Annotated in this window: 125 protein-coding genes and 5 pseudogenes (2 of these 130 cut by a window edge); 79 read left to right on the top strand and 51 right to left on the bottom strand. The window is 35.1% G+C overall.

Going from position 1 to position 115,343, the window contains the following annotated elements:
• The 4 genes from hblC to ACIQLB_RS02090 all read left to right on the top strand — a co-directional run.
• Positions 1-1,233 carry the 3' portion of a hemolysin BL lytic component L2 gene (gene hblC / locus ACIQLB_RS02105; RefSeq protein WP_400720275.1) on the top strand. 81 nt of this gene lie to the left of the window's left edge, so the window shows 1,233 of its 1,314 coding nt (coding positions 82-1,314); the start codon falls outside the window, past its left edge; the stop codon is at positions 1,231-1,233.
• Between the two features lie 61 nt (positions 1,234-1,294).
• Complete coding sequence (gene hblD, locus ACIQLB_RS02100; RefSeq protein WP_400720273.1) at positions 1,295-2,527, top strand: hemolysin BL lytic component L1; 1,233 nt, start codon at positions 1,295-1,297, stop codon at positions 2,525-2,527.
• Positions 2,528-2,550: 23 nt separating this feature from the next.
• Positions 2,551-3,663 (top strand): hemolysin BL binding component B, encoded by a 1,113-nt coding sequence (gene hblA, locus ACIQLB_RS02095; RefSeq protein WP_400720271.1) that lies wholly within the window; start codon positions 2,551-2,553, stop codon positions 3,661-3,663.
• A 770-nt stretch (positions 3,664-4,433) separates the two neighbouring features.
• Positions 4,434-4,829: a VOC family protein gene (locus tag ACIQLB_RS02090; RefSeq protein ID WP_400720269.1), complete on the top strand. Its 396-nt coding sequence runs from the start codon at positions 4,434-4,436 to the stop codon at positions 4,827-4,829.
• 175 nt (positions 4,830-5,004) lie between these two features.
• On the opposite strand, the pseudogene ACIQLB_RS02085 reads toward ACIQLB_RS02090, so the two are convergent.
• Positions 5,005-5,861 (bottom strand): annotated as a pseudogene (locus tag ACIQLB_RS02085) (LysR family transcriptional regulator).
• 243 nt (positions 5,862-6,104) lie between these two features.
• Here ACIQLB_RS02085 and ACIQLB_RS02080 point away from each other — a divergent pair.
• The 6 genes from ACIQLB_RS02080 (at position 6,105) to ACIQLB_RS02055 (ending at position 13,849) form a co-directional block, all read left to right on the top strand.
• Entirely contained in the window at positions 6,105-7,076 is a 972-nt protein-coding gene (locus ACIQLB_RS02080; protein ID WP_400720267.1) for a DMT family transporter, read from the top strand.
• An 836-nt stretch (positions 7,077-7,912) separates the two neighbouring features.
• Positions 7,913-9,622 (top strand): methyl-accepting chemotaxis protein, encoded by a 1,710-nt coding sequence (locus ACIQLB_RS02075; RefSeq protein WP_400720264.1) that lies wholly within the window; start codon positions 7,913-7,915, stop codon positions 9,620-9,622.
• 192 nt (positions 9,623-9,814) lie between these two features.
• Positions 9,815-10,786: a sensor histidine kinase gene (locus ACIQLB_RS02070; protein ID WP_400720262.1), complete on the top strand. Its 972-nt coding sequence runs from the start codon at positions 9,815-9,817 to the stop codon at positions 10,784-10,786.
• A 331-nt stretch (positions 10,787-11,117) separates the two neighbouring features.
• Positions 11,118-12,479 (top strand): ethanolamine ammonia-lyase subunit EutB, encoded by a 1,362-nt coding sequence (locus ACIQLB_RS02065; RefSeq protein ID WP_400721654.1) that lies wholly within the window; start codon positions 11,118-11,120, stop codon positions 12,477-12,479.
• A gap of 15 nt (positions 12,480-12,494) precedes the next feature.
• Positions 12,495-13,352, top strand: coding sequence for an ethanolamine ammonia-lyase subunit EutC (gene eutC / locus ACIQLB_RS02060; RefSeq protein ID WP_400720261.1), 858 nt, complete (start codon positions 12,495-12,497; stop codon positions 13,350-13,352).
• A 32-nt stretch (positions 13,353-13,384) separates the two neighbouring features.
• Positions 13,385-13,849: an ANTAR domain-containing response regulator gene (locus tag ACIQLB_RS02055; protein WP_400720259.1), complete on the top strand. Its 465-nt coding sequence runs from the start codon at positions 13,385-13,387 to the stop codon at positions 13,847-13,849.
• Between the two features lie 180 nt (positions 13,850-14,029).
• Here the strand turns inward: ACIQLB_RS02055 and ACIQLB_RS02050 are convergent, their stop codons facing one another.
• Both ACIQLB_RS02050 and ACIQLB_RS02045 read right to left on the bottom strand, forming a co-directional pair.
• Complete coding sequence (locus tag ACIQLB_RS02050; RefSeq protein WP_400720257.1) at positions 14,030-14,956, bottom strand: TIGR03943 family putative permease subunit; 927 nt, start codon at positions 14,954-14,956, stop codon at positions 14,030-14,032.
• Between the two features lie 10 nt (positions 14,957-14,966).
• The gene (locus tag ACIQLB_RS02045; RefSeq protein WP_400720255.1) at positions 14,967-15,965 is read right to left on the bottom strand and encodes a permease; all 999 of its coding nucleotides are present in this window, start codon (positions 15,963-15,965) and stop codon (positions 14,967-14,969) included.
• 544 nt (positions 15,966-16,509) lie between these two features.
• Here ACIQLB_RS02045 and ACIQLB_RS02040 point away from each other — a divergent pair.
• From ACIQLB_RS02040 to ACIQLB_RS02030, 3 genes are read left to right on the top strand one after another with little or no spacing between them, the layout of a single operon-like run.
• A complete protein-coding gene (locus ACIQLB_RS02040; protein ID WP_400720253.1) occupies positions 16,510-16,782 on the top strand; it encodes a sigma factor regulator N-terminal domain-containing protein in 273 nt (90 codons plus the stop codon).
• Positions 16,779-17,369 (top strand): anti-sigma factor C-terminal domain-containing protein, encoded by a 591-nt coding sequence (locus ACIQLB_RS02035; RefSeq protein ID WP_400720251.1) that lies wholly within the window; start codon positions 16,779-16,781, stop codon positions 17,367-17,369. The genes ACIQLB_RS02040 and ACIQLB_RS02035 overlap by 4 nt, the downstream gene beginning before the upstream one ends.
• Positions 17,351-17,647, top strand: a complete 297-nt coding sequence (locus ACIQLB_RS02030; RefSeq protein ID WP_400720249.1) for a hypothetical protein — start codon at positions 17,351-17,353, stop codon at positions 17,645-17,647. Before ACIQLB_RS02035 ends, ACIQLB_RS02030 begins: the two co-directional genes overlap by 19 nt.
• Before the next feature lie 311 nt (positions 17,648-17,958).
• Here the strand turns inward: ACIQLB_RS02030 and ACIQLB_RS02025 are convergent, their stop codons facing one another.
• Complete coding sequence (locus ACIQLB_RS02025; protein WP_400720247.1) at positions 17,959-18,924, bottom strand: DMT family transporter; 966 nt, start codon at positions 18,922-18,924, stop codon at positions 17,959-17,961.
• Positions 18,925-19,008: 84 nt separating this feature from the next.
• Between ACIQLB_RS02025 and ACIQLB_RS02020 the strand changes: the two genes are divergently transcribed.
• Complete coding sequence (locus tag ACIQLB_RS02020) at positions 19,009-19,581, top strand: helix-turn-helix domain-containing protein (RefSeq protein WP_400720245.1); 573 nt, start codon at positions 19,009-19,011, stop codon at positions 19,579-19,581.
• A gap of 232 nt (positions 19,582-19,813) precedes the next feature.
• Here ACIQLB_RS02020 and ACIQLB_RS02015 read toward each other — a convergent pair whose 3' ends face one another.
• The 6 genes from ACIQLB_RS02015 to ACIQLB_RS01990 form a co-directional block, all read right to left on the bottom strand.
• Entirely contained in the window at positions 19,814-21,475 is a 1,662-nt protein-coding gene (locus tag ACIQLB_RS02015; RefSeq protein WP_400720243.1) for a methyl-accepting chemotaxis protein, read from the bottom strand.
• A complete protein-coding gene (locus ACIQLB_RS02010) occupies positions 21,472-22,446 on the bottom strand; it encodes a BMP family lipoprotein (protein WP_400721651.1) in 975 nt (324 codons plus the stop codon). The genes ACIQLB_RS02015 and ACIQLB_RS02010 overlap by 4 nt, the downstream gene beginning before the upstream one ends.
• Positions 22,447-22,758: 312 nt before the next feature.
• The gene (locus ACIQLB_RS02005; RefSeq protein ID WP_400720241.1) at positions 22,759-24,027 is read right to left on the bottom strand and encodes a PTS ascorbate transporter subunit IIC; all 1,269 of its coding nucleotides are present in this window, start codon (positions 24,025-24,027) and stop codon (positions 22,759-22,761) included.
• A gap of 167 nt (positions 24,028-24,194) precedes the next feature.
• Positions 24,195-24,458: a PTS sugar transporter subunit IIB gene (locus ACIQLB_RS02000; RefSeq protein ID WP_400720239.1), complete on the bottom strand. Its 264-nt coding sequence runs from the start codon at positions 24,456-24,458 to the stop codon at positions 24,195-24,197.
• A gap of 5 nt (positions 24,459-24,463) precedes the next feature.
• On the bottom strand, positions 24,464-24,913 hold the full coding sequence (locus ACIQLB_RS01995) for a PTS sugar transporter subunit IIA (RefSeq protein ID WP_400720237.1): 450 nt from the start codon (positions 24,911-24,913) through the stop codon (positions 24,464-24,466).
• A 64-nt stretch (positions 24,914-24,977) separates the two neighbouring features.
• Complete coding sequence (locus ACIQLB_RS01990; RefSeq protein ID WP_400720235.1) at positions 24,978-25,889, bottom strand: LysR family transcriptional regulator; 912 nt, start codon at positions 25,887-25,889, stop codon at positions 24,978-24,980.
• Between the two features lie 137 nt (positions 25,890-26,026).
• Here ACIQLB_RS01990 and ACIQLB_RS01985 point away from each other — a divergent pair, with 137 nt between their 5' ends.
• From ACIQLB_RS01985 to ACIQLB_RS01950, 8 genes are all read left to right on the top strand, one after another.
• A complete protein-coding gene (locus ACIQLB_RS01985; protein WP_400720233.1) occupies positions 26,027-26,992 on the top strand; it encodes an ABC transporter ATP-binding protein in 966 nt (321 codons plus the stop codon).
• A complete protein-coding gene (locus ACIQLB_RS01980) occupies positions 26,989-28,014 on the top strand; it encodes an ABC transporter substrate-binding protein (RefSeq protein WP_400720231.1) in 1,026 nt (341 codons plus the stop codon). Before ACIQLB_RS01985 ends, ACIQLB_RS01980 begins: the two co-directional genes overlap by 4 nt.
• A 59-nt stretch (positions 28,015-28,073) precedes the next feature.
• Complete coding sequence (locus tag ACIQLB_RS01975; protein WP_400720229.1) at positions 28,074-29,735, top strand: ABC transporter permease; 1,662 nt, start codon at positions 28,074-28,076, stop codon at positions 29,733-29,735.
• On the top strand, positions 29,728-30,822 hold the full coding sequence (locus ACIQLB_RS01970) for an MBL fold metallo-hydrolase (RefSeq protein WP_400720227.1): 1,095 nt from the start codon (positions 29,728-29,730) through the stop codon (positions 30,820-30,822). The genes ACIQLB_RS01975 and ACIQLB_RS01970 overlap by 8 nt, the downstream gene beginning before the upstream one ends.
• Positions 30,819-31,616 (top strand): hypothetical protein, encoded by a 798-nt coding sequence (locus ACIQLB_RS01965; protein ID WP_400720225.1) that lies wholly within the window; start codon positions 30,819-30,821, stop codon positions 31,614-31,616. The genes ACIQLB_RS01970 and ACIQLB_RS01965 overlap by 4 nt, the downstream gene beginning before the upstream one ends.
• A 229-nt stretch (positions 31,617-31,845) precedes the next feature.
• Positions 31,846-33,171 (top strand): M48 family metallopeptidase, encoded by a 1,326-nt coding sequence (locus ACIQLB_RS01960; RefSeq protein WP_400721648.1) that lies wholly within the window; start codon positions 31,846-31,848, stop codon positions 33,169-33,171.
• A 108-nt stretch (positions 33,172-33,279) separates the two neighbouring features.
• A complete protein-coding gene (locus ACIQLB_RS01955) occupies positions 33,280-34,089 on the top strand; it encodes a YitT family protein (protein WP_400720223.1) in 810 nt (269 codons plus the stop codon).
• A 190-nt stretch (positions 34,090-34,279) separates the two neighbouring features.
• Complete coding sequence (locus ACIQLB_RS01950; RefSeq protein ID WP_400720221.1) at positions 34,280-34,645, top strand: MmcQ/YjbR family DNA-binding protein; 366 nt, start codon at positions 34,280-34,282, stop codon at positions 34,643-34,645.
• Between the two features lie 253 nt (positions 34,646-34,898).
• Here ACIQLB_RS01950 and ACIQLB_RS01945 read toward each other — a convergent pair whose 3' ends face one another.
• The 6 genes from ACIQLB_RS01945 to ACIQLB_RS01920 form a co-directional block, all read right to left on the bottom strand.
• Positions 34,899-35,240: a GIY-YIG nuclease family protein gene (locus ACIQLB_RS01945; protein WP_400720219.1), complete on the bottom strand. Its 342-nt coding sequence runs from the start codon at positions 35,238-35,240 to the stop codon at positions 34,899-34,901.
• Positions 35,241-35,256: 16 nt separating this feature from the next.
• On the bottom strand, positions 35,257-36,012 hold the full coding sequence (locus ACIQLB_RS01940; protein ID WP_400720217.1) for a DUF2087 domain-containing protein: 756 nt from the start codon (positions 36,010-36,012) through the stop codon (positions 35,257-35,259).
• 123 nt (positions 36,013-36,135) lie between these two features.
• Positions 36,136-37,011: an ABC transporter permease gene (locus ACIQLB_RS01935; protein WP_400720215.1), complete on the bottom strand. Its 876-nt coding sequence runs from the start codon at positions 37,009-37,011 to the stop codon at positions 36,136-36,138.
• Positions 37,011-37,931 (bottom strand): ABC transporter ATP-binding protein, encoded by a 921-nt coding sequence (locus tag ACIQLB_RS01930; RefSeq protein ID WP_400720213.1) that lies wholly within the window; start codon positions 37,929-37,931, stop codon positions 37,011-37,013. The genes ACIQLB_RS01935 and ACIQLB_RS01930 overlap by 1 nt, the downstream gene beginning before the upstream one ends.
• Positions 37,932-37,936: 5 nt before the next feature.
• Positions 37,937-38,341, bottom strand: coding sequence for a DUF3021 domain-containing protein (locus ACIQLB_RS01925; protein WP_400720211.1), 405 nt, complete (start codon positions 38,339-38,341; stop codon positions 37,937-37,939).
• Between the two features lies 1 nt (position 38,342).
• Positions 38,343-38,792, bottom strand: a complete 450-nt coding sequence (locus ACIQLB_RS01920) for a LytTR family DNA-binding domain-containing protein (protein WP_400720209.1) — start codon at positions 38,790-38,792, stop codon at positions 38,343-38,345.
• A gap of 229 nt (positions 38,793-39,021) precedes the next feature.
• Here ACIQLB_RS01920 and ACIQLB_RS01915 point away from each other — a divergent pair, with 229 nt between their 5' ends.
• From ACIQLB_RS01915 to ACIQLB_RS01875, 9 genes are all read left to right on the top strand, one after another.
• The gene (locus tag ACIQLB_RS01915; protein WP_400720207.1) at positions 39,022-40,050 is read left to right on the top strand and encodes an AbrB family transcriptional regulator; all 1,029 of its coding nucleotides are present in this window, start codon (positions 39,022-39,024) and stop codon (positions 40,048-40,050) included.
• 396 nt (positions 40,051-40,446) lie between these two features.
• Positions 40,447-46,263, top strand: coding sequence for a DNRLRE domain-containing protein (locus ACIQLB_RS01910; RefSeq protein ID WP_400720205.1), 5,817 nt, complete (start codon positions 40,447-40,449; stop codon positions 46,261-46,263).
• 25 nt (positions 46,264-46,288) lie between these two features.
• Complete coding sequence (locus ACIQLB_RS01905) at positions 46,289-46,867, top strand: SMI1/KNR4 family protein (RefSeq protein ID WP_400720203.1); 579 nt, start codon at positions 46,289-46,291, stop codon at positions 46,865-46,867.
• Between the two features lie 260 nt (positions 46,868-47,127).
• Positions 47,128-47,319 carry a ribonuclease domain-containing protein gene (locus ACIQLB_RS01900; protein ID WP_400720201.1) on the top strand — a complete coding sequence of 64 codons (192 nt, stop codon included), beginning with the start codon at positions 47,128-47,130 and terminating at the stop codon, positions 47,317-47,319.
• A gap of 366 nt (positions 47,320-47,685) precedes the next feature.
• Entirely contained in the window at positions 47,686-48,066 is a 381-nt protein-coding gene (locus ACIQLB_RS01895) for a hypothetical protein (RefSeq protein ID WP_400720199.1), read from the top strand.
• Positions 48,067-48,085: 19 nt separating this feature from the next.
• Complete coding sequence (locus ACIQLB_RS01890) at positions 48,086-48,727, top strand: leucine-rich repeat domain-containing protein (RefSeq protein ID WP_400720197.1); 642 nt, start codon at positions 48,086-48,088, stop codon at positions 48,725-48,727.
• Positions 48,714-49,031 carry a ribonuclease E inhibitor RraB gene (locus tag ACIQLB_RS01885; protein WP_400720195.1) on the top strand — a complete coding sequence of 106 codons (318 nt, stop codon included), beginning with the start codon at positions 48,714-48,716 and terminating at the stop codon, positions 49,029-49,031. Before ACIQLB_RS01890 ends, ACIQLB_RS01885 begins: the two co-directional genes overlap by 14 nt.
• A gap of 72 nt (positions 49,032-49,103) precedes the next feature.
• A complete protein-coding gene (locus ACIQLB_RS01880) occupies positions 49,104-50,231 on the top strand; it encodes a polymorphic toxin-type HINT domain-containing protein (protein ID WP_400720193.1) in 1,128 nt (375 codons plus the stop codon).
• A gap of 13 nt (positions 50,232-50,244) precedes the next feature.
• A complete protein-coding gene (locus tag ACIQLB_RS01875) occupies positions 50,245-50,748 on the top strand; it encodes a hypothetical protein (RefSeq protein ID WP_400720191.1) in 504 nt (167 codons plus the stop codon).
• Positions 50,749-50,967: 219 nt separating this feature from the next.
• Here the strand turns inward: ACIQLB_RS01875 and ACIQLB_RS24610 are convergent.
• Positions 50,968-51,161 (bottom strand): annotated as a pseudogene (locus ACIQLB_RS24610) (transposase domain-containing protein); the annotation flags it as partial.
• Between the two features lie 470 nt (positions 51,162-51,631).
• On the opposite strand from ACIQLB_RS24610, the pseudogene ACIQLB_RS01865 reads away from it, so the two are divergent.
• The 17 genes and pseudogenes from ACIQLB_RS01865 to ACIQLB_RS01785 all read left to right on the top strand — a co-directional run.
• Positions 51,632-51,926: pseudogene (locus tag ACIQLB_RS01865) on the top strand (DUF418 domain-containing protein); the annotation flags it as partial.
• Between the two features lie 188 nt (positions 51,927-52,114).
• Positions 52,115-52,678 (top strand): RHS repeat domain-containing protein, encoded by a 564-nt coding sequence (locus ACIQLB_RS01860; protein WP_483869700.1) that lies wholly within the window; start codon positions 52,115-52,117, stop codon positions 52,676-52,678.
• A complete protein-coding gene (locus ACIQLB_RS01855; protein WP_400720185.1) occupies positions 52,675-52,941 on the top strand; it encodes a hypothetical protein in 267 nt (88 codons plus the stop codon). The genes ACIQLB_RS01860 and ACIQLB_RS01855 overlap by 4 nt, the downstream gene beginning before the upstream one ends.
• Before the next feature lie 64 nt (positions 52,942-53,005).
• On the top strand, positions 53,006-53,494 hold the full coding sequence (locus ACIQLB_RS01850; protein ID WP_400720183.1) for a HEAT repeat domain-containing protein: 489 nt from the start codon (positions 53,006-53,008) through the stop codon (positions 53,492-53,494).
• A gap of 202 nt (positions 53,495-53,696) precedes the next feature.
• Positions 53,697-54,071, top strand: a complete 375-nt coding sequence (locus tag ACIQLB_RS01845) for a polymorphic toxin-type HINT domain-containing protein (RefSeq protein ID WP_400721645.1) — start codon at positions 53,697-53,699, stop codon at positions 54,069-54,071.
• Between the two features lie 196 nt (positions 54,072-54,267).
• Positions 54,268-54,744, top strand: coding sequence for a WapI family immunity protein (locus tag ACIQLB_RS01840; protein ID WP_400720181.1), 477 nt, complete (start codon positions 54,268-54,270; stop codon positions 54,742-54,744).
• A gap of 301 nt (positions 54,745-55,045) precedes the next feature.
• Positions 55,046-56,614 (top strand): polymorphic toxin-type HINT domain-containing protein, encoded by a 1,569-nt coding sequence (locus tag ACIQLB_RS01835; RefSeq protein WP_400720179.1) that lies wholly within the window; start codon positions 55,046-55,048, stop codon positions 56,612-56,614.
• 123 nt (positions 56,615-56,737) lie between these two features.
• The gene (locus tag ACIQLB_RS01830; protein WP_400720177.1) at positions 56,738-57,118 is read left to right on the top strand and encodes an Imm8 family immunity protein; all 381 of its coding nucleotides are present in this window, start codon (positions 56,738-56,740) and stop codon (positions 57,116-57,118) included.
• A 29-nt stretch (positions 57,119-57,147) separates the two neighbouring features.
• Positions 57,148-57,804: pseudogene (locus ACIQLB_RS01825) on the top strand (polymorphic toxin-type HINT domain-containing protein); the annotation flags it as partial.
• Complete coding sequence (locus tag ACIQLB_RS24605) at positions 57,796-58,098, top strand: EndoU domain-containing protein (protein WP_483869699.1); 303 nt, start codon at positions 57,796-57,798, stop codon at positions 58,096-58,098. The pseudogene ACIQLB_RS01825 and the gene ACIQLB_RS24605, both read left to right, overlap by 9 nt.
• A gap of 22 nt (positions 58,099-58,120) precedes the next feature.
• Complete coding sequence (locus tag ACIQLB_RS01820) at positions 58,121-58,369, top strand: MafI family immunity protein (RefSeq protein WP_400720173.1); 249 nt, start codon at positions 58,121-58,123, stop codon at positions 58,367-58,369.
• Positions 58,370-59,009: 640 nt separating this feature from the next.
• Positions 59,010-59,489, top strand: a complete 480-nt coding sequence (locus ACIQLB_RS01810; protein ID WP_400720171.1) for a YjdJ family protein — start codon at positions 59,010-59,012, stop codon at positions 59,487-59,489.
• Between the two features lie 257 nt (positions 59,490-59,746).
• A complete protein-coding gene (locus ACIQLB_RS01805; RefSeq protein ID WP_400720169.1) occupies positions 59,747-60,007 on the top strand; it encodes a hypothetical protein in 261 nt (86 codons plus the stop codon).
• Positions 60,008-60,105: 98 nt separating this feature from the next.
• Positions 60,106-60,594, top strand: a complete 489-nt coding sequence (locus ACIQLB_RS01800; RefSeq protein ID WP_400720167.1) for a HEAT repeat domain-containing protein — start codon at positions 60,106-60,108, stop codon at positions 60,592-60,594.
• Between the two features lie 259 nt (positions 60,595-60,853).
• Positions 60,854-60,994 carry an RAxF-45 family protein gene (locus ACIQLB_RS01795; protein ID WP_004232534.1) on the top strand — a complete coding sequence of 47 codons (141 nt, stop codon included), beginning with the start codon at positions 60,854-60,856 and terminating at the stop codon, positions 60,992-60,994.
• Between the two features lie 103 nt (positions 60,995-61,097).
• Positions 61,098-62,897, top strand: coding sequence for a ribosomal protection-like ABC-F family protein (gene abc-f / locus ACIQLB_RS01790; protein WP_400720164.1), 1,800 nt, complete (start codon positions 61,098-61,100; stop codon positions 62,895-62,897).
• Positions 62,890-63,681, top strand: a complete 792-nt coding sequence (locus ACIQLB_RS01785; protein WP_400720162.1) for a GNAT family N-acetyltransferase — start codon at positions 62,890-62,892, stop codon at positions 63,679-63,681. The genes abc-f and ACIQLB_RS01785 overlap by 8 nt, the downstream gene beginning before the upstream one ends.
• Positions 63,682-63,772: 91 nt before the next feature.
• Here ACIQLB_RS01785 and ACIQLB_RS01780 read toward each other — a convergent pair whose 3' ends face one another.
• The gene (locus ACIQLB_RS01780) at positions 63,773-65,335 is read right to left on the bottom strand and encodes a bifunctional metallophosphatase/5'-nucleotidase (RefSeq protein ID WP_400720160.1); all 1,563 of its coding nucleotides are present in this window, start codon (positions 65,333-65,335) and stop codon (positions 63,773-63,775) included.
• Between the two features lie 182 nt (positions 65,336-65,517).
• Between ACIQLB_RS01780 and ACIQLB_RS01775 the strand changes: the two genes are divergently transcribed.
• The 5 genes from ACIQLB_RS01775 (at position 65,518) to ACIQLB_RS01755 (ending at position 70,028) form a co-directional block, all read left to right on the top strand.
• Positions 65,518-66,585: a phosphate/phosphite/phosphonate ABC transporter substrate-binding protein gene (locus ACIQLB_RS01775; RefSeq protein ID WP_400720158.1), complete on the top strand. Its 1,068-nt coding sequence runs from the start codon at positions 65,518-65,520 to the stop codon at positions 66,583-66,585.
• Positions 66,586-66,720: 135 nt separating this feature from the next.
• Entirely contained in the window at positions 66,721-67,521 is an 801-nt protein-coding gene (gene phnC, locus ACIQLB_RS01770; protein ID WP_400720156.1) for a phosphonate ABC transporter ATP-binding protein, read from the top strand.
• Complete coding sequence (gene phnE / locus ACIQLB_RS01765) at positions 67,478-68,293, top strand: phosphonate ABC transporter, permease protein PhnE (RefSeq protein WP_400720154.1); 816 nt, start codon at positions 67,478-67,480, stop codon at positions 68,291-68,293. The genes phnC and phnE (ACIQLB_RS01765) overlap by 44 nt, the downstream gene beginning before the upstream one ends.
• 10 nt (positions 68,294-68,303) lie before the next feature.
• Complete coding sequence (gene phnE, locus ACIQLB_RS01760) at positions 68,304-69,110, top strand: phosphonate ABC transporter, permease protein PhnE (RefSeq protein WP_400720152.1); 807 nt, start codon at positions 68,304-68,306, stop codon at positions 69,108-69,110.
• A 183-nt stretch (positions 69,111-69,293) separates the two neighbouring features.
• Complete coding sequence (locus tag ACIQLB_RS01755; protein WP_400720150.1) at positions 69,294-70,028, top strand: hypothetical protein; 735 nt, start codon at positions 69,294-69,296, stop codon at positions 70,026-70,028.
• 44 nt (positions 70,029-70,072) lie between these two features.
• Here the strand turns inward: ACIQLB_RS01755 and ACIQLB_RS01750 are convergent, their stop codons facing one another.
• Positions 70,073-71,266 (bottom strand): tyrosine-type recombinase/integrase, encoded by a 1,194-nt coding sequence (locus ACIQLB_RS01750; RefSeq protein WP_483869696.1) that lies wholly within the window; start codon positions 71,264-71,266, stop codon positions 70,073-70,075.
• A 57-nt stretch (positions 71,267-71,323) separates the two neighbouring features.
• Complete coding sequence (locus tag ACIQLB_RS01745) at positions 71,324-72,661, bottom strand: helix-turn-helix domain-containing protein (protein ID WP_400720146.1); 1,338 nt, start codon at positions 72,659-72,661, stop codon at positions 71,324-71,326.
• Positions 72,662-72,833: 172 nt separating this feature from the next.
• Between ACIQLB_RS01745 and ACIQLB_RS01740 the strand changes: the two genes are divergently transcribed.
• From ACIQLB_RS01740 to ACIQLB_RS01710, 7 genes are all read left to right on the top strand, one after another.
• Positions 72,834-73,046 carry a helix-turn-helix domain-containing protein gene (locus ACIQLB_RS01740; RefSeq protein ID WP_400720144.1) on the top strand — a complete coding sequence of 71 codons (213 nt, stop codon included), beginning with the start codon at positions 72,834-72,836 and terminating at the stop codon, positions 73,044-73,046.
• A gap of 34 nt (positions 73,047-73,080) precedes the next feature.
• Positions 73,081-73,350: a hypothetical protein gene (locus ACIQLB_RS01735; RefSeq protein WP_400720142.1), complete on the top strand. Its 270-nt coding sequence runs from the start codon at positions 73,081-73,083 to the stop codon at positions 73,348-73,350.
• 60 nt (positions 73,351-73,410) lie between these two features.
• The gene (locus ACIQLB_RS01730) at positions 73,411-73,728 is read left to right on the top strand and encodes a hypothetical protein (RefSeq protein ID WP_400720140.1); all 318 of its coding nucleotides are present in this window, start codon (positions 73,411-73,413) and stop codon (positions 73,726-73,728) included.
• A gap of 38 nt (positions 73,729-73,766) precedes the next feature.
• Complete coding sequence (locus ACIQLB_RS01725; RefSeq protein WP_400720138.1) at positions 73,767-74,072, top strand: hypothetical protein; 306 nt, start codon at positions 73,767-73,769, stop codon at positions 74,070-74,072.
• On the top strand, positions 74,057-74,659 hold the full coding sequence (locus tag ACIQLB_RS01720; protein WP_400720136.1) for a hypothetical protein: 603 nt from the start codon (positions 74,057-74,059) through the stop codon (positions 74,657-74,659). The genes ACIQLB_RS01725 and ACIQLB_RS01720 overlap by 16 nt, the downstream gene beginning before the upstream one ends.
• Positions 74,660-74,762: 103 nt before the next feature.
• Positions 74,763-75,014 carry a hypothetical protein gene (locus ACIQLB_RS01715; RefSeq protein WP_400720134.1) on the top strand — a complete coding sequence of 84 codons (252 nt, stop codon included), beginning with the start codon at positions 74,763-74,765 and terminating at the stop codon, positions 75,012-75,014.
• Positions 75,015-75,536, top strand: a complete 522-nt coding sequence (locus ACIQLB_RS01710; RefSeq protein WP_400720132.1) for an ERCC4 domain-containing protein — start codon at positions 75,015-75,017, stop codon at positions 75,534-75,536.
• Between the two features lie 123 nt (positions 75,537-75,659).
• Here the strand turns inward: ACIQLB_RS01710 and ACIQLB_RS01705 are convergent, their stop codons facing one another.
• On the bottom strand, positions 75,660-75,938 hold the full coding sequence (locus ACIQLB_RS01705) for a group-specific protein (RefSeq protein ID WP_400720130.1): 279 nt from the start codon (positions 75,936-75,938) through the stop codon (positions 75,660-75,662).
• A gap of 178 nt (positions 75,939-76,116) precedes the next feature.
• On the opposite strand from ACIQLB_RS01705, the gene ACIQLB_RS01700 reads away from it, so the two are divergent.
• The 13 genes from ACIQLB_RS01700 to ACIQLB_RS01640 all read left to right on the top strand — a co-directional run bounded on the left by ACIQLB_RS01700 (position 76,117) and on the right by ACIQLB_RS01640 (position 83,644).
• Entirely contained in the window at positions 76,117-76,410 is a 294-nt protein-coding gene (locus tag ACIQLB_RS01700; protein ID WP_400720128.1) for a hypothetical protein, read from the top strand.
• A 334-nt stretch (positions 76,411-76,744) separates the two neighbouring features.
• Positions 76,745-77,365 (top strand): BRO-N domain-containing protein, encoded by a 621-nt coding sequence (locus tag ACIQLB_RS01695; protein ID WP_400720126.1) that lies wholly within the window; start codon positions 76,745-76,747, stop codon positions 77,363-77,365.
• A gap of 253 nt (positions 77,366-77,618) precedes the next feature.
• Entirely contained in the window at positions 77,619-78,050 is a 432-nt protein-coding gene (locus ACIQLB_RS01690; protein WP_400720124.1) for a hypothetical protein, read from the top strand.
• Positions 78,051-78,054: 4 nt separating this feature from the next.
• A complete protein-coding gene (locus tag ACIQLB_RS01685) occupies positions 78,055-78,684 on the top strand; it encodes a hypothetical protein (RefSeq protein WP_400720122.1) in 630 nt (209 codons plus the stop codon).
• Positions 78,685-78,738: 54 nt separating this feature from the next.
• Entirely contained in the window at positions 78,739-79,554 is an 816-nt protein-coding gene (locus ACIQLB_RS01680) for a hypothetical protein (RefSeq protein WP_400720120.1), read from the top strand.
• Positions 79,555-79,588: 34 nt separating this feature from the next.
• Positions 79,589-79,780 (top strand): hypothetical protein, encoded by a 192-nt coding sequence (locus ACIQLB_RS01675; RefSeq protein ID WP_400720118.1) that lies wholly within the window; start codon positions 79,589-79,591, stop codon positions 79,778-79,780.
• Between the two features lie 135 nt (positions 79,781-79,915).
• Positions 79,916-80,164 (top strand): hypothetical protein, encoded by a 249-nt coding sequence (locus ACIQLB_RS01670; RefSeq protein WP_400720116.1) that lies wholly within the window; start codon positions 79,916-79,918, stop codon positions 80,162-80,164.
• A gap of 4 nt (positions 80,165-80,168) precedes the next feature.
• The gene (locus tag ACIQLB_RS01665; RefSeq protein WP_400720114.1) at positions 80,169-81,155 is read left to right on the top strand and encodes a tape measure protein; all 987 of its coding nucleotides are present in this window, start codon (positions 80,169-80,171) and stop codon (positions 81,153-81,155) included.
• Positions 81,091-82,257 (top strand): phage tail tape measure protein, encoded by a 1,167-nt coding sequence (locus tag ACIQLB_RS01660; RefSeq protein WP_400720113.1) that lies wholly within the window; start codon positions 81,091-81,093, stop codon positions 82,255-82,257. The genes ACIQLB_RS01665 and ACIQLB_RS01660 overlap by 65 nt, the downstream gene beginning before the upstream one ends.
• A 91-nt stretch (positions 82,258-82,348) precedes the next feature.
• Entirely contained in the window at positions 82,349-82,630 is a 282-nt protein-coding gene (locus ACIQLB_RS01655; protein WP_400720111.1) for a hypothetical protein, read from the top strand.
• A 58-nt stretch (positions 82,631-82,688) separates the two neighbouring features.
• Positions 82,689-82,934 carry a terminase small subunit gene (locus tag ACIQLB_RS01650; protein ID WP_400721639.1) on the top strand — a complete coding sequence of 82 codons (246 nt, stop codon included), beginning with the start codon at positions 82,689-82,691 and terminating at the stop codon, positions 82,932-82,934.
• Entirely contained in the window at positions 82,879-83,295 is a 417-nt protein-coding gene (locus ACIQLB_RS01645) for a hypothetical protein (protein ID WP_400720109.1), read from the top strand. The genes ACIQLB_RS01650 and ACIQLB_RS01645 overlap by 56 nt, the downstream gene beginning before the upstream one ends.
• A 55-nt stretch (positions 83,296-83,350) precedes the next feature.
• Complete coding sequence (locus ACIQLB_RS01640) at positions 83,351-83,644, top strand: hypothetical protein (protein WP_400720107.1); 294 nt, start codon at positions 83,351-83,353, stop codon at positions 83,642-83,644.
• A 381-nt stretch (positions 83,645-84,025) separates the two neighbouring features.
• Here ACIQLB_RS01640 and ACIQLB_RS01635 read toward each other — a convergent pair whose 3' ends face one another.
• Entirely contained in the window at positions 84,026-84,241 is a 216-nt protein-coding gene (locus ACIQLB_RS01635) for a helix-turn-helix transcriptional regulator (RefSeq protein ID WP_258859113.1), read from the bottom strand.
• 327 nt (positions 84,242-84,568) lie between these two features.
• On the opposite strand from ACIQLB_RS01635, the gene ACIQLB_RS01630 reads away from it, so the two are divergent.
• The 6 genes from ACIQLB_RS01630 to ACIQLB_RS01605 all read left to right on the top strand — a co-directional run bounded on the left by ACIQLB_RS01630 (position 84,569) and on the right by ACIQLB_RS01605 (position 87,066).
• Entirely contained in the window at positions 84,569-84,748 is a 180-nt protein-coding gene (locus ACIQLB_RS01630; RefSeq protein WP_400720105.1) for a hypothetical protein, read from the top strand.
• A 129-nt stretch (positions 84,749-84,877) separates the two neighbouring features.
• Positions 84,878-85,195, top strand: a complete 318-nt coding sequence (locus ACIQLB_RS01625) for a hypothetical protein (RefSeq protein ID WP_400720103.1) — start codon at positions 84,878-84,880, stop codon at positions 85,193-85,195.
• A gap of 4 nt (positions 85,196-85,199) precedes the next feature.
• Positions 85,200-85,523 (top strand): hypothetical protein, encoded by a 324-nt coding sequence (locus ACIQLB_RS01620; protein ID WP_400720101.1) that lies wholly within the window; start codon positions 85,200-85,202, stop codon positions 85,521-85,523.
• Positions 85,516-85,836 (top strand): S24/S26 family peptidase, encoded by a 321-nt coding sequence (locus ACIQLB_RS01615; protein WP_400720099.1) that lies wholly within the window; start codon positions 85,516-85,518, stop codon positions 85,834-85,836. The genes ACIQLB_RS01620 and ACIQLB_RS01615 overlap by 8 nt, the downstream gene beginning before the upstream one ends.
• Positions 85,837-86,047: 211 nt before the next feature.
• Entirely contained in the window at positions 86,048-86,290 is a 243-nt protein-coding gene (locus ACIQLB_RS01610) for a hypothetical protein (protein WP_400720097.1), read from the top strand.
• Positions 86,291-86,469: 179 nt separating this feature from the next.
• Positions 86,470-87,066: a hypothetical protein gene (locus ACIQLB_RS01605; protein WP_400720095.1), complete on the top strand. Its 597-nt coding sequence runs from the start codon at positions 86,470-86,472 to the stop codon at positions 87,064-87,066.
• 351 nt (positions 87,067-87,417) lie between these two features.
• Here the strand turns inward: ACIQLB_RS01605 and ACIQLB_RS01600 are convergent, their stop codons facing one another.
• The 29 genes and pseudogenes from ACIQLB_RS01600 to ACIQLB_RS01460 all read right to left on the bottom strand — a co-directional run.
• Positions 87,418-87,630 (bottom strand): hypothetical protein, encoded by a 213-nt coding sequence (locus tag ACIQLB_RS01600; protein WP_400720093.1) that lies wholly within the window; start codon positions 87,628-87,630, stop codon positions 87,418-87,420.
• A gap of 74 nt (positions 87,631-87,704) precedes the next feature.
• Positions 87,705-88,493, bottom strand: coding sequence for a hypothetical protein (locus tag ACIQLB_RS01595; protein ID WP_400720091.1), 789 nt, complete (start codon positions 88,491-88,493; stop codon positions 87,705-87,707).
• A 528-nt stretch (positions 88,494-89,021) separates the two neighbouring features.
• Positions 89,022-89,399, bottom strand: coding sequence for a hypothetical protein (locus ACIQLB_RS01590; protein ID WP_400720089.1), 378 nt, complete (start codon positions 89,397-89,399; stop codon positions 89,022-89,024).
• A gap of 114 nt (positions 89,400-89,513) precedes the next feature.
• The gene (locus ACIQLB_RS01585; protein WP_400720087.1) at positions 89,514-90,185 is read right to left on the bottom strand and encodes a M23 family metallopeptidase; all 672 of its coding nucleotides are present in this window, start codon (positions 90,183-90,185) and stop codon (positions 89,514-89,516) included.
• Entirely contained in the window at positions 90,185-90,466 is a 282-nt protein-coding gene (locus ACIQLB_RS01580; RefSeq protein WP_400720085.1) for a phage holin, read from the bottom strand. The genes ACIQLB_RS01585 and ACIQLB_RS01580 overlap by 1 nt, the downstream gene beginning before the upstream one ends.
• 17 nt (positions 90,467-90,483) lie before the next feature.
• Entirely contained in the window at positions 90,484-90,897 is a 414-nt protein-coding gene (locus tag ACIQLB_RS01575; protein WP_400720083.1) for a hypothetical protein, read from the bottom strand.
• 67 nt (positions 90,898-90,964) lie between these two features.
• Complete coding sequence (locus tag ACIQLB_RS01570; RefSeq protein ID WP_400720081.1) at positions 90,965-91,417, bottom strand: hypothetical protein; 453 nt, start codon at positions 91,415-91,417, stop codon at positions 90,965-90,967.
• A 22-nt stretch (positions 91,418-91,439) separates the two neighbouring features.
• Positions 91,440-93,341, bottom strand: coding sequence for a DNRLRE domain-containing protein (locus ACIQLB_RS01565; protein ID WP_400720080.1), 1,902 nt, complete (start codon positions 93,339-93,341; stop codon positions 91,440-91,442).
• A gap of 33 nt (positions 93,342-93,374) precedes the next feature.
• On the bottom strand, positions 93,375-95,684 hold the full coding sequence (locus ACIQLB_RS01560) for a hypothetical protein (protein ID WP_400720078.1): 2,310 nt from the start codon (positions 95,682-95,684) through the stop codon (positions 93,375-93,377).
• Between the two features lie 44 nt (positions 95,685-95,728).
• Positions 95,729-96,649: a LamG-like jellyroll fold domain-containing protein gene (locus tag ACIQLB_RS01555; RefSeq protein ID WP_400720076.1), complete on the bottom strand. Its 921-nt coding sequence runs from the start codon at positions 96,647-96,649 to the stop codon at positions 95,729-95,731.
• Positions 96,650-97,855, bottom strand: coding sequence for a discoidin domain-containing protein (locus ACIQLB_RS01550; RefSeq protein ID WP_400720074.1), 1,206 nt, complete (start codon positions 97,853-97,855; stop codon positions 96,650-96,652).
• A gap of 47 nt (positions 97,856-97,902) precedes the next feature.
• Positions 97,903-98,583 carry a discoidin domain-containing protein gene (locus ACIQLB_RS01545; protein ID WP_400720072.1) on the bottom strand — a complete coding sequence of 227 codons (681 nt, stop codon included), beginning with the start codon at positions 98,581-98,583 and terminating at the stop codon, positions 97,903-97,905.
• 161 nt (positions 98,584-98,744) lie between these two features.
• Positions 98,745-99,017: a hypothetical protein gene (locus tag ACIQLB_RS01540; protein WP_400720070.1), complete on the bottom strand. Its 273-nt coding sequence runs from the start codon at positions 99,015-99,017 to the stop codon at positions 98,745-98,747.
• A gap of 18 nt (positions 99,018-99,035) precedes the next feature.
• Positions 99,036-99,758, bottom strand: coding sequence for a discoidin domain-containing protein (locus tag ACIQLB_RS01535; RefSeq protein WP_400720068.1), 723 nt, complete (start codon positions 99,756-99,758; stop codon positions 99,036-99,038).
• Positions 99,758-100,024 (bottom strand): hypothetical protein, encoded by a 267-nt coding sequence (locus ACIQLB_RS01530; RefSeq protein WP_400720066.1) that lies wholly within the window; start codon positions 100,022-100,024, stop codon positions 99,758-99,760. The genes ACIQLB_RS01535 and ACIQLB_RS01530 overlap by 1 nt, the downstream gene beginning before the upstream one ends.
• A 66-nt stretch (positions 100,025-100,090) precedes the next feature.
• A pseudogene (locus ACIQLB_RS01525) lies at positions 100,091-100,312 on the bottom strand (galactose-binding domain-containing protein); the annotation flags it as partial.
• Between the two features lie 72 nt (positions 100,313-100,384).
• Positions 100,385-100,981, bottom strand: coding sequence for a hypothetical protein (locus ACIQLB_RS01520; RefSeq protein WP_400720064.1), 597 nt, complete (start codon positions 100,979-100,981; stop codon positions 100,385-100,387).
• Positions 100,981-102,237: a discoidin domain-containing protein gene (locus tag ACIQLB_RS01515; RefSeq protein WP_400720062.1), complete on the bottom strand. Its 1,257-nt coding sequence runs from the start codon at positions 102,235-102,237 to the stop codon at positions 100,981-100,983. The genes ACIQLB_RS01520 and ACIQLB_RS01515 overlap by 1 nt, the downstream gene beginning before the upstream one ends.
• 5 nt (positions 102,238-102,242) lie before the next feature.
• Positions 102,243-103,328, bottom strand: coding sequence for a hypothetical protein (locus tag ACIQLB_RS01510; protein ID WP_400720060.1), 1,086 nt, complete (start codon positions 103,326-103,328; stop codon positions 102,243-102,245).
• Positions 103,329-103,344: 16 nt separating this feature from the next.
• Entirely contained in the window at positions 103,345-103,677 is a 333-nt protein-coding gene (locus tag ACIQLB_RS01505; RefSeq protein ID WP_400720058.1) for a hypothetical protein, read from the bottom strand.
• A 21-nt stretch (positions 103,678-103,698) separates the two neighbouring features.
• A complete protein-coding gene (locus ACIQLB_RS01500; protein WP_400720056.1) occupies positions 103,699-104,316 on the bottom strand; it encodes a hypothetical protein in 618 nt (205 codons plus the stop codon).
• Between the two features lie 83 nt (positions 104,317-104,399).
• Positions 104,400-105,140 (bottom strand): hypothetical protein, encoded by a 741-nt coding sequence (locus ACIQLB_RS01495; protein WP_400720054.1) that lies wholly within the window; start codon positions 105,138-105,140, stop codon positions 104,400-104,402.
• Between the two features lie 53 nt (positions 105,141-105,193).
• Positions 105,194-106,357 (bottom strand): hypothetical protein, encoded by a 1,164-nt coding sequence (locus tag ACIQLB_RS01490; protein WP_400720052.1) that lies wholly within the window; start codon positions 106,355-106,357, stop codon positions 105,194-105,196.
• A gap of 27 nt (positions 106,358-106,384) precedes the next feature.
• Positions 106,385-106,870: a PAAR domain-containing protein gene (locus ACIQLB_RS01485; RefSeq protein ID WP_400720050.1), complete on the bottom strand. Its 486-nt coding sequence runs from the start codon at positions 106,868-106,870 to the stop codon at positions 106,385-106,387.
• A gap of 12 nt (positions 106,871-106,882) precedes the next feature.
• The gene (locus ACIQLB_RS01480; protein ID WP_400720048.1) at positions 106,883-110,641 is read right to left on the bottom strand and encodes a phage tail spike protein; all 3,759 of its coding nucleotides are present in this window, start codon (positions 110,639-110,641) and stop codon (positions 106,883-106,885) included.
• Between the two features lie 23 nt (positions 110,642-110,664).
• Positions 110,665-111,306, bottom strand: a complete 642-nt coding sequence (locus ACIQLB_RS01475; protein ID WP_400720046.1) for a hypothetical protein — start codon at positions 111,304-111,306, stop codon at positions 110,665-110,667.
• Positions 111,307-111,316: 10 nt separating this feature from the next.
• Positions 111,317-111,973 carry a hypothetical protein gene (locus ACIQLB_RS01470; RefSeq protein ID WP_400720044.1) on the bottom strand — a complete coding sequence of 219 codons (657 nt, stop codon included), beginning with the start codon at positions 111,971-111,973 and terminating at the stop codon, positions 111,317-111,319.
• A 2-nt stretch (positions 111,974-111,975) separates the two neighbouring features.
• Positions 111,976-112,572: a distal tail protein Dit gene (locus ACIQLB_RS01465; RefSeq protein ID WP_400720042.1), complete on the bottom strand. Its 597-nt coding sequence runs from the start codon at positions 112,570-112,572 to the stop codon at positions 111,976-111,978.
• A protein-coding gene (locus ACIQLB_RS01460) for a peptidoglycan DD-metalloendopeptidase family protein (protein ID WP_400720040.1) crosses the window boundary here: on the bottom strand, positions 112,572-115,343 show its 3' portion. Its footprint extends 3,780 nt past the window's final position; the window shows 2,772 of its 6,552 coding nt (coding positions 3,781-6,552); the start codon falls outside the window, past its right edge — the gene reads right to left on this strand; the stop codon is at positions 112,572-112,574. Before ACIQLB_RS01460 ends, ACIQLB_RS01465 begins: the two co-directional genes overlap by 1 nt.

Raw genomic sequence — 115,343 nt, 5'->3', positions numbered from 1 at the left:
CCTATAGTTCAAGCAGATATTCAAGAAGAGAACATGGCACTTTCCTCATCTTTAAGAAAATTAGGTGCCCAATCTAAATTGATACAAATGTATATAGACCAAACTTTAATAAATCCTAATGTACAGCTAGAGGAAGTACCAGCTTTAAATACAGAGCAATTTCTAATAAAACAGGATATGAAAGAATGGTCATCGGAACATTATCCAAAGTTAATGCTAATTAATTCAAAAAGTAAAGGATTTGCCACTAAATTTCAAAACTATTATCCAACATTAAAAGGATATGTAGATAATAAGGACGATAAAGAAGGTTTTTTAGATAGATTAGAAGTCCTTCAAGAAATGGCTATGACGAATCAAGAAAACGTGCAACTTCAGATTAATGAATTAACAGATCTTAAATTACAGCTTGATAAAAAACTGAAAGATCTCGATGCTGATGTGACAAAAGCTCAGGGAGTACTAAGTTTAGAGGGAACAGGGAAGATAGACAAGCTTAAAGATGAATTACTAGATGCTAAAAAATCAATTCAAAATGATTTACAACAAATAGCATTTCTACCAGGGGCTTTAAATGTACAAGGGCTTAAAATATTCCAAGAGATATATAGTCTTGCAAAAGATATTATTGAACCGGCTGCTCAAACAGTAGCGACAGCTTATAACAAAGGAAAAGAAATTAATAAATCTATTTTAGAAGCAGAGGAAAAAGCGGAGCAAGAAGCAAAAGAAAAGGGTAAATCTGCTTTAGAGATTGAAGCTGCCAAAAAAGAAGCTCGTGAAGCAATTGAGGAAAATAAAAAAGGTGAAATTGCTGCAGCTGCAGCTACAAAAGCGAAAGAGTATGACCTTATGAAAGCAATTGACCCAGAAAGAATCAAAAAAACATATAGTACTTTCGCTGAAGTAAATAATCTAAAGGCAGAACAACGAGTATTTTTAGATGATTTGGAGCAACAAAATCAAAAATTATATGATTTAACTACGAAACTAACGATAGCAGATTTACAAAAATCAATGCTTCTTCTTATGCAACATGATTTGCATACATTTACTAGCCAAGTGGATGTAGAACTTGACCTATTGAAACGCTATAAAGAAGATTTGAGTTTAATAAAAAATAGTATCACCAAATTAAGTGCTGATACTACTAACAATTCGTCTCAAAAAGATACATTAAGACGATTAAAAAATGTAATAGGTCAACTAGAGGAACAAGCTGATAAATTTTGATGTTCGAAAATTTATGAATTTGAAATTATAAAAATCTATCAAAGTTTGGGAGGAGAATACTATGAAGAAATCACCATTTAAAGTATTAACCGTGGCCACTTTAGCAACGGTTATAACCGCAACAAACAGTAGCACTATTCATGCACTTGCGCAAGAACAGATCACTCAGGAACAGAAAATAGGAAATTATTATGCATTAGGACCTGAAGGACTAAAAAAAGCGTTAGCTGAAACAGGATCTCATATTCTTGTAATGGATTTGTACGCAAAAACAATGATTAAGCAGCCGAATGTAAATCTATCCAATATAGATTTAGGGTCAGAAGGGGGAGAATTAATCAAAAATATTCACCTTAATCAGGAATTGTCTAGAATCCATGCGAATTATTGGTTAGATACGGCGAAGCCAAAAATTCAAAAGACAGCACGTAATATTGTAAACTATGATGAACAATTTAATAACTATTACGACACATTAATAGACACTGTACAAAAGAAAGATAAGGAAGGCTTAAAAGAAGGTATAGGTGATTTAATCAGTACAATTAATACAAATTCAAAAGAAGTTACAGAAGTAATTAAAATGTTAGAAGCCTTCAAAACAAAACTGTATACAAATACTATAGATTTTAAAAATAATATTGGTGGTCCAGATGGGAAAGGTGGATTAACGGCAATATTAGCGGGAAAACAAGCATTGATTCCACAACTTCAAGCTGAAATTGAAAATCTACGCTCCACTCAAAAGGCACATTTTGACGATGTATTAGCATGGTCAATTGGTGGTGGATTGGGAGCAGCTGTTTTAGTTATTGGAACTATTGCAGGAGGAGTAGTCATTGTTGTGACTGGCGGAACAGCGACACCGGCTGTTGTAGGCGGACTTGCGGTTCTAGGTTCAGCTGGTATTGGTTTAGGAACAGCAGCTGGTATTACGGCATCTAATCATATGAACTCCTATAACGAAATTTCTAATAAAATCGGAGAATTAACGATGAAAGCCGATTCTGCTAATCAGGCAGTTATTGCACTTACTAACGCCAAAGACACTTTGGCATATCTGTATCAAACAGTGGATCAAGCGATAATGTCTCTGACGAATATTCAGCAACAATGGAATACAATGGGGGCAAATTATAAAGATTTATACGATAATATCGATGAAATGCAAGAACATAAGCTCACTTTAATACCTGATGATTTAAAAGCTGCAAAACAAAGTTGGAATAATATTCACCAAGATGCAGAATTTATTGCAAAAGACATTGCCTTTAAACAAGAAGAAAAGAATTGAAATACAGATAGGAGGAATATAAAATGAATAAAAAATCTCTTTACAAAGTACTCGCTGTATCCACGTTTTTAACCTTGACAACAACTTCTGTCATCTCTCCAGTAGCAGCATTTGCAGAGACAAGTAAGATTGAACAAACTAACAATAGTGATATGTCTCTTTCAGCAAACGAAGTGAAGATGAAAGAAACCTTGCAAAAGGCGGGGCTTTTTGCAAAATCAATGAATGCCTATTCTTATATGTTAATTAAGAATCCAGATGTCAACTTTGAAGGAATTGATATTAAGGGCTATCCAGATTTACCCGGTAAAATTGTACAAGATCAAAAGGATGCAAGAGCACATGCCCTTACATGGGATACAAAAGTAAAAAAACAGCTGATAGATACATTGACAGGTATTATTGAATACGATACAAAATTTGAAAATTATTATGACATAATTGTAGAGGCCATTAATACAGGAGATGGAGAGACGTTAATAGAAGGAATAACAGATTTACGAGATGAAATTCAACAAAATCAAAAGTATGCACAACAATTAATAGAAGAATTAACTAAATTAAGAGACGCTATTGGACAAGATGTTAGAACATTTGGCAGTAACAAAGATCTTTTACAGTCGATTTTAAAAAACCAAGGGGTTGCAGTTGAGGATGATCAAAAGCGACTAAATGAAGTTTTAGAATCAGTAAACTACTATAAAAAATTAGAGTCTGATGGAATGATAACAGTATTTGTACCCTCTATTCCTACGTGGATTGCTGGTGGTATTATGCTGGGGATAGCAAGAGATCAATTAGGTCAATTAGAACCGTTATTAGCACAATTAAATCAGACAGTTGATTATAAAACAACATTAAATCGTGTAGTTGGAGTAGCACATAGTAATATTAGTGAGATGTACAATGCACTAGATGATGCTATTAATGCTCTTACTTTTATGTCTGCACAATGGAATGACTTAGACTCTCAATATTCGGGCGTACTGAGACATATCGAGAATGCATCTGAAAAAGCGGAACAAAATAAATTTAAATTTTTACTACCTAACTTGAAATCAGCTAAAGACAGCTGGAGAACATTAAAAGTAGATGCAGACACATTAAAAGCAGGGATAAAAGAGTTGAAAATATAACCTATTTTCAATATATATTACTTAAAAAACTATAATAGAAAAGTGATTTGGGGAAAATTCATTTTCCAAATCTGCTTTTTTATTTCATTTTTAGACTGCTTTCTTGCAATTAGAACACTTTCTTAGCAACTAGTGTAGTGCTTACATATCTAACATAGACCCGTAACGTGGTACAGAAATATTTTAATGTAAAATTCGTTTAGGCCAGACAGTTATTTTCTTTCATCATAACTAACTGCACAGTAGAAGGCTAGGCTTTTTTAGATATAGTAATAACAAAAAGTTATGACAGGCTAAATTTAGTGGATACAGAAGAACGTTAAAATCCTTATTATCAAAAACAAAAACTAAGAAGGAAGGAGAATTTTATTAATCTGTCCCTATTGCATATTAGGCTAGTAGAATAGACTGGAGGAAAGCTACAGGTTGATGATTAGAAGAAAATTGAATTTAAAAGAAAAGGGCTTATATACTGACATGTCAGTTTGTTTCTTTTTTAGTGACAACATTGAAGGTATATCTTGGTATAGAGGAGATCGATATTTCTTTTCAATAACTCTTTCATGATAATGAAATTATTATTGAATGGGATTAAAAATAGAAGACACGTCCTGTCTCGGTTAAAATATTACTTACTATATTGTGTTCTTGACTCTATTCTATATTCAGAATAATTTATTTTCCTTCCACGTGATAATACTATATATTAATTTTAGTTAGACACAGTTAATTCCAGTAAGAGTTAATGCTTTAATAACTAGGAGGATATCATGGGAAGATTAGTTCATTTTGAAATTCATGTAAGTGACATGGAACGTGCAAAGAAATTTTATGGAGAGGTATTCGGATGGTCATTTCAAGACTGGAGTGATTACGCAGGAATGCCTTACTTTGGGACAGTGACTGGCAATGAGGACGAGCTTGGAGTCAATGGTGCTTTAATGCAACGTCAAGGTGCTTCTCCGGAACCAAACCAAGCTGTAAATGGATTTGCTTGTACAATAGGTGTAGAAAATTACGATATAACGGAAGCTAAAATTATTGAGAATGGCGGCAAGGTTGCAATGCCGAAATATGCTCTTCCTGGAATGGCGTGGCAGGGATACTATATTGATACCGAAGGCAATGTATTCGGAATTCATCAGCCTGACAAAAATGCAAAATAGCACAATAGATTAGGTTGTCTGCATCTTTTCTAGCCAAATATAATTAACACAGATTAGCACAGAACGCTTGGTACTAAAAACCAAGCGTTTTTTGTCACTTCACTATTTTTTATCAATGAATGTACCCTTTAGACACTGTTAAAGATGATTGGCAGAAGAAAAGACGAGGAAATGATTATATACGCTGATGTTCAGCAATTGTTTTTAAAAAACATTTCATCGAATTTGTCATATATGCATCTTTTCGTCGTATAAAGACGGTTGAAATCGTACCGTATTTTTTAGGAATTGGATGACAATATACCTTGCCTGTTGTAGAAAGATGTTCGGCAGCCGATTGTGGTACAAGTGTAACGCCAAGACCAATTGCAACACTGTTTAAAATTGTCTCTAATATATTAAATTCCATGATTCTTTTTGGCAGTAAACCCTCATCTTTGAGCCAGAGTTCTAGCTTGGATCTATATCCGCAACCTTGATTAGAAACAAGGATTGGTGTAGACATAAATTCTTCTATACGAAAGGATTTGTTTTGTGATAGGAGAACGAGGTTTTCGGTATATACATCATATTGTTCTAAAATGGGATGTTTAATTGGTCCGGTTATAAAAGCCCCATCTAATTGGTGATCCGCTACTTCTTTGATAAGCTCCTCAGTTAAACCAGCTTGTAGTGTTAAGTCGACATTAGGATACCCTTTATAGTAAGATGCTAGAATGGTTGGTAAGATACTCACTGTTTCGACTGTACCGATTTTTAATGTACCAGTTGGTGTATCACTATCTAAAAATACTTGTTTCATTTCCTCGACATCCTGCAAAATTTTATTAACATAAGCAAGCATTTTTCGCCCTTCTGGATTTAATGTCATCCCTTTTTTATGGCGGTAAAAAAGAGGGGTATTAAGCTCCTTTTCTAATAGCTTAATACGTCAGTTACATTGGATTGTACATAATTTAATTCTTTTGCAGCATGGCTGACGCTTTGGTGATTTGCAACGCTTTTAAAAATCTGTAAATCTCTCAGTTCCATCGATCTTCCCCCTTAAAAACTATCATTATAAATGATAGTTAATATCACTTTCAATCATTTTACGTGATGTATTTTCTTTTTTATAATTCTCATTGTGACATTTAACTTCTTTCAGCGGGTGTTCCAAGTACCCGCTGAAATAGAGGAACTCAGTCTAAGAACGCCACGTCCTGTGGCAACGACTGATGACCAACATCATGCCGAGGCATAATTTATAGGGTTGTATAGAAACGAGGAAAAGCAGTGAGAAAAAGTCAAATAATAGTAGGCATGATGGCATGTTTAATAGCAAGCATGTCATGGGGAGCCATGTTTCCAGTTGCAGATCATGCACTAGAATATATAAATCCGTTCTATTTTTCAACGATTCGATATGGGGCAGTATCGATTGTATTAGTTATTTTATTATGGATGAAAGAAGGTAAAAAAGCGTTTCGTTTAGAAGGGAAAGGTAAGCTGCTCGTCTTTTTTGGCACCATGGCGTTTACAGTTTACAACGTGCTTGTTTTCTTAGGCCAAATGTTAATGGGGAAATCAGGTATTATGGTAGCGTCGATTATGGAGGCACTCATGCCGATGATTTCGATTGCTATTCTATGGGGGTATAAACATGTGAAACCGAAGAAGTATATGATTAGCAGTATGATCATTGCATTTGTTGGAGCTATTTTTGTTATTACAAAAGGCGATATGAGTTTCTTTCTTACACTGAAACATAATCTAGTCTCGCTCGCATTCATTTTAATTGGGGTTATAGGATGGGTTATTTATACAATGGGCGGTCAAACTTTTAATGATTGGTCTACTCTCCGCTATTCTACTTTAACATGTGTATTTGGCACAGCTGTAACAGGTATCATCACAATGATCATCACGATGCAAGGCTATGTATCAGTGCCAAGTGCGGAAACGATTTTTGCTATTAAATATGATTTATTGTTTATGATGACACTGCCAGGTATAGTGGCATTGCTTAGTTGGAATTATGGTGTAAAAATCTTATCATCCATTAATGGAATTTTATTTATTAATTTTGTTCCAATTACTACATTGGTCATTATGATGATACAAGGATATAACTTAAAAATCTTTGATATAGCAGGAACTCTACTTGTAATTTCAGCTCTTATTTGGAATAACATATGTCAGCGTAGGGAAGAAAACAAGAATCCGCAGGTTATACAAGAGGAAGAAGAATTACGGCAGGCTGTTTAATATTAGAAGATTTATGATTTTCTTTGCTGGCGCAATTGCCTTCTAAACATTAGATTAAGCTTTTTTAGTACAATATGTTTCATCAAACGATTAAACTTATATAAGAATAATTCAATTGGGCATGTTTTAATCAGTTTTCGATTTAAAACACGCTCTTTATTTGTTCCTTTACCAAGGTTAATTATTGTCCAAATATTTTTTAAAAGTAATATACAGTTATGTAGTTTTAGAAATAAATCCATTATAGTAGAAGACAAGGGGGAGGACATTAAAGTGCTATGACAATTGCACTGACGTCATATGGCTTGGATATCAGTCAAACAATGAGCAAGGTATTATTGTGGGTTTTGAAGAGGTTGGAATGGCTCTTTGAGAAATGTTTTTCATTAAGATTTCTAAGAGAGTAATAAATAGAAAGGGGATTTCCTAAAAGTCTGCAAATGACTTATAGGGCATCCCCTTTCTTTAGAAAAGATTAAAATCGTTTCTGAAGAGCTACTTGTAAAAAAATATAGTAATATAGACTTATTTACTCAATTGTATTTTTTGTCGAATTTTTGTCGATTTTTTTGTTCAAAAATACCGAAAAATGTCGTAATATTGTGAATAGTATGGAAAATAGTTTTTTTAATGTTATGGGGAGGGGCTATAAGCTAGGTTATCAGAAAAACGAAAAGAAAAGTAAATATAATGAAAACATAGGGTTAAACAAGACAAGCAGGTTAGCCTCCATGTTGTAAACAAACATGGAGGCTCTCTCCCTTGATAATGTACGATTCATTGTCTTTCATTAAAAAGGGCACTAAAAATTGAATTTATAAAGGGGCGTATTAACCATGCTACGTAATCTATCCATATTTAAAAAGTTAGTCCTATTAATGTTTATAGCCATTTTAACAGTTGGTATTATCCAAGTGAATGGATATATCACAATGAAATCTTTGGAGAATAATACAGAGAATATTTTTAAAAACCGCCTAGAACCAAGTATAGTTTTAACTGATTACAGGCTTAATAATCGGGCCATTGTTTCAAATATGTATCGTTCTTTCCTTTTTACAGATGAATCATCTATTAAACAAATTAATGATGAAGTAAAGAGTGCTTTTGAAGAGAATGCAAAGAACCTTCAAATACTTAAAGAAACCGATTTGAAATCTGATGAGGATAAAATAATAAATGAATTGATTCAGCAATATCCAAGCTTTAAAGAAAATATGGAGAAAGTTTTTCAACTAAGTCTTGCCAATAAGAATGAGGAAGCAATAAATCTCTTTAATACAAGTGCCAAGCCTGTATTTGACGAATTTATGTCAAAAGGTTTAAAGCTGACAGAATTGAATAAAAAATATGCAAGTACATTGAATATGGAAAGTAAAGCTGATGCAAGTGAAGGTATCACGACCTCTCTAATCATTTCAATTGTATTAGGAATTCTGTTTGTGGCAATCGGTTTTATAGGTGTACGAAAATATATAATTTCTCCAATTGAAAAATTAAAATTTGCTGTTCAACGAGCGGAAGCTGGAGAATTAAATTTTAGTGTAGACTATGATTCAAAGGATGAACTAGGCGTCTTAACATCTTCATTTAGCCATATGATTGCTCAATTACGAGATCTAATTGATCAGGTGAAACAATCATCCGAACAGATGGCAGCATTTTCGGTTGAGCTTTCGGCAAGTGCGGAACAAACGAGTGAGGCAAGTGAGCATATTGCGTCTGTTACGTTAGATGTGGCAAGCGGCTCGGACGATCAAGTTAGAACAATTATAGAAACATCAGATGTTGTTAATTCTATGGTACAAGATGTTCAAACAATAGCTAAAAATTCTACTAACGTTTCAGATGCTGCTATCCAAGCGGAACAACTTTCAGTGGATGGAAATGATGTTATTAAAACTGCTGTTCAACAAATGAGTTCTATTCAAACTTCTATTGGTAATCTAAGTAATGCAATTAGTGGTTTAGGTGAGCGTTCGGCAGAGATCGGTCAAATTGTTGAAGTTATTACAGGTATTGCAGCACAAACCAATCTACTGGCATTAAATGCAGCGATTGAAGCGGCAAGAGCAGGAGAACACGGAAAAGGCTTTGCGGTCGTTTCGGAAGAAGTGCGAAAATTGGCCGAAGAATCTTCTGTATCGGCACAGAGAATCTCTGAGTTAATTACAGGAATTCAAATGGAAACGAATAGAGCAGTAGATTCTATGCAATTCACAACGAATGAAGTGGAAACAGGTATTAACAATGTAAATATCGCAGGTGAATCCTTTAAAAAAATTCAACATGCCATCAATGAGGTATCTGTTCAAATTCAAGGAGTGTCTTCATCAGTACAACAGATGGTTACAGGAGTAGATCAAATGACCAATTCTATGGAACAAATCAATGGAATTGCCCAAAGTTCTGCAGAAGGAACACAAAATATTTCAGCGGCTACAGAAGAGCAGTTGGCCTCCATGGAAGAAATTACTGCATCTACTTCGGCACTTTCTAAAATGGCGGAAGATTTACAAGAAAAAACGAATATGTTCAAAGTATAATGATGACGAATTGTTATATTAAGTGTGAAAGTGCAGCTCAGAGGTAAAGAGGCTGTTCAAAAAAGCCTGTTATTTAAGGATAGTAGGTTTTTTTGTTTACATATTATGGAAAGAGAATTTTATATTATAATTGCAACAACGAAATGTTTTAATTGAAAATTTAATACTTTTAGAGAAAGGGAAGCGCATATCATGATGGGAATTTTAGATTTAAAACGATTTACAAGTTTATCAAATGAACAGTGTGAAATTATTTTAGGTGTGGCCCAAAACCTTCAAATAATAGCTGACCTTTCTCAGGCAGACATTTTTATTGATTGTCTTTTGGAAGAAGATAACGCATCTTTAATTGTAGCTGAAGCACAGCCTACTACCATTGCATCTTTGTATAAAAAAAGTATGTTAGGGCAGAGAGCATATGAAGAGATGGAGCCGGGTGTTTTATTTAGTTTAAAAACCGGGAAACCGATTTTTGGATCAAGAGGGATTACGGAAGAGCGCGGAATTATGCAACAGGATATTATTCCTATAAATGACCAGCATGGGGAGACTATTGCGGTATTAATTAAGGAAAGAGATATCTCACAGGTAGTGCAGAACGAAAGAAATATAGAGCAGCTTATGAAAGCGACTAATAGTGAAGACAAGCAACGTGTATTTCAAGCCATTGTCGTTCAGGAAATCCATCATCGCGTTAAAAATAATTTACAGGTTATTTCTAGTTTGCTGCGGTTACAAATGCAACGCACTCACTCGGAAGAAGTAGCTGAGGTATTTCACGATAGTATATCTCGTATATCTAGTACGGCTTTAGTACATGATTATTTGGCACAGCGTGGAATTGATGAAGCGGATATTAAACTATTAATACAGCAAATTTCTACTTTGCTAGTTTCCTCGTCCATTATTCCAGGTCAACATATTACTGTGTCTGTTGAAGGGGAATCTGTATTCTGTCCTTCAGATCAAGCAACAGCCATTGCATTGATTGTTAATGAGTTAGTTCAAAATAGCATAAAACATGCTTTTCCTTCACAAAATTACGGGAAAATTGCTATAAATTCGAGGCAACGAAAGCAAATGGTTACGATTACAGTAACGGATGATGGATGTGGAATTGGTGATCCTTTTTTTATAGGCGATCTGTCATCTTTAGGATTGTAGCTTGTAGAAATGTTAGTTGAAGAGAAGCTACAAGGAGTTTTTTCATTTCCTATTTCTGAGGAAGGAACAAAAGTTTCAATAACCTTTCCGATAGTATTTACCGAAGTTAATTAATACTAAATGACACTAGGTCTCCTAAATTAATCTTATTCATGTTGTTATTGTTTTCGAACTATTTACAAAATATTTGCTAGTAGTGTAGAATGAATTAAAATAATAACTGAGGCAAAGGCGCCTTTCACGCCCGAAGAATTTTTCTTCAGGGATAAGTGAAAGCGCTTTTTTTTTCGTTTGATTGTAATCTTTAGCATATAAAAAGGGGTGTTAAATGATGAAATTGTCTTGTGTAGTAAAAGGGACTCATTATACGTTTTCGTCGGTAAGGGAGGTACTTGCAAAAGCTAGTGAAGCGAAGTCTGGGGATGTGATGGCGCGTGTAGCAGCGGAATCATCACTTGAGCGCATGGCAGCAAAAGTAGTACTTAGCGAGATGCAGCTGAAAGAAATTTATGAGAATCCGGTTATTCCGTATGAGATCGATGAAGTTACACGCTTGATTTATGATGATATTAGCGACACGATTTACAAGGATATTCAAAGTTGGACTGTCGGTGAACTGAGAAATTATATTCTGTCATCTGATACAGGCACAGATCAATTATTGAAACTTTCAAGGGGACTAACAAGTGAAATGATTTCTGCTGTTGCTAAGATGATGTCGAGCCTTGATCTTGTTCTTGCTTCACAGAAAATGAAATATCAAGCACATTGCAATACTACAATTGGAGAGCCTGGCCGCTTAGCATTTCGTTGTCAGCCAAATCATCCGAATGATGTTCCAGAAGGCATCTTGTATTCAATAAAGGAAGGGTTGTCCTACGGAGCAGGTGATGCCGTAATCGGAATAAATCCGAATGTGGATACGGTTGAATCCGTCAAAAAACTTTTGACACTTTCACATGAATTTATTGAGAAATGGCAAATTCCAACTCAAAATTGTGTTTTGGCCCATATAACAACACAAATTGAAGCTTTAAAGCAGGGGGCACCTATCGCTCTTATGTTTCAAAGTTTAGCAGGTACACAAAAAGGGAATGAAGCATTCGGTATATCTAAAAAAATTCTTGATGAGGGTTATGAAATGATGGCCCGATACGGTACATCTGCAGGTCCAAACTTTATGTATTTTGAAACAGGACAAGGTTCGGAGGTATCTTTAAATGCTGATTCTGGGGTAGATATGCAAACCCTTGAATCAAGAAGCTACGGTTATGCACGTCACTGGAAGCCTTTCATGGTTAATACCGTTTCTGGCTTTATTGGACCGGAGACACTATATGATGGACGCCAATTAATTAGAGCGGATCTTGAAGATGGATTTATGGGGAAATTGCATGGCTTGCCAATGGGAATTGCTCCAACTTACACAAACCATATGGATGCCGATCAAAATGATCAGGAAGTTGCCGGTATCATAACAGCAGTTGCCGGAGCGAATTTTTACATGGGGGTACCAGGTGGAGATGATGTCATGCTGAATTATCAAGATACGAGTTATCACGATGATGCTAGTTTGCGTGAGATTCTGGGCTTACGACCACTTCGGGAATTTGAAAAATGGTTGGAGAATATGGGCTTAATGAAAAATGGGAAGTTGACAAAACGTGCAGGAGACTTATCAATTTTTGATTGAGGAGGGAGGAGCAAAATGGATATTCAAGAAATTGTTCAAAGAGTAGTGGAAGAAGTAAAGAAAAATATGAATTCGCCAAAAACTGAAACCAATCAAAATAAAGAAGAAATTATATATTTTCCAGAAGAACGTATAGAAGGGGTAGAGAAGCCGCATAACGCTGCATCTATTGAGCGTGCACAAAGTATTACACCTGCCCGTATCGGTATTGGTAGAACCGGAACGCGTATGTTGACGACGAGCTACTTACAATTTTTAATTGATCATGCAGCTGCGCAGGATGCTGTATTAAGAGATGTAAGTGATGATTTTCTTCAACATATGGATTTACACAAGCTGGAAACAAAAGCTAGTGATATGAAAACTTACTTAATGGATTTAGATGCTGGTCGAAAGTTAGCAGATGAATCTATTCAGTATCTTGAAAAAAACGGGGATAAAGGCAAAAATGTTCAAATTATTGTATGTGATGGATTGAGTTCCTCTGCGGTAGAAGCCAATGTAGTTGATTTATTACCTGCTTTAATACAAGGGTTAAAATTAAAAAATATAAGCGTCGCAAAGCCGTTTTTTATTAAACGAGGGCGTGTCTGGGTGCAAGACGAGGTAGCCGCTATTGTTAATTGTGACCTTGTCATTTCATTGATTGGTGAAAGGCCAGGTCTAAATACAGATGAAAGCCTGAGTGCTTACATGATTTATCGGCCAACTGAAAAAACAGTTGAAGCTGATCGGACGGTCATTTCAAATATCCATAAAGATGGACTGACTTCAGTTGAAGCTGGTGCCTATCTATCTGATTTAATCGAACAAATGCTTCATGCAAAATGTTCAGGAGTTACTTTTGCTCAACAAAGAAATTTAAATATGTAGTATTCTCCCTGTCCAGAAAGGTTGTGATGTTTATGAAAAAACGGATTCTAATTGTTGAAGACGAACCAATTATTAGACTGGACTTAAAAATGATGCTTCGGATAAATGGCTATGAGGTAGTCGGTGAAGCAGGAGATGGGGATCGAGCGATTGAACTTGCTTTTAAGTTAAAACCAGATCTTGTGTTAATGGATATTGAAATGCCAAAAATTAATGGTTTAAAAGCGAGCGAGGTTATTGGACGTCAGCTAGATATACCAGTGTTGTTGATTACTGCATACAGTCAAAAAGAATTTGTAGAAAAGTCTAAGCAAGATAATATTATGGGATATCTAGTTAAACCCGTTTCTGAAGCCAGCTTAATTCCAGCAGTGATGATTGCACTTCAACAAGCTAAGAGGACACAGACGCTAAAACATTCTTTACAACTAACACACGAAAAAATTCAAAAGCGAAAGATGATTGAACGAGCAAAAGGGCAACTTGATGGGAAATAATCATCTAAGCTGTAGGTATTTACATTAATCCAAAGTATTATTGTTAATACATCCGTTGTAAATAAACGGAAAATTCGCTTTTTTGATAGCGGATGGCAGATGATTGGTTTTAGCGAAAACAACACCAAAATAAAGAAGGCAATGAAGGTGATCCCTCGTTGCCTTCTTCTTAATAGTATGTTAAAAGCTTATGAGGATATCAATTGGATATAGATAAGGTTTTTCAGGCTCTTCTATTTTCACCCAATTATCCACTTTAATAACGGGTAAGCTTTCTCCATTGTATGTTGTAATATCGATTGTTCCAATTACTTCAATCCATGTATCATTATCTAGAGTATGGTTTTCTGGTAATTCTGCTAGAAAGCCTACTATACTTGCGTCAGCAATACAGTGAGTGATGAGAAATCTTGAAATAACCAATTGATTCTGAGGAAAGCTATCTTCATTTAAAACAAAACCTTTCAATTGTATCTTTTTTCCTAGATATTTTGATAAATCTTTATTAATATCCTCATAATAAATAGTGTAATCCTTATCTGTCATTTTAATAGTTTGATTTTGTGAGAGCTGTTGCTTTAAAAGTTCGTATTCTTTTTTAGGCATCTCCTGCCTTTCCTCCATCAACATTGGATCTTGAGCATGTTCGTCATATATATTTTCGTTAACGGTTTTATTTGAAGTGATATAGTCTTCTATTTTAGATGTTTTGGATTGTTTAGTGAGAATCAAAGAGGCTCCTTTTTTGTCAGCTATAGAAGCGTCCAGTACCTTTGCAGGCATAAAGAAACCAGTAAGTAATGGAGCAATGATAACTAGATAAGAAAATACCTTTTTTTTATTAATTGGTGAATCTCCGTGATCGTGTTGAGTACAACAAGCGTGTTCAGTACTGTGACAATGTTGTTTTTTAGTTGAAAAAGAAAAAATTCTTGTCACTTGAACAAAAAATAAAAGTAGGAATAAAATAGCAACTGTTTTACTTAAATTTTCGTATTTTGGATTAATAAATTTTGTTATTTCTCCAGTCCAATGTAGGTTGAAAATCATGGCAAAAAAAGCTAATAAAATGATAGCTCTTATTGCTTGTTGGAATTGAAATTTCATGTTTTCCCCCTTATATATAACTTGAAAGTATAAATAAACTAAAATAGACAACAGCAGCTATTAAAAGTAATAAACACATTACAAACTTAAAGCGAAATACACCTATCAACATAATTGTATTTTTCAGATCAATCATAGGTCCTAAAATTAAAAATGCTAGAATAGAAGGCGTGGAGAAAATAGCGCTAAAAGAAGCCCCTATAAATGCATCCGCTTCAGAGCAAAGTGATAAAATAAATGCTAATCCCATCATTACTACTATTGAAGAGGATACATCATTTCCTATTTCGACTAATGTTATTGTCGACACATACGTTTGTACAATTGCAGCTAAAAATGCCCCTATTATTAAATATTTTCCCATGTCAAAGAATTCATCTATAGAGTGTTTTAACATATTAAATAACTTTTTTATGAATGAAGTTTTTATTACGTCTTTACGTGACGAATCTGTTTGAATCCCTAGTTTGAATTGTGTCCCCTTAAAAAACAAGCTAATTATTAAAGATACTATAATAGCAATGAAGAAGCCTAAAATCATTCGTAGGCCTGCGATTTTTATGTCATTGCCAAATGCCATATAGGTAGAGAGAATAACAATCGGATTAATAAGAGGCCCAGTTAACATAAATCCTATTGCGGCATGGATAGGTACTCCTTTTGAAATCAGCCTTCTAACAATAGGTACTATTCCACATTCGCAAGCAGGAAATAATGCTCCAACAATGCAACTCATTAAAACTGCCATAAATTTATTTTTGGGAATCCACTTTTGAATATGATCTTCAGTTATAAAGATTTGAATAAATCCTGCAATAAGGACTCCGATTAGCACAAAGGGGAGAGCCTCTATTAAAATACTTATAAATATAGTATTAAGATTCTTAATGGAAGAAGCGATAGTCTCAAATGTCGAGTAGACTATTAAAAATGGTTGAATAAAGAATAAAAATAAAATGAAAATGAACCAAAAATTAAATAGATATTTAGGAATATGAAGACGTTCCACATGTACCTCCCTGAAGTTACTATCTTTTTAAACTGTAATGATTCCGTTTTAATATAAACTATGTAAATGGACAATTAGGTATTACACAATACATTAGTTTTTTGAAAGGTATATTAGTAAGTTAATAGTTGGTTATGATACCTAGTGAATTCAAATTGTCCTTTTTCTGTGACCGTTGGAAAAGTTTGTTGATCCTTATAAAAACAAGCGAAACGATGAATAAAGGAGGTTTAGCATTGGTTAAATACTTCTCATATTCTCGTATCACGTGTACGGCATAAACGTTTTAAAGAAACTCTTAAATACTATCCAAATGAATGAAATTGAAAAAAATCAAATTAGTGCAACTTTTTCTATTGATGAAACGAGGATAGATTGAAAGGTGGGAAGAGATGGACATTGAACAGCTTTATTTGATTATGAAAAATTAATAGCTAGCTCCAAAGCTGAAATTGCAAATGTAAAAGATCACAGTAAATTTCAAAAAGCTATTAAAAGGACAATTTTTACATCAAAATCGAAGCTGATTTTTGCAACTTTAACGATGATATTATTGATTGTGCCAATTAGTTTTATGATGACATTAATGTATTACGCCTTTGGTACAAAATCTACAACATTAATGGATGTAGCAAGTAAAACGTTGTATGTTACAGAGCCTAATACATCACTGGAAGAAATAGAGTTTGATATGTCCTTTACGCCATTTTCAATGAAGCTTGCTTTTGAGCAATATAAGCGTATAGGAGAGGAAGACTATAAACGAACACATATGATTTACGTTTTTTCCTTGGTAGCTTATCTAAAAAAGAAGTGACAACATCTTTAGAAAGAGTAGCGCCAAAACATCCAACAGAAACGAATCCTTGGTTAATACATCCTGAAAACAGGAATTTGAAGCTGGATACTGGTCGAGAATGGAGGGTGCTTAACGGTTTACCTGATGAAATTGTTGTGGAAGCTTATATTTCATTTAATGATCTTATGACAGTTAAAGAAGCTGAGGATGCAATGCCTAATGTCGATGTTGTGTGGGCTGCTGTCGATACCGGTGTAGAAAAAACAAATTTAAGCAAAGATGGCAACGTTGTTTCACCAATTGGCTATCCCGTGCAACGTAATAGTTCAACTTGGTCACCATTTCGAGATGCAGCATCAAATGAAGAAGTATTTAAAGATATTTTAAAGACGATGGAGAACCACGAGGAGCTTGCGACAGCGATATCTAGCGCGAAAAATTTAGCATTGCCGGAGCGTATTGCTTACATTAATAAACATGGTGTAAAGACTTATGGGGTTGTTGTAACAGGACCGAAAAAGGATGTTCTTGCATCATTAGAAAACAGAAATATTGTACGCTATTTAAAAGTAGGTGAGGTGAAATTATGGAACTGGTCACGTTAAAACGATTTGAAAAGGGATTCGTCACAGCTGGATGGTTTGGAGTCATTAGTGGCTTATGCCTACTTCTATTACTTAATATTACACTATTAACGAATATTGATATAACGATTAATAACCTCTATTTGTTAATTTATCTGACCGCTCCTCTTAACGTCCTTGCGTTATTTTCTAAAAAAAGTCGTTCATTAGGGCTATGGGGGTTAAGTATTGTATTATTTATTATAATCTTTACAGTAATTTTTTTCGGCTTAGGATGGATAGTAACGCCGTTTCCTTAAAAAACTATGCCTATTTCTCCCGTGTCGCAATAGGTTTGGAGAACCAATGGGGATTAAATAAAACGAGTAGTCGCCCGTAAATTCTTGGCTATCATCAAAGTTGTGATGACTTATGTTAAACATAATGGAGGCTGTTTGATTGTGGTTTAACTTTATAATAAGAAAAATCCCGAATATTGAGCGTTATTTGGGATTTTGTTTTTCTTATCTTGTGTTTTTAAACATCTTGATTTACAACTATAATTCTTTGTCAACATAAAAAAATAAGTAGCATTTTACACAATGTAAAAAGCTACTTGGAGAAAGGAAAACTAGGCTAGTTTCTTTTGTTTGGATACAGGAACAGTGCGATTTAAAATACTGTTAGCTATCATTCCAATCATGATAATAATCATACCGATTAAAGATAATCCAACAGGCCAAGAACCGTTTAAAAAAACGATTTCACCAAGAACAGTAAATACCATTGTTCCAGCTTGTGTTGCCTCCACTGCCCCTAATAAAGAAAGGTTATTTTTCGCTAAGTCAGTAGCGAAGAAAAATGTCATTGTGGCGATAACACCCGAACATAATGCTAATAAGAAACCTTGCATCATTTGCCCAGATGTTGGTATGCCAGTTGTAGTCCAACCATAGATCGCTAATATAATACTGACAGGAAGGCTGCCAATTGCCATGCCTAACACGCGTTGGAATGTATCTAAGCGACCAGCAACGACTTCCATCATTTTTCTATTACCGAAAGGATATAAGAATGCAGCGATAACTACAGGGAGGAAGCCAGATAAAAATTGAGAAACAGTAATATCTCCAGCTTCTGTTAATTGCATACAAATGACACCTGTTAAAATAAATAAGGCAACAAGTAAGCTACGCATAGGTATTTTACCGCGAACTCGTTTAACTCCGGACTTCGTCTCCAATGTAATAAAAAATAACGGAGATAATAACAAACCAGCTAAAATGGTTATTTGCCATGTACCTGCTACGAGCCATGCAGGATTAAATACAGCAGCATAGCTTAATAAGGAATAAAATCCAACCCCGGCTATTGTGCCATAACCAAGCCATGCCAAAGGATGTTTACGCATTTCTACCCATAGTGGACGAAGGTTTTTGCGAAATAGGACGATAAAGAATAAAATGGGTAAAGCGAATAAAAATCGGAAGGAAGCAGTCCAAGCCCAGCTTGTTCCTGATACGTTCATAACTCGGTTTATAATAAATGTAGCTGAAAAAAACGCTGATGATAAAATACCTAATAAGATAGCACGCATTTCGTTCGCTCCTTTCTAAATATATATTATAATATAATTATCTATATAAAAAGTAAACTATAATATACCGAAAGTAGGGTTTCTATGAAAGAACAAGAGGATATGCAAACAAAAGAAGTAATTCTGCAAGTTGGTCAACTGTTACGACAAATACGCAATGAACAGAAATTAAGTTTAGAAGAGTTAGCAAAAAAAACGGGTGTAAGTAAATTAACGTTAGGGAAAATCGAAAGAGGAGAAACGAATCCTACATTAGGCGTCATTTGGAAGATTACAAAAGGGTTATCTATTCCGTTGTCACGGCTTATGGTTATAGAAGATATAGTAAATGTTGCACGTTGCGGAGAAGGATTTATTATAGAAGAAAATCACATGTGGCGATTAGAGACTATATTTCGTTACAAAAAAGAAACAGGATTGGAAATGCATCATGCTTGTTTGCAACCGAATAGCATATATGAGGCAGAACCTCATCATGAAGGAGCTATTGAATTTGTAACAGTAATGAAAGGAAAAATTGCGATTCAAGTTGGACAAGAAATGTATGAATTAAACGAATTTGATTCTATTCAATTTGAAGCAAATCGAAAGCATAGCTATGAAAACACCGGAAATGAAGTAGCAGTTCTCCATTTAACAATGAAATATTTATCTTGAAATACGTTCATTTATATATTCGTCCCTATGATTCTATACGGGGGGCTTGTTACCACGCTTGAGCTGGAAGCGGTATTGGCAGAGCCAACAGTGGACAGGATCAATAGTTCTAATTGATGGTGGTTTACCTTTATAAATATTCCAATAAGAAAAATCCCGAATATTGAACGTTATTCGGGATTTTGTTTTTCTTACTTTTTGTTATTAATTACTCCTAAAGCTGCATTGATTATTACAATGTGAATTTTTTTAGCTCTACAGACAATGTATTTGTCATTTCTTGAAGTTCGGATACCTTTTCACTAATTTTTTGGAATGATCCTAACTGCTCTTGGGTAGAAGCGGATATTTCTTCTGTTCCTGCTGCTGTTTCTTCCGTAATAGCTGAAATGTTTTCAATGGCACTGTTCATTTGCTGGCTCATTTTGCTTGTTTGCTCCATATCCTTCTTAAGGTGCTGTAATTGATCATTAATGTCTAAAACATGCGTTGCAATCGACTCAAATGACTTTTCTGTATCGTTCATCGATTGTAATTGTTCTTTTGACAGCTGATGTCCATGCTCTGCCGTAGAAAGAATGAGCGTAATGCCATCTTGTATATGTGTCACCATCGAAGAGATTAAACTAGTCGCTTTTTCTGTTTCATGAGATAGTTTTTTGACTTCATTTGCTACAATGGCGAATCCTTTTCCGGCTTCTCCAGCACGTGCCGCTTCGATTGCAGCATTTAATGCTAAGAGATTTGTTTGATCAGCAATAGCGTGAACTGCATTAGCCGCTCCTTCAATTTCTGTTGTGAATTGAGAGAATTGAGTAACAGCCTCTTTAATGTTAATCGAAGTAGATGAAATATCCTTCGCAATAGAGGACTGCTTTTCTAGTGAACTACGACCGTTGTGAACAGCAGTTAGTGCTAGGTTACCGTTCACTGCTGATTGTTCACTTGTCTGCTGAACAGCAGTAAATTGATCTGCCATCGTATTCATAAGGATAGCAGTTGACTGGATATCTTCTGAAATAGTTAGGCTTCCTTTTGCCAATTCGTCAGTTGATGTAGCAATTTGTTTATTGCCTTCGTTAACGGTTTCAATATAGCTTGTGACATCTTTGGTAAATAGGCCAACATTTTTGCCTACATGATCAATTGATTGTACGGTGCTTTTTAAGCTAATAATCATTTTAGAAAAGTTCTCAGTCAGTTGATCAACTTCATTTCGACTACCTTTCTTATAGGGGAGGGAAGCGGTGTCAATTGTTAAATTCCCTGCAGCCACCAATTGTGCACAATCCACGATTCGGTTTATCGGATTAGTAATTCTTTTCGTTGCGACATATGAAAAAATGATAGTAGCAATAATTAGAAGGATACTGCCTATTATGGTTGTTGTGGTAATAAAAGAAATTTTTTGCGTTGCCAAATCATTCGTTTCTTTATACCATTCATTTGTTTCTTTTTTTAGTAGATACATATCGTTCAATATACCGGATATTCTGATTGCTTGTTTTTTTATCTCAGGACGGTTGTGAGCAAGAAATCCTGCTTCAGCAGCTTTTGCTAATGCGTCATATTTACCTTCGATTTTTTTGATGATTGCCTTATGCTCAGATATTTTTGCAATAGTTGAGAGCTTTTCTAAATTTACTTTCGTTTCTTTTAAAGTTGAAAGAGCTTCATTTTTATTGGCCTCACTATCTAAAAAAGTGTAATTGTTTAATGATTGGCTCGCTACAACTAAACTTTGTTCAAGTTCTTTCACTGCCAGTAACAGTTCTGTATCATCTTGAGCAGTTGTTTGTATATCGAATGTTTGAACAATAATAAAACCAATCATAGCCATTGCGAGGACAATGGGTATCAGTATGTTCATAAATAATTTTTTTCTTAGTGTCACTGGCTGTTCCCCTTTTCTGCAGTAACTTTTATTTTACCCGAAACAATATCTTCTTTTGCTTTCTCAATAGCAGACTGTTGCTCAGGTGTAAGTTTAATAACGCGTATATCCGCAAGTCCGACTCCATTATCAGCTAAACCGAATGACAACGATTTTTCGGAAATTTTCCCGTCCTCATCTAATGTTTTAGCAATTTTAAAAACAGCTTGGTCGACATTTTTTAGCATAGATGTTACGACAGTTTTTTCTGCAATGTAAAATTGATCAATATCAACTCCGGCCGCATATATGCCCATTTCTTCAGCTTTCTTAATGGCGCCAAAGCCTGTGAATCCAGCTGCATGATAAATAAAATCTACGCCGTTCTTTATGTAACGATCTGCGATTGCGCCACCTGCCTCGGTATCATCAAATGAGCCAGAATATTCACTAATAATTTCGATATTTGGATTAAAATATTTAGCTCCCTCAATAAAGCCGTTTTCAAAGTGATGGATAACCGGAATATCTACACCACCAATAAAACCTATTTTTCCTGTTTTACTCGTCATTGCTGCAACCATTCCAAGTAAAAAGCTACCTTCCTGCTCTTTAAAGGTGATGGAAGTGATATTTGCAACATCTGATTGCCCGTCAATAAGGACGAATTGTTGATCAGGATATTTCTTCGCAGTCTTTTCCAATGCCTCCTGTACAGAGAAGCCAAGACCAATAATGACGTTATACTTTTCTGCGACAAGTTCCTCTAGCTTCTGTTCGTAATTGCCATCAGGCGCCTCTTTATAATCAAATAAAATACCTAGCTCATCCCGTGCTTTCTCAAGCCCTTTAAAAGCTGAGTCATTAAACGATTCATCACCAAGCCCTGCATCTGAGAGCAAGATTCCTATTTTATAGTCATTTTTCGCTTTTTCTGTCGAAGCTGTTGAACAGCCTGCTATTAACAAAGCTATTAAACACAAGCCAATCATGAATTTTTTCAATTTATGAACCTCCTATTGTATGTATCATTTATATCGGCAAAAAGTTATTCTAAGTCAGATGTCAGACGACGATTTTTATTTTACCATTAAATATTATCAGATTATTTACAATTTACTACAGGAAAATAGGTTTAAATCATTCCCGATATTTTTTAATCATTGAGTATTTAGTTTGTTATGCAGTTGATTTTCTCTATGTATATAGTGAAAAAGGATGGGGGAGATAAAAACATAAGTACTAATGGCATATAAAAAAAGCCTCGCAAACACCTAAAGAGTTTGCGAGGCACACTGAATGAATTAAACTGCACCAAATAATTTTAATACATTTATAATAATGATCCCTACAATGCCGAAGTCTGAATCACCAAATGTAGTTCCTTCGTAGCCGATATCACCCATAAAGATAAGTAGAATCGCGGGGATAAAGCTAATAATTAATCCGTTAGCAAATGCTCCTACCATAGCACCACGTCTACCACCAGTTGCATTACCGAATACTCCTGCAGCCGCACCCGTGAAGAAATGTGGCACAAGCCCAGGTACAATCACTTTTAGCCCTATGAGGGGGAGTATAAACATGGACACTAAGCCTGCTACAAAGCTAAACAGGAAGCCGATAATAACTGCATTTGGTGCGAACGGAAAAACTGTAGGGCAGTCTAATGCAGGCTTTGTGTTTGGTACAAGTTTATCTGCAATACCTTTAAAGGCAGGAATAATCTCGGCAATTAGCATTCGCACTCCAGCCAAAATGATATAGACACCAGCGGCAAAGGTAATAGCTTGAATAATGGCAAAGACGATAAAATTCGAACCGCCAGATAGCTGTGTCTCAATATAGGATGGACCTGCGAATAGGGCAACGATAATAAAAAATAGACTCATAGTTAAGGACACAGCTACAGATGTATCTCTTAAAAAACCTAGAGATTTTGGAACTTTTATATCTTCTGTTGATTTGGCTTTGTTTCCAAAGAGCTTCCCAATTTTAGCAGATACATAATAACCAACGCTTCCAAAATGTCCAATAGCAAAATCATCACTGCCGGTTATTTGACGAACAGTTGGTTGTAAAATGGCAGGGAATACTACCATACAAAGACCAAGTATAATAGAGCCAACGATTATAAGAGGTGTGCCACTCATACCACCAACCGAAAGCGAGGCTGCGATTAAACACGCCATAAACAATGTATGATGACCAGTTAAAAATATATATTTTAAAGGCGTAAATCGCGCAAATAATATGTTCATAATCATACCGAAAACCATAATCATGGCAGTAGCTGTTCCGAAACTAGTTTGAGCGGCTGCTACAATCGCTTCATTATTTGGGATAACCCCTTGGACATTAAATGCATGATCAAACATTTTACTAAAGTGATTTAAAGAACCAATTAAAACGGTTGCACCTGCGCCAAGTATAACAAAGCCCATAACCGTTTTTAACGTACCTGAAAGAACTGTTGAAGCTGACTTTTTTTGGATTAATAAACCGACAAAAGCGAATAGGCCGACTAATATAGCTGGTGTTCCTAAAATGTCATTCATAATAACATCTAACATATTAACACCTCATCCTATCCAATTTTTAACCTAAAATCATCGCATCCTTGCGAAAACGGCTAACTGACCTGTATCACGCGGACCTAAGCACAAAGCCGATTCCGGACGCAATTATGCCGAGGCATAATTGATTTAGTAGTCATTTCAAAAAGTTCAAATTCAATCCTTTAAAACAGCGGATTAAGCTTTAATTTTATTTCTGAAATACTCATCATATTAACAATACTAACGATATGACCTCTCTCTTCGGGCAATTGATTGACAATATCTTCTGCGCCAATATAAATATCCGCTTTCTCTGCCTTGGCAGATGCTAAATCTGTATGAGTTACTTCTGCAGCTTTTCCAAGTTCAGTTAACGCTTTTTTTACATTCAATTCCATAATAAAGCTACTGCCTAAGCCATTCCCGCACACTACTAAAATTTTCATCATGATTACTCCTTTGCCACAATTTGTTGAATTTCTTTGATAATATCGTCTTTATGCTGGCAGGCGATAATGCTGTCTATTTGATTGGGTTCTTGCAAAATCTTTGTTAAGTCAACTAATGCCTGTAGATGCAACGCACTATCGGTCGCAGCCAAGACGATAATTAAGAAAACAGGCTTTTCTGGTCCAAAAAAGACAGGTTTTTGTAAGCTTAATAGGCTCATGGCTAGCTCATTGACTCCTTCTGTGGGACGTGCATGTGGAATTGCAACTTTTGGTGTAATGACTACATAAGGTCCGTGTTTTTCAATGGAATGAATCATTGACTCAATATAGCGTTCTTCGATTTTATTGTGCTTTAATAGTGGACTTGCCGCTAAATGAATAGCTTCCTGCCAAGTATTTACAAAATTTGCGAGTTGTATAGTATCTTCCGTCAGTAACTCAGTTAACAAGTACAACCCTCCCTCCATTGGGATAAACAGCTCCCATTCCATGTTATTATTGATGACTATGGAATTATGTCATAAGAGGATATATTTTTAATTGTTTAGCTAAATCATAAATTGCAGTTTTTACAAATGCATCCATCTTGCTATCTAGACGAGATTTAGGATAAATAAGTTGAATCTTTCTATTAAGTGTCATATGATCTAAGTCCTTTTTGATCAAAAGTCCTGATTTTAACTCATCTTCTATCAGGGCAACTGACAAAAATGCAATTGTTTTTCCGAAAGTAAGCATTTTCTTAATAGTGCTGACAGAATCGAGCTCGATCGTATAAATGGATGGGTGAAATGGGTCCATCCATTTTTCTATAAAATGATTCGTTGAACTTGAAGACGTATGCAATAATACTTTGTTTTTTAGGACATCTGCTTTTGTGATGTCCTTTTTTGCTGCAAGCTCATGGGTAGGGCTTAATGCTAAAACAAGGGAATCTTCGCCGATTGTATCGTATATAAGAGATGAATTTTCTTGTTTTGTTTCCATAATTAGCCCGAAATCTAATTCTTGAAGTGCTACCTTTTGTTCAATTTCGGGAGCTGTTTTCACTTCTAGCGATATTCGAATGTCTGGGTAAGCTGTAGAAACCTGATGAATAATATCTGGCATAAAAATATGTGCAGGTAGCCCACTTGCGCCAAGACGAATGGAACCGATATTACCCGCCAAAAGATTTTCGACAAAGCGATTCATGTCTTTTTGTAGCTGTACAATTTGGCGAGCGTAATGATAGAGCCCTTCTCCCGCTTCTGTTAAACGGTATCCACCTGCATTTGTCCGAAATAAACGGATGCCATATTCCTCTTCAATAGAGCGAATATGAAAGGATACTGTCGGCGTTGTAAGACCTAGCTCTTTGGCAACAGGAGCTAATTTTTTAAATTCTACGAGTAGGCAAAATGCCTGTAACTTCATGTTATTCATTTTATCCTCCTAAAGTAAATTAGAAAAAATCTAAGTTTTGCTTTAGTTTATTAGATTTTTTTTAACGAGATATTAATAGTAGATTAATATTTTCTAAATATCTGGAATTTATAGTTGTAATTAACGAGGAGGATATGATGAAAATCTCATTAACGAATATCGAAAAAAAATACGGACAGGCTCAAGCGCTTTGGCCCATCAATGTGGAGCTGAACAGCAAATTCATCACCATCTTAGGACAATCAGGTTGCGGTAAAACAACATTATTAAAAATATTAGCAGGTCTTGAACAGCCGACAAATGGAGAAATCCGTTTTGATGACACAATTATTTACTCATCCAACCTCCATAAAAATGTAAAACCAAATAAGCGAAATATGGCAATGGTTTTTCAAGATTTTGCATTGTGGCCACATATGACTGTTTTTCAAAATATTGCTTTTGGCCTAAAGGGAATTGTTCCAAAGTCCGACATCCCGGCTCGAGTGAAGCATGTTATGCGATTGGTGAAAATGGAAGGGTTTGAAAAACGAAAACCTGGGGAGTTATCTGGAGGACAGCAGCAACGGGTAGCGCTGGCGAGGGCACTTGCGACAAATCCTCAGCTTATTTTGTTTGATGAACCATTATCGGCGCTTGACGCAGTACTAAGAGAAAAAATGCAAGATGAAATCATGCATATTATTCACGAGCTAGATTGTCAGGCTATTTTTGTCACACATGATCAAACAGAGGCAATGGCAATGTCAGATCAAATTATCGTGATGGAGGCAGGAAGAATTGCACAAGTAGGAACACCAGAAGAAATTTATCACGCTCCAGCAACGCCATATGTAGCAGATTTTATCGGCAAAGTGAACTGGTTTGATAAAGGTAATTATATTGTGCGACCTGAAGGAGTTTCCAGACTACCACGCCCAGGTACAATTGCAAAACAAGCGATGATTGTAAAAAGTACTTTTGTTGGTGATCGTTATTTAGTGCAGGCACAGGTAGAAGGAAAGCACTGGAGCTTTTACGAAGCAGAACCTATTGAACACGGCAAGCAGCTTGAAGTTTTTATTGATGAAAAACAAATATATCAATTGGAGGGTTACCATTGAAAAAACGAGGGTTAAAACTATTTGCTACAGCTGGGATTCTTTTAACATTAGCATTAGCGGGCTGTGGAAATAAAGAGGTAGAGAAGAATGATAAAGTAAGTGCAAAGCCGAAAGAAGAGCAAACTTTAACGGTATATTCTGCTGGTCCAGATGGTTTGGCAGCGAATATTCAGAAGGCATTTGAAGAGAAAACAGGGATAAAAGTAGAGATGTTCCAAGGGACAACAGGCAAAATATTATCGCGTCTAGAAGCGGAAAAAAATAATCCTGTAGCAGACGTTGTTGTACTAGCCTCTGTCGCTTCAATGGATGGTTTAAAGGGAACAAATCAGCTGCAAAGCTATAAAGACGCTGAAGGTGCAAAGAAAATCAATAGTGATTGGTCAAATGCAGAAGGTTATTACTATGGTTACAGTGCCTCGGCATTAGGAATTGCTTATAATACGAAAAATACGCAGCAGGTTCCGGCAGAATGGGCAGATTTAGCAAAAGCTGAATGGCAAAATAAAATTAATATACCAGACCCTAGCTTGTCAGGCTCTGCTGTAGACTTCCTATTCGGATACACAGAAGCTGAAAAAACAGCTTGGACTACGATGAAAAAGTGGAAGGAAAATGGTTTACAGGTGAATGGTGCTAATAAGGAAGCGTTAGATGCTGTTATTACTGGTGACAAAAATGCCACAATTTCAGGGGTAGATTACATGGCCTATAAAGCAAAAGCTGATGGTGAGCCAGTAGAAATTATTTATCCAAAAAGCGGGACAGTTGTCAGTCCACGTGCTGTTGGTATTTTGAAGGATGCAAAAAACGTAGAGAGTGCAAAAGCGTACGTTGATTTTTTACTGTCAGATGAAGGACAAAAGCTTGTAGCAAATGCCTACTTACTACCAGGCAACAAAGATATACCTGTTAAAAATCGTGCAGCCTTAGATGAAATTCCGCAGCTAAACGTGAACTGGAAAGGTGCAGAAGCGAAGCAGCTTGAAGTATTAACTAAATTCAATGATATTTTTCGTTAAGTAGTTATGGGAGGTTTTTTGCCTCCTTTAAGTTTTTCTAGGGAAGGATTGGATCATCAATGATTATGGAAGGCAGACGAACTTTTGGATTTTTACTGACACTTGTCGTCACGTTTGCTATCGCACCGTTAATTGCCATTGCATTTTATACGTTTATGAAAGATGGGCAATTAGATGTTTCGCAGATTAACAGAATGTTTGCCAATGAAAGAATGTGGCAGACGCTTGGAAACTCTGTATTATTAGGAGTTTTAGTTATTATAGGGACTACGATGGTAGCATTCCCAATGGCGTTAATAAGAACGAAAACAAGTTTATATAAATATGATTGGCTAGATATTATTTTAACGATTCCGTTTATGACACCTCCGTATATTGGCTCAATGGGATGGATATTGTTCATGCAAAATAATGGCTTTCTCCAACAGCTATTTCCAAGTGCTGCTTGGATGACTGAATCGTTCTTTTCCTTATTTGGAATGGTCATGATTATGAGCCTGCATCTTTTTCCTTTCTTATATTTAATGCTGAAAAATACGCTTTTAAGAATCAATGGATCCTTTCTAGATGCTGCATTAATTTTTGGACGAAGCTCTTGGAGAAATTGGACGAAAATAGTTTTGCCTTTAGTAGTTTCTAGCTATGTTCTAGGGAGCTTGCTAATTTTCATCAAAACGCTAGCTGAATTTGGAACACCTGCAACGTTTGGTAGTCGAATTGGCTTTCAAGTATTTACAACGGAGATTCACTCTTACCTTTCAAGGTGGCCAGTAGATATAAGTATGGCGACATCACTGTCATTATTTTTACTATCAGTTTGTCTCGTTATCTGGTATTTCCAAAATCTTATCGGACGAAAATATACATATAGCGTGCTGTCTGGAAAAACACCAGCTATTCGCGAGATCAAAGACAAGTGGTATGTCAAGTTCGGTTCATGGCTTTTTGTGGGGATCATCATTTTGCTATCAATCGGTATTCCTTACTTCTCAATTATTGTGACATCTTTGCAGAAAGTAAGGGGAGATGGATTGCAGGCAGGGAATTTTAGCTTTGACTCCTACCAGGAAGTGTTTACAAGTGGAAGTGCTGGATTGTCAGCATTTTTAAATAGTGTTGTTTTCTCCGTAATCACAGCTGTCGTTACAGCAATTATTGGTTTGTTTATTGCCGTATACATTAAAAAAGGAGAAACGAAAAAGCAGCAAATATTAGATTTCTTTAGTTTAATGCCCAATATTATTCCTGGAATTGTCTTTGTAGTTGGGTTAATTATGTTTTGGAATGCACCGTGGCTACCAGCGACTATCTATAACACAAAGGCAATGGTTGTAGTCACGTATTGTGTGCTTTTTTTACCATATTCCGTGCAATATATAAAGTCATCTTTATCACAATTAGATTCTACGATATTCCAATCAGCCGCTATTTTTGGGCGAAGTAGCTGGGCGGTTTATCGACATATCATTATTCCATTATTAATGCAGGGAATTCTTGCTGGAATGATGATGACGTTTATTATTTCGATGCGTGAGCTTGTCGCTGGATTACTTATTTTGCCTCCTTCAGTAGAGACTGGCGCAACATTTATTTACAGTCAATTTGAACAAGGAAATGTTGGTGTAGGAATGGCTGTAGCGGTGATTACAGTCGTCATGACCGTTATTTTTATGTTTCTATTAGATTGGCTACAAAAACGGGGAGGACATGCAGATGCTTAATGTAGAGATTTTAGGTGGGGTCGGTGAGTATGGGCGTAACTGCTTTTTCATTGAAAATAATGGACATGCTATTTTACTCGATTGCGGAGTGATGAACAATCGACAGAAGACTCCTCCCAATTTAACACAATCTCATGTGGCAAAGCTTGATGCAGTGTTTATTTCCCATTCACATACAGATCATGTAGGTGCTATTCCTTTACTTGAGCAATGGGGATACACAGGGCCGATCATTATGAGTAAAATGACTGCGCAGCAATTAAAACAACCTTGCCTACATGCAAGAACCTTTCAACCAGAATCTTTCGGAAAGTGGATAGTTGTTAGTAATTGTCTTGCCTTTCAATGGGGCTACAGTGGACATCTAATAGGAAGCGTATGGTATAAGATTCGTTTTTTTGAGGAGGTGATATTTTACTCCGGTGATTATGTGGTAGATTCCTATCTGCTGAAAGCAACACTACCGATAGAGGATGAGACTGTTTATGATGTAGCCATTATAGATAGCGGCCATGTTGAAAAGCGCATCAAAAATATAGAAGTATTGCAGCGAATGACGGAATATATCAATGCAAATCCAAACTGCCCGATCATTTTCCCATCTTCTTTCTCAGGAAAAACAGTGGATATTGTTATCTATCTTTTACAGCATACGACAAGAGCAATACGTGTAGATTATGATTTGTTGTCCTTATTTGAAAATTATTATGAGGCACCTGAAAATTTATTGTCTTTCAGCACCATGTTGCAACAGTTTAAACTAGAATGTTTAACAAAAATAACTGAAAGTGAAAACACCATTTATTTTGTGCCTGAGCGTAATAAAGCTAAATTAGTTGAGCTGCTTCATAAAAAACCAACAGCTGTAGTGATCTTTACGGGATATTGGAATAAAGACAAATATAGAATTCAATTATCCAAAAATCAACATAAGGAATTTTTTTATAAAACGCATCCAGATTATCAGGATATCATTGCACTTTCTAAGAAAATACATGCACATAAGACAATCTATTTTCACAGTTCATTAACGAATAGAGATACGACTTTCTTGCAATTACTACAAAATGAGGAGGAGATAACATGAAGAAATGGGTACTGAATTTTTGTTTAATCGGTATTGTACTTGTTAGCATCATTGGATTTGATTCTACACAAGCTAAAGCAGCAATCGAGCCAGGGAATGAAATTAAATTCAACATTAAATCTGAGCTTTTCACTGAATCGGATATTTTAAATGTTTTCAAAGCTACAAAAAAAGATGAAGTAAAGATTTATTTCTTTGATACTCCGAATAGAGCTTTTCTAAATGAGGGTTATATCCACCGTTTACGTGTATATAAAGGAAGCAATAACATGGATATCACGTATAAAAAGAGATTTGTAAATACACCTTTGGATGAAGCAATTGCTATTACAGAAAGTCGTGGCTTCACAGGAGCAGAGTCTAATTATAAGTTTGAAACGGATATTAAGGGTGACAATCGTACGTTCACAATAAGTCGTAAGGAATCATTAAAGACTACATCTAATGTTTCTTATGATGCAGTGGATACAAGTGCGGCCAAAAAAATAATTTTAGAAAATGTTCCGAAGAAAATATTAAATTGGGATACTGAAGCATGGTATCAAAATACATTATCTCAAACTGTAGTTTATGGTCCTGCAAAGGCTACAACATATAAAGGAAGCTTTGCAGGCTATGCAGCAGATATTGAAGTTTGGCAATATCAAGGGGAGATTATGGTAGAGTTATCAACGAAAGAGGATGATGCATTAAAGGCCGCTATTATAGAAAAAGAATGGCATGATCGATTAGCTTCAGCAGGTTATTTAAGTGAAGATCAACGTGGCAAAACGGCATTTGTAATGGATAAGTAATAAAAAATATTCTTTAAAATTCGCGACACTTCTAGGAATAGCGAACAAGCCGTGGTGCTTTAGCAACTACATGGCTTGTTACGCGTTTGGAGAAGTAGAGTGAATTTTTCTTTTTGGTGTGAAGTAGAATAGAAGGTAAATAAAACAAAGAAAAATTTGTTCTAACTTTTTCGTTTTAGCTTACACTTACTATAGGACGAACTTAGTGTTGAACAAGGGAGGAAATGACATAGCGAAAAAAATGGGAATTGTCGCGCTACTTTTATTCGGTGTTTATGTGCTGTGTATGTATTGGTATATATTCCACAGCGGTGGTGGTACAATACCACGAGCGATGCAGGGGACAGCTGCAGATCCAGTGATGTTTATGTCTGAAAAAGAACTATACTTAAGCGGTGAATATTCTAAAATACGGAACTTCCTATTCTTTGTTGCTACACCATTGGAATGGTTAATCTATTTCATGATATTAATTATGGGCGTATCACGTTATTTCGAAAAGGTAGCAACAGCACAAACAAAATGGAAGCTGTTACAAAATGCAAGTTACTTATTCCTATTATCACTTTTACTATATGTTGTCCTATTCCCACTTGATTATTATCGTTACAATTTAAGCAAAACCTACGGAATTAGTACACAAGGGTTTTCTTCATGGATGCGAGATGGCATTATTGATTTTTGGGTCAACTTTGGCATGAGTTTAATTATCGTGTCAGTCCTTTATTGGCTCATCAAAAAAAGTGCCAAAAGATGGTGGTTATATGCATGGTTTCTAACGATTCCATTTACAATATTTGTGATGTTTATTCAACCTGTAGTTATTGATCCTTTATATAATGATTTTTATCCGCTAAAAAATAAGGAGCTAGAGACGAAAATCTTGTCAATTGCTGCACAGGCAAATATACCAGCAGAACATGTATATGAAGTCAATATGGCAGAAAAAACAAATGCCTTAAATGCCTATGTAACGGGTATTGGCAGTAATTCGAGAATTGTTCTATGGGATACAACCTTAAATCGTTTAACAGATAATGAAATATTATTTATTATGGCACATGAAATGGGGCACTACGTTGAGAAGCATATTTATTTTGGCATAGCTGGGTATCTTCTGTTTACATTGCTAGGATTATGGCTGACGGCGAAAGGTTTGAGGTGGTTCATTCGACGTTACGGACAGGTATTAAAAATTAAAAAAATAGGTGATATAGGCTCTTATCCATTGTTTTTACTCATAACATCCGTTTTATTATTTGCTTCGAGCCCTCTGTCGAATTATATTTCAAGGTATCAGGAAAATAGAGCTGATCAATATGCGATTTCGCTAACGGGTGATCGAGAGTCCGCAGTTACTGCATTCCAGAAGCTAACGATATCTGGTTTAAGTGAGGTAAATCCACAGTTACTCGTAAAGTGGTTCCGATATACACATCCGCCAATGCTTGAACGTATTTATAAGGTAGCGGAGAAAGCTGAAGAGAATAAAGAGGAGCCGTTAAAAGAAGAGCCGTTAAAAGAGGAGCAGAAAAAAGAACATCAGAAGAAATAACTACCGCTAAAAGCAGTAGTGCCATACTCCAGGTTTTTTGAACGAATAAGTTGGGTATTCTAAGGGAAAGAAGTACAAAACTCGTTCGTTAATGATAGGGGAAATGTTATGCGTAATATTGTCGTTATTACACTTTCATCGATATTAGTCGCTTTTGCCTACAATTTTTTGTTAATTCCACATGAGATTTTAAGTGGGGGATTAAGCGGGATTGCCATCATGCTTGGTATTATTACACCCTTGAATACGGGAGTTTTAAATTTACTATTGAATTTGCCTTTACTTATTATAGGGGTTATGAAATTAGGGAAGCGTTTCATTAGCTATACCATTCTTTCCGTAGTTGTCTTGTCGGTAAGCTTGTATATTATTCCGATTTATAAAGCTACACAAGAGCCTATTCTTGCCTCGTTATTTGGTGGTGTTATTGTGGGAGTAGGGATGGGCATGATTTTTCGTGCGGCAGGTTCTTCTGGAGGATTTGATATTATAGCGATGCTACTAAGTCGCAAACGAGATTTTCCACTTGGTACATTAATCTCTGCGATGAATGGTATCGTTGTAGCTATCTCCGGATTCGTTTTTAGCTGGGATGCAGCATTACTGACGCTCGTATCGATTTATGCCACAGGGAAGGTTGTTGACACCATTCATACGAGTCATATTAAATTGACACTGATGATTATTACGAGCAAGGGCGAGGAAGTGAAACAGCAGCTACTGAAAAAGCTTCATAGAGGTGTAACTATTATGGATGCGAAGGGTGCTTATTCAGGCGAAGGGCGAAAAGTTTTAATTACCGTCATTACACGCTATCAGCTTGCTGAAGTTAAAGGTACGATCAAGGAAACAGATGCCAAAGCCTTTGTCAATATATTGCAAACCACCGAGGTCATCGGCATGTTCGATAGAGGCTAAAGTAAAGGATGTCCTGTAATAACGCGTTTCGTGTGGCTAACGCTGCACTTTCATTACAAAATAACCATATTACAAAGCGGCTCATCTGGCAATTTAAAATAAATAATTATTTCCAAAACACACGTTGTTGATTATAATGAATATAATCGAACGTGTGTTTTTATATTTTTAGACAAAATGGGGTTAAATAATGAACAAAGAAACAATTCATGCATATTGCCTAAAGCTTCATGGCACAACCTTTGATTATAAAGAAGAATGGCAAGCGGATCGCTATCATATTGGTGGTAAAATGTATGGGATGATGGGCGGAGACGGTGCTGGAAGACCGGTACTTACATTAAAATGCGAACCTAATCGAGCTGAAGAGTTGAGAGAAGCCTATGAAGGTATTATTCCAGGTTACTATATGAATAAAACTCATTGGAATTCAATCTATATGGATGCAAATGACGTACCTATTGATTTAGTTGAAAATTTAATCAACCATTCGTATGAGCTAGTTTTCGGAAAGCTAACAAAAAAAGCTCAGCTGGAAATTAATGAAATGAAGTGAGAGAACAAGTAGGATCACACTACGCAAAGAAGTGGGGGCGGCAGGTGAAGAAATACTCAGGTGTAAGAGAAAACTGCTCGGGTTATCAAAGAACTGCTCTCGTCCAACCAGTATTTGCTCTACACCTACGAAAAGGAATACCCGAAAGCAGTGAATCCCCACGCGAAACAACACAATATATGAAATTAAAAAAGAATCTGCAAATTTCTCCAGCTAAATCGCGGAGAAAACAGATTCTTTTTTTCGGCGTTACCTAGTTATATCCACGTTCACCAAATGGCTGAAGCTTGTCGAGCCATTTTTGTTCTAGCTTTTCTAGCTCTTTTTTGGCATCAAAATAGCCCTCTTCTTTTTTCTTCAAATATTCCACAACTTCAATATCGAAAGCATCATTGCCGAATGTGTTGTAATCGGCTTGTAGCTTTTTATTGGTATGTGTATTTGTTTTTAATGAAAACTGAAAGCCGTTTAAGCGTTTTAAATTATTGAAGCTACCAACAAACACTTTACCATTTTGTTGATTGGTCATTGTAAAAACACCAGCTTCGATTTTTATATCTTTATACATTTCCTTTAATTCTTTTTTATGATCCATTGGAAACCCTGCTTTCTTATTTTTTTATCCAGTAAGCACTGCCATCCTCTTGTCGATCCATGAAGCCGTATTCGATTAAATAGCGACGTATTTGCACATAGTCCTCATACATCGGCTGAATCATTTCGTTTAATTCTTTTTCTGAATACTGTTTGGTTTCATCGAAAAGCTTTGTGATTGCACGGAGTATCACAATTTTATGTTTTTCACGTTTTGGGAAGCGGACAAGCTCTTTGCCAATACCGTTTGGAAAGTACTTTTCAAGTAATTGCTGTTCTTCAGAAATCGTAATATTATAGCGATCGTCGACCATCGTAGCCGTTTTGTGAATAGGTACAAAGCTGTCTTCCTTTTGATTCTGTTCTTTTAATAGTTCCATCATTGCAAGAAAGGTTTTCGCTTGACGTTCCTTTTCTTTAAGGGTAAAGCGATGATGACGTATTGTTGTTGCACTACCGATCTCCAATTCTTCTTTAATGTCTTGATCAGTTTTTCCTTCATAAAATAAGCGTAAAATATGACTTTGGTGATCAGTTAGTCCAGTCATTTTTTTATTAAGGCCATTTAAATAATGAAATACGGATTGATGTGCAGCAGTAATATGATGTTGCATAAATTTTTCTGCCTCGTAGAGAACGCCTTCATGTGGATAAATAATACCCTTTTCAATCTTTTCCCCGCAAAGCAAACAAGTGAAGTGGGTTGCTTCATCGTTGTAGCCTTTTTTTATGTCATGAATCGAAGCTTGCCAAAATAATTCATTTACATCCATTCGAAGTCCTCCTGTAAAACAAACGATTATTTAATTTGTTTGCTTATGTATTATTAAAATAACAAATTGTTTGAACAAAATCAATAAAAAACACATCGTTTTATAAACGATGTGCGAAAGTGTTTATTTATTTTTCTTTTTAAAAATAATGATAGATAAGATAGCTAGCACAATAATTGTGACAACAATAATGATCAGGCTTGTTGAGGTACTTAGTATATTTCCGTGAAGGTCATAGACAATGCCATATACTTTTTTGTATTCTTCTAACTGTGAAGCGGGCGCACCTTCGAAAACCTTGGAGATTGAGCTCTCCATAAAGGCATTGCGTAATAGTAAAGTTGTATGGCTGATTGGGAAATACATAATAACATTTTGAGCAAAGCTTGGAAGTGCCCCAACAGGTACATAGACACCACATAAGAAACCGAGTGCTGTACCGACGATTGTACTGAGCGTTGAAAATGAATGTTGGCTGTTGGCAAGTAACACAAGGAAGAGATTAAAAACACTGGCAAGTAACACAGATAAAAATAGTAAGCCTACTACTTTCATGAAATCCCCAAAGCTTAGTAGTTCACCGCCAGTTGATACGATAAATATTTCACAGCCAATAAGGGCGATAAAGGAAAAGATACAGCCGATGAAAAAGGCATTTAATACATAGCTAAATTGAATGGTTGCTCGCGAGATAGGGGCTGTGAGAAAATCAGCTTGCGCTTTTGATTCAAGGTCCCTAACGGCAATGCCATACGCAGCGAGTGTAGTAGAAACAGCGATCATAGAGAGTAAACCTGCGACGATCCACTCATTGACCATTGTGACCAATTCTGGGGTAGCCTTTGTCACTGCTTCAATGGCATTTACTTGCGATTTTTGAAGAAATACTGCGTAAAGGACAATAACAATAATGACAGAAAGAAGCGAGTAGAAGACTTGTGTTTTATCACGTCTGAAAACCTTGTTATTTCGTTTTACTAAGCTAAATAATGCTTCCATTAAGCTGCACCTCCCTCTGCCATAATATGAAGAAAGACATCATCCATCGTTCCTTTGATGACTTCAAACGAAGCAATAAGCGACTCCGCTTTTTTTAATAGCGTTAAAGCATGAAGTGTCGAGTCGACTCGGATGGAGAAAATACCTAGCTTTTCTGTATAGGAGATACCATTTTCCTCCAGCCACTGTATCCCTTCAGAATTATTATGAAAAACAAGTGCCATTGAATCATAGGCGTATTTTGTTTTAAGAGCATCTGGTGTGCCTTCAGCAACAATTTCTCCTTCCTTTAAGACGATGACTTGATGAGCGACTGCCGCTTCCTCCATATAATGCGTAGTTAAAAAAACTGTCATATTTGTTTCGAGCTGAAGCTGCTTAACGGCTTGCCAAACGAATTGACGCGTTTGTGGATCAAGTCCAGTTGTGGGTTCATCTAAAAACAATATTTTAGGTCGATGGATAAGGGCTCGAGCAATATCAGCACGCCTTTTTTGACCACCTGATAACGTTCCATATCTACGCTTTTCTATATCTTCTAAATGCAAATATGTTGAAACGAATTGATAATTATCGGTTAATTGTTTTTTCGATAAGCCATATGTTTTACCACGGTGAAGTATATTTTCCTGCACTGTTAATCGTTCATCTAGTAAACTTTGTTGAAATACGACACCAATGGATTTTCGAATTTCTGCATTGTCGTTACTTGCATCAAGTGTATAGCCATTAATGTTTACAGTACCGCTTGATTTTTTTAATAATGTACAGAGTATTTCGATGGTCGTTGATTTCCCTGCACCATTCGCACCTAAAAAGGCGAAGAGGGAGCCTTGTTCAACTGTAAATGAAATACCTTTTACTGCCTGGTGATCCCCATATTGCTTACATAGATTTTCAACTTGTATAGCAAAAGTCATAATGTTTATTCCTTTCTTTTTTGAATTACTTGATTGATTTTTGCAATATCACTTTTTTGAAGTACATAAATAATGCACCAAGCGATAAAGAAAATAATAGCTTCACTTATAAAAATATACGTAATGCCGGAATGTTCAAACCAATCCCCGAAATAGCCTGCAATCAAGACACACAGCGTAACTGCAATTACATGTAGAATAAACTGAGCAATAAAAGGTAAACGCTCAATGTCAAAGATCATGGATATTAGACCTATTACAGCTCCAAGTATAGCGGCGATGATAATTTGTTCAAGTAACTCCGGTCCTGACATCACAGCGTTATTAGATACGACACTGAATGTTACTAAGATGTAGGAAGAGCTAAGTGATATGAGTATTCCAATAATCATCATGCGAATAAATTTCATATTATGAGTCCCTCCCAATCCCTAAGTGGTGTTTTAGTTCTTTTAAATATTTGCGGCTAACATGGACGGACACATCGTTTTCTAAAATCAGTTCTGTTGTACCGATTTTACCCATTTGAATAGAGGCAATTTTGTTAATGTTGACGAGTGTCGATTTGCTGACTCGGGCAAAGTCTTTCGCAAATTGTGCTTCTAGCTCATATAATTTACGCTTCGTTTCGAATTCCTGTTCCTCCGTCTGCAAAAATACTTTTGCACCCTCTGCGTAAATGGAGTAAATATCTGAAATTTTTAGCATATGAATTTCCTGTTGAAAGTAGCCATCTAACATTGTTGTTTGTGAAGTTTGTAGCTGCTTCATCAGTCGTTCAATTTGCTCGTTGTATTCCTTTGCATGTATATGAACCTCAGTTTCTTCTAATGCACTATTGATTGTTAAATGAATTTTCATTTCATAGGAGGCCTCCTTTACATATCTCCGCTACGGAGAAACACTGAATCAGGTAATAATAATGTAGCATAGAAAATTTTGGATTGGAGAAAATCTTGGATAAGAGGTTAAATTTTATAAATAACAGGTTCAATTTTAACGATATATAACATTGCAAAAAAGTGATGAAGTAGAAAAATAGGCAGGTTCACGGCATAATAGAATGATACAGTCACGAGGGGTTGCTTCTATGTTTATTTTTGACAAGCACATGTTTATGACATTATGTATTGGTTTAACAGGTGCGATTTTATTTAATGTATTACATATTCCAATGCCGTGGTTACTTGGAGCTATAGCAGCGGTGCTAATTGTTCAGTTATCGACGAAAGTACAATTGAAATGGCATAAATATTTTCGTAATTTTGGTTTAATCGTTGCAGGATATTCCATTGGTTTTGCGTTTACACCAGAAGCGGTACAGGATATTAAACAATTTATAGGAAGTATGATTGTTTTAAACGTATTATTTATTGTATTGTTTTTTGGTGTTAGTTATTTAGTTGCAAAACGTGCGGATTTAGATTTTGCGACAGCATTGACATGCTGTGTACCTGGTGGCATGTCACAGGTTGTTGCCTTTGCCGAGGAGCAGGGGGATATGGATATGGTCGTCATTACATTCTTCCAAATATTACGGGTTCTTTTAATCGTCGGCTTTGTGCCATTAATGGTGTCCGACACTGGGGGAACTGGCGTAGTTGTCAACGGAGCGTATACATGGAGCCTAATAGCTTTACTTGCTGTGTGTGGAGTAGCGGGTTGGTTGGCGCAAAAAGCAAAAATTCCGACAGGCTATATGCTGGGTCCCGTGTTTTTATTGATGGGCATCAATATAGCGGGGATTGATGTACCGAAATTGCCATTATCACTACTTCATATCGCGCAACTAATGCTTGGCATTTACATCGGGCTTTTATTGAAAAAAGACGATCTACATTTATCCAAGAAACATGTATTTTACGCTTTTGTATCCGCAGGTATCTTTGTTGGCGCAGCTTATGGCTTAACATTTGTCATGCAGAGTTTTTACAGCCTTGATTTTCGAACAGGCTTTTTAAGTATCGTACCAGGCGGGCTTGATCAAATGGGGATTATCGCTGCTTCCGTGCATGCAAAGGTTACAATCGTCACCGCATTTCAACTATTCCGAGTACTGGTCGTATCCGTGTTCCTCGTACCGTTTGTTAAAATGTTTGTGAAAAAAGTGAAAACCTAGAGGCTGATGTATCCCATCAGCTTCTTTTTTAGCTTATTTTATAATACAAAGTAAGATTTTTATATTTTTAAAAATCCTATTTTTTAATTTTCTGCTCTTTTTGTACAAAATCATTGGTTAAATGCGGGTAATTTACCAATTCTATTAAATGGATAGTGAGGTAAAATGACTTAATAAAATTTCCACTGTTATGTATAAAAGTATTTATTTAAATAATAAACAGCTGAATAGTAATATTGAAATCTTTTGGAATGATAATTTTTGGGTTTTGTGGAATGTGGATTAATTTTTGGTAATGAGTAAGAAAGTCCATTTCATAATACTATTCTTTCGATGATAATGTTTTGAGAAAAATATGTGGAGTATTTTTCATATCATCGAAAAGGAGAGAAGATAGTGCAACAAAAGAGAAATATTTGGTTTAAAGGTTTTATCTACTTCTTGGTTTTTATTCTTATTTTTAGTTCAATACCATTTTATAACTTAGAAGAAGCAAAAGCTGAAAAACCTAGCAGTACGCAAGACGATTCAAACAAAGAAAAGGTTCCGTCTAACTATAATCTTATGATGGAAAAAGACGACAAAGGAAAGGAGAAGGTGGGCTTAACAGAAGTTCCTAGTTTGAGAGATGAAACTTCAAAAGTATATGTTGATAATGATGGAACATATTTAGCTGAGGTTTATCTTGAACCTATTCACTATGAAGAAAATGGTGAATGGAAGGAAATCGACAATAAACTTTTAAAATCAAAAGACGGGCAACATTATGAGAATAAGGAAAATGCATTCTCTGTAAAGTTTCCTAAAAAACCATTTTCAGAAGATGAGAAAGAAGTTTTTACTTATCAAGCAAATGATCATCAAATGACCGTAAACTTTGTTGATAATGCTGAAGATGATAAACAATATACAGATTTGCAGGCAGTTGAGCCCACTGTAACAGAGAATCAAATTATTTATGAAGATGCTTTAAAAGATGCTTCATTAGAATATATAGTTGAAGGGTCAAAAGTAAAAGAAAATATTATTTTACAATCGTATCAGGGGAAAAATGTATTTCAGTTTGATTTACATGTTAAAGATTTAGAGGCAGTTAAACAAGAGGATGGAAGCATTCATTTTTATGATAAAAAAGGTAAGTTCGTTTTCTTAATTGAACGACCATATATGTATGATTCGAATACGAAATTAGGTCCTGAAGGGGCTATTTCACATGAAATTACACAAGATATTGAAAAAACAGGAGAAGGCTATCTTCTGACAATAACTGCAGATGAAGCCTATTTAAAGGACCCAGCTCGTGTTTATCCGGTTACAATAGATCCTTGGATCGATGTCTTCCAAGCAGAAGACACATTTGTTGCGAGCGGTACTTCATACAACTACCACAATACCGACTATTTATTTGTTGGACAACATTCTACTATTGGAAAAACTAGATCTTTGCTGAAATTCCAATTGCCATCAATCCCAAATGGGGTTGTAACAGGTGCTTCCCTTGGGGTTTATCAAATTGCAGCAAGTGATGCTACACAAGTAAATATGCATAAGCTAACATCATCATTTGCATCAACAAGTGTAACATGGGCTAATCAACCAACTTATGCTCCGACAGTAGTAGCTTCTAGTAAACAATCCACACAAGGCTATAGTTATTTTCCAATAACAGATTTAGTAAAAGAATGGTATGAAACACCTTCGAAAAACTATGGTGTTATGTTAAAGTATCCAGATTCATTAGAGGGTACTGCAACTCGAAAAAGTTACTATTCTACTGAGTTAATAACAGATGATGGCTCATTATTCGGTAAACCGAAATTATTAGTGGAGTTTCGTCCTTCTGAATTATTAGGTTTAACGGATTACTGGACATATACTCCCGATATTTTTCAAGGTGAGGGAACAGGTGTTGTTAATGTCATTAACGGAAATATGGTGTATGATATTTCGCTCCTTAATGTAAAAGGGAAAACAGGTGCTTTTAATTTAGGTCTCACATACAACAGTCGCTCAAATTATAGTATGTATTATGGTTTAGGATGGATGTTTAGTGCTCATGAGTCACTACTTGTCAATTCTGATCAATCTATAATTGAATACCGAACACAGGGCGGTGCACGATATCATTTTACAAAGAAACAGGATGATGATGATGTAACTTATTCTTCTCCAGAAGGTGTGGAATACGAATTAACAAAGACAACTACTGGTTTTGAATTAAAAGATACGTCAGAAACAATCCGTTACTTTGATTCACAAGGTCGAAACTATGAAATAAAGGACGAAAAAGGCAACCGTATAATTTATACGTTTGAAAATCCAACAAGTTCCCGTGTAGTGAAAATTACGGAGCGTACAGGCACTGCCGAAACAGGTCGCTCTATTGATTTATCGTATAACGTGAATGGATCTCTTTCAAAAGTAACTGACTTAAATGGCAATACAACAGAATTGAATTATGAGCAAGTTGATGGAACAAATTATTTAAAGGCAATTACGTATGCGAAGAGTTCAAAAGTAGAAAAGACTATCAAATTTAATTATTATCCAACAACAAAACGCTTAAAATCCGTTACAGATGCCAATGGAAATGTGGGTAGTATTGAATACGATGATGCTTCGAATCGCGTGACAAAATTGGTAGATCCTCGTAGTGACAGCATCTTTGGTTCTTTACAATATTACGATCGTTATACAATTTATACAGATTCTAAAGGGAATAAAACACAGTATTCCTATTCACCATTGGATGCTCCGACAGTAAATGTTCAAAAAGTTATAGAGAATTTTGGTACAACAGATGCCACGACAACAAATTATATATGGAATAAAAACCTTTTAGAAAAAGAATCTGAGCCAGATAAGGATACGGGAGCAGGATCAGTAGCAACAAGTGCAGAATATGATGGTAAAGGTAATTTAACATCAGCTGATACAACTGGTGGACAATCTTTAAAACAAGAAGTAGATGATAAATCAAATGTGACGAAAATTACTTACTCAAGTAAGGTCTCTGAAAAATACATTTACGATGAAAAAAGTAATCTAAAATCAACTACTACGAACTTTGGTTTAACAGACTTCAATGAGTACGATCAATACGGTAATATTATTCGTAGCGTTAGTCCAACACGCGAAAACTATAATCGTTTAGAAAATGCACAATTTGAAGCACTTGATACTACAGGCTATCCAATAAATTGGAGTCGATACGCTGGTTCAAATGCCGGCACTTATCAGGCAAGTAGTACAAGCTTTACTGGGAATAAATCTGCTCAATTAACTTTGAGTGGCACTGCCAATGCCGGTTATTATTCTCAAGAATTTGCAGTAGATAGCAATGAATTGCAAAAAATATATACAATTAGTACACAGGTAAAAACTGAAAATGCAACAGGGGAAGGCGTACGTTTACGAGTTTACCCTTTAAATAGCAGTAAAGTACAACTGACAAATAAAGATGGGGCTCGTATTGAATTCTTATCGGCTCCAATTACAGGGACAGTTGATTGGACGCGTTTATCAGATACGTTTACATTACCAAGTGAAACCGCGTATATACGTGTCGATTTATTATTTAAAGGGGAAGGTAAAGCATATTTTGATGATGCACAAGTAACGTATGGGACTACACTGAATCAATTTGCTGCAAATGAAAATACGAGCTTTGAGTTAGGTTCTGGGGCAACGGCTGATGATTGGACATTAAATAATCTGGCTACAGGTGATGGACGTACCTCAGCTGTAAAATATGCTGGCAACTACAGTGTACGATTAACAGGAACTGCAAATGTAGCAAGATATGCTGGTCAATATGTTGAAATTAAAGGAAAAAAAGGTGAACCTGTAACAGTTTCAGGTTGGGGCTATACGACGAGTGCAGCAACAACTGGTAAATTCACAATTAGTCTGTTCCTCACAAATGCGAGTGGGACTTCTAAAAAATATGAACTACCATTTATGCAAGGTGAGCATGCGATTAATGAATGGCAATATGCTAAAAATACTTTCATTGCAGACGAGGATTTTGTCAGAGCGAAAGTATATGTTAATTATGAAAATCGGACAGGCTATGGCTATTTTGACAATATTAAAGTAGAGCAAACAGGTTCAGCCGTATCAAAATCGTATACAAATTTCGGTACAAATCTTTCAGAAGAAACAGATGCACAAGGAAATATAACGAAATTTAGCTATGATGCAAACGGCAATGAAAAAAGCGAAACAGACCCGAACAATGTAGTTAAATCAAGAGGATATGATGCACTTGATCGTTTAGAATCCATTTCTATAGGTAATGGCGTTAAGGCTATTAAATCATCTTATGGGTTTGATAAACAAGGGAATGTCACAAGTCGTACAAATCCGCTTGGTTATGTAACATCCTTTAAATACAACGCCTTAAATGCAGTCGAACGAGAAATAGACCCAATAGGCAAGTATCGTTATTACGAGTATGATGGTGAAAAAAATATAACACTAATCGAAAGTGGTGATGGGACAAACAAGTCCTCAGTTTCTTTCACATATGATAATAAAAATAACGAAAAATCAAAATCTGTAAACGGTACAAAGCTATATGATAAAACGTATTTTAAGAATAACCTTTTAAAAACAATTCAAGTGAATGGCGTTTCAGCACCATATGAATTTAACTATGATGATAGTAAACGACTTATATATGCCAAAACACCAGATGGCTATAGTTTGACAAATGTGTATGAAACAGCAAAAGAAAATCCAGCGAATGGACTGCGTACTTCTTATACAGAGTCTATGGGTGGAGTTAATGCTAGCACAAAATTTGCTTATGATGGGTTGCAACGCTTAACTTCGATTACAACTGCCGGTGGTAAAAACTATAATTACTACTACAATGAATCGAGTCAGCCTGTACGCCTTCAAAGTGCTAGCTCGACACAGCTGCTAGATTTTGATACAGATGGTCAATTGACAAAGCAATCGATTTTCGGGAAGGATTTACTACAACTTCGCTATCAGTATCAAGCAAATGGTAATATTAAAACGTATTTTGATGGGACTAAAACACATACGTATAAATACGATTTTGCAGATCGTTTGGCTTCATGGGATAATGGTACAAAAGTAATTACTTATGATTACGATGATGCTGGAAATCTATCAAACTTAAATGGCAAATCGTACACTTATAACGAAGCTAACGAAATAAAAGGTTTTACCTATGATTTTGAAGGTAATTTGATAAACGACGATCGTCTAACTTACACATGGGATGGGGTTGGACAACTAACACAAACAACGGAAGTAGCAAATCCAGCGAACAAAGTAACGTATACGTACCACCCGGATGGTTTACGAAAATCGAAAACAGACGGTGCAACAACGTACAATTATTATTATGATGGCTCTAATTTAGTCCGTGTCACAGATGCGAACCAAAAAACGATTTGGTCGATTACTTGGAACAATGGCAAAGTAGTAAATCTAACAAACGCAGCAGGGGAATCATTCGAATACGTAACGAACCACCGTGGTGATGTTGTACGCATTCTAGACCAAAATGGTGCAACCGTTGCGACATATGAGTATGATCCATGGGGTAACCTACTATCAGCCGAACCCTCCGACAGTCGTATCAAAGGACAACCAATTCGCTATGCAGGTTATGTGTACGATAGTGAAACAAAGTTTTACTATTTACAAGCTCGTTACTATGACCCAGCAACAGCCCGTTTTATCTCCCGTGATCCAGATCCAGGAGAAGAAGATGAACCTACAAGTATTAATGGGTATAATTATGCGAATAATAATCCAATTATTTTAACTGATCCAAATGGGGAAAATCCTTTAATTATAGTTGTTGCAGTTGTAGTTAGAGTAGGCGCTAAATATGTAATAAAGAAGTACGTAAAAAAGCAAATTCCGAAACGATTAACTATTGCAAAATATGATAGAAAAAAATATTATGGGAAGACACCAACAAGTGATGTCCGCACACAAGTTTTAAAAAGGGATAACTATACTTGTACATATTGTTCAAGTAAAGCAAACTTAGCAGCAGATCATAATCCTTCTGTAAAGCAACATTACAATACTAGAGGTTTTGGAATGTCACCTAAAGCTAGAAAAGCTTGGGCCAACGATCTTAATACTTTGACAGCTGCTTGCAGATCATGTAACTCAAGTAAAGGGACAAAACATTTTCCAACTCAATGGAGACCCCGGAAATAAAACTTATTGATATGAAAGGTCGGTTATGATGGAAAAGTTGTGGCGTGAATACAAAAACTGGTTTGAAAAATATCCAAAAATAGTAAATTCGCTAAATTTAGGTGCTACGAATGAAGAAATTAATGAGTTAGAAATTGCCATTGGAATAACTTTGCCAATGGAGCTTAGAAATATTTTATCCGATAATAATGGACAAGATAATGAAGAAGTAGGCATTCTAGTAGAGTATTGTATGTTGTCAACTCATGATATTATTGAAATTTGGGAAATAATGAAAAATCTATTGGAACGAAACGATTTTGATGATTTTGAATCAGTAGAAGCAATTGGTCCAGTTAAAACGGAGTCTTGGTGGAATGTAAAGTGGATACCGTTCGCAGAAAGTACGTCAGGAGATTTACTTTGCATTGATTTAGACCCAGCAAATGGAGGGGAAGTTGGTCAAATTATTACATTTTGGCATGATTGGGAGCAAAGGAAAGTAATAGCACCTAATTTAAAATCCTTTATTTATGATACTCTAACTACATTGAATTCAAAAAAGTATCAAGGGAAAATATATGTAACTAACGAAATTTTTGAAATAGGGGAATTTTTAGTATAGTTGTCGTTCTTAATTTTTTTATATGAGATGGATTGGTAGATGTCTTATTAAAATAAAGTTTTTTTAATAATGAACTTAAATATCGTAAAACAAAAAAATAAGGCGAGACGGAGATGACCCTGTTTCAATACTTTGAGCCCTTTAGAATAATCTTAAAGGGCTCTTTTATGGTTAGTAACCAATGTTGAATCTATTTATTGTATTCAAAATAAAAATAAATGAGAATCCTTTTGAATGTCCTGATAAAATAATCATTTTTTATGAACAAAATATCAAGTGTGCGTTACGAAAATCGAAATGGGGAATTGCCTAAAAAAACCTCATATAAAGAATACGATGTGAATCCTTTAGCGAAAAAGAAGGATAGAGGGAAAGAACGACTTGTAATTGGTAAAAATGGTACAGCATACTACACAAATAGTCATTATAAAGCGTTTGTAATAATTAAGTAAAAGGTGGAATTCAGATGACTGAAATAATAGAAAATTTAAGTAAGAATAGTAAACCATATATTCATCAGATTGGCGATTTAGATGATTTTAATAAAGTGTAGAACCAATAAAAGTAACCAATTGGTCAGAATTTGAACCAGCTCAACTACGATAAAAATTATCATCTCTGTGTTCTGTGATTTTTACTCGGGTTCACTTATTCCACCATTCTAAAGTTTCAACGATTTCAGCTTCGTATGATTTCCTTCACCCTTTCTGTATCCTGAAACGTTGATGATCTATATTTTCACTTTCAATACATTTTAGGGCATCTTTAATCCAGTAATGTTAACCGATCCGGATGGGAAATTTGCGCAGTTTATACCAATGATAGTAGTTGGAGGATACAGAGTTTATAAAGTATATAACACATATAAAAAGGTTAAAGGGCTGAAAAAGGCAGTAAAGGGACCTGGGACATATGTTATTAATTATAGTAACGGGTATAAATACATCGGAAAAGGTAATCTCAATAGAGCTAATCAATCCGCGAAGCGATACACTTCGAAAGATTCCAAAGTAACAGCTATTTCTTGGAAAACAACTAAGGGTCATAAAAATGACTTTATTTCAGAATATAAATTAATGAAAAAGAATGGTTATTATACTAATGCTAGTAAAAACATTAAAAACCCACAGGCTAAAATGTATAACAAAATAAGTAGTCCCGGTAGAAAATATCATTTCAAAAGGTATGGCAAATACTAAGTTTTAAGGAGTGAGGTTGATGGAGTTTTGGGAATTGTGTACAGTCCCCTATTCAGATTTACCAAGAGAAATTTATTATGGACAGGATTTAAAAGAAAAAGCGAAGAAACCTGAATTTGAAAAAGTGGAGTATATTGGGCTTTACTCATATAAAGAGAAAAAAAGCAAAGGAAGCAACTTTTACAATTTTTGTGAGTTCCCAAACTTGTTGAGTGTTGATTTATCTCTCACAAATATTACAGATTTTGATGATTTTGCAAAATGTCAAAAGATAAAACGAATTGAAACCGCTTATTGTAGAAATTTAACTTCCTTTAAAGGCGTCAGTCAGCTAGCAGATACACTCGAAGTATTACTTATATCCAATGCTAAAAAATTGAAAATTGATGATGAATTTCTTCAGTTGAGTAATTTAAAAATTTTAGATTTAAACTCAACCTATCCAATTGACGATTTGTCTTTCTTGAAAAAATTCCCTAAACTAGAGTCCTTTAGATTTTTTGATACAAATATTATTGATGGGGATTTAACACCAATCATTGAACATCCGAATATTGTGTTCGCTGGTTATTATAATAAACGGCATTATAATATTAAAGCAGATGAAATGGATAAAGTTTTGAAAGAAAAGGAGAGGAAAATTCTCGATGTTTCCAAGTGATGAAGATGGACAAATCTTGAAAATGTTATATGATGAAGGGATTGATTTCAATTTAGAGCATAACATTGATTTTTTTATTGCGTGTCCAAGTGAAAAAGACGCAATTAATATAATAAATGATTTAAGTAAAAAAGAGTTTTCATGCGAAGCTTTTTATGATGAAGAATCACAAGAATGGAGTAGTATAGTTTATATCTCGGCTAAGCTACAATATAACACGATTGTTGAAATACAATCTATTTTAAATAAAATTGCCTTACCCCATGGAGGATATTCGGATGGTTGGGGAGTTATGGTAGATTAATCAAAAAACTGATGTAGTGGCAAAATTCCGATAGTCCTAGCAAAGTATGGAGAAATTATTTCTCCATACTTTTTGGGTTTTGAGGGAAAAGATCCATGGGGGAACTTACTATCAGCTGAACCAGCCGACAGTCGTATAAAAGGGCAACCTATTCGCTACGCAGGCTATGTCTACGATGCCGAAACAAAGCTATACTATTTACAAGCTCGTTACTACGATCCAGCAACAGCACGTTTCATCTCTCGTGACCCAGATCCAGGAGACGAAGATGACCCTGTAACAATGAATGGTTACACATATGGGGATGATAATCCAGTAATGAAAACAGACCCAGATGGTAAATGGGTATGGCTCGTTATCAACGCAGGCTTTGCGATATACGATGGTTATAAAGCGTATAAATCAGGGAAAAACAAAAAGCAAATTGCCTGGGCAGTGGCATCTAATTTTTTCCCCCTTGGAAAAGTGAAGCGTGTTTTTCGCGCAGTAAAGACTGCAAAAGTTGGAAAGGGTATGAGCAAAGTCTGTCATTGCTTCATCGCAGGAACAAAGGTTTTAACGGATGAAGGAGAGAAGAAAATCGAAGACATTGAAGTCGGGGATATGGTTCTCGCTAAAGATGATGAGACAGGTGAAATGGCTTACAAAGAAGTCGAATGGCTCTTCCAACGTGACGTTGAGGAAACATATAATATTACAGTTGGTAGCGAAGTCATAACGACGACTGACGAGCATCCGTTTTGGATTGTTGGCAAAGGTTGGGTGGAAACCAAGAACCTTGTAGTGGGTGATGTTCTGACAACCTCTAAGGGTAAAGAATTAACCATTAAAAATATTGAGGTTAAGAAAGAACACGACACTGTATACAACTTTAGGGTAAAAGACTTCCATACTTACTTTGTATCTAATCTAGGTATTTGGACACATGATAGTTGCGGCTTTTCTGGTAATGGTTTTAAAAACTACTCAGCTAAAGAAATTGAGAAGAAGTTTGGCTTGAAGAAAGGGGGGTTCCACCAAGTGAAACAGGATATAGTTAAAGATCTTACCAATAAAAACTCTCCGTATAAAAACTTTATGAAAAAAGTGGGTAATAATCCTGATATTCACCTAAGTTCAAATGGTACAATCCGAGTAATGTCTAGAAATGGAAAGACTTCGTTCGATACTAATTGGAATATAAAGGATTTTCTACCGTAAGAAAGGTGATAGTATGTCATTTGAAGTAAATATATTAGTGGCTAATCAAAAAAAACCATTACCAATTCCATTTCTCTCTTGTATAGAAGTAATAAATGAAGTGGACGATAAAATGGTTTTGAGATTGGATTGCACATGGAAATTTATGAGTCAAACAAAAGGTATTTGGTACTCATTAGTTAAAGAAGATGAGGGGATTAAAAATGCATTTTTACTTTGTACCTCTGATTTTGAAATAGAGTCAGAAAAATTACCTATTCCTTTTTGGATTGACGATGAGGATGTTATTTATAACTTAACTCCATTAGTTATTCATAAAGAATATTTGGAAGAGTTTGAAGCAATATTAGAGTTTTTAATTAAACAATCTCCAACTAATACTTTAATGTTCTTAGCTAGATATCAGGGTGGTGATAATGAGATTATTCAAGGAACTATATCACGTAGTAATTTTATTCACCATTTAAAAATTAAGAAAATATTGTTTAATGTATGCTATATAATCACTAATGATTAATTGAAAGTTATCCCTTTAATAACCTTGATTGGCAAAATGCCTTTCAAGGTTTTTTTCATAGGGGGGCGGGTGACGATTAATCCTCATTTTACATAGCAATTAAAGATAACTCATGTAATCGCTGTATGATATTTAACTGTAAGCCCGAAATATAAAAAAACGTACCTTTTAGGTACACACGATGAATGGCCATCTATCCTAATTTTTTCGGATAGATGGCTATTTTGCACATATGACTTGGATTTTTTCGACCAAGGCATGTAATTATTTAAAATCTCTGGCTGCTGATGAATCGGTAAATTTGGCAATTCTGTCATTAACGTCACTAGGTATTGATAGAAATCGATGCCGTTTGCTTTTGCCGTTTCAGCCAAACTTAAACAAATGGCATTCGCTTTAGCGCCTGCTTCATTAATGCCTTTTCGCATATCGGTCTTGCCACAAATAATATAGATGTTTTGCACGTTCGTAAAATCATGCTTCATTGATTGCTCAGCTCCTTCATGATCGTTTGGATGATGCACTCATCTACGCCATTGAAGAAGGATATTTCAGCCCCAGCTGTTTTAACGACACATGTAGATTTGAAGTAAAGTAACGATGTTTATAAAAAATATGCGAAGTTTAAAAAAAGTTGCGACATTTATAAAAAAGTTTGATTAAAAATCCTTTGTTGATATATGCAGGATTTTTTCTTGTTCTACAAACAGGTCAGATCGTTTGGTGATATTTTTGCTTGTAGAAAGGGATTAAAAATTATTGTAAGTGAAAAAACTATTCTATAAATGTAAGGTTGCTGTAAGCTTTTCAAAAAACTCCTGTAAGGATGAGAGGTTATGATAGCCATAGCTCAGTAAAGTATGAAAGATAAGGAGTTTTAAGAATGAATTCATCCGTACCTCCAAAAGAAAGAATCGTTTCCTTAGACATTATTCGTGGGTTAGCGTTATTTGGCATTTTGTTTATAAATGTAATGGCCTACCAGATAAGCCCGATGCCTGACTATAGTGGAATTAATGGAAATTAATGGTATTATTGATATGCTTATTAATATTTTTATTGAGAAGAAATTCTATTCGATTTTTTCATTCCTCTTTGGTGTAGGTTTTTATATTTTTGCTTCGCGTGCAGAAGCTCGTGGCGATAAGCCAAGATGGCGTTTTGCAAGACGCTTACTCGATAAAACACTTTGGGTAGAAATAGGCAAACAAATTAAGTAAAGGTGTTTATCTTGAGAGAAATATATTTGTTCTAGTTATAACATAATTTTGATGGCGGTTATTTTACCGCCATCTTTTGTTTTAATGGGATGGAGTGTCGAATAAAATATAGTCAGTACAGATAATGCTAGTCTGCTAAATATAATATTAAAAGACATAGTAAACATTTAGATGCGAACAAAAAAACGATTTGGGCGATTACTTGGAACAATGGTAAAGTAGTGAGTCTGACAAACGCAGCGGGTGAATCTTTCGAATACGTTACGAATCACCGTGGTGATGTCGTGCGTATCTTAGACCAAAATGGTGCAACCGTTGCGACATATGAGTATGATCCATGGGGTAACCTACTATCAGCCGAACCCTCCGACAGTCGTATCAAAGGACAACCAATTCGTTATGCAGGTTATGTGTACGATAGTGAAACAAAGTTTTACTATTTACAAGCTCGTTACTATGACCCAGCAACAGCCCGTTTTATCTCCCGTGATCCAGATCCAGGAGACGAAGATGACCCCGTTACAATGAACGGTTACACATATGGAGATGATAATCCAATAACGAAAACAGACCCAGATGGTAAATGGGTATGGCTCGTTATCAACGCAGGCTTTGCGATCTACGATGGTTATAAAGCGTATAAAGCAGGGAAAAACAAAAAACAAATTGCCTGGGCAGTGGCATCGAATTTATCCCCATCGGAAAAGTGAAGCGCGTTTATCGTGCAGCAAAGTTTGCGAAGATTGCATCAAATAAAGGAAAAGTGAAAGGGAAAGAGTTTAGGGGAGGAAAGAAGAAAGATCGTGATAAATGGTACGGTCATACAGATAAGAATTTCAAAAAATGGTGGGAAAGGACTGGTAAAAAAGAATGGGGGATTGGTGATATTCCAAATAAAAAACTTGCGGATGAAGCCTATAATGAATGGGTTGATAGAGGGAAACCTAGTGCAGGATTTAACAAGAGAAGATAAATAGAAATTTAATTTTAGCTTAAACTTGGAATTAAATTAGGATTCTTTCTGAAAGGAGATTACAATGTTTGATGAATTAAAAGGCTTAATTGAAAATAATCTTGCAGAAGAAGCAAGTGATTTATTAGACGAAATGATTGAAAAAAATGAAATGGTAGACAAAGAATATTTATTAGAAATTTTATTGAAATCAAAAAATCCTAATTTACGAAACTCAATTGCTTTTGCACTATCAGATTTAGGTGTAGAAGAGGTTGTTGAACCGATTATTACTTTATTAAAATCACCGGAAACTTTGGGGCACCGTGGTTCGCTATTGGGGGCTTTAGAACCATTCAATTATGTTAATCATGCTGAACTTTTAGTGGATTATTTTTTAAATGGTAACTATGAAGTGAGCAGAAGATCATATTCTTTATTAGAACCAATTCTAGATCAAATAACGGTGAAAGACAAAGAAAAATTTGCCCGAAAAATCGAAGAAAAGATAGAAGATTTAGAAATCGAATTAGATTTTCTAAAAGATACCGTCGAATTGTTTGAATCAGAATAATGGATACTAAACGAGCTTTTGTATTTCGTATAAAAAGCGAGTATAGAAGATTAAAGCAATGATTATTATTTTAGGCAAAAAATAATTTGACAAGGGGTTTCTACGTGTCCATAGTTCTAGAGATAAGAATCAAACTATAGCAACCCCATTACCGGACTCTGTACTTTAATTTAGCGACACGAATTGCACCGCCAATTTTTGGATTCTAGCAAAAATTGGCGGTTTTTTTGATTTTCAAGGAAGTTTTAATTTTGATGATAGTAAACAACTACCAAATGCCAAAACTATAAATAAGCTGTATGTTGGGGAGCAGATAATCGAAACGACTGACAACCATCCGTTTTGGGTTGAAAGTAAAGGATGGGTCTGTGCAGATGAACTACAAATAGGCGACAAACTCCAAAAAGCTGATGGAAGCAACCTTACGATAGATAAGGTTGAGTTCATTAGGCTGGATGAGCCAGTTACAGTTTACAACTTTACTGTAGAGGACTATCATACGTATTATGTAACAGATATTGGGGTTTGGGTGCACAATACTCAATGCAATAATAAAACTATACATGGAGCACAATGAGCAACACAACGAGGATTTAGTGAAGAGAAAATAAATAATATAAAAAATCATTATTCTCAAAAAGTATATCAACCTGGTGGAAGAACAGTTTATGCTAAGAAAAATGGTAATTATTATGACGTAGTAATAACAAATTCAAAAGGAAAAGCAGTAACAATGGTGGTTATAGTTCATTACCATGATTAGAGGTGTTTAAATGGCTAATTTGATAAATGAAGAAAAAAATATTTTATTTTCTCTTAGTGTTATGAAAAATGAATATTTAGACTTCGCATACGAAAGGGAAGATTTCGAGAATTGGATACCGTTTACATTTTCTTTTGATGTTGAAAACGAAAGCTTTTGCTATTCAGAAGAAAGAGGGTCTACACTTACACTTTATGAAATTAGAAACTTATTGTCTTCAATAGAAGATATTGTTAATGAAAAGGTTGCAAATTCTGAAATAGAACGTTCTGAGTTTTCAAGTTCTGAGTGTTACTTTGATTTGATATTCTATGACACGTATGAGCCAAATCTAGTTTATATAGAAGTTTGGATTAATATTGGTTCTTATTCAGATGGTGATTCATATGGATATGACAAGGGATTTAGATTTGTTGTAAGTGTAGATAGACTAAAGAGTTTCAAAAATGAATTGACGCAGCAACTCAATTTACTTGTTAATAATTAAAGTTTTAATTAAGAGGTATCTATAAAGAATACTAAGAGTAATGCAATTGAATAAATAAATAATCCCTGGAGCCAATTATTCCAGAAATAAGCGCTATGGGACTGTTTGTCGAAAAATTTGATTAATTAACTTGAATAGTTCTTAATACAACAGAAACCTTGATTGGCGTTGCCTTTCAAGGTTTTCTTTATTTCTTTATAGGGGTTGGATGATGAATAAACCGGTTTCTCAAATTTAAGAAGGATAACCATTGTCATCCCTCTATTAGATTGTATAAATTTTTTTGACGTAAGAATACGATGTGAAGTATAAATACGATTTTGCAGATCATTTGGCTTCATGGGATAATGGCACAAAAGTGATTACCTATGATTACGATGATGCTGGAAATCTATTAAACCTAAACGGCAAATCTTACACTTATAACGAAGCCAACGAAATAAAAGGTTTTACCTATGATTTTGAAGGTAATTTGACAAACGACGACCGTCTAACTTACACATGGGACGGGCTTGGCCAACTAACAGAAACAACGGAAGTAGCAAATCCAGCGAATAAAGTAACCTATACGTATCACCCGGATGGCTTACGAAAATCGAAAACAGACGGTGCAACAACATATCATTATTACTATGATGGATCTAATTTAGTCCGTATCACAGATGCGAACCAAAAAACGATTTGGACGATTACTTGGAACAACCGAAAAGTAGTAAATCTGACAAACGCAGCAGGGGAATCATTCGAATACTTAACGAATCACCGTGGTGATGTCGTTCGCATTCTAGACCAAAATGGTGCAACCGTTGCGACATACGATTATGATACATGGGGTAACTTACTATCAGCTGAACCAACCGACAGTCGTATAGAAGGGCAACCTATACGCTACGCAGGCTATGTCTACGATGCCGAAACAAAGCTATACTATTTACAAGCTCGTTACTACGATCCAGCAACAGCACGTTTCAACTCTCGTGACCCTGATCCAGGAGACGAAGATGACCCTGTTACAATGAACGGTTACACATACGGAGATGATAATCCAATAACGAAAACAGACCCAGATGGTAAATGGGTATGGCTCGCTATCAACGCAGGATTTGCAATCTACGATGGTTATAAAGCATATAAAGCAGGGAAAAACAAAAAGCAAATTGCCTGGGCAGTGGCATCGAATTTTCTTCCTATCGGAAAAGTGAAGCGCCTATATCGTGCAACAAAGATTACTAAGGGTGTAGGTAAAACGGTAAAAGCAGGATGTAATTGCTTTGTCGCAGGAACAAAGGTTTTAACGGATGAAGGAGAGAAGAATATCGAAGACATTGAAGTCGGAGATATGGTTCTTGCTAAGGATGAAGTAACAGGTGAACAGGCTTACAAAGAAGTCACACTTTTATATCGAAATGATAAGGAAATCATCTATGAACTAACGGTAGGTGACCAAGTCATTGAAACAACTGATAATCATCCATTCTGGGTTGAGGGTAAAGGTTGGGTGTTAGCGGCTGACTTGCAAGTGGGGGACAAGTTACAGCAGAGTAATGGAAATACCTTGACGATTGACGAAATTAACATAGTTAAGCACGATGAGTTGGTCAAGGTTTATAACTTTACTGTTGATGAATTCCATACGTACTATGTAAGTGATTTGGGCATTTGGGTTCATAATATTAATAAGTTTTGCGGTTCAGCCTCCGACTTGGCGAATTTGGCTAGAAGGTCGAAGAAAAACGATGGTTTGCCAGGTACGAAAGTTTCAGCCAACTTAATATATAATGCAGCAATTAATTTTGTTGGTACGGGAGCGAAAGTGCAAAAAATTAACGGTGGAATGCTCTATACTAGTAAAGATGGATTAAGGTCGTAAGGACAGGAAGAAAGTATGGCAAAGGTGTATACGAAGCGAATTTTGAAACGTTTAATAACAAAGGTAAACAACTTACGAATTACCATGTTGAACTTGAATAATTTTTGATTTGGAGTGATTTTTTTGATAGTTCCTGTTTTGAAAAGAATTCTATTACGTGGTGAGCCTGAGATAGTAGATGATTTCGTACTCCCTGCAAGTGCAGATATAGGGACTGCTGATTCAGAGGGAGTTGAATATTTTTATTTTAGGATTATGACACCTAAAAGATTACTTTCAATTTTAGAAGAAGATAAGCTACTAGATGGCAGAGCAACTTTTTTGGTAAATGAACTTGATCTGACGTTAATAGAAAAAGAAATAAATTTAATATTGGAAGATTGTATACGACCAACTTGGGATGAGGCAGCTAAGGCTATTAATCGTCACCTGAATTGGGAATATGATAACATCCAATATGAAACGCTTGATGAGGCTATGGGAAGACTAAAAAAAGATATTTGATTAGAAGACCTTGTGGACAGCAATGAAGTGACCCCGTTACAATGAACGGTTACACATATGGAGATGATATTCCAATAACGAAAACAGACCCAGATGGTAAATGGGTATGGCTCGTTATCAACGCAGGCTTTGCAATCTACGATGGTTATAAAGCGTATAAAGCAGGGAAAAACAAAAAACAAATTGCCTGGGCAGTGGCATCGAATTTTCTTCCCATGGGAAAAGTGAAACGTGTTTTCCGTGCAGTAAAGTTTGCAAAAAAAGCAAGTTGTAATTGCTTTGTTGCAGGAACAAAGGTTTTAACGGATGAAGGAGAGAAGAATATCGAAGACATCGAAGTCGGAGATATGGTTCTCGCTAAGGATGAGAATAACCCTGAAGGAGAATTAGCATACAAGAAAGTAACGAACCTTTACCGAAATCAACGTGACGATATAATTAAGCTGTATGTTGAAGAGCAGATAATTGAAACGACCGACAACCATCCGTTCTGGGTTGAAGGTAAAGGATGGGTCTATGCAGATGAACTACAGATAGGCGACAAACTCCAAAAGGCTGATGGAAGCAACCTGACGATTGACAAAGTTGAGTTCGTTAAACTGGATGAACCTGTTACGGTTTACAACTTTACTGTAGAGGACTACCATACGTATTATGTAACAGATATTGGGGTTTGGGTGCATAATACTTCATGCGCTAGTGTACGAAGAACAAAGCATATTCTTTACGGAGATAAATCAGGTGGTGGGCATTTATGGCCTGGAAATGGAGGCGGAAAAACACTGTTCCCAAAAAGTTGGAATGGTCAAATGATTATGCGCAATGTTTCAGATATAGCTACTGACCCTAAATTAAAATGGAAAAAGGGGAACGTTGTTAAAGGGAAACAAAGATGGGTGGTTATAGGGATTAGGAATGGGCTTAAAATTAAGGTAGTAACGGATGGAAGAGATATTATTACTGCATTCCCGATTAAATAATATATTCTAGGAAGTGTATTTTATGGAGTTAAATAATTTATTAAAAGAAATATTAAAAAAAATAACTAACTTCCCTTCGGAGGATGAAAAAAATGTATTAGAATTTTTAGAACACGACGAGTGGGGAATAGCTTTAGAAGTAATTTGTAGTGTCATTGAACAAGAGGGTATTCCCATCGATAAAGATATTTTTAGTAAAATTGAAGAAGCTGGAATATTCATGGAAATGGATAAATCACTTTGGGCAGAAATAGGCAAACAAATTAGGTAAAGGTGTTTATCTTGAGAGAAATATATTTGTTCTAGTTATAACATAATTTTGATGGCGGTTATTTTACCGCCATCTTTTGGTTTAATGGGATGGAGTGTCGATTAAAAATGCTTTTTTATATAGTCAGTACAGATAGTGTTAGTCTGCTAAATAAAATATTAAAAGGCATGGTAAACATTTAGATTCGAACCAAAAAACGATTTGGGCGATTACTTGGAGTAGTGGCAAAGGAGTAAACCTGACAAATGCAGCAGGTGCATCATCCGAATACGTACGAACCACCGTGGTGATGTAGTACGCATTCTAGACCAAAATGGTGCAACCGTTGCGACATACGATTATGATCCATGGGGTAACCTACTATCAGCTGAACCAGCCGACAGTCGTATTACTTATTGGCCCGGAAATAAATGAATAGTGAGAGGCAGCAAAGTAGATCATGCCCTATCAAATGAAACAGGGGATCAACGTCACAGATAAGACCTACTAGCGAAAGCGAAGCGGCTTATAGAATGCTCCGAGAAAAGTGTCCATTTGGAACGGTAGTCCTCCACCTATTTTAATCCAGATGATCAAGTATTTATGAAACCAAGAACTTATTGTAACGTCTTTAACTTCAAAGGGTGAAGGGAGAAGAACATTGTTTAAATATGTGATACAACTGATTGTTGGTTTCTTGACTTTATTGGTGTCAACAGCTATTTCTTGGTATGAGGGAAGTGGTATCATAGATAATCCGCTGGAATGGAAGTATTCAACACCATTTTCTCAGATATTTAATATTGAGATAAACAATGGCCAGGATATTAGCCAGCTTGATTACTTTGTCTATGCGGCTAAATTTCAACCGTTTTTCCCGACTATTATGACAGTAAGTGTTCTTTATATTTTTACTGTACTTATATTTTTCATTTTTCAATTAAATCGACAGTTAGCCATTATTTTGTCAGGAATTATAAGTTGTGTATTTATTGTTATTAGCGGTATACTTTTCAATTCTTCAACTGATGGAGGAAACGTATTCTTTTGGATTACAGCTGTCGGTGCATTAATTTTTATAAGTATGGTGATAAGTTTATGGTACAAGAAAAAAATACAATGTTTAAAATTACAGCCATAATAGTTGATTAGTATCATAAAAGTGCGAGCTCTAGTACATAAGTATTTGTACAAGAGTTCGCACCTTTTTAATAAACATCGAAGGAATTATCATGGTACTCATATCTACAGGCTAATCCTATAACTACTCATAAGATTTAAACAAATGAAAAAAACAATGAACGTGTAAATATGGAGATATCCTAGTCTTATAAAGGTCTCTTTGCTTGGCTCAACCAATATGTTGTCAGTTGGATAATAGCTTTAGGAGGAAGTTTAATGGAAAATATATGTCTAGTTTGTGGTTTTAATGAACTTGATGAACCCCCTTATTATGAGGATGGGGAGTCTTCAGATGAAATCTGCCCTTGCTGTGGTTTTCATTTTGGATATGATGATGATGTTCAAGATAAAAAAGTTGTATATGAACAGTGGAGAGATCAATGGATAGAAAATGGAAGTCAATGGTTCTCAAAGGGCAGGAAACCAAATGCATATTGGGATGTAGAACAACAATTAAAAAGAATTAACAATATATAATGCTATGTGAGCCTATAATGATGAATAGTCTCATGAATTCTTAGGAGTAAATTAGGACTCTATAAGAAGCAGTTCAAACTTCAATACGGAGGATTACAATGTTTGATGAATTAAAACGCTTAATTGAAAATGACCTTGCGCGAGAAGCAAGTGATTTATTAGACGATATGATAGAAAATGATGAAATGGTAGACAAAGGCTATTTACTAGAAATTTTATTGAAAACAAAAAATCCTAGTTTACGAAACTCAATTGCTTTTGCACTATCAGATTTAGGGGTAGAAGAGGTTGTTGAACCGATTATTACTTTATTAAAATCACCGGAAACTTTGGGTAATCGAGGTTCGCTATTGTCGGCGTTAGAACCATTCAATTATGTTAAACATGCTGAACTTTTAGTGGATTATTTTTTGAATGGTAACTATGAAGTGAGCAGAAGATCATATTCGTTATTAGAACCAATTTTAGGTCAAATAACTGGGAAAGACAAAGAAAAATTTGCCGGAAAAATCGAAGAAAAGATAGAAAATTTAGAAATAGAATTAGATTTTCTAAAGGATACACTCGAATTGTTTGAATCACAATAACGGTTAGTACATAGAATCGATTTATCAATTTTATGATGAACGTGGTTAAGGCATCGTATTTAATAATCAAGCCACTTTTCATTCTGCTGCCCCAAGTTGTTTATAGGATGCCCTAAGAAAGCGCCCAAGTCGGAACGGAAATCAACCCTATGTTAAGGTGACTTGCAGAAAAAATGTGAAAGAATGTAATTTATCCTTTTCAAAATTACCTGAATTATGGTAATATAAATTTAATTATATTGAACGGAGGTGAAAAGGAATGAATAAAAACGCTACGAAAACATGTGTAAAAGTGGATACAGCTATGTATTTTGCACGTGTTATTACTTTCGATTTTGCGAATAACGGGATAGGTCTGTCCATTTTTAAGCAAAATCAAATAACAAACGTAGCGAATTAACCATTCTTTTTCACAAACTAATGAGGAAAAGACTGCTTGTTAATCGAGCAGTCTTTTTTGTGTCTATAGATGTTTTTCGCACGTTTCATTGGAGGAAAAAACGATGCAAATTAAGGCTGAACAACTACAAAAAATTATGGGTGGAAATGTTTTATTTGAAGGGCTTCAATTAGAAGTAAATACAGAGGAGCATGTTGCCGTTGTTGGCGTAAATGGCAGTGGGAAGACGACTTTATTACAGTTACTAGCTAGTTTGGATACGCCAGATAAGGGACGCATCATAAAAAGTAAGGAAGCGACGATTGGTTATTTACATCAAATTCCACAATATCCTATGTTCTCAGTGAAGGAAGTGCTGGAGGAAGCGTTTGCGGAAATTTATGCATTAAAGGCAAAAATGACGAAGCTTGAGCAGGAAATGCAGGTAGCTGTGACAGAAAAGGTACTCCAGCAATATGGTCATTTGCAGGAACAGTTTATGTTGCAGGGTGGCTATGAAATTGATGCGCAATTAGCGATGATTGCAAATGGTCTAGGTATAACACCATTGCTTGAGCAGCCTTTTAGTAGCTTAAGTGGTGGGGAAAAAACGAAGGTGATGCTTGGGCAAATCCTTTTAAGTAATCCTTCTATATTGCTATTAGATGAACCAACGAATCATTTAGATATGCAGGCAATTGAATGGCTAGAAAATTATGTTCGAAACTTTGCTGGAATTGTTATTGTAGTATCTCATGATCGTCATTTTATGAATCAAATGGCTCAAAAAATAATTGAAATTGAAGATGGAGAGGCATTTACGTATATTGGCAATTACGATGCCTTTGTTGAACAAAAGGAAGCTAAGCTTGAACAGCAATTTGCACAATACGACGAACAGCAAAAGAAAATTAAAAAAATGCAGGAAACAATAAAGCGCTTAAAGCAATGGGCAAATGAAGCGAATCCGCCAAATGCTGGCTTGCATCGTCGTGCTAAAAGTATGGAAAAAGCACTAGCCCGTATAGAGCGTGTGAAGAAACCTTCAACGAAAAAGAAAATGAATTTGGCGTTAACGATGGCTGAGCGTAGTGGTAAAGAGGTTGTACAAATGAAGGGTATTTGCCATGTATTTGAGAAACCATTATTTAAAGAAAGTAATTTAGCGGTTTACTTCGGAGAACGACTGGCGATTGTTGGTGGCAATGGCAGTGGAAAATCAACGTTATTAAAAATGATGTTAGGTGAAGTTGAACCTAATGACGGTGCTTGTTATGTCGGCAACAGTGTTAAAATTGGCTACCTTTCGCAGCAATTTGAGCATAAAAATCCGGCCATTCGCTTAATAGATGCCTTCCGTGAGAGCGTCTCTGTGTCAGAGGCTGAGGCACGTCATATTCTTGCTCAGTTTTTATTTTATGGCTATGACGTTTTTAAAAAAGTGAAGGATTTAAGTGGCGGTGAAAAAATGCGCTTACGTCTTGCACAGTTAATGCATGAGGATATTAATTTATTGATGCTGGATGAGCCGACGAACCATTTAGACATTGAAGCGAGAGAGGTATTGGAGGATACACTGGAAACCTTTGAAGGAACCATTATTGGCGTCTCACATGACCGATATTTTTTACAAAAGATTTTTACAAAGGTTGCATGGATTGAGCATGAAACGATTCAAGTATTTGAAGGTGATTATGACTGGGCCAGACAAAAACGCTTAGAAATAGTAAAAGAACCAGTTATAAAAGAAGTACCTGAAAAATCCTATGCTGCTAAAAAAGAGATAGCAATTGAAGAACAAATTGAAAAGCTCGAAATGAGATTAAAGGAGCCGACACTTGCTAAGGAGCAACGTCAAAAGCTTGAACAGCAGCTAGAGGATTTATATGGAAAATGGATTGAGGGAGGAACAGAGCATGCATAAAATAGAGCACATCATGCAGCTAGATATTGATTATATTAAAAGTTTTAGTGAGATGGAAATTTGTAATGAAGGAGTATTATTTTACAATAAGGAAATGCCAACATATTACGACGCCAATCATGCACACATTTGGAAGAAGATTGCCGATCCAAATATGTTTTTAAAGAAAATCAAGAGTTTCTATCAGTCAAAATCTCTTATCCCAAGATTGTATTTATACAACGTGGAGGAAAATCAGTCATGTATAGAAGCATTAGAGAATCATGGCTTTCAATATGAAAGTTTTACTGATGATGTACAGTGTTGGAATGGTGAATACTCGCAATTATCACCTAATCCAACCATACAAATTGAACGTGTAACAGATGCCAATATGGAGGAAGCATTAGCAGTAGAAATGAGTATTACTACATTTGGGGAGCCTGCATTAATCAAAAAAGCTTTTGAGGAAACATATCAGTCTCCACATTTTACGTATTATTTATTAAGATTGGATGGCACAGCTTGCTGTACTGCCAATATTTTTGTCTCAGGAAATCAAGGAAGAGTCGAGAGTGTAGCAACACTTGAAAGCCATCGAGGTCGAGGATTGATTGGGTATATTCTGCAGCATATTCAGCGAGAGTCGGTAAAGCAGGGGTTAGAATATCTCTGGATTTTGCCTATCAATGAACAGGTTGCCAAGGTCTATGACAAGGCAAATTTCAAATCAGTAGGTAAAATTAAATCAATTCATGCCTTTACTGAGGGAAAAAGCATTAAGCAAATACGACAAGATTCTTAATTACAATGAAAGATAAAAAAGTTCGCCATATTCCTGTAGGACAGCAATCCAAGGTGGATTCTCCTACAGGAAAAGAGCGAGTTTTTTTATGCTAGAACGTTACCCGCCAATTTTTATTACATGTTGCATGAATAGATGGGTGTTTTAAAATATAATCTGCAATTAGCTCCGTTATATCAATTTGTATTTTCTTCACGACAGGACGGTTTCTTAAAAAATCAAAATTCCCTGCCCCAGTTGCACGATAGCTACTCATAACAACGTCGAATTCTTCGTCCATCTTTATAGGCTCACCATTGATGGTAAGCTTAGTTACACGCTCACCAATAGGCTTTGAAATATCAAAAATATATTCGATACCTTCCCACATGTCATAATTATAAGGCTGTGCTTTAGGATAAAGAAAAGACTCGGCTACTTTCAGTTCTCCCGCCTCTACAGTAAAATAAGTCGCTGATTGTTCAAGGGCGAGTAAGATGTCGAGCCCTGATAAACGAAGAACTTTTAATGTATTTTCGTAAATATAGTTTGTCACAATATCACGAATCGTTACCTCTTGTTTTAAGCCACCACGCTCATCGTGAAAGAGCGCTGTACAAGAAATAGAAGCTCCAGATGCCTCCATTTGAATATGATTTATAAATTCGATATATGGATGCTCTTGAATACGTGCAAAAAATGTATTCTCGATTAGCATATTTCCATGAATGATCCCAATCGTTTCATCTAACCACGCCTCGGTTTTGTCAAAAGTAGGGGAAATGATGCCACAAACGGATGTATTAGGTTTCATATCTTCCGTAACATATCTCAGTGATGGTGTATGGGTAATCGATTGGATTTTCTTTTGGCTGTCCACTATAATTTTTAGTTCTATACTAGCTAAGCAAGTTCCTTTAGTGTTAGGCTGTACGATCGATTTCCCCATAAATGTTGTGCTAATTTCACGATGCTGATGACCGGAAATGATAATATCTACTTCTTCGATTTCGGTACATATACGATATCCTTGATTTTCCCCGTCTTCTGTTTCGAGTAATTCTCCGGTTTCTAGACTTCGCTCAAATCCTCCGTGGTAGCAAAGAATAAGAACATCAATTTGCTCATTTGAGCGTATCCATTTTGCCCAGTAGCTTGCACTAGAGAAAGCATCCTCAAAACGAAGCCCACTGATATGATACGGTTCCTCCCATTTAGTTACAAAATGAGTTGTAACGCCTAAAATAGCTATGCGAACGCCTTCTATTTCTTTGATGACATAGGGCTTTGTAAAATGCTGGCCATCATTCGTTAAAATGTTAGCGCCTAGCCATGGAAATCTAGACTGACTTATTACTGATTGTAAGGCAGACAGCCCATAATTAAATTCGTGATTACCAAATATCATCGCATCATATTGAAGAGCATTGGCAACCTGTATTAATGGATTAGGCTCTTGTGCTTGAAATTTTTGATGATAATAGGTCAACGGACTTCCTTGAATAAAATCTCCGTTATCAATTAAAATTGTTGGCCCTTCCAACCTTTTTTCCTGGATGATTGTTGCTAGTTTGGCTAAACCAAGTGCTTCGTTGCGTGTATTCCGGAAAGTGGTTGGCATTATATAACCGTGAATATCACTAGTTGCAAGTATTTGTATTTTTTTTACAGTCATAAGAAGTCCTCCGTTAGTTAGTATATCCATAGTATATAAAGTTATTTTTAATAATTTTGCGTATTTACGATATCAAAATATTGTTTTACATAGTAGAAACATATATTTACCTGCTATTAATACTAGGAAAATATTTACTCTTTATACTGAAGAGGCATTTCGAAAATGGGGAGGATAATAACTTGAAGAAATTACTATTTTTCTGTTTAACATGTATGTTTTCAGTGTTCTTGATGGCATGTGGAAACGAGGCATCCAAAACATCTACTTCTGACGAGACTGTAGATGTGTCCTCAGAAGTAAAAGGCAATGAATCTATAAAAAAATTAACGATTGGCTTTGTGCCTTCGCGTGACCCTGATGAAATTATTACAGCAACGGAGCCTTTAAAAAATTTATTAAAGGACGAGCTTGCAAGTTTAGGCTATGACGTAGGTGAAATCGATATTACAGTAGGTACAAATTATGAAGCAGTTGGCGAAGCATTATCAGCAGGTACTACTGATATTGGTTTAATTCCTGGGGGGACATATGTCCTTTATGATGATGGAGCAGAAGTTATTTTAACGGCGACGCGTGCAGGATTAAGTAATGATTCAGATAATCCAGTCGATTGGAATAAAAACAAGCCGACTGCACCAACAACGACACAAACGACATCTTATCGAGCGATTTTAGTTGCGGGGCCATCGGAAAAAGGGAAAGCTTTAGCAGCGAAAGTAAATAACGGTGAAGAATTAACTTTCGAGGATTTAAATAATGTCACTTGGAATGTTATGTCTTCGTCTTCACCAGCAGGTTATATTTATCCAACATTATGGTTACATGAGAAGTTTAATAAAACAATTCCAGATTTAGCGAAGGTTGTTCAGGCTGACTCCTATGGCAATGCCTTTGCACGTTTAGCTACAGGTCAAACTGATGTATTGGTCACATATGCAGATGCACGTAGAGATTATGAGGAAAGCTGGAAAGGTGAATTTGGTCGCAAAGCTTCAATTTGGGAGGAAACAGATTTAATCGGTGTAATGCCTGCTATTTATAATGACACAATTAGCGTAAGTAAAAATTCGAAGGTCATGAATGATAATTTAAAAAAGGCTATTCAGCAAGCATTTATTAATATTGGAAACTCTGAAAAAGGTAAGGAAGTTATCGCTATCTACAGCCATGAAGGTTATCAGGTAGCAAAGGATAGTGACTATGACAATGAGCGTAAGGCTCAGGAATTAGTTCAAAACCTTAAATAGAATGGAACAAAGCTGTTCATAGTGAAGAATCTGCGAAGCTTGCGGCTTACCCGCAGAAGGCTTGCAGATTCTTTTTTGTTCTTCATCGTAAGTTGGGGATGACAATATGGCGAGAAGCCGAAATGGAGCGGTTCTATGATTGAATTTAAAGAGGTAGAAAAAAGATACCCAAATGGCTTTCTTGCTTTAAATCAAATTAACCTACAAATTGAGCAGGGCGAATTTGTTGCTATTATTGGCTTATCAGGTGCAGGGAAATCAACCTTATTGCGCTGTATAAATAAAATGCATGACATCACAGGAGGATCATTACGAGTAGATTCTGTTGACGTACAACAACTAAATGGGAAAGGGATACGAAAATTACGCCGTAATATCGGGATGATTTTTCAATCTTTTAACCTTGTAACACGTGTATCTGTTTTGAAAAATGTCCTCGTTTCCTTTGTGCCCAATATGCCGTTTTGGCGAAAAATGTTCGGCATCTTTACGCAAGAAGAGAAGCTTAAAGCATTAATGGCACTTGATCAGGTAGGTATTTTAGATAAGGCGTATGTACGTGTAGATCAGTTATCTGGTGGCCAACAACAGCGTGTAGCCTTAGCGCGTACCCTCGCGCAAAATCCATCAATTATTTTAGCGGATGAACCTGTAGCTTCATTAGACCCCGTCACTGCAAAGCAAGTCATGGAGGATTTTAAACGCATTAATCATGAGTTCAATATGACCATTATTATGAATATTCATCACGTTGAACTGGCATTAGCCTATGCAACTCGTGTGATTGGTGTAAGAAGCGGTGAAATTGTTTTTGATGGGCGGGCTAGTGAGGTAGACGAGGAAATTCTTTCGTATATCTATAACAATAATGAAGGGAGGGGGGCAAATAATCATGCAATGGAGGCTGCTATCCCAGAAAAAAATAGTATTGCCTAATGGCAAAGAAGTGCTGGAGAAGCGCTCGATAATGCCATTGATGTGGCTTATTCTGCTTCTATTAACGTTCCTTTCAATTCGTATTACAGGTTTTAGCATAGAGGTTATTGTCAATCGAATCAGTCAGTTTTTCGTCATTATACAACAGATGATACCACCTAATTGGACGTATTTATCAAAGCTATGGCAGCCGTTGTTCGATACGATTAAAATGTCATTGTTTGGTTCCATAGTAGGTGCTATCAGTGCCTTGCCTATCGCAATGCTTGCTGCGACAAATATTACAAAAAATAAATGGATCACTATGTCGAGCAAATTTATTTTAAGCTTACTTCGGACAATGCCTACTTTGATTGTTGCTCTTATAGCAACATTTATATTCGGGCTTGGTACAATGGCTGGTACGATTGCTATTTTTGTATTTACCATTGCCTATGTTGGAAAATTGTTATATGAGCAAATTGAAAATGTCGATATGAAGGCATATGAAGCAATGCATTCGATGGGACTGACAACGATTCAAGCATTTCGTTATGCGATTATGCCTCAGATTCTTCCAAGTTATTTAACGACATCTTTATTTTGCTTTGAAGGAAATGTTCGTTATGCGTCTATTTTAGGCTATGTTGGTGCTGGAGGGATTGGTTTACTTCTTCACGAAAGTCTAGGGTGGAGAAGTTATGCGAATGTGGGCATGATTTTATTAATGCTTGTTTGTACCGTTTTTATTATTGAAACAACTAGCGAATATCTTCGCAAGAAATTAATGTAGGGGTGATGCTATGAATGCAATCGACAAGCAATTACAATTACAACCAAATCGACGCATGTCATACATCATGACCATCTTTATTTTAAGTCTTTTATTTGTATGGTCTGTGTCAACAATTCATTTTGAAAATGTATCGTTAAATGGGTCCAAGATTGCTAAAAACATATTTGTAGGACTGCTAAATCCTGATTGGTCATTAATCTTTAATGTGTCTACTGGTGGTATCCCTTATTTATTAATCGAAACAATGGCAATTGCCTTTCTCGGTACGATTGTAGGTGCATTGTTGGCAATACCTTTGGCCTTTTTATCAGCTTCAAACATTATGCCAAAGCCAATTGCATTTGTAGTTCGTTTTTTATTAATCATCATTCGCACTATTCCAGCAATTATTTATGGACTTATGTTTATCAGGGTAACTGGCCCTGGCCCATTTGCTGGTGTGTTAACAATGTCATTGACGTCTATCGGAATGCTATCAAAGTTATATGTAGATGTAATTGAGGACTTAGATAAAAGTGTACTTGAGTCAATGGAGGCTATCGGCTGCACATTAATGGAGAAAATCCGATTTGGAATATGGCCACAGCTGACGGCATTATTTTTATCTATTGTGATCTACCGTTTTGATATGAATTTGCGTGATGCAACAGTACTCGGCCTAGTTGGGGCTGGCGGAATAGGAGCACCACTTATTTTTGCTATGAATGCCTACAAGTGGTCAGAGGTAGGCGCTATTTTATTGGGATTAATTTTGCTTATTTTAGTCGTGGAGTATGTTTCAAACCGTATACGAACAAAGCTTGTCAGAGGATAAAGTGGTAAAATTTTTATCATAATAAAAAATGCGGCAATCCTGAATAGTATCGACTATTCAGGATTTTTGAATTACTGTTCAAAAGAAGGATTTTCAATCTTTAAAAGTTTTTTACTTGAAAAAATGGCGAATTCGATTTACTCTCTTTAGAGATACTTGTTTAATGGACTTGGAGGATATGGAATGCACGGAATTTATATACGCTATAATGTCTTAGAAGAAACCCCAGCAGCACAATGGCCCCAAAAAATGGATGCATTTGCGTATGTTCAACGAGGAAAGCCACAACAAGACAATGATAACTTGCTATCGATGGAAGAGCTAAAAAGCCATGCCATTCGCTATATTAAAAGCTTAAAAGACAATGCAGGTGATCATTTAGTAGAACAACGCAATGGTGAAATTGAGCACTTTGATCGACGCTATATGGAATCGTTAAAGGTAAAGGAAAGCATCGATTCACAGCTTATTAATCTAGAAGAAATTCGTTTACTTTTACAGTTAATGAATGTATTGAATTTATCACATGGTTTCGGAGAAAATGCTGGAAAGCTGCTACGTCAAATTACCCCATATGCAAAAGAGGTAGAGCACCCAACATTCCAAACAACTCGTGTTGAGCGACATTTTTATTCTGAACTAATTGAACAAATTGAAGTAGTCTATGCACGAATTATGCGTCACCACAACCCATCAACAACTGAAATGCAGCATTCAGAAAAGATATGGACAGGAGTTTGTGAGCAAGCAATTGAAAAGGTTGAATCGCGAATTGAACGCTTGTCTTCTATCATGTTAAAGCATGAGAAAAATTTGCTAGAGTTTAGTCAATTAAAACAGCAAAATATTGAGGCAAAGGAACGCCTAGATATTGCTGTCAATGATCTTGATGCTATTTTAAATGTACTAGAATCTTAAAGGCATTGTTAATGCCTATATAATGCGGTTTGAGGTGTGGTTAGCTATGAGCTAGCCCCACTATTAGCCCCATTTCCAATAGCACGGTCAAATATGTCGATAATCTTATCTTCCATTTCTTTCAATACATGCCCGTATGTTGTATGGATTATTTCTGGCGTATTCCCTAAACGTTCGGCAATGGCTTTCACAGGAATATCATTATTCATCAAAATTGTAGCATGTGTGTGCCGTAAACCGTGTATAGTGGTAGCTGGTAACCCAACTGCTGCTAAAATACGGTTAAAAGTGGCATTTAATCCTGTAGAAGCAAAAGGTTCAATAGTATTAGGTGATATAAAAATAAAGGAATTATCTTTCGTAATATCGTCATGTAATTTCCGACCATGCGACAGCAACAGTGCTTTAACAGCTGTTCGATAACTCTTCAACTGCTGCAAAACAACTTCATCTATTTTTATGGTACGCTCACTATTCTTTGTTTTCGTGGAGTCCACACCGTTACTACCTCTATGACGCTCAATGGTAATCGTTTGATTGGTAAAGTCGATATTCCGCCATTGAAGCCCCAATGCCTCACCTTTACGCATACCCGTATAAGCAATCGTCAAAAATAAACTGTAATAGGCAATATCTTCGTGTTGCTTGATATGATTTAGTAATAAACTTAACTGCTCAGGTGTAAGATAATTTTTATTTGCTTCTTTTCCTCTTAGAGAAGGCAAGACAGTTCCATGGAATTTATTCCGTGTTAGGATTTCTTCTTCTACCGCTGCATTGATAGCAATTTTAAATAAATCGTGAAGTAATCTGACCGTACTAGGTTTATATTTCTTTTCTAATTCATTAATGTAATGTTTTTGATAGATCGCTTTTGTTAGTTGTTGTAGTTTAAAATGACCGATTAATGGCTTCATTTGTATACGAATAGCCATTTCGCGTTGTTTCTGTGAAGCAATTTTCCATTTTTTTTGATTAGTTTCATACCACATATCTAGCCATTGTCCGACAGTTAGGTTATCATTTTCTATATGTTTAGTTTCACCTCGCAGCGTTGCGGCCTTAATTTCCAGTAGGGCCTTCAATGCTGCTTTTTCTGTTTTAAAACCACTTTTCTTCTTTTCTCTCAGCTTCCCAGCAGCATCATAATACTTATGCCGAAACATCCATAGTTTTTCTTTATTTACATTGAAATAATGATATATTTCAGGTTCTTTTGCTGATTTGTATAATTTCACCTTGTCCATTCCTTTCATGCTTGGCGGCGTGTGTACAGGAATAGGTGAGTTTGGTGATTATTGATTATAGTTAGTAAACTGAGTACGAATACTTTCAAGTGTATTTATAATTAGTTGCTTGTCTTTGTCTGTTAAAGGGATACCTTGGAAGTTAACTTTGTCATCTAAATGGAGTAAAGTTTGAACATCGAAAAAAGAACGTTCCGCATCTTTAAGAGAAATACGTTCTAAAAATTTTCGACCATTTACTGTTGTTTCTCTTGTTGCAGGTACATTGAAAGTAAAGACATGTTCGTCATTTTTTAATGAGTCATGTTTTTGTTGGTTTAGATTAGGCACTTTTATTTTAGAAAGATCAGGTATTTCAAACTCTAGTTCGACTTTTGGATTTATCAAAGAATGTAAAGTCATGGTGAGGTTTTCAATTGTTTTCCCACTTTCTAAATCTGCCCGAATTTCTAATAATTCACTTAAATTAATTTCAAAAGCTTTCATAAATTTATTATTATTGTTGCGTAGGGTCTGTAAGAGCTCATATTCTTTAGGATCACTAACTTTTTTATCATCCCATGTTAATTTGCCAAATTCATGATCTATTGCCTTGCTTTGCTCATAATACGAACGTAATTTACTTTGGACAACTTGAATCAAGCTATCGACTCTTAACAATTCCTCGGAATTTAGAGAACTTAAAATTTTATCGTGAAAGAATTTATCTAACTTTTTAGCATTAATAATTTGTTCATTTATTTTTTTTAACTCCTCGTATTTATCTTCATTCACCTTTTTGCCTTTAGCTTTTTCGATATTAAATGATTCAAGGGCATCTTGGAATGTTTCTTCTATCTCGTTAGTTCCCACAGCTAACATATCCAGAAATTCGTCAGTTAACAGATAGTCAAAATTATTACATCCTTTTTCGGTTGAAAGGTATATATACATAAAAGGAAATCCTATGGTTTCAGCTAATTTTGAAATTTGAAACTCATCAGGTTCGATCTTATCTTCTAGCATTTGTTTTAGTAATGGTTCTGGTATTTCTGATTTCTTAGACAGATCCTCCAAAGTAAGCTTTTTTGAACGCAAAGCGGATTCGAGAATATTACCTATAGTTGTTCTTCCGCTAGTTTTTATTTTTAGTTTTAATCCACCATTTTTAATTTTGCCGATAGATTCGATAATCTCCTCGTTAACATAACCTGCCTTTGTCATTAATTCCATGTAATCAACATTTAAGCCTTTAGACAACTTTTTTAAGGCCTCAGGAGCAGGCTTTCTACTTCCTCTTTCATAATTCCCAATACTTACGCGAGACAATCCAGAACGCTCAGCAAGCTCTTCCTGAGTCATATTAAGTGATTCTCTAAGTGTTTTAATTATTTCTCCTATCATCATTAGGCACCACCTTTTTATAAAGTATAACACAAAAGAAAACAAATGAAACATTTTGAATGCGAATACAGTTGACAAGATAACAAATGAAACATATCATAAAGCCGTGATAACGAATGAAGCATTGTTATTTTTTGTTAACGAGTGAAGCTTTGAAAGAAGGGGGAGAATTTACATGATTGGAGTTAAATCTAAAAATGCGTTTCTTGAAGCCATATATAAAAATGGTTATTCATTAACACATTTAGCTGAAAAGGCTGGCATGAGTCAAAGTAACCTTTCGAATGTACTAGGTGGGAGAAATGGCATTTCACCAAAAAAAGCAAAAGTGATTATTGGGATTTTGAGTGTTGAGTTTGATGATTTATTTTGTGTAATTACAAAATGAAAAAACAATTACGTTTTGAAAGAGAGGTAGTGTAATGATTCCTGCAAATATTGCGGTCAATATCGATAAGAACGAAGTAAGAAAGTATATTGAAAAGCGGCTTGATGAAGAAGTAAGAGAGGCATTCCTACTTATCGATTTGAAAAAAATGTCGGAATTGCTTTGTATGTCAGAGAGACACATTACCGAGGAGTTGCTTCATGATCCGCGTGTGAAAGTTTGCGAAGTTCGTAAAAATCGTAAGAGATGGTGGTTTTATAAACCAGTACTCGAAGCTATAGAAACTGTTGTCTCAGAATGGTAAAACGCAACTTGGCGGGGCGTGTGTACAGGAATAGGTGAGGGCGAATGGAGGTCAAAGGAAATGCATGAAAATCTAACAAACGATGAATTACGTGTCTATCGCATTTTAGAAGGGTTGAGAGAATCAGAGAGTTTAACAGGTTCACAAATTATGGAGCGATTAATGATTAAAGATCGCCGCTATTTTCACCAGCTTATTTTTGAATTACGGTTGAAGGGAGTACCTGTAGTAAGTATAAAGAGCGGTAATCATTCAGGCTACTGGTTAGCACGAAATAGAGATGAGCTTGCATCTTATTTACATGATAAGGAACAATATATAGCCACTCATAAAAAAATCATTGAAGCAATGAGAGGTGCTGCAGAAGTAATTTTTTAAGGAGTGTAGCAACTAATGAATAGGTAGGGGGTGTGATGTTGGAACCACCATACATTAATAGAGTGGAAAAAGATAAAAATTACACAGTCGTTAACAATGGTTACATATTTGATATTCGTTTGAGTTTGAAGGCGAAAGGATTGTTAACGATGATGCTTTCAAGACCTGACGATTGGGTGTTTTATATGGACGAATTACAGACACATTCGACAGACGGTGAAAAATCATTAAGAGCAGGATTTAAAGAATTACAAGAACATAGATACCTAAAAAATTTCCTGTTTATGGAAATAGAAAAATTACTAAATGGGTCACAGTTGTTTATGAAGTGTCACAAACCTTAGAACCACCTGTACTTGCCCAAAAGGTAGAAGTACAAAACGTAGATGTAGTTTTTGTAGATGTACAAAAGGAAGGGCTACTAAGTACTGATATTAACCAAGTATTAAATAAACAAAGTATTGATGTACCAATTATTGATAAACAAAGTACTGATGAAATAAAGACAGACAAACTAAGTACTAAAAAAGACAGACCGACGACATCTTTTAAAGACTCTTTTCACGACCCTAGTATTACTAATAGCGTAGATAAAGAAAAAGAAGAAAAGAAAAAAGAAAAAACAGTCGTCGGTCAGTCGGTCCATTCTCCAGTAGATTCAAATGGATTAGAAAAACAATCTTTAAACACTCGTAACCGCTCAGAACAGATAGCGAGCATCGAAAAATCAATCCGGTTCACTTTCGATACTGTTGATGAAAATGTTTATAAAGAAATCTCAGGTTGGCTCATGATGTACGATTGCGAATCTATCATGAAAGCATTACAAGAAACAGCTCAGCTGGAAGAAACGCCAACTAAACTTAGTAGCCATATATTGAATATGTTGAACGAATGGAAGAAGCAAAGTCTAAAAGCTATGAGTGGTTAACGTCATTAGAAGCAAACAGAAAGCTAGTGGACATTAATACTTGTCCTAAAATTGAAATCTTTTCTAGGGCTGTTTAAACACTATTGGAAAGGATGGTAGGAACATGGGGGACGTAATAAATTTTCCTGATTTAGATAACGTATGTATTCAAATTGAACGTACAGAGGCTTTTATACAGACAGCGAACGAATTAAGTGCATTCTTAAAAGCTTTACCTTTGAGTCATGACGAGAACAATAAATTAGTTGAGCTAATGGTGAAACATGTGAAAAAAGCGGAAACAGGAGCATTTTTACAAGGCTTTAGCATGGGCTATGAATTTAACGAGTATCAAGGGGATGGAGGTAGTCTATGAATGATTACTAAATTCAAATATACAGACACGGAACTAAAAAAGCTCCTCTCGTCAATGGTGATACTCATTGATACGAGGGAGCAAGTGAATCAGCATATTATAAACTTTTTCCAAGTCAATAATATCCCATATACATCTATAAAGCTAGATACAGGGGATTATAGTGCTATGATTCCGCAAAATTTCGAGCTGGGTATATACCGAGACACCTACTTTCCATTCACTGTGGAACGTAAGAACAGTATTGACGAGTTAGCTAGTAGTATCAAGGAGGAGCGGTTTGAACATGAATTGATCAGATCGCAGAAATCACATTTTACTCTGTTGGTCGAAGGTAGTTACTCCGACTTGGTACATGGTAACTACAGAAGCCAATACAATTCCAAAGCATTACTAGCACGAATCAAAACGTTTGAAGCACGCTACCGCTTCTCTACAACCTTTTTGAATGATAGGCAATTAAGCGGTAACTGGATATACAATCATCTTTATTATCATGTTCGAGCCGCGTTGAAAGGATAGAGATGTTGGTCCTGGAACTACTTGTGTCAAATATGACTCTCACTAAAAAGATAAATCAGCACTTTAGGCAGCCTTAAAAGAAACATTCTTAGATTTCGGAGGCCTTAAAAAGGTGAACACCTACTAAGAGCGTGGTTGTCGTTTCAACCAATTGCTTAGAAAATTTTCTGTTTCTTTAGATGGCATAAGCCACTTAGTACCGACTTTATATTTAGGGAAATCTGGATGATAAAAAAACTGTTCGAGAATGAACGATCTGCTCATACATGTTCGGCGGCATAGCTCCTTTATGTCCCAGTAGATTAGACCTGCATTAATTTCTTGAATCTGTGCTTTGATTTCTTTCTGTACAAGATGTTCCATTTCAGCTTTATCGATAGAAACGGTAATTATTGAGTTCATATTTATATCTCTCCTTTGGTAGTAAATCATACAGTCGATAATTAGGCTGTGAAAATGGCGTGTTTTTAATGTAGTACTACAAACAAAGGTTGCATAACATTGCAATCATTACAGTTTCAATGGGCACACATAAAGCCAGGAAGTATTTTTATACGTTTTCAGTGAAGGAGTGTCAATTTTGAATCTTAAATTCGATTGGGATTGGATGCGAGAATACTATGCACGATCTCAATGTATTAGCCGTACATCGTTAAAGGACGTTTCCAAGCTCTTTGGTGTACCTTATCAAACTGTTAGAAGAGTAGCAGCGAAAGAAAACTGGATAGGCAACGTTGCTGTATGTCGATGTGCAGAATTAATCGAGTATTTCCCAAGTGTTGAATACCAAGAGCGATATTTGGAATTGGCTGTACCGTTAGTGCATCGAAATTATGAGAAGTTGGAAGAAATGAAACGGTTCGATGAATGGTAACGTTACGAAACAAACAACGTTCCTTTTGAAAGGCTACAAAAGCCAAGATAAATTATGCTTTCGATGCATTGGACATGTTGAGAAATGTTAAGGTTGCAACGTTCCAAAACGGAACTCAATTCGCTTCCCAAACGGAACAGGACAATAAGAAAACGTAAGGTATTCGTGATGTTAGAGCCTTGCAAAACCTAGTATTTTACGGAGTACTCCATTGCAGTACTCCAATCAACTTCGACAATTCTTCGTAGTACAATTCATGCTGCAGAACTAAAAAGGATGCAACCTTTTCATGCGAAGGTTGCAATGTTTGAAAAATGAAAGGAGGAATAATCTATTGAAAATCAAAACAGATAATTGGCTCGATTATGAAATTCGTTTCGTGGAAATTGAAGGTGAGTGGTGGGGAATTGCTAAAGATATTGCAGATGCCCTTGGTTATGTAGATTCTCAAGCAATGGTTAGACATATAAAAAGTAAATTTCTGCAAACAGTCAAATTGACTGTTGGTAAAAATAAGGGGAATGGTAAGTTTACAGCAATATCCGAACAAGGGATTTACAAAGCAATAACTCGTTCACAAAGACCTGAAGCAGAGGCATTTGAAGATTGGATATTTGAAGTAGTTAAAACACTTCGCCAGTCGTCAGGGTTAGAAGGTTTTCAAATCTTTAGGATGCTAGACAAAGTGCATCAAAAGGAAACAATGGCTAAGCTGCAACAATCATTGCTAGAACCAACAACGGTGAACTTTATAAAAGCAAACACAATTGCTAACAAAGCAGTTTCTAGTCGTCATGGACACGTGAAATCTCTAAAGAAAAATCAGATGACACCTGAGATGTTAATTGAACGAGAGCCAATCTTATCCGATACTGTTGATTTAATGATCGCAAAAGAGAAATTCCGACTTGATTTGTCAGTCAGTAAGAAAGTGTATGAAAAGTATGTGCATTAACAGGCAGTAAACTTATTAATACGTGGTTAAAAACAAACAAATACATGAATTCAAACATTAATAGTGTGCTTCTAAAATGCAACCATGCTAACTTTTGCTAACATTTTTCCGTATTAAGGATACAAGAAATTCAAAGGTATGTGATTGGTAGGAGGCTAATAACCGCTTCAAAGATGTTGGCTTTTGTCGGCAACTAGTTTCTTAAAATGTTTGCAAATATGAGCGCATTGCATATAAGGGATGGTGAGAGACATTGACTTTAGATGAACTAAAACGCCTTTTTAAAAAGCAAATACCAGCTGCGTACGAATCATTAAAAGAAGCGGAAGCCATGCCAAAAGGTGAGGTGAAACGCTATAAAATTTCGGCAGCTATCGAGGTGATCGAAATGGCTCAAGAGGTACTCGCAAGTTGCTGGGATGAATTGAAGTTTAAGGACGAGCTTATTTTAGTCCATAGACTCGAAAATGTGCCAAGAGAGCGTACAGCTATGATTTTCTTTGATTATGTAAATACCGAACCCACAAGGGCTATAAAAAATTTAAAAGCATTAGAGAATTTAGCGTACAAAAGACTACTTAAGCTTTTAAACGATCAGGAAATCCGTTTAGAGGATGTTTCAAACACTAGCCAACAAAGTATGGCTGATCGCTTAAAAGCAAGAGAACAACGAATGAAAGGGTGATAGCATGCTAACAGACAGTCAATTTTGGGCGTACTTACATGCACAACGAGAATTAGAAGAAATCGAACGAGTATATCAAGCAGAGCGACAAGAAGCTTATGAAGGTATTGCTCCGACGATAACAGGTTTCGATTATGGTAGTGGCCGTATCTACAAATTGGCTTGTCACGTTGAAGATTATGCTAGTTACCTGGTAGAGCTTTATGAAAAACGAAATCAGCGCATGGATAAAGTAAAAAAGCGTGTTGAAATATTAGGAGAAGCGGTTTCCCTTCTTTATGACGACGAACGAGCACAATACGAAGCTTGGAAAGTAAATCCTGTTGATTTATACCATGATGTATTAAAAACGCTGAGAGAGTGCTTGAGCTACGTTTTAGAGCGTGAACAAATAAAAGAAGGTGCTCATGAAATGTCAGTGACTGAATGGGATGCACGGATAGAGGCGATGGATGATGAAGAACTGTTTTCAGATTACTGGGATAGGAATGGTTCATTCGATCAGGACATTATGAAAAGACGCGAGAAAGAAAAACAGTATGGCCGAGTTGATTTATCTGAAAGAGCGTTACAGAACTATGCTGAAAAGTTTACGGTAAAAAACCGCTTCCGTAAGATAGCAGCCTGTTATTAGTTGTGTAGGTACTCTATGCATTTCGAAAGTAACTACATAGAAAGGAGCAACGTCATGTTTTGTGTCATTCAGAAAATACAAAAGAAGAAGCCAGATCCGTATGGCACACATAAAGAAATCAATGTTACTGAGACAACATTTGGCTTTGTTGGTGAAGAACCTAAGACGTCATACGGTTACACATACAGTAATGAACGATTTGAAAGGCCTGTATTAGATGCCTATAAAATTAGCATTCATCATAGTTATCGAGAAAATGGTAAGGTAAAAAAGAAACAATGGGTTATCTGTACAATGGGCTACTATGATTTTATAGATTCCTGGTACGGCGATCATTATATTAGAGGTTCTTTAGAGGTGAAATTAAATGAAATGGGCATTGATGAAGATACCTTTCATGAAATGATTAATGCTAAATTGGGGCCACTTGTCGAACAAATTGAATTAGAGTTTCAACAAACTGAAGAATATAGGATAAAGAAGAAACATGATGCAATTTTAGAAACACATAGAAAAGTTCAAAAGGCTTTCGAGGATTTATATGGTGAAGACACATATAGATATAGCTATGACGTGTTCGGGGAGTTGAGGAATCCTGAATACTTAGAAAAAGTAATGGCTGACAAAAAGACACGTGACGAATATACGAGACGTAGTTACGAGGAAAGTTTCAAACGTAACTACAATAATTATTCGGGTGATGGCGGTAGTTATTCAACTACTTCTACTGGTAACTACAACGAAAATGAAAAGAAGATGCTACATGAAATCTATAGAATGGCCTCCAAGAAGTTTCACCCAGATGCTTGTGGTGATAATGGCGGCAAAATGAAGTTTTTAACGAAGTTGAAAGAGCAATGGGGGCTTTGAGTTAGAAAAGGGCAGTCAAAAAGGGGGTAGCAGAATGGATCTATTAAAATTAGACTTAAATGGCGCTTTATATGTACCAGCTGAAAAACTAATTGGTCCTTGCGTAATTGTGGTATCAGGTGGAAAGGCAAAATTGAAACCTTTACAAGCCTTTGGAACATTGGAAGTTATTGTACAAGATAATAAGGTTTCTCGTATTAATAACAAGGAATCTATTGTGTTTTAAGGTATAATAGAAGTAGAAAAATAGAATAAAAGTCTATCGGAAGAACCGAGGACAACAAGCGAAATTGGGCAATACACCCCGTTTCCGTTTGTTGTCCTTTTTTTATGCAAAAAGGCAAGAAATGAGGGTTGGAAAGTGGACTCAAAGGAATTATTTTCAGAAGAACAAAGGTTATGGCTATCCAAAATGAACTTACTGCAAGAAGAAATAAATCTATTCAACTTAAAAACCAAACGATTAGAGATTGATTTGCAATTATGTACAAACAAAAAGAGCTTAAAACACATTAAAAGAGCTTACAAAAAGCACTTGGAATCATGGGGAAAACTCAAAGAGAAACTGAAATTGCTAGGGGAACAGTATGAAGCACTGAAGAGAGGGTGATTAAATGAGTAGCATGCGTGACATGTTTGTCGGTATTTACTTTCAAGATGAAGCATCCAAGGATATAGACAAAATTGATAAAAAGATGGACGAAGCTGAGCGTACAGTAATGGGGCTCGGAACAAAACTAGGCAAAACATCTTCTGGTTTTAGTTCGATGGGTAAAGTTGGTATGAACTCTGCAGCATCTGTTAGCAATGGTATGAATCAAAGTGTGCAAAGCGTCGGAAAGCTTAACCAGAAAGTCGGAGAAACTGGAAGAGGCTTTGGTAGATTAAAAGATACAATCATTGGTGTTGGTACAGCTGTCGGTGCAGTCAAAGTTATCGATAAAGCTATGAGTATGGTTAAAGGTGCTGTAGATGGTGCAATCAACCGTGTTGATACATTAGCTGGATTCCCTGTGGTTATGGAGAAAATGGGCTTTACTAGTGAACAAGCTACAGGAGGTATTAACAAACTTGCTGATGGTATTCAAGGCCTACCAACTACACTAGATGGCATTGTAGCAAGTACGCAAAACATCTCTCTTATGACCGGAGACTTAGATAAAGCAACTGACACAGCTTTAACCTTAAATAACGCTTTTTTAGCATCCGGATCAGATGCTATGGATGCAGAACGTGGTCTTGATCAGTATGTAAAAATGTTGTCTAAAGGTAAAGTCGAGGCTGATAGTTGGAGTACATTGCAAGAGACGATGGGGTTTGCACTTAATAAGACCGCCTCAGCATTTGGTTTCACAGGAAAATCAGCACAACAAGATTTATATAAAGCTTTACAAAAAGGTAAAATCACGTTTGATCAATTTAATAATAAACTTATTGATTTGAATGGTGGTGTCGGTGGATTCGCCGAAATTGCTAAAGATGGTAGTGCCGGTATCGGTACTTCATTCACTAACATGAACACGAAGGTTACGCGTGGTGTTGCAGGCATCATCCAAATCAATTCAAGGAGTGCTCGCTGGAACACCATTAAAATCAATTGAGAATGTGTTAGGTCTAGTAGGTAATGGATTTAGTAACGCATTAGGTCTAGTCGCTGAAAAAATAAAGGGTATCGATGCCAAGCAGTTAGGTGATAGATTGAGCCAAGGTTTTGAAACTGTCAAAAGTGTAGCGATTCCAACGTTAGGAGCAATTAGAACAGGTCTAGGTTGGATGGTTGACAATAAAGATATCGTAATAGCAGCTGCTACCGGTATTGCATCTGGATTTGCGGCGTTCAAAACTATTAAAACAGCTGTGAGCATATTTGATTCAGTAAAAGAAGTTGGTGGTTTAGCTGGAACTTTTGCAAAATTAACTAATCCGGTAGGTATTGCTACGGTTGCTATAGGTGGACTTATTACAGCCGGAATCTATTTATATCAAAATTGGGATACCGTAAAGGAAAAGGCGCTAGGACTTTGGAAAACTTTAAGAAACAATCCTATGGCCGCATTAGTTGCTGGTCCAATTGGCGGACTTATTGCCGCCGGTATATCTTTATATAACAATTGGGACACGGTTATGGAGAAAGCAGGCGAATTATGGGGCAAAGTAACAGAGGTATTTGGTGGTATTTATGACTGGGGAGTTCAAAAAATCCAACCAGTAACAAGCTTTTTCCAAGGGCTATATAACAAATTTACCGATTTTAAAAATGCAATTACGAGCTTTAAGCTGCCTGATTGGGTTTCGTCAGTTGGCGGAGCAATAAGTGGCGCAGCCAGCAAAGCTTGGAATTTTGTATCAGGATCTCCTGATGGTTCACACGCTACTGGTTTAGAACGAGTACCGTTCGATGGCTATGTGGCCGAACTACACAAAGATGAGGCTGTTTTAACAGCAAATCAATCAAACGCGCTACGAAGTGCAGGGATATTGAGCCAAGGTAGTTCAGGTACACCAGAGTTAAATCTTGATAATAACACTTCTGAATCTGTTCCAGCGTTCAACAATACTGATAAGCAAAACAATACACCAGCTAACAATGGTGGTGGTCATCAATTTGTTTTTCATATCACAGGTGACAATCCTATGGATATTGCACAAAAAGTACGTGAAGTTATTAGCGATATGCTTGATTCAGAAATGCAAACGATATAAGAGGGCAGAGTTTGGTTGGTTTTGAGAGCAAAAATTTATTACATATATTTCATCTCCTGGTTTATGATTGGATAGTTAGGGGGGTGAAATTATGAAAATGGAAGTACTTTATTGTCAGAATGGTGATACATCATCTATTGAAAAACTTTATTCAGGTGATAGTAGTAAAATTAATAATATAAATATAACTATGGATCAGTTAGAGTCATACGAGATGTTTATCGTAAAAGTAAAAGAAGATTTTAAAAAAGTTAGAGTATGTATGAGACAAGATAACATCCCGACAAGACCAGAATTCGCACTAAGGAAATACTATTTAGTTCCAAATGATATGGATCAAAAAGATATAAATATTGGACCTCAAACCGTGTAGAAATACACGGTTTTTTTGTTACTAAAATTAAAAGCAACTAGCATAATGGGGTGATGCCATTGGGAAAGTAAAGAAACTAACACTGAAACAACAAGCTTTTGCAGACTTCTATATTGAGTTAGGTAATGCTACTCAAGCAGCTATTAAAGCTGGGTACAGTCAAAAGACAGCATATAGTATCGGTGATGAGAACCTGAGAAAACCTGAAATAAAATCCTATATTGAAAAACGGATGGAAGAATTAATATATGAGAGAGTTGCTAAAAAATGGAGTGGGTATTTTCCAATGTTTTACTGGAGTTAGTACCTATTATAAAATAATTGATAAATCAAATAATAAAGGTGGTATGGTTGTGGGTAAAAAAGACGATACAAATCAAGTTAATATTGAGGTTAAAATAGCTGAACTCGAACTAGAATTAGTTAAATTAAAAATTGAGCAAGTAGCGGAAGAGGCTTTTTTACAAGGAGTAGAGTATGGAAAACAACAGCATAAATGGCCACCTTTGTTAACAAATTCAGATTTAAAGGAAATATTTCAGTGTAGTGATACAGTAGTACATCAATTGAAAAATATATCTGGCTTTCCGAAATTCCCATATATGCAAGCGAGATATCCACGAGATGAGGTATTTGAGTGGATAAAAAATAATACGAAAAACTGAAATTTTTGGACATAAGAAAAGTGTTTTATGTTAGAAATGGGGGGGTATTTAAGAAATGAAAAATATTGATGTTAAGATAACTCTGGATGACGAGGCTATGACTATCATTAAGCAAGAAGTTAAACAACAGATTGATGAATATGTAAGACAAGATCTTATTCTTTGTGATATAGATGAGTTGGTTCGTTTAACTTGTATGAGTAAATCTTACTTAGAGGATTTTTTTCTTCATGATCCAAGAGTGAGACAATATCAACGCCGCAGAGGACCTAAAGGAAAAAGATTCTGGATTTACAAGCCTACGGTGGAAACGATAGAATACATAGTAACCCATGAATGGGGAATATAAAATCACACGGGCAGGTGTGCGAAAGGATGGTCAAATTTGACCATCCTTTTCTATATAATACTGCATTAAATTTTATGCAAGCTCTTCTTAATACTATCGAGGAGTGCCTAAATTTAGGCGTGAAGAAATTCGTGAATGCCACTCTTCTTAGAGTAAAGTTGTACTAATCTCTAATTTCTAGTCGTTAGATATTGTTAGCGGATATGCAAATTGCCCATAGAGATGAAAAAGTCAGATGGTTGAACTTTCATCAAACTAAGTTTCACCGCTTCGAAAATTTCGAAGTCGTTAGTGGCTCCGAATGAGGTTTTAATAATTTTATGACCGTTTCTATACACAAAGCATCCGCTCTAAGAGAGTAGATGCTTTTTTGTGCTGTTATTAGATTTTTTCACCGTTTTTTAGAAAGAAGAAACCTTCAAATTCAACTTCTAACACTTCAGCAATTTTCTTTAAATCTTGTTCACTAAAGTTATCCTTCTTCAATTTCGTATTAATGTTTTGTCGGGATTGTCCAAGTAGTTCAGCGAGATCTTGGACTGACATACTTTTTCTGTTTAATAAAACTTTAATTTTTTCCCCCATTGTTAAAGACACTCTAACACCTCCTACAACTTAATTATATCATGAATCACAAAAGTTTCGACAATTAATTTATTTACAAAAGCAATATTTTGTTTTACAAAACACTTGATTTTGACAACTAAATGATTTACAGTGGAAACACAAAGATTTACGAATAACCATCAATGGTTAGTCGGTGAATGGACTAGAAATAGCCGATATGCGTTATGAAGGGAGGTAAATGTATGAAGGTGCTAACATCACAAGAACGCCAGAAAATAACTCGAGCCATGCTAAAAGGTTATATGAAATTGCTCACACAGCAAATAAAAAAGTGTCTAAGAGGAGGGGTGGAATGATATGCGTTTACGAAACACACTTGATTATCTAAAAGAACAAATCTATACAGCTGGAGCCGAATGGAAAGAAACGAAGGATAGTGGGTTGCTGACAGAGTTAAATGCGTTAATAGCGGCTAGCAATGCGATTGAGGTTTATTTGTATGACCAGCGTATTACTGTAATTACCGATTGTATTTGAAAACAACAGTGTACAAATAAAGTAACTAACGTACCAGGAACGCCAGGAAATAGTCAGAGTCATGTTTAAAGGTTATATGCAGCAACTAATACAGCAAATTAAATAGCAATTGAAAGCGGAGGTGTACTTATGAAATTGAACCTACAAGACATGTACTATATCCAAAGTACAGTAAAAGAAAACTTGTTAATTTTAGAAACTGTACACAACAGCACTGGCCATGTATTGCATAAGTATGAACAGGTTCTTAAAAACAAAGATGAAGCGGCTTTTTTGATTGAAGCTTATAGACAATACATGTTGGTTGAAGACCGAGCGATTATTTTGATGATTAAGGAGCTAGCTGATCTTTTCAGTATCGACTATAGAAAAACTAATTTTGAAGAATTAATGCAATTGATTACCCAAAAGGCAAAAGAACAATTCAATGTAGGGCTAGGGAGGTAGGGAAATGCAAAGGCTCGCAAAAGATATATTCTCAATTCATAGCACATACGAAGACAGCCTTTTGACTTTAGAACTTGTTTATACGGAAACAAATATGGTTTTGTGTGAATTTGAAAGAACGGTAAGGGATGCTCAAAATGTACCCGAATGGATTGAACAATATAAAAGGCATCTATTAGAAGAAAACAACGCCTTTTATTATGCATTAGAGGGGTTTGCAGATTTCTTTGAGGTTGATTACAAAAGGAAATCAGCTAATGAAGTAGCAACGCTTATTAATTTAAAAATACAGGAATTAAAAGATAGGGGAGAACTAAGTAATGACTAAGACATTTATTCTTGAAGTATCAAATGACAACGAGTTTTTAGGGCTATTAGAAGGTGATGAGGTGCTAGTTTCAACAGTAGAACAGCCTCGAAGCAACGGTAAGGATTTAGCGGTATTTGAAGCGGCTGGGGAGCATTTTATTAGCGCATTTACCCGCTTTGGAAATCAAATTATGCTGCTGGGTGAATGTATCCAGGTAGTGCGTGAACATCAGGTGAAGATTATTGGCAAGGTGATTGGTGGCAGCTTTGAAAGAAAAGAAAAAGCCGCAGCGTTTGCAGACGCTACAGCCGAATTGATTCATGCCCTTTGATGTGCAGGGATAGTTTATCATACAGCTTTAATATATAGCAATTAGATAAGCCTTACACCACAAAGTAAGGCTTTTTTTGTTGCTTTGAACTGTATCAAACAGCCAAAACACTTTGAGTTGAGAGGGCGGAGTTTGGTGTGGTTTTGTGAGCAAAAAGTTGTTACATATATTTCAACTCCTGGTTTATGATTGAAAGAAAGGAGGTGATTATATGGCTCAATATACAATGCATTTTTATTTAGATAACGGAGATATAGTTTCTACACCAGAAATCGAAGCTAATTCATATAAAGATGTTTTCGGAACTTTTTATGAAGTGAATGATTTAGGAATGATAAACATTGAATTGGATACAGAATCTATATTCATCCCCGTGAATAAAATTTCTAAAATTAAAGTCACTAACGATACAGAAGTGGCAAAGAATATGGGTGTAAGTTTTATGTCCTTTTAAAAACAAAATTATTTCAACCACTCTTTTTTGGGTGGTTTTTATTTTGCCCTGAAAAGTGAGTATCGAGCAGAGTTTCCTCCCCTTTGATTCGTTGGTGCTTGCTTTTGAGAGTGGAATTTGTAGAAAAACGTTCCAATTATTTACCTTTCGAATTATTATAGATTGGGAGGTAAGAGTAAATGAACAAATATGCAAACAGGATTACCAACATAATTATAACTTTATTTCTAGTATTTGTAGCGTCATTGCTAACTATATTAATCGTCTATATTATAAATGTTTCTTTTAAAGATCAAGATACTATCTTGGCGGGTTGTATAGGCTTTATTGGTGCGATAATTGGTGGGTCCATTACTTTAATCGGAGTAAATAAAACCATTGAAAATAACAATTTGAGCAAAAAACTCAGTGATGCTCCAATAAAATTAGAGAAAATAGCGTATAATATTCGTTTTTTAATGGAATTAGTGAAAAACTTCGAGTTTATAGGAATGGACAATTTCCAAAAACCTGATGTCACTTATAATAAGGCAAAAAAATTAATAAGCGATTCCAATTTTATTGAACTTTCAGCAGGTATTAGTCCTGAACTTTATATAAAAACTAGAGAACTAGAATATTTATTAATGGAATTAAATTTAAAATTTAATCAGCAAATCGAACCATATAATCATCCGAAATACTATAAAGATTGTCAGGAGACAATTTTGTATTTAATTAAATATTATGAAAAAGAAGAAAATAAATTAATAGAAATAATTAGAGAAAATTGTTGAAAACACTCATATTGGGTGTTTTTTTATTTTACAAAGCAACTAGCATAATGAGGTGATGCCAATTTGAACGTAAATTAAATCCAAAACAACAAGCCTTTGCTGATTATTTTATGGAGTTTGGCAATTCTACACAGGTAACTATAAATCTATAGAAATATAGTCAAGAACAGCGAATTTATCTAGTTGGTTCCTTAATAGATTTTTTATCAAGAGCGTATAAAAAAATTAAAGGACTTAATCCGATGTAATTATCGAATCAAGTCCTAACCAAGGTTTCCTACGAACTTAAAATTTCCAACTTAACAACAAGTTGATTTAAATAAAGCACTTTTTAAAAAGTATCATCCTTCCCTAATAAGTTAGTGCCAAATTTTTTAATTGTTTTTTTACGGTATTTAACTGATCAGATTTAATTTTATTTTCTCTGATTATTTCCTCTTCTAGGATTTCAAGTTCTTTCATTTTTGCATAATATTCATCCATAGAAATTTTTTCTTTTTGAAAAGCCAACCGTAAAAGTGATTTTTGCGCTTGTAGGTCTTGAATTCTATAATTTTTCATCATATAATTCCCTCCCTTTATTCTAATATACCACAAATAGGATTTTGTATTCCTGATTTTTCATTTGTTATTTTCGATTATTCCTCAGTATCAGATTGTGAATTAGAGTCAATATCTGAATCCTGTTGTATTTGTTCAAGAAGCATAGTGAATACGATTTCTATAATAGTGGAATAAAGCTCAGCTATTCCGAAAATTTCATTATTCATTTCTTCTTGAGCATCTACCGTTAATACACCTATTTCATTAAACGGAATACATATAAGCGCTTTATATTTAGAGGATTTTTCTGGCTTATCCCAATCACTGTCTTTATTTACATCAGGGATATTTAAACTTTCTTTTTTTCTATAAGATCTACCTGCTATAGAGTTATTTAAGCCTAACCTCCGTTTATGTAAGTATTCATCAGGAAATCCAGAACTTCCAATAAATAATTCTAGATACTCTTCTGATGTTTGTTCATCAGTGTCGCTTATCCATAAAGCACAACGGTGCCTTTCAAGACCAGAAGCTTTAATATCTGAAACAAGCCCTTCAACTATCCTTTGAAGAATTTGATAATAATCCTTTTCGTTAGGATCGGTTCCAGAAAATATAGCTTTCAGAAAAGTTCTGGTATGAATAATTACAGAATACAGTTGTTGAGCATTTTCTTTTTGTATTCTGGATTCATCTTTTAATTTAGCAAGTTCTTCATGTAAGTTCGAAACTTTATCCTCTCTACCAATAGCATCGGAATAGCGTTTAACAGTTCTATAGATAGTGATTGCAATTAATAAAATCAGGATTACAAATATAATCGAGGACACTGTAAAGACCCAATCCGGTAGCCTTTTCATCCATTCTTGAATAAATGTTGTCATTGCTTAAACTCCTTAAAAAATTATATTAAGCTAATCTTAGAATAAAGAGGAAAAGGCATCAATAACAAATTTTTGATAAATTTCCCTAGGTTTAATATAGTGTACTAGTATTTTGATGAATTTATTTTCATTTATCATTTGAAGACAAATTTATGATTTTGTACGCACTTTTTCTAATTATGCAATAGTTTATAACTCACACATTCCTGTACACACGCTCGCCATATTTTTATTTGCCTCAATCTAGCCCCACTTTGCCCCAAAATAATTCAGTGTTAAGCTTTATTTTGCGTACTGTTAAATTAAATAAAAATCTCAGATGTATTGGTATATCAATGTTTATAGGCGTTTTTAGGTATAACTTGCATTCATTCCACATTAAATGTACTAGAATCCTAAGAAAAGCATGTCCGCCGATTGGAGCTTCCATATAAAGCCCAATCGGTGACATGCTTTTTATTATCAACTAATATTATGGTATATGTTGTAGTAAAGGACATCCCAACTTTTGGTGATGGGCTGTACTTATTACTTTGCTACGCCATTAGACTGTTCTTTCTTTGAATGACGATAAACACGCAGTAAATCAAGTGCAAGCAACAGCACGATAATATAAAAAATAGGACTTTTAAAGGATAGACCTATTTGCGATTCGCCACCAAGTAAAGTTAGTACAATCCAAAGACCGACTGTATATACTGTTAAGCCAACATAGGCTTTTTTTGAAAGCTTTTTATATCTACCCTTGTCCATCGTGATTTGTACGATTGCAAGAGCTATTAATATAAGAAGGATGATTTTTTTAGACAGTATCTCAGCTGTTGTAGTGTGTGGAAAGAAATCATTGACGAATAGTAAGGTGAAAAATACAAGAATACAAAAATTTAAAATCGTTGAAAGCCTCATGCAATATCTCCTTAGTTGCCATTATTCCCTTTATTGTAACATGGTTCAAAAGGATAAAAATATGTTATTGTTATGCTTAAAATTTATGTAGGGTAAAACTATGTATAAAGTAATTTATTTTTTGTTGAATAAATCGTTATAGCGTTTTAGCATCGTTGCAAATTGCTCACGTGTTAAGAAGTTTTGAGGATTTGAGCCATCGGTAATACCCTGGCATTTCAACCATTCCCATGCAGCATTATGAGTTTCAGAGGCTGTACGAGAAGGGATAACAGCTTGTTTTGTTTTTAAAGTATCCTCAAGCTCTTTTATTTTATTTAGCAATTCATTGTATTGTGACATCGTTAGTTCTCCTTCATTAGTAGTTTCAATCGTTAATGTAATAAATTTCATAGGATCAACAGCATTGGGTTGACCTTTTTCCCAGGTACCGTTATGAATTTCAAAATGCAAATGTATACCAAATGCTCGTCCTGTATTGCCCATAATACCAATTTGCTGACCTTGTTTTACTCTTTGTCCAACCTGAACACAAGAGGAATCTAAATGGGCATAATTCGTTTCATAAGTTTTCCCGTTGATAGTATGTCTAATCATAACGACATTCCCATAGCTACTTAACACTTGGGCTCGACTAATAACTCCAGCAGCACTAGCATAAACAGGAACTTTTCCTGTTGAAGCTAAATCGACACCTTGGTGCCATTCCTTTCCATATCCGATATCTCTCCATCCAAATTTACTTGTTAATCTCGCATTCTTCACAGGACAAATAAAGTTTGCCATTATTGCTCATCTCTTTTCGGTTTTTTATATGCTAATGCTCGTGTTGAGTCATTCAAGCTAGCAGTTGTAGGGTCTAAAATTGCATTATATGTACTCACAGCCATTAAGGCTAATACATATGGATTAGAGCCTGCATTTACGATTAAGATCCATACACTATGCCAAGTAGTTAAATCAGCTCCTGTAATGCCGTAATAGGCGAATAGGGGGGTAATAATCGATAATCCTACCGTAATCCAAAATTGAGGATTGTGAATGCGAACTTTCCAATTGATTTTCATAGCTATCCATTCCTTTCTTACAGACCTAATGATTTTAAAATAAAAGCACCAATAATAATTGTTGGAATGAGTATCCACCAATGAAGGTATTGCTTTATCATGTCGCTGATCGAAATACTGTCCTTTGCGGATTCTAGCTTTAGATCATCTTCAATGCTATCAACTCGTTTTCCAATACCTTTGACATCCTCCTGTAATTCATCCTGGGTCATATTTAATTTCGTTAGATTCATATTGATATTATTAAACGTTTTGTCCATTCTATTTAATTGAATTTGCTGATGTTTATTCATCTCTTGCTGTTGTTCTGAAACTAATGTTAAGCGATACAATAATTCATGATTACCTTCTAATTTTGAAATTCGGTTTTCTTGATTTTTTATTTCAACTTCCACACTAGCCAATCTTTCACCAAATTTTTCATTTTGCATGTAATCACCGACTTTTATAAATTATTAAAGGATAGGTGGGTTATCCGCACCTATCCTTATAAGAAATTTACTGAGTAATCTCTGGATGTTTCAGTTCTTCAAAAATTTCACAAAATCTATCATACATAGTGGCCTTTTTACCTGTAAATTCTAAATCACAATTCAAAATAATTTCCTGTAGAGTATTTAACATGTCAATTCTATCTGCTGTTTCTTCGATAATAAAATCTTCATTGATTAGTGTTAAAATTTGTTTTTGAACTTCTTTCTCAGCTTTTTCACTGAAAATAGGAATTTCAATTTCCTGGCTATCGACTGTTTCTAGATTATATAAAACTTCTCCATGTTCATCTTTCTCTGCATATTCAGATACTAATTGTTGTCTTTCCAAATTTATTAGGCTTAACTGCTCTTCTAAAAGTTTTAAAAATCTTGTTCGCATTCGAGATTCTTTTCCCTTTAAAATTAAGTTGAATAAAAAAGATTGTAGTTCGCCAATTTCATAGTTTTTAATAATCATGGATATTCTCCTTTTTCTATAGTTACATAATAAATGCGTATCCTGAAACGCCACCATTGACCACAATAACTGTTTGGACATTGTTAACCATAAAGATACGTGGTTCAATCGTTGTTAAAATATTTGATTCATCCCATGTAGGAACAGTAATTCCACTCCAGATAACAGGCTTAGAAACAATGATTTCAGTAATAATTTTGCTAGTTGCTTTAATATCTATAACCGTTTCGATATCATCAACTCGATGTACAATAATTTCGATGAAAATATTTGAAGTATAGGCACTAAATATTTCTGTCTTAATATTATCTACATCATATCTTTGTACTGTGAGCTCAGTAGGGATAATAGGAATGCTTGCTATTATTTCTGTAGCAATATCACTTTTCACATTTGCATCGATTTCAACGAAAACATCATCTGAATATTTAACATAGATTTCAGTATGTATTTTATTTTTACTTACTGTAATTTCAGTGTATAAGTTCTCGTCTTCTTTTACCCGTGGAGTAATTTCTGTTTTAACGGTATCTATCGAAACGATAATTACTGTATCAATTTCATTAATATGAATATCATTCGCTTCGATGACTGCCAATATTGTGCTGTCATCATAATAAGGAATCGTAATTTCGATAGGAATATTAGGTTTAGAGGCAAAAATTTCAGTTAAAATAGGATTACTATCACTTTTTCTAACAGTTATTTCAGCAGGAATAATTGGTTTATTTACTGTAATCTCTACAATTTTTGTTTTTTCTAGAAGATTTCTAACACTAATTTCTGCAGGTTTTTCACTTTCAAGAGGGATAGTTACAATCATTTCTGCATTTACATATGGTTGGCTCACTGTAATTTCAGTGAGTATATCCATATCTAGTGGAACTTCTTTTCTATGTACATATATTTCAGTTTCTTGTTTGGAAATACCAAATACTGAATCAACCGTTATCTCAGTATTTATATCTGAATTTTGTCTTTTATAGATATAAATCTCTGCTATATGCTGGCTTTTACCTATGCTAAAAATTCTAGAATCGTAATAATCGATAAGTAATTCTGGAGGCAGCAAGGATTCTCTAGTTTTAAAGATTACTTGTCCATTAGAGGTTTCATTTGATACACGAATAATAAAGCCATGATTAGATTGTTTTAAAGAAGTCCAATCTTTAACGATGTTAAATACATTGAACTCTACATAGCCTACTTTTTCATTCACTGTAAAATGATCGGTCACAAGCTGGATAGGTGTTGGTCTGTTTAAGTGCGTAATGTTATATTCTGACCAGGCTTTATTTGCATCAAAAAGCTCTAAATGAATGCCATCTGGAACTGTGCCACTATAATACAAACGGAATTTAGCGTCTGTTAAAATATAAGATGGGTGGATAGCTTGTAAATCAAATTGTACAAAGGAGCGCCAAATATCATCTTCACTTCGTCCAACTACCATAGATGTATATCCACCATAGTTAATGGATTGATATTCTAATTTCTCACGGGTGAAAGCATCTTGAGTGGGGTTAAACACTTCAGTGATGATAGGAGGCTGCTGCACTTCATAAATAGCTACCATCCTATTATGAGGACGTACTTCGATTTCCGTCTCAACAAAATTGTGGATATAGGGTTGTATTTCTGCCAAAACAGTTGAATTACCCCGATAAACGATATTAATATAGGTTTCTTTTTCACTTGCATCAATTGCTCGAGGTGTTATCTCTGTCACCAAATCGGAGTTGTCAAACTGTTTTACAATTAGTTCAGTTGAAACATCTGAAAATCCTACCGCGAATAATTTATACTTTGCTTTAAAATGATTATTCGGTTTTATATCATCTTCAGCATTAATAAAGGACGAATCCGCAATTGGTGAAATTGCTATTTCCCGTTCAATTTGATCGGAATTAATATTTTCTTCCATAGGTTTTCACTTCCTTATCACATTGTATTGTGATTAGGCTTTGTCTGCTCTCACGATAATGTCAAATGAACCGTTAGCGTCAGGCGTTGCGCCTAATTCAGTTTTTAGTCGAATGAAGAATGACATTTCTTCGTTGTTTTGAAGTGTTCTATCCAGTTTTAGCTCAGGGTAGGGAGTAAAAGGAGCCAAACTTTCACTAAACTCTATCGCCATTCCAGTAGGGTAGTTAGATGTGTTTGCGTACAAATGTATATTTTTAACATCATAGCCATATTGGTTTTTCAGGATTACCTCATGTTCCACCGTTGTCTGACCTGCAATAATAATACCGAAGTCAAGATATTTTAAAACTTCACCGATTTCATTTGAATAATACTGACCGTAAACATCTTTAAAGATAAGACCTGAGTAAGTTCCAATGAAGTTAGTTTGCCAATAATCAGTAGTGCCAAAGGAATCCTGGAATTCTACTTTTAAGGTATTCCAATTGTCGATTTTAATATCTTTACTGCTAATGGATAGGTTAATGTTATGAGGGGAGTCGTCTAATTTTGTAAAGCTACCATCGGCAGGGTAATAATAACCATCATTTAGTAACACCCGATATTGAACACGAGTTAGATCATCGTCACTTAAAACACCTTTAAGCGTATTTCCAACTATAGAAATATCAATCTTAGCAGTAGTATTTAAAATATTAAAACTTGTTTTCTCAATTGCTGTAGTATTTCTGGGAAGATAATCTTCATAAGAGACACTTTCAACAACTGAAACAATCGTGTCGCGAGAATTGTCTTTTAAGAAAACACCAATATTTAAATAATGCTTCCCCCAAGTTTTCCATTGCTTATTAGTGATACTATTTAACTCATGATACTTCATACCATTTTTAAGAATGGCTTCTTCAGTTGAAGCATCAGATACAACAAATGTCTGTGTTGAACTATCCCACACAGACCATTTAGAAGTATCTTCTCCTGTAACAAAGTAGCGAGCTTCATCCCGGTATGATTGAGAAATATCATTAACAAAAACATCATCTAGATATCCGTACAAGCGTTTAGGGCTTACTAATTTAATGAACTGAGGTTTTGGTACTGCTGTCATTTCAAGCACTCTCTGAGCTGTGTCAGGGGCTTCGTCTGTCCATGTTACAACTTCGAAGTCACCTTCTAATTCATCGATAGGCGACCAATTAGCTTCTAGGATTAAGTCAACGTTTGCTACAGCTTCATCATCTGTGTAATAAAGCACCTCTACTTCATCACCAAATTCATCATAGATGTCGAATGGTTCTACTGCTGTAGATACAATAATATCGTCTGTAGACTCTGTATAAGCCACTACAGTAGGTAATTCGCCAATGTAGTCATAGACAGAGTATGGCTCAACACCTGTCTCTACAACTATTTTAGAAGCGTCTGAGTCAGTGTAGTAAATTGCTTGTGCTGTATCACCTAGTAAATCCTGTGCTTTAAATTCATTTTTGTTTAACACAACAGAAGCAAACTGCTTATCTTCAAAATCAGACCACATAACTACTGATTTATCTCCTGATAATTGTTTCCATTGAACTTCTGTGATATGGTTTAGGTTGTTCATACCATATTTAATAAAGTTTTCTTCTGTTGGAGAAGTTGATTGCCAAGTAGTACCATCATGGTATTTATAATCTGAGTTGTGTTGAACTAGATGTTTGTCAGGGATAGAGGATATTACTCTATCATAGATTTCTATAGAGTCTATTTGGCATTGTAAATAAATATCATTATGATAAACTCTTCTACACAATTCTAAATTAAGGTCAAATGCTGTTGTGAAACCTCTTGTTTGAGTTGTAGAGTACTCAGGATTATTAAATGTGTCTAAATAATAATTCACTGTTTTATCGGGTAAAAATTCTATCATTATGTCATGCCATTTATCATCACAAATATTTTTCCCAACTCCATTGGTATCAAGAGTGACACCGACAGAATCAGAAGCATAGATATATAACTGTCCTACTCCACCAAGTATACCAAGTCTGAAACCATTGTAATTTGCCCCTCTTAAATTACCCATTACAGCTTTATTTGATGATGGTATACTAGGTATTTTGATTTTAAATCTAATCACAATAGGTTTTCCTATTTGTATGATTGATGGTGGAAAGGAAACACTTTGGTCTACTCCATTAAAACTCATTGCATTTCCTTTGCCATTCCACCCAACAACACGAGTAGGACTACCTACTAGTGTTCCTGTGTATCCACCTATTGAGTCCATAGCATTACCACTAGATTCATCAAATCCTATAAAAGCTTTACCATATTTACTTAAATTATCTTTACTATTAGCCATTGTATTGACCTCCAATATTTCTCCATATTAAAAGGACAACTATCTTAATAGTTGTCCTCAATCATTGCTGTTTTAAAATCACTACCAATAGGAATAGTAAACATTCTGCCTTTTCCTAGAGGTGTTTTATTATTAGTTATAATCTCATATTCAGTTGTAGGCTTAGTAAAATCAATTGGTTGACTATCTACTGCTGAGTCAATTTCTCTAACCAATCCACCTTGAGCTAACATCATATATTCTGCTGTGTTAGGAATCTCTTTTACACGAGTTGATGTAGGAGATAAAACAAGGTTTTTATTGTCTGTTGTTTTAACAACTAAGCGCTTTTGAGTAAAGTCAGAAGGGGATAGAGCTTTATTATAGATTTGCAAATCATCTAATTGACCATCTAATGAATAACCTGTTGCTGAATGATGACCTAATACAGACATCTTGTGTACACTAGCTACTGTTTCGTTAGATATTGCGGTTTTCTTTGAAACCAACTTATCATCTAAATACATCTTTACTGCATCTACATTGGTAGTTCCATCCCAAGAAAACATAATGTCATACCACTTGTTTAAGCCAATGCTTAACCCTGTTTCGATTATCAAAGTATTTTTATTATATAGGTTTGCATATAAATAGTTATTATATATACCTATTTGAATACCATTCCCTGCTGAACCTTGAGTTCTTGTTACAATAATACCTTCTTTATATGTTGTTAGTTTTAATTTAAACCTAATTGTTTTTTCACCATTCGGTATAACAGGAGCATTGAATTTTACTGTTGTAGAGGCAGTAGTATTTCCACTTATAGCTAAACCTTCGCCATTCCAACCACCAACTCTTGTTGCGCCTGTAACTGTACCAACATAGTTATACAATCCTAATTTATCATAAACATCACCACTTGATTCATCAAAACCAAACCATGCAACACCATATTGTGACATTAATTGCTCTGTTGATGCCATTTATTTCACCTCTCTTTTATATCCAAATTGAATCCTTGCTATACCACTAACACTATGACCGTTATTGTTTAATATATTAATTCTATAATATCTGAAACTATGGCTCTTATTAAGTATAAATAGCCTTTCAGTATTACTTGCCCAATCAATAGTCTGTTTAAATCTTTGTAGCTCAGTAAAATTTGTACCATCATTCGAACCTGAGACAGTAAATTCCATTGGCTTGTCTCCTGTAGAGCTATTTCTACCCATCATTTTTAACTGACTGATAGTCTTTACCGTACCAAAGTCTAGCTGTATCCAACCTAGTGTTTCTCCTGAATTGGTAAGCCAACAATCATCAATTGTTGTTGATGTTACATATGTCTGAAAGGCTTTCCATGCAAGTCTAGGGAGATTTTCACTACTTGCACTAGCAACAAGTGGGGAAGGAGCGTTATTAGAAGTCATTTTAGTTTCATACCAAGTAAAAATAGGTTCAAAACTTTTATTCTCTTTTATTTCTCTGATACCCAAAGCATTGATTTTACCTATGTCATGTGTAAACACTTTGCCACTCGCACCATCAACAGGTGTGTCATTTAAGTAATTATGCTTAGTAAAAGGCACATCTAATTGAATTTCTTTACTTTGTTCAATACCATGTAAAATCATGTTTTTATGTGAGTTGTCAGGAAGGTGAATTAGGGTGTTTTCTGATAGAGAGTAATATGAGTTGTCATTTTGAAGAACCATTCTTTTTTTCAAAGGTGTGCAATAAATATTTATTTGTCCAACATCTAGTCTGACACGACCATTGTTTGAGATAACATCTAACTTTATAAATTTTCCATTTATAATTTTATCAAAATAGTATATTCTTTTTTCACTACTGCTCCAAGAAATTTCATTAGTTTTATATAGTACTTCTACCCAATTTACATTATCATTAGAGCAATATACTTTAAAGTCTTTTGGCGCTCCTGTGACCTCGGAAACTCTTGAAGTAATAGCGATTCCACCTATTTTATATTTATCACCAATATAGAAACTAATCCACCCATTATTTTCATTTGAAGACCAACAATCACTACTACTAATATTAGTTCCATTAAATGCTTTCCAACCTGCATAGCTACTATCATATTGCCCACTAGTTTCAACAATGTATGGAATAGGTGTAGTATTAGAAGTCATTGCATTTTCTAACCATTTAAAATCTTCCATATTATTATTCCTTTCTTATTGTATTAAGAAAATATAAAAACTCAGCATTAATTAACACTAATGCTGAGTGGTTTCCTATCTAATTTAGTTGTCAAAAGACCTTCTTTGTTTTTTGATATTTCATCTTGTAAAATGTAGCTTTTATACTCAAAAATAGAATTAAGTTTTTCGAATTTAAATGCACCATAATTAATAAAGTTATTTGCACTTGTTTTTTGGATTTCTATAAAATTGCTTTTGTTGCTTTTAAACAATATTTCTCCAATACATATATATTCATATCCATTAGTACTTAATGCTTCTATTCTGTAGTACTGATACTCATTAGAGTTTCTGAATTTATATTTTTTGGTTTCTCCATTTATCCATGTTTGATTTCTAAGCTCTGCTAACCTTACAAAATTAGTACCGTCATTAGAGCCTAGTATATTGAAATCTTTTGGCATACCATTTGCAAGTTGCTGAGTATCTTTAAATGCGCTCAATTCTACTATGTTAGCATGAACCTTTTTGTCATATTTTATTTGTATCCAACCTGTTGTTCCTATAGCGCTACTATAATAGTCATAGCTTCCATTATTAGTACCGTTAAAAGCTTTCCAAGCTAGATAGTTTGAGTTAAATTCGCTACTTGCACTTACGACTAATGGAGAAGGGGCAGTATTAGAGGTCATTTTTGTTTCATAGGTTACATCTAATAACTCTAGTGAGTATGTTTTGCTATTCACTTGAAGAAGAATCCTCCTCAATCCTAAAGAATAATTTTGCAATACAGTCTTTTCTTCTGCTGTCGCAAAAGTATCATAAAAAATTTGCTCATAATTTCTGTTATCTTTTGAAATGCTTATTTTAATGTTTCTAACATCATAAGAATTGTTACCCCAATTTTTTAAATATACTTTTGAAAAAAATTAACATATTCAGGTAGTTTTATAGTATAAAAAATCCCACTAGCAATACCGTTGTATGGTGGTAAAGTACCTCTTGTTTGGAGCATTTGGAGGTAGTTATCATCAGTGTTTCTTGTCGTTGCATTAGTTTCAATTACATCACTTTTTGTCAGTTTTACTAAATTACCTTTTTTGTCATATACTTCAATATAATTTATTCCACTACCACTAGTTCCTCCACCTGAGCCTTCTACTTTTAAATACCAAGCCATTTACTTCACCTCTCTTTTCTAATTGAATCTTATGCTTAATGGTTTTCTATCAAGTTTTGTTGTCCACAGTCCCTCTATGTTCTGTGAAGTGTTTTCTTGTAAAATATAGTTTTTATTTCTAAATAATGAGCTTATCCTTTCAATAGAAGAGTCATTACCATAGCTTAATATGTTGTTATTTGAAAAACTATCCATTTTGTTTAAATAAGGTTTCTTGTCATATGCCAAAAATCTAGCTTCACTTACTGCAACATATTTTGAAGAAGGGAGAGTGAATACAATTCTATAATATCTGTAGAATTTAGAGTTTTTGAAATAGTAGTTTTTTAGAGTTAGCCATGACAGCTCAGGAGGCTCTATAGTATATATGGGTTCGAATGTTGTATTGTCATTAGAACCTTGGATTGATACACTATTTGGTGTTATCCACGTACTACTTGAATTATATCCCATAAGACTTAATCCTTCTATTCTTTGCTCGTTTTTTTGTCCTAAGTCTATTTTTAACCAATGACTTGTACTAGCTGATAGTGGATGCCACATTCTGTCTAGGTTAGTGCCTACAGAATTATCAAAAGCATAATAAATACCACCTGCGGTGTATGCGCTTGATGCAGTTGCTACATATGGTGAAGGGGCTGTATTAGTAGTCATAATTGGTGGGAATTTTTTTTCGTTAATATTTGTTTCACTAATAGAATAAACACCTTGATTGTTTCTGAATAATATTTTTTCACTCATTACCTCACCTCAATTCTTATACTTCTAATGTCTAAATATTTCTTCAAATTAATTGTTTTGCTAAACACTTTTCCTATTTCATTAACACCTAAAATCTCACTTTTATTTGCCATTGCTACAGGTTCTAATGTTGTAACTTTACGGTTGAGTAGGGTAGATATGCTATCCATACCTTGCTCTAAGAATCGAGTAGGTTTGGGTAAGGTAGAAGAGACTGTTTCCCATGATGAAGGTTTAGGGTTAGATAACACTTCAAAAAGCTCCATCTCACCTATAACAACATATGTTGCTGAACCACTTTTCACATAAATTCTATAGTAGCGATAGCTTGAAGGTTTATTTATTAAAAACTGTTTTTTCTCATAAAGTGTCCAAGAGCTAATTTTCTGAGTATCAAGTGTATCCCAATTACTATCATTATTAGAACCTTGTAACTCCCAATCCTTAGGGAAACAGTCAGGGGTTGTGCTAAAATTGAATGCTATGGTATACTTACCAATAATTTTACTTTCACCAACATCTATTTTTAACCAAGATGGGTATTGTCCACTACCATTCGCCCATCCACTAGAAGGCTCATTAGAGCCATCAAATGCCTTGTAAGGTGCGTATCCAAAAGTATTTGTTTAGTTTGTTGAGAGTGTTATTTTCCCGTTTGTATTAGATGTCATTGTTGGAATGACACTACTGCTTGAATGAGTATTTTCTGATTTATTTTGATATTTCTTATACTCACCATCATGTAAAATAAATGTTTTATTTTCTACTATGGATTCAAAGTAAAATTCGTTAAATTGAATGTAATTTCCTTGAGCTTGAATTTTATATATTCCTATAGTTAATAATTCACAAACAATATACCAATCTTCTGTAGAAGTAGTTGGAACACTTTTATATAGTGAGTATGTGTTAAGCTTACTATCATATTTATAAATATCCAAAACTTTTCCCGAAGACCCTCCACCATCACTATAAACTCCACTTGTTGCCCAAAATCTGCAATTTTCTTTTACTGAAAACTCTATATAAGATGATGTATTACCAACAAGCAACAAAGCTCCATAGTTACCCTGCTTTGATGTTATACCATCATGTAAAACCTCATATATTTTATCAGGTGTTAACGAAATACCATTGCCATTTACTGAGCGAATATAATTTGAAGAAACATAGTTAAAATTAGCTTTACGTTTTACGTTTTTTGGAATACTAGTGGTTGCCATTATCTCACCTCAGTTCTTATACTTCTTATATCAAAATACTTTTTCATGTCAAGAGTTTTACTAAAAACCTTACCAACTTCTCCTGACACTAGAATATCGTTTCTTTGATTCATTGGTATTGGCTCTAATTGTGTTATTGTACGGTCAAATAGGGGAGATAGATTGTCCATTCCTTTATTGAGGAACTGAGTAGAGCTAGGGAGAGTGTGTGATACAGTTGACCAATAAGCAGGTGTATCAGTGGTAGCCATTTCATACATTTCAAATGAACTAACTAATGTATAGTAACTATAGTAACTTAATCCAAATTGAAGCTTATAAAATAAATACTCATTATTATTATTGAAGTGATAAGTTACTTTAGCATTACTATTTGGGTGATTATTAACAGATAGAAGACTATCATAGTTTAAACCATCATTACTACCCAATAAGGTAAATTCTTTTAGCCCATATGAACTACCTGTAATTATAAGAGAATCTAATGCAATCTTATTTATTATTTTTGGAGAGTCAAATTCATATTGAAGCCATGATGGATTACTTTCACTAGAACCGTTATCATACCAATATGTTGAACTATTCCTGTCAAATGCTTGCCATGCAGGAGTATAAGCACCTCTAGCAGTTACACTACCAGTTGGAGCAGTATTGCTAGTCATATTTGGTACTGCATTAATAGTTGGGTCTTTACCTAATAATTTAGGGGTGAATTTCTTATACTCACTATCATGTAAAATAAGAGTACTATTTTCATAGCTCATCTTTTGCTTTCCATCAAATGAATACAAGTTTGGTACTATGTATGGATATACAAATGACTCTTGCCCTGCATTAATAGTGAAGGGGATTGCACTATTAGAGCTATCTGCTGAACCGATTGCAGGTTTTATGATAGACAACGGTACACCATTAGAACCCTTAATGTCTATGAGTGAGCTAAAGCTTCCTCCATTCATGCGGTATCTATATCTAGGTGTCGAAGGTGCTGTTAAATCCACCTCAATTCCATAGACTGTATCTAACTGTGGTTGCCAAAGTATTTGGTGTGAATTAGGTTGATTATAATTAGTTTTATCAACTGAAACAAACCCTATCCATCTGTTTATCATTCTCCCACTATCAGGAGTAGTGAGTTCAAAATAAAAGATACCCTCTCCTAATGTTCTACCACTTATTGTATTCATCACTTCTGTAGTTGCATTAGTAGCAGTGAAACTTGAGTTTTTAGTCCATCTTGCATCAATAATATTCATTGCGATTAAACACCTTCTTTAAAGATAGGATTCAAGCTATCAATTTTCACCCAATCATCACGAGTGACTTTCATTCTGTGTAAGCTTCCTGTATCTGACCATGTTGAATCTAACGTCATATCATACTTGTAATCACGTTTAAGACTTAGTGATGTTGTTCCTTCTTCGTAAAAATCCATTTCACCTATACCTGTATAGGAAGTATTACCATTATTCTCTGAGAATTTTAGTCTGTATGCAAGATAATCATTTTTATTTGATATTTCATAGATTTTATCGGTAATTGTTGCAGACCAAACTTGATTAGTTTGTTTATCTAAATCTATCCAAGTACCATTAATGCCATCTGTAGTGTCATTGCTTCCTTGAAAAACCCAGCTCTTGGGCATTGAATTTACATACGAACTACCTGACCCACTTCTTAATTTGTACTTTATAATTTTCTTTTTGTCTTTAAAGCAAAACCCTAGAAAACCTGTTTTAACTCCAATTTTAGTAACATATCCTTCACTTGTATCTACTTTATCAAAAGCTTTCCATGCAAGATAACTTGTGTTAAGCTCAGTTTCCGCAAACGCAAATCCTTCTGAGGAAGAAGTGTTAGATGTTAGTTTAGGGACAATATAGCTACCTGCTTTAAATTCTTTTTCTTCAATATATTCATTAAGATTAAAATCACCTTTTGCTATAATAAAAGTATCTGTAACAAACCCTGCAAACAAATCTATTCTTACTTGAATATATTGCTTAACATCAGATTGGATAGCTCCATCCATAGCAATAGCAGTCCACTCAGACCAATCTTTATCATTGTCTGACACTCTCGTTAAAACTGCGAATGAGCTTGCTCCATTATTTGTATTAGTTGTAAATACCTTTTCGAAGTCTTTAAACTTATCACCTAAATCAATCACATCAGAAGTCCAAGAGCCTTGTTCTGTATAAATAGGTCTTCCTTGATCATCAACATCAACTTGCATCAATTGTAGAAGACCTGTTGCCCTATTAATCTCAGTGTTATTGTGAGTTCCTGAAACACCAATAGGCAATCCAATTTCTTTGCGCTCTATATTACCGCCTACTACTGTCATAGAATATCTTCCTTTCTTAAATATGAATTATGTTTTCTTCTTGCCTATCTCCTGTATCAATAGACTCTATACCACCTGTGAAAGTAACGAAACTGCCATTTACATTTGTATATGAATTGTCTAAGAATAATACAATAAATTTAGAACTTTTAGGTGCTTTGATTTCTCCAATCCTAGCATCTAAGCCTTTACTAACTAGATTGTCTCGTAGTTTCTCAAGTGAATAATTACCTATGTCGACTGTGTAAACTTCCTCAGTTGAAGATTCAAATAATGATAACTTATTGTTCGTAGCTGTTATTTCTAAGTAATCATTTTTTTCAGGAAGACGTAGCCAAAATCTCTTCATAGCGCATTTCCTCTCTTTGTATTAGTTTTTGATAGTCCAATTAATTTGACCTGCTCTGTTGGCTTCTAAAGGGGCATAGAAGCGTTCTATTTCAATCCCACTTGATTTGAATATCAAGTAGCCGTTCATGTCCTTATTTGATGTTAATTTGACCTCAATAAAGGCTCTCTCGTTAAAAGGAAGGGATACAACGGGTTGGAAGAATAGTTGAACATCATCTTTCTTGTAAATTGTTTTGTAGCCGAAATTAATTGATTTGATATTAGAACGTTGTACACCTTGTACATTATTAAAATCTGTAAAGGCATCTTTATATGTAATAAGGTCTTTGTTTGCAAAGTTTGTTGTTAAATGATATATCTCTCCATTTTCGTCTTTATATTCAATTTCTATTTTTCTGCCATGTAAGTAGAAAGAGCCGTCAGACATTTCGAAAAAAAATTTCATTCCTTGACCAAACAAACCGAAACGAACGACCTGATTTTTCTGTACTAAATAAAAGTCATTTTTTTTATGCGTAAGTAGGTCATACTCAGCATAATTTTTACCATTTACATAATCAGCGTTCCAATTAAAAGGAAGACCGATTGCTTGCACATTTTTTGAATCTGCAAATAACATATTTATCAATCCCTTCATTGTATTGAAGCTTCTTAAAAATCCAATAAAAAGGTTAGGGGTAGTTACCCCTAACCCTATAAAACCCCCTTGATTTAAATTGATTATACGTAGCGGTAAGAAACGCGCTGCGCTAATGAGTTTTTCCCTGCATTTGCAGTTATTGGAACCTCTGCGTAGACCGTAATTTGAACGAAGTTACCGCCTGCAAAGTGAGCGTTTGAGCCATCTTCCTTCGTATTATTTGCCAAACCTAAAATTTCCTTTGCATTCGGTGTTTTTTCAATTTTTACTGAAAGATATTCTATACCGTTATCAATAAAAGTATTACCCTCAACTTTCACCCATGATGGCTCTTTTTCATTTGTTTCCCCCGCATTGATTACTTTATAAATATATCCATTCGGTGTTGAAGGTTTAATATAAGCACCTAAAGAAAATGTTTTACCACTTGACCATACTTGAGCTGTTTCAGCAAACTTGTTTGTCGTAGTACCATTTGTTCCTAAGTCCTTAAGACCCGTTGGATTACTTGTACCAACTCCACCTTTACCAACTTCCGTCCAAGATTTATCATCTGTTTCACCTAATGAATCAACACGAACTCTAAACCAATTGTCTCGAACAGCTTCTACGGTAGTGCCACCATCTCTATCGCGAGTTGTAAACGTTACCTCCTCCATTTTAGGGCAATCTTCCTGGCCTCCTCTGTTATTCCAAATAAAGAATGTTTTTTTCGGTGAAGGTGAGGAAGCATCTACAGTACCATAATTTACTGTGTAGTTTACTTGCTTAGAAAATTCGTTTGTTCCTTCATACCAAGATACCAATGGAGTGTTATTCATTAAAAATTCCTTCTTTCTTCCTAGTTTTTTGTATAAAAAAACTCTCTAAGCCATTACGGGTTAAGAGAGTCGTTTAACAATATTTTTATATTGACTGATAAATTTTGTGCATCAACAGAAAAGGAGGGGATATGTAATCTGAAAATATCGCCCTTTTGTACTTTCGTTTTTGTTAATGTATGGGCTTTATTATCAAGATAGTTATCTGAAACAATCATTACTGGATTATCCGTAATATCAACCCAATCATTAAAATTCGCTGATTTTTGAATTTGAATTGGAGTTGGTTGTGAACCTTTGGAGGAAACGGAGGCTTTTATCTCTGTAATTTCTCCATTCCAATCAAATACAACATGTGGGTCTTGAATTCCTTGTAAAATGTCTTTTGGAATAATAAATACCATTGTTTTTTCATTCACAAATTTGGTGATACCTTTAAGCTTTATGTAATGCTCTTTACTCATTAAGCCGTTCATCACTTCATTTGCTAATGGAACATTGCCACCCAAAGCATCAATAGGAACCCAATCTTTGCCGTTCCATCTATAGCGTATACCGGTATCAAATACTTGTGTTGTCCATCCAACTTCAGGATAAGGGAATTTTTTTGCAATTTCGTCGTATGTATTGACATATGGCTGATAAATTAAGACTGTTGTTTCATATGCATTTTTTACGAGCTCCGTCGCATCTTTAGCTTTTTGGGTAGCAATTAATGCTTGATCAGTAGCATGATTTGAATTATTGATGGCAATGACAAGACGTTTTAAATATTCCTCGTAATTATCTGTTCTATCAATTAATTCTTGGACTTGTGATTTACTTTTTTCGATGATTTCATGTAATGTCTCTGTTGAATCTGTACCATCATAATGGACAATACGAGTGGACGGATAGAGAATAAGACCTCTTCCTTTATAAACAATAGAAATGGTCTCCGCTTCTCGTGATGCATGAAAATAAACAAAGCCATTTGTGTAATCTACATAAAATTCATTTTTATCGAGATTCTTTTTAATAAATGCTTCGTAGTTAATTTCAAACATTCCTGTAATTCGCACTCGGTACATCTCATCTGGGATTTCTAGTAAAAAAACGCGTTGGTTCACTACACGAGCAATATCAAGCCTATCAATAAATGGATCGCTTGATGTTCCTTTTCGCCAAACAATATGAATAGGGTTATTAAATTCTAAATAATTAATAGGGAGTGACAACTTATCACCTTCTTTCTTAACGGGTTATTAATTTGCAAACACATTACTAGAGCCTTCATTTATTTTTGTTGTAGTACCTGCGTGGGTTAATACCGAATCACCATTTCTAACAAGTGGTTTACCATTGACAAACACTGTAGTGCTATATTTAATAATGGAGCCATTCGCACTTGAATGATTGCCACTTTCGGTAGTCCAGCCGTTAGGAACTGTGTATGTATCTTTTTCTAAAGTTTTGGCTCCAGAAAATGCAACTGCTTTGCCATTTACAAAAACATTAGGGCTACCTTCATTAATTTCGCCATCAATTGTTGCGTTAATATCTTGATAGGTGTAAGGGGAGGAGGGGGGAGTTAAAACACCGTAACATGCTCCTCCATACCAATAACCTGAAAAATACTCACCATTTATATAGCCAGGCTCACAAGTATAATCATTGGGTTTTTTTATTTTAATATGATTGGATGCAACACTAGATTGTATTTTATTACCTTTTACAACTACTCCAGGCATGGTCATTCCTCCTTAGTTAAGTTCAATTCGAGAACCATTCACCTTAACACCTGAAGAACTAATGACAATTTTGTTTTCACCTACAGCTAAAGTGATGGCAGTAGAGGCTTTAAGATTAATGTTTTTTCCTTCGAAGTTCATAGAATGAGGAGTTTTCATAACAACGGAGTCATCACCATTTTTTAGCGCGAATTCTCGTTTTTGGCCATCACTACCTACATAATCGAAATAGAAACCATCCATTTTTTTATATTGATATCCAACATTGTTACCTCCATCACCGCCAGCTCCCCAAGTTATATGAGGATATGCAGCATCTCCAGTTTCTTTAACAGTAATCGTTAGCTTGTCTTTTTCAGAGCCACCATAATTTGTTTTAATTTTAAAGAAGTTATCTTTAATATGAATAAAGTCTTGAGGCTTATTGGAGTTCAGTGTTTTTAATTTATTGACGGTTAAATCCGAGATATAGCTTCCATCTATGTCCTTAATCATTTCATCCGAATCGTTGCCCATAATTTGAAGTTTTTTCGCATAAATAAGACCATCTTTTCCAATCCAAATGCGTTTTTCGCCGTTAGCATCAATGGCTATACCTTCATTAGCATTTAAGCGTATTTGTTCATTGTTATTACCATTAATAGTAATACCGTTATTTTGATCAAAGATAATCTTCTCGCCAAGGAAACCATCTACAATTTTAAGGTTATGTGTCGTAATATCCTTTGCATAGAGCCTTCCATCGGTACCAACGTAAAATTTTTTGTCATGATTTACGTAAATTGAAATGGCTTCATTAGCATTTAGCTTAATGACCTCACCATTTCTACCGTAAATAGTGATACCTTTCTCCCAATCAAGTGTAATAGCGTCACCTAAATCTCCGTCAACAATCCGCAGATTTTTGGTTACTAATCCTTCAGCATAAAGTGTACCGTCCTCCCATTTCGAGTCGCCTAAAGTAGCAAATAATTTACTAACCCATTTGTCATTTTCCCACTTTTGAAGGGCAAGCCCATTCGTAGCATTCAGGAACGCTCGATATTTCCCATCACTACGTACAGCAATAAAGCCAAACTCATTCATAATTAAATTGTTATTATACGAACCCATATGAATACCTGAATAGAATAGGGAGTCTTCGATTGATTGACGAAGACGAGTCGCTTCATCATAGTAATTTTTAAACTTTTGCACAAAAATACCACGATTCTCAATAGGACTCGTGGACTCTGTTAGGGGATCGGTCATATCAATATTTAAGTTCTGTGATTCTAAATAACCGTTATTAATGATTTTTATATAGTTTGAAATATAATTCATTAATTCCAAATAGGCATTTTTAAAAGCACTTGTTGAATACCTATCAGTTGTAGAGTAGACGGTATCGAAGGTTTGTGTTTTTGTATCAAATTCAGAATTTACATCAGTTTTATTGTCTCTTTCACTTCTAATATATTTTTGTGCTTGTTGGAGAAGAAGCTTATAGTCTGAATGGATTTTATATAGTTCCTTAATAAGCTCCAGCTTTTCAAGTGTCGTCAATTTTCCATCCGCAACAATTTTGTCAAACAAACCAATATCAAAATAATTATTCTCAGCATCTAAAATTAATTGGTCTAAGTTATTCACGATCTTAATATTTTCAGCAACCATATTTCGAGAGTATAGTGTTCCATCTGTATTCGCCCATAATATTTTCTTCCATGCATCACCATCTTTTTGACTAACTGAAAAGCCTTCACATGTTGTAATGGCAACCCTTGTTATATCATTCCAAGAAGTTAAACCAAAGCATTCAGGTTCACCTTCATCCGTTACAAGCCCTAGCCGCATTACTTCATCCCTATTGCGATTATAAATGGTTGTACGTGAGCCGCGTGTCACCCAAATACCTGATTCATCCTCAATAGCAAGGTTAACTCCAGAAATGATTTTCCCAAAAATTCTTTCTCCGAAAATGCCATCCTTTGAAATTGCGTGCTTCCAGGAGTTACCATTATCATTTGTGATTGCTAAAAAGCCATTTTGAATGACGAGCCAGCTTAAGGGATCCGTTAAATCTTTGACAGTAATACCGCGTTCATTTATTTCGATTTGCTGATTATAGCCAGCCGTCACAGCGTTTTTCAATGCATTCCATTTATTATTAATAATATCGTTGATGGCGCCGTTATTTTCTTCAGATAGACTCCATTTCCACTTTTCCATTTGAACGAGAGTGGAGGTATTGCCAGCCTTTTCAATCTTATCTAACCATGTATTTTGTTCATCAATTTCGTTCGTGATAATAACTGAGATGGTTTCTCTTTCAATATCATATGTAATTTCCGTAATCTTAGCTTTTACATCTACCTGTAATCTGTCATACCGAACACTAACGATATCACCTAGATTAAGCTTGTCCCAATCATTTTGACATTCTACGATTGTTAAAAAATCAATCATATTCATATCTAATTTAATTTTGGGCTCTAAAAATGAACGAAATACTTCTTTTGCTTCTTCTAGCAAATCAGCCTCTTCAACTATCGAGTCATTGATATATTCTTTTTCAATTTCAAAGTTAGATAACTCTACTAATAATTCTTTTGAAAAATTATTTTCTCTTAGTAGCTTTTTTCTTAAGTCGTCTAATTCATTTTCATAATCGCTCAATTGATACTTGAGATCTCTAATAAAGGCTTCTTGATTAGAGATCTCAGCTCTTTTAATCTCTAATCGATTAATAATATCCTGATGAGCAGGGGTACCAGACTGAAAATTTGCATTGGATAAATCTAATTCGTCCTCTATGATAATTCGTTCTGTTAGAAGACTACTAAAGCGTTGTTCCTCCATTTGAATAATGGAGCGCTGTGTTGTAATAGTACTGGTTAAATTAGTAAATCTCTCTGAAAGTGATTGGATTAATGCTTGATAGTTTTCTAATGCAATACATAATGCATCACTCATATATTCCGAGTGGCTAATGACAACTCCATTTTCACGCTTAAAGGGATAGAGATAATATCTATAGTCTTCTATATAGGGTTGTCCAGTGGGATTTAATCGATGTATTGTTAGCCCGTCCTGACCATAAGCCTTTAACCGAGTTATTGTGTCGATTGTGTTCGTTGATAAATTAAAGCTTTCCAAGTATTTTCCATCTCTTATGTAAAAACCTTTATTGTTTCCAATGTTTTCAGGTCTATAGAAATTAATTTCACATTTAATGGTGTCCCAGAATATAACGGCATTCCATATATTCGCTAACTCATAAATGATTTCAAGTATGTTATTGGAAGATACTTCATAACTACGATACGTTTCGAAAAGGCTGTCTACATATCCGACTTTCCAATTGGTATTAGCTGACGATAATATTTCATCGGAAATTTGGGAGAGTGTTTTACTGACTACCTCATAACCTCTAATATTTTTGTCGCTAAGTTGAACTCCTAGCGATAGAGCGGAATATTGAATAAACTCGTCCTCACTATAAGATTTGTTGGATTCATTTAATAAGAAGTATTCCGTAGTAGGACCAAACTTAAATTTAAATAAATAGCGGTTCTTTATTTTTTTAATGTTTTCATTATCCTTTGGAACACCGTCTTCAATGATTACTGTTGGGATTTTAAAGGACAATTCGTTTAATACAGATAATTTTGTGTTGTAGCTAATATCATAAGCTTCACTTAGCAATGCAGTGGTTTTCTTATCTGGCTTGCAGAGGAAAATTTTTGGTTGTGCAGCTTTTAAATTATTGTTAATATCACCTAAATTCACTTTATCACCTCCTTTCACGGGAACTATTGTTGAATAAATACGTGCTGAAATCTAACTTGCATATCAAAGTCACCGTTTGCTTTCAAATCGTTTTTCCCAGTAACTAACTCTAAAAATTCATCATTATGGTCGTCATATCGATAGACACCAAGATTTTGCCTATTTGAAACGATTTCCTCTTTCTGACAATGAATAAATACTTCCTCATCATTTATTAAATTACGTAACTGCATTTTTTGGTTGGTCATCGTATTTGTTATTTCTATATCTCCATTACCGTTCTTTTTTCTAATCCATACTTTAGGTTTAACAATGAAATCGCCTAAGTTTTCAAAAACAGCACATGGATCAAATTGGATTGAAAATGATTGTATATAAGGCTTTTCATGTTCCTTTGAGGCACTCATCATAATTTTATATTTAAAAACTAATCCTTTGAGCTCATATTGATCCAATAGATTTGTATCATTGAAATTTATTTCTTTCCAATCTGTCCATGTGACGTGATCATAGGATACTGAATAATAAAATTGAATTTGTTTTGCATGTACATTTATAATATCTGCAGCAATGGTTGTTAAATAATTTGGTGAATTCGTTGAGATTAAATGAGCTTTGGAGGTGTATGAACCTTTAACATTTAATAGGGAACCCCAGCTTTTCATATAAGCACCTCTATTCTATTTTTCCGAATGGACTAAATTCACAGCTGTCGCCAATTCGTTTCCATTTAATCGTTTTAGCTTTTCTCCAAACAACAGAGCCATCAATAAATGCTGTATTATTTTGAACAGAAGACCATTCCGGTTCAGTTAGGGAGGAATATCCAGCAGTTTCACAAATATAGTAGAATTGTTTGCTGCCATTAGTAGGAAAAATAAGATCTCCCACTTCGTAATTATATTCTCCGCGCCAAGTATTACTATTGGCATCATAAAACTCTTGATTCAAGCCTGTAAGAAAAGTAGGGGAGGTAGTAGTGCTTTTGCCCTCAACTACACATTCGTATAACCCACCATTATCAGGCTCTGCTTTTATTAAATCGCCTACGATATAATTTTTATTAGGTTTCCATTTTTTTGCATGAATACCTCCGCGTGTTACAACCCATCCAATGTGGCCACCAGTGATAGGTGTTTTGTTCCAAAGAATATAACCCAAGGAGTAAAGTGTATTATCCTGCAATTCCTCAATAGATTGAACCGAAGATGTAAGGTATTCTTCAAGTTTATTGAAGTTTGTGCCGTAGTTCACAACGGTCTCTTTTATGTCATCTTTTTCAAATGATGAATCAGTTACTATTTTTAATCCTAGCTTTTTCGTCTTTTCCATTTTTACAAGTCACCCCAATTATTAATGTTTGCATACAGAATGCCCCATGTGTTATTAATCGCATCAATCGTTAGTCCATTTGTAGTGATTTTCATATTTTGACATTCACCTTGAGCAAATGTAGAGATGTCATCCTTTAATATGTAGCTTTTATTTGATTCTCTAAATTCTATCTTATCGATAATATGCTCGTGAGAATATGTATAGGGGGAGGAGCATCTAATCGTTAATTCAACATAACCGTGTTTTAGCCCGTTATGGATTAAAGTAGAATCACCTTCTACAAGGGCATACATTACTCTATTAGGATTATGATCAAACACTAGTGGCTTATAATATGGCTGAAAAAGCCAACGTGCAATTTTTCTTAAGTCTCCATCACTAACCCAATTCTCTAGATAAAAAGACAATTTAAAAGAGAGTGGCTCATGCTCCACTCTCTGAAAGTAAGGTATTTCATTATTGGCTATTTTTTTCTCAACAATTCGTCGTATGGGGAGAAGATTTTCTTCAAACAAATTGCCTGAAGTCCATCCAATATAAACGCCCATATCCTTTGATGAGATATTGTCATACATAAAATGAATTGATTCTAACACTAATTTCTCATCCCTCTCTTACGTAATAAGTCGGCGTTAATCATTTTGCTAAATTTCGTTAAATCATTCATATCGCCATTCATTTTGTCTATGTTAAATTCGATATTTATATCTCCATAAGTTGAAGCAGAAGCAGTTTGAACTGTACTCAAAGTATTGCTGAATGATGGAAGTTGATCTAATATTGGACGGAAGAATAAACCGGCTCTTTCCATAATATTAGCCATTGACAGCAAGTTGTTGGTATCGATAGGGGAGTTAATTAATTCATTTGGATGAACAATCATGGCTTTGCCACCTAATCCGTCAATACCATTGCTTGAATAATTCGTAATTCCTCCTTGAAAGGCTGAAGCGGAGTTTTTTAATTTAGAAGCCATTTCTTTTGCTGCTTTAAGTAAGTAAGGTGTTTCTATAAATTGTCCAATGTTTGTTTCTACATAAACTGCAAAATCTTCTAGTGCTTCTTTTGAAAACTTATTAAGAGCTGCTCTAAAACCTAAACTTGAGGGAATTGTACCATTATTTTGATTTCTACCTTTGTTGGCTAATTCATGTCCCTTTTCTCTTATTAGCGATTGTCTAGATGGAAGACTTTCTTGTGTAACGAGTTCTTCAGTGAAATATTTTCCTAATAAAATCTCTTTATCACCTTGGTTAATAGTTTTACTTTTTTCTTCAGTATAATGTGTTCCAGAACCTGACAATATATTGCCGTAATCTGTTATATAATCTTGAAGATACTTAGAATCAACAACTGTATTTGCTGCTGATTTGAAATAATTCGCCAACTCTTGTTTCTCATCCTGGGTTAATGAATTAATATGTTTATCAAAACTAATATTAGCAGGAATTGAAGAGTTATTTTTTCTACCTTCAGCTGCTAGTTCATGTGCTTTTTCTCTAATGCTTGCTTGACGACCAGGACTCTCATTTTTAGTAAGAACATCAGTCATATACTTTGCTAAAAGAACCTGCTTATCTCCTAAGGATAAGGAAGAACTACCATTTCCTGAAGAGCCGCCATTTCCATTAGTTGGATTGTTTTTCGAAGCCCCATAATCGCCATTTTCTTTTTGTGCTTTCCCGAAGTCTTCAATTAATTCTATAGCGTGCTCTAATTCATCAATAATATTTTGTCTGATAGAGTTTCCAACCACATCCATTGAGTCAGTAAGAGTCTTCTCTAACTCAGGCATACTTTCTTTTAACCAAGCTTTATATTCGCCAAATTCCTTTCTTAATGCTTCGAATTCCTCGTTTCGAATTTGTTCTAAAATTTTCTTCAATTTTCGTTCATCATTGATCCGATCTGTATAGTATTGCTCCCAATATTGTTTTTTCTCATCTAATAAATTTAATTCATTTTCATGATTTTCATTTTCTAGTTCTTCTTTTTTACTAATCTCAGTTTCTTTTGCTTCTAATTGATCGTTTAAGGATTCTTTTCGTAGCTCAATTTCACGATCATGACGTTTTTCGGCAATATCCTCATCAATTTGTTGAAGCTGCTCTTGTAGCTTTTTACGTTTAGCTTTTGCTTCATGAGAATTATCCAACAAAAGTAGATTATATTGTCCCTGAATATCGTTACGCTCTTTTTCAAGCTTGCTAATATCCTGATTATAATCGCGTTGGGCTTCTTGTCTGTCGATTAATTTCAATTTGTCTTGGACATTGTTTCTAAATAGATCCATTTCATCTTTATAATTGTCCATGACCTTGTCGTGACGTTCATTTTCCCGTTTAATTTCCTCATCAATACTTTTTATATGTGCGTCCCGTTTTTCTTGCATGTATTCCTTGTATGCATTAAATAACTTATTGGCGAGTTCTTCTTCTACTTTATCTTTAGTATCTTTTAATTCATCATTATAGCTTTTTAAATTAGCTTTTAAATTCCACCAATTACGAGACATATCTTGAAGTTGAGCATTTAAATCCTTATAGTCTTTTGAATTTATATCCAGGTGGAGCATTTCTTGTTGAATACTTGCTATTGATGCTGCAACATTGTCCATTGAAACATGTGTTTGTCCCATTTGGAAATTTATTTCACGCGTAGCATCCGCTGAACCTTCTTTGTACATAGATTGGATAATTTTACTTCTATCAATTTGATACTGAATGTCATTATTTTTTTCATCGTATTGAGTTTTAATATTAAGGATTATTTCATAGTTTTTTTCGCGTATTTCAATGTCTAAAGATTTCATTTCAGTTGTTAGCTGTGAATAACGCTCTTTTAGCTTTTCTAAAACTTCTCCAGAATGTTTACCACTAGCAATCTGTTGCTGTAAATAATTCAACTCGCTACGATTGACATTTTGTTTTTGATTCATATAAATGGTCATTAGCTGTAACGTCTTTGCATATCTAGCTGAATTAGTATCTAGCTCTTTAATTTTGACATTTTCATAGTCAAGCTGTGACTCTGGTTGATTTCGTTGGTAATTAAATATTTCAAGTTTATTTAATGCTAGTTGCGAAATAGCATTATTTGTGTCTAGCATTTCAGTCTTTAATTCTAATAATCTACTTTTCATTTCATCAAGAGTGATTGCAGATAAAGAACCTTTTTTAATTAAACCTTCTATATATTCTAATTCTTGGTTATTAACGGCTTGTTTTTGCTCTAAATATTTCGTTTGTAAATCAATAGTCTTTGAATATCTACTAGAGCTTTTATCAACTAATTTTATTTTAGCGTCTTCATAATCTAAATTAGATTGTATGTTAGCACGCTTCCAATCATAATAAGATAATTGGGA

It is taken from the genome of Lysinibacillus sp. NPDC092081, from assembly GCF_044755845.1.
Taxonomy (GTDB): Bacteria; Bacillota; Bacilli; order Bacillales_A; family Planococcaceae; genus Lysinibacillus.
Note: the sequence above shows the minus strand (reverse complement) of the source record. Positions and strands in the feature narration are given on the sequence as shown.

Coding starts and splice junctions, on each gene's coding strand:
- ACIQLB_RS02000 (WP_400720239.1), bottom strand. CDS start 24,458: ATGAAAATTTTAGTAGTGTGCGGGAATGGCTTAGGCAGTAGCTTTATT.
- phnE (WP_400720152.1), top strand. CDS start 68,304: ATGAATGCAATCGACAAGCAATTACAATTACAACCAAATCGACGCATG.
- ACIQLB_RS01945 (WP_400720219.1), bottom strand. CDS start 35,240: ATGGATCATAAAAAAGAATTAAAGGAAATGTATAAAGATATAAAAATC.
- ACIQLB_RS01470 (WP_400720044.1), bottom strand. CDS start 111,973: ATGGAAAAGACGAAAAAGCTAGGATTAAAAATAGTAACTGATTCATCA.
- hblD (WP_400720273.1), top strand. CDS start 1,295: ATGAAGAAATCACCATTTAAAGTATTAACCGTGGCCACTTTAGCAACG.
- ACIQLB_RS01955 (WP_400720223.1), top strand. CDS start 33,280: ATGCGTAATATTGTCGTTATTACACTTTCATCGATATTAGTCGCTTTT.
- ACIQLB_RS01965 (WP_400720225.1), top strand. CDS start 30,819: ATGAAGAAATGGGTACTGAATTTTTGTTTAATCGGTATTGTACTTGTT.
- ACIQLB_RS02075 (WP_400720264.1), top strand. CDS start 7,913: ATGCTACGTAATCTATCCATATTTAAAAAGTTAGTCCTATTAATGTTT.
- ACIQLB_RS01640 (WP_400720107.1), top strand. CDS start 83,351: ATGAAAAATATTGATGTTAAGATAACTCTGGATGACGAGGCTATGACT.
- ACIQLB_RS02005 (WP_400720241.1), bottom strand. CDS start 24,027: ATGTTAGATGTTATTATGAATGACATTTTAGGAACACCAGCTATATTA.
- ACIQLB_RS02025 (WP_400720247.1), bottom strand. CDS start 18,924: ATGCGTGCTATCTTATTAGGTATTTTATCATCAGCGTTTTTTTCAGCT.
- ACIQLB_RS02030 (WP_400720249.1), top strand. CDS start 17,351: ATGGAACTGGTCACGTTAAAACGATTTGAAAAGGGATTCGTCACAGCT.
- ACIQLB_RS01740 (WP_400720144.1), top strand. CDS start 72,834: ATGATTGGAGTTAAATCTAAAAATGCGTTTCTTGAAGCCATATATAAA.
- ACIQLB_RS01535 (WP_400720068.1), bottom strand. CDS start 99,758: ATGAGTGAAAAAATATTATTCAGAAACAATCAAGGTGTTTATTCTATT.
- ACIQLB_RS01705 (WP_400720130.1), bottom strand. CDS start 75,938: ATGAACTCAATAATTACCGTTTCTATCGATAAAGCTGAAATGGAACAT.
- ACIQLB_RS01745 (WP_400720146.1), bottom strand. CDS start 72,661: ATGATGATAGGAGAAATAATTAAAACACTTAGAGAATCACTTAATATG.
- ACIQLB_RS01930 (WP_400720213.1), bottom strand. CDS start 37,931: ATGACTTTTGCTATACAAGTTGAAAATCTATGTAAGCAATATGGGGAT.
- hblA (WP_400720271.1), top strand. CDS start 2,551: ATGAATAAAAAATCTCTTTACAAAGTACTCGCTGTATCCACGTTTTTA.
- ACIQLB_RS01485 (WP_400720050.1), bottom strand. CDS start 106,870: ATGCCTGGAGTAGTTGTAAAAGGTAATAAAATACAATCTAGTGTTGCA.
- ACIQLB_RS01935 (WP_400720215.1), bottom strand. CDS start 37,011: ATGGAAGCATTATTTAGCTTAGTAAAACGAAATAACAAGGTTTTCAGA.
- ACIQLB_RS01715 (WP_400720134.1), top strand. CDS start 74,763: ATGGGGGACGTAATAAATTTTCCTGATTTAGATAACGTATGTATTCAA.
- ACIQLB_RS01585 (WP_400720087.1), bottom strand. CDS start 90,185: ATGGCAAACTTTATTTGTCCTGTGAAGAATGCGAGATTAACAAGTAAA.
- ACIQLB_RS01850 (WP_400720183.1), top strand. CDS start 53,006: ATGTTTGATGAATTAAAAGGCTTAATTGAAAATAATCTTGCAGAAGAA.
- ACIQLB_RS01590 (WP_400720089.1), bottom strand. CDS start 89,399: ATGAGGCTTTCAACGATTTTAAATTTTTGTATTCTTGTATTTTTCACC.
- ACIQLB_RS01565 (WP_400720080.1), bottom strand. CDS start 93,341: ATGGAAGAAAATATTAATTCCGATCAAATTGAACGGGAAATAGCAATT.
- ACIQLB_RS01530 (WP_400720066.1), bottom strand. CDS start 100,024: ATGGAGCTTTTTGAAGTGTTATCTAACCCTAAACCTTCATCATGGGAA.
- ACIQLB_RS01505 (WP_400720058.1), bottom strand. CDS start 103,677: ATGAAGAGATTTTGGCTACGTCTTCCTGAAAAAAATGATTACTTAGAA.
- ACIQLB_RS01550 (WP_400720074.1), bottom strand. CDS start 97,855: ATGGAAGATTTTAAATGGTTAGAAAATGCAATGACTTCTAATACTACA.
- ACIQLB_RS01510 (WP_400720060.1), bottom strand. CDS start 103,328: ATGACAGTAGTAGGCGGTAATATAGAGCGCAAAGAAATTGGATTGCCT.
- phnE (WP_400720154.1), top strand. CDS start 67,478: ATGCAATGGAGGCTGCTATCCCAGAAAAAAATAGTATTGCCTAATGGC.
- ACIQLB_RS01595 (WP_400720091.1), bottom strand. CDS start 88,493: ATGACAACATTTATTCAAGAATGGATGAAAAGGCTACCGGATTGGGTC.
- ACIQLB_RS01820 (WP_400720173.1), top strand. CDS start 58,121: ATGGAGTTAAATAATTTATTAAAAGAAATATTAAAAAAAATAACTAAC.
- ACIQLB_RS01795 (WP_004232534.1), top strand. CDS start 60,854: ATGAATAAAAACGCTACGAAAACATGTGTAAAAGTGGATACAGCTATG.
- ACIQLB_RS01925 (WP_400720211.1), bottom strand. CDS start 38,341: ATGAAATTTATTCGCATGATGATTATTGGAATACTCATATCACTTAGC.
- ACIQLB_RS02040 (WP_400720253.1), top strand. CDS start 16,510: ATGATATTATTGATTGTGCCAATTAGTTTTATGATGACATTAATGTAT.
- ACIQLB_RS02050 (WP_400720257.1), bottom strand. CDS start 14,956: ATGAAATTTCAATTCCAACAAGCAATAAGAGCTATCATTTTATTAGCT.
- ACIQLB_RS01615 (WP_400720099.1), top strand. CDS start 85,516: ATGACTAAGACATTTATTCTTGAAGTATCAAATGACAACGAGTTTTTA.
- ACIQLB_RS02090 (WP_400720269.1), top strand. CDS start 4,434: ATGGGAAGATTAGTTCATTTTGAAATTCATGTAAGTGACATGGAACGT.
- ACIQLB_RS01840 (WP_400720181.1), top strand. CDS start 54,268: ATGGCTAATTTGATAAATGAAGAAAAAAATATTTTATTTTCTCTTAGT.
- ACIQLB_RS01710 (WP_400720132.1), top strand. CDS start 75,015: ATGATTACTAAATTCAAATATACAGACACGGAACTAAAAAAGCTCCTC.
- ACIQLB_RS01755 (WP_400720150.1), top strand. CDS start 69,294: ATGCACGGAATTTATATACGCTATAATGTCTTAGAAGAAACCCCAGCA.
- ACIQLB_RS01610 (WP_400720097.1), top strand. CDS start 86,048: ATGGCTCAATATACAATGCATTTTTATTTAGATAACGGAGATATAGTT.
- ACIQLB_RS01500 (WP_400720056.1), bottom strand. CDS start 104,316: ATGAAGGGATTGATAAATATGTTATTTGCAGATTCAAAAAATGTGCAA.
- ACIQLB_RS01890 (WP_400720197.1), top strand. CDS start 48,086: ATGGAGTTTTGGGAATTGTGTACAGTCCCCTATTCAGATTTACCAAGA.
- ACIQLB_RS01675 (WP_400720118.1), top strand. CDS start 79,589: ATGGATCTATTAAAATTAGACTTAAATGGCGCTTTATATGTACCAGCT.
- ACIQLB_RS01730 (WP_400720140.1), top strand. CDS start 73,411: ATGCATGAAAATCTAACAAACGATGAATTACGTGTCTATCGCATTTTA.
- abc-f (WP_400720164.1), top strand. CDS start 61,098: ATGCAAATTAAGGCTGAACAACTACAAAAAATTATGGGTGGAAATGTT.
- ACIQLB_RS02065 (WP_400721654.1), top strand. CDS start 11,118: ATGAAATTGTCTTGTGTAGTAAAAGGGACTCATTATACGTTTTCGTCG.
- ACIQLB_RS01735 (WP_400720142.1), top strand. CDS start 73,081: ATGATTCCTGCAAATATTGCGGTCAATATCGATAAGAACGAAGTAAGA.
- ACIQLB_RS01875 (WP_400720191.1), top strand. CDS start 50,245: ATGTCATTTGAAGTAAATATATTAGTGGCTAATCAAAAAAAACCATTA.
- ACIQLB_RS01685 (WP_400720122.1), top strand. CDS start 78,055: ATGCTAACAGACAGTCAATTTTGGGCGTACTTACATGCACAACGAGAA.
- ACIQLB_RS01630 (WP_400720105.1), top strand. CDS start 84,569: ATGCGTTTACGAAACACACTTGATTATCTAAAAGAACAAATCTATACA.
- ACIQLB_RS01805 (WP_400720169.1), top strand. CDS start 59,747: ATGGAAAATATATGTCTAGTTTGTGGTTTTAATGAACTTGATGAACCC.
- ACIQLB_RS02020 (WP_400720245.1), top strand. CDS start 19,009: ATGAAAGAACAAGAGGATATGCAAACAAAAGAAGTAATTCTGCAAGTT.
- ACIQLB_RS01645 (WP_400720109.1), top strand. CDS start 82,879: ATGAGAGAGTTGCTAAAAAATGGAGTGGGTATTTTCCAATGTTTTACT.
- ACIQLB_RS01985 (WP_400720233.1), top strand. CDS start 26,027: ATGAAAATCTCATTAACGAATATCGAAAAAAAATACGGACAGGCTCAA.
- ACIQLB_RS01940 (WP_400720217.1), bottom strand. CDS start 36,012: ATGGATGTAAATGAATTATTTTGGCAAGCTTCGATTCATGACATAAAA.
- ACIQLB_RS01785 (WP_400720162.1), top strand. CDS start 62,890: ATGCATAAAATAGAGCACATCATGCAGCTAGATATTGATTATATTAAA.
- ACIQLB_RS01895 (WP_400720199.1), top strand. CDS start 47,686: ATGATAGTAGTTGGAGGATACAGAGTTTATAAAGTATATAACACATAT.
- ACIQLB_RS01885 (WP_400720195.1), top strand. CDS start 48,714: ATGTTTCCAAGTGATGAAGATGGACAAATCTTGAAAATGTTATATGAT.
- ACIQLB_RS01570 (WP_400720081.1), bottom strand. CDS start 91,417: ATGATTATTAAAAACTATGAAATTGGCGAACTACAATCTTTTTTATTC.
- eutC (WP_400720261.1), top strand. CDS start 12,495: ATGGATATTCAAGAAATTGTTCAAAGAGTAGTGGAAGAAGTAAAGAAA.
- ACIQLB_RS02055 (WP_400720259.1), top strand. CDS start 13,385: ATGAAAAAACGGATTCTAATTGTTGAAGACGAACCAATTATTAGACTG.
- ACIQLB_RS01515 (WP_400720062.1), bottom strand. CDS start 102,237: ATGAATATTATTGATGCAAGATGGACTAAAAACTCAAGTTTCACTGCT.
- ACIQLB_RS01555 (WP_400720076.1), bottom strand. CDS start 96,649: ATGGCATCAACAGAGCAATTAATGTCACAATATGGTGTTGCATGGTTT.
- ACIQLB_RS01520 (WP_400720064.1), bottom strand. CDS start 100,981: ATGGCAACCACTAGTATTCCAAAAAACGTAAAACGTAAAGCTAATTTT.
- ACIQLB_RS01665 (WP_400720114.1), top strand. CDS start 80,169: ATGAGTAGCATGCGTGACATGTTTGTCGGTATTTACTTTCAAGATGAA.
- ACIQLB_RS01495 (WP_400720054.1), bottom strand. CDS start 105,140: ATGAATAACACTCCATTGGTATCTTGGTATGAAGGAACAAACGAATTT.
- ACIQLB_RS01970 (WP_400720227.1), top strand. CDS start 29,728: ATGCTTAATGTAGAGATTTTAGGTGGGGTCGGTGAGTATGGGCGTAAC.
- ACIQLB_RS01780 (WP_400720160.1), bottom strand. CDS start 65,335: ATGACTGTAAAAAAAATACAAATACTTGCAACTAGTGATATTCACGGT.
- ACIQLB_RS01575 (WP_400720083.1), bottom strand. CDS start 90,897: ATGCAAAATGAAAAATTTGGTGAAAGATTGGCTAGTGTGGAAGTTGAA.
- ACIQLB_RS01900 (WP_400720201.1), top strand. CDS start 47,128: ATGAACAAAATATCAAGTGTGCGTTACGAAAATCGAAATGGGGAATTG.
- ACIQLB_RS01560 (WP_400720078.1), bottom strand. CDS start 95,684: ATGGCTAATAGTAAAGATAATTTAAGTAAATATGGTAAAGCTTTTATA.
- ACIQLB_RS01920 (WP_400720209.1), bottom strand. CDS start 38,792: ATGAAAATTCATTTAACAATCAATAGTGCATTAGAAGAAACTGAGGTT.
- ACIQLB_RS01915 (WP_400720207.1), top strand. CDS start 39,022: ATGTTTATTTTTGACAAGCACATGTTTATGACATTATGTATTGGTTTA.
- ACIQLB_RS01600 (WP_400720093.1), bottom strand. CDS start 87,630: ATGATGAAAAATTATAGAATTCAAGACCTACAAGCGCAAAAATCACTT.
- ACIQLB_RS01580 (WP_400720085.1), bottom strand. CDS start 90,466: ATGAAAATCAATTGGAAAGTTCGCATTCACAATCCTCAATTTTGGATT.
- ACIQLB_RS01990 (WP_400720235.1), bottom strand. CDS start 25,889: ATGAATAACATGAAGTTACAGGCATTTTGCCTACTCGTAGAATTTAAA.
- ACIQLB_RS01475 (WP_400720046.1), bottom strand. CDS start 111,306: ATGAAAAGCTGGGGTTCCCTATTAAATGTTAAAGGTTCATACACCTCC.
- ACIQLB_RS01950 (WP_400720221.1), top strand. CDS start 34,280: ATGAACAAAGAAACAATTCATGCATATTGCCTAAAGCTTCATGGCACA.
- ACIQLB_RS01975 (WP_400720229.1), top strand. CDS start 28,074: ATGATTATGGAAGGCAGACGAACTTTTGGATTTTTACTGACACTTGTC.
- phnC (WP_400720156.1), top strand. CDS start 66,721: ATGATTGAATTTAAAGAGGTAGAAAAAAGATACCCAAATGGCTTTCTT.
- ACIQLB_RS01655 (WP_400720111.1), top strand. CDS start 82,349: ATGAAAATGGAAGTACTTTATTGTCAGAATGGTGATACATCATCTATT.
- ACIQLB_RS01800 (WP_400720167.1), top strand. CDS start 60,106: ATGTTTGATGAATTAAAACGCTTAATTGAAAATGACCTTGCGCGAGAA.
- ACIQLB_RS01680 (WP_400720120.1), top strand. CDS start 78,739: ATGTTTTGTGTCATTCAGAAAATACAAAAGAAGAAGCCAGATCCGTAT.
- ACIQLB_RS01625 (WP_400720103.1), top strand. CDS start 84,878: ATGAAATTGAACCTACAAGACATGTACTATATCCAAAGTACAGTAAAA.
- ACIQLB_RS02010 (WP_400721651.1), bottom strand. CDS start 22,446: ATGATTGGCTTGTGTTTAATAGCTTTGTTAATAGCAGGCTGTTCAACA.
- ACIQLB_RS01620 (WP_400720101.1), top strand. CDS start 85,200: ATGCAAAGGCTCGCAAAAGATATATTCTCAATTCATAGCACATACGAA.
- ACIQLB_RS01905 (WP_400720203.1), top strand. CDS start 46,289: ATGATGGAAAAGTTGTGGCGTGAATACAAAAACTGGTTTGAAAAATAT.
- ACIQLB_RS02070 (WP_400720262.1), top strand. CDS start 9,815: ATGATGGGAATTTTAGATTTAAAACGATTTACAAGTTTATCAAATGAA.
- ACIQLB_RS01540 (WP_400720070.1), bottom strand. CDS start 99,017: ATGGCTTGGTATTTAAAAGTAGAAGGCTCAGGTGGAGGAACTAGTGGT.
- ACIQLB_RS01605 (WP_400720095.1), top strand. CDS start 86,470: ATGAACAAATATGCAAACAGGATTACCAACATAATTATAACTTTATTT.